We start from the raw sequence: 97,761 nt of genomic DNA, 5'->3' as shown, positions 1-97,761 counted from the left end.
GTTTGGGCAGTTTTTTGTTTGGGGCGAGGAGAATGGCTTAAGAAGGTGTAAAGCGACTCAAGCTGGGCCGGAACCGGCTCAAGCCCGCCCGGAAGTGGCTCGAGCTCCGTGGAACCGGCTCAAGTTTAGAGAAAGTGACACAAGCTAAACAAAAATTGACTCAAGAAGCCAAAAAATCGGCTCAAGTTGGGTGCAAATGGCTCAAGAGGATGAAAACCGGCTCAAGTTGAGAAAAAAGTGACTCTAGTAAGGGCGGTGGTGGCTCAAAAAGGTGTAAAGCGACTCAAGTTGGCGAACTGGCTCAAGCCCGCCCGGAAGTGGCTCGAGCTCCGCGGAACCGGCTCAAGTTTAGAGAAAGTGACACAAGCTAAGCAAAAATTGACTCAAGAAGCCAAGAAACCGGCTCAAGTTGGGTGCAAATGGCTCAAGAGGATGAAAACCGGCTCTAGTTGAGAAAAAAGTGGCTCTAGTAAGGGCGGTGGTGGCTCAAGAAGGTGTAAAGCGACTCAAGCTGGGCCGGAACCGGCTCAAGCCCGCCCGGAAGTGGCTCGAGCTCCGTGGAACCGGCTCAAGTTTAGAGAAAGTGACACAAGCTAAACAAAAATTGACTCAAGAAGCCAAAAAATCGGCTCAAGTTGGGTGCAAATGGCTCAAGAGGATGAAAACCGGCTCAAGTTGAGAAAAAAGTGACTCTAGTAAGGGCGGTGGTGGCTCAAAAAGGTGTAAAGCGACTCAAGTTGGCGAACTGGCTCAAGCCCGCCCGGAAGTGGCTCAAGCTCCGCGGAACCGGCTCACGCCCTCTCGAGAGCGGATCCCCCCTGAAGAATCACAAAAAAAACAGGCTGAACGCTCAGCCTGTATACCGGTTATGAATATTATTTTTCTTCTGAGTAGGGAAGTTAAATTCAGTCACCTCAAGCGAAAGAGCCAGATAGTGATCTTTAAAACAGTCGCTAAAGAACGATTCAGCTACTGCAAATAAGGCTTCACTTGTCTCTTTCAAAATTTCCTCACTGCGACCTGCTCCCACTTTTAATTCAATATGAACGAACGAATCGTCTTCCGTTCCGTCTGCAACTACGTAGTCTGTTAGCTTCACAGCTCGAGAGCGGATCCCCCCTGTTGGAAAGTGGGGAGATTCTACTAATACCAGGTTCAACTGCTTCAATAAGGAAGGGAAGTCAAAATCGACTAAATTATCAGTGTACTCCACAATGATATGAGGCAATGGGTCATTCCTCCTTTACGATATTGGAGCGTGCTGTTCTTGAATAATCATATTCGCTAAACGGCCGATGCCCTCAATTTCTGTAACAACTTCATCACCGACGTTTACTTTTGTTGGGCCTTTTGGAGTTCCGGTTAAGATGATATCGCCTTCGTTAAGTGTCATGAAGCTACTTAAATATTCAATTAGATACGGAACAGAAAAAATCATATCCTTCGTGCTTCCTTCTTGCTCGAGTGTGCCGTTTACATACGTTCGGAGAGCAAGGTTCATGGGATCAGGGACATTATCTTTATCTATAATCCAAGGTCCGATTGGTGTACAGTTGTCCCGGTTTTTTACGCGGAAGTTCGGACGGTAGTAATTTTCTAGATAATCCCGGAAAGCGTAGTCGTTTGCGATCGTGTAGCCGGCTACATAATCATATGCTTCATCTTTTCCGATATTTCTCCCTTGCCTTCCGATGACAACAGCTAGCTCACACTCATAGTGCATATGCGTCACATCAGTAGGGCGAGGCGTTTCTCCGTTATGGCCGATGAGTGTATTTGGTCCTTTTAAAAAGACAAGCGGTTCCTTAGGCGCATTGAAAGCGAGTTCTGATGCATGGTCAGCGAAGTTCAGGCCAAGGGCAAAAATGGTCCCTGCTTCAAGAGGGGGGAGCCAAGTGACTTCTGATTCATGCACGGTTTGACCAGACTCTAACAAAAGTTGATCATCCTCAACAATTGCCCCGTATACGTTCCCTTTATAACTTACACGTGCTCTCTTCATCGGTTCCCCTCCTTCACGAACGAACGTTCTGAAACAAAATGGTTGGTGAGTGCACCGATCTCATCAATTTGGATGCGTACTTCATCACCTGACTGGACACGTGGTGCGCCTGGTGGCAGACCAACAAGCAGTGTATCGCCTTTGTAGAGCGTCATAAATGAGGTCACATCCGCAATGAGTTTTCCAACAGGTCGAACCAATTCTGAAGTGGAGTGTTCCTGACGCAAGGCGCCGTTTATATAAATGCGAATACCTAGATCATCTGGATTCACTACTTCATCTGCGTTTACAATCCAAGGGCCTGCTGCGCAGAAGCCATCTTGAGCTTTTTCCTTAATCGCTGGTCGGTGGATGCTTTCGTGTGGTAGGGATATATCGTTCACAATCGTGTATCCGCTTACATAATCGAGCGCGTTTTTTTCAATCACTTTACTAGCCGTGCGACCAAACACGATCGCAAGCGCGGCGCCGATTTCCACTTCCGTTTCGCCGTCTGGAATCGCAATCGCTGTCTCTGGTCCTGTAAATGTGTTACGAGGTTTCATATATAAAACGGGTGCTTCTGGTGGCTTTTTGTACGGGGCTTCATGCAGGGATAAACCAAATTCATCTAAGTTTCCTTTGTAGTTCATAGCTGTTCCGTAGACGTTGCCGGTTAAAGGGAAGTCTAATCGTAGCGCCCCGGCACCATCAGAGAGTGTACCTTTAGCTGGGTCAATGGCCATTTCTTTTGCTTGTGGAATGCCACTTAACTGAACTTTTGCTTTCTTCATCAGGATTTCCTCCTTAAAGCCGAATTCGAATCACGTCTATCATAAACATAAAGATTCTAAAAATTCAAATCTTTTTCACTGGAGACTTTGGATAGGTTCAAATTGATTCATAAACTTCCTAGCAGCGACAGATAGAAAGCGATCCTTCATCCAGACAATGGCTGGCTCAGCCTGAATGGTCGCATCATGAATCGTTAAGACTCGGAGTCCGGGTTCATGTCTGTCCTTTAATGAGGCTTGAGGGACGATGGTGGCTCCAACTTGAGCTGAGACAAGTGACAAGATCATGGTGACGTCCGGGCATTCACAGATGACTGATGGTTCAAATCCGTGATGGCGGCATTCATCTAAGATGATTTCATATTGGCCAACCCCGCTAAGTCTATGAAGCAATAGAAGGGGAAGTTCTTCTAATTCACGCATCGCAACGCTCGTACGTCCCGCAGCAAGTTCTGACCAGCTTTCAGGCACGACCAGAACGTAAGGTTCGGTTGGTAAATGGAGGATCGAGAAATCTTCGCTATCGACAGGGAGTCGAACAATCGCTAGCTCAATTTCCCGGTTACGTAAACTTTCGGATAGAGAAGAAGTATCGCCTTCCTGGAGTTTATAACGAAGGTGAGGGTGATCATCACGGAAGGATTTTAGTTTGGGTGGGAGATAGGAAAAACAAGATTTCACAGATCCGAGAGAGAGGGTTCCTCTTATGCCTTCACCCGTTTCCTTCACTTCTGTGACGAGGTCGTCCATTTCGTGAAGAATCTTCTCAGCTCTTTGATAGAGAACCTTGCCGGCTTCTGTTAGCTCAAGCGTACGCCCATTTCGTTCAACAAGGCTTACTTCAAGCTCTGCTTCAAGTTGTTTGAGCTGCTGACTAAGAGGGGGCTGTGCGATATGAAGCCGCTTAGCCGCACGGGTGATCTGACGTTCCTGGGCAATCACGTAAAAATAGCGTAGCTGACGAATATCCATCGTTTCAACTCCTATTCTATATATCTTTTAAATATGAAAAGAAGACTTTTTAGATATTTTAAATCTATCGTAGCACATGCTATCGTTAAAATGACAAATATTTCAGAAAAATATAAAATCTTTTCGGGCAAGAGAGGAGTTTTGTAAATGAATATTCAAGAAGCGAAACAAAGACTACGAGGGTCAATCGCACCGATTGTAACCCCTTTTCAAAAAGACCATTCTATTGATTTTGAAGCCTTCAGAAAGCTGATTCATTGGCATATTGCAAGTGGAACACACGCAATCTCAGTTACGGGAACGACGGGGGAGCCTAGTTCTTTAACCGTTGAAGAGCGGGTTGATGTAATGAAAGAGGCTCATAAAGCCATTAACGGTCGGGTTCCTTTTGTGCCAGGGACAGGGTCCACAAATCACCAGGAAACCTTGTACCTAACAAAGAAAGCTCAGGAAATCGGAGCAGATGCGGCGCTCGTTATCGTCCCATACTACAATAAGCCGTCCCAACATGCACTGTATAAACACTTTAAAGCAGTAGCGGACTCTGTAGATCTTCCTATTATAGTTTATAACATTCCTGGGCGTACAGCGACGAACCTTCATGTGAGCACATTAGCAAAGCTTAGTCAGGACTGTAACAACATCATTGGAGTGAAAGAATCGAACAAAGATTTTGAGCACATTAACCGCGTGTTATTAAACTGTGGTCGTGATTTCCTTCTTTATTCAGGTATTGAACTGCTGTGCTACCCGATGCTTGCGATTGGTGGAGCCGGTCACATTAGCGCAACAGCGAACGTTGTGCCTGATAAAGTAGCAGAAATCTACGATGCTTGGGTAGAAGGGGATGTGCAGCGAGCGCAGGATCTACACTATGATCTAATGCCTCTGAATGACGTACTCTTTAAAGATACGAACCCGGCCCCTCTAAAAGCGGCGCTCGGTATGATGGGCAAAATCAATCCGGATCTTCGTCTGCCGATGGATCTGCCAACAGGAACTTTGCAAGACGAAATTCGGTCGGTTCTTGCAAATTATGTAGAAATTGCTGATGGTATTGGATTGAAGTAAATTTTTTTATCACTATAAGAAAGCGTTTACAAAAAGGAGGTCTAAACGTTGAGTAATCAGTTACAGGATAAAACGCAAATGGTGAAAGACATCTTAGAGAGCGTGCGAGATGTGAATTTATATATAAACGGCTCATTTGTGGCTGCATCAAGCGGAAAGAGTTTTGAGAATATCAATCCATTTACAAATGAAACGATCAATCACATCGCAGAAGGAGACAGCGCAGATATCGATGAGGCTGTACTAGCTGCGAAGACCGCGTTTAAAGGGGAATGGGGGCAGATGAAAGTAAAAGACCGCCTCTCCTTTATTTACAAAATTGCGGACTTAATCGATGAGCACATTCATGAAATTGCACCGCTCGAATCATACGATACGGGACTGCCAATTAGCCAGACGAAAAAGATGGTTGCTCGGGCAGCACAGAATTTCCGATTTTACGCAGAGATGGTCTCAAGTAGACTTGTCGGTGATACCTATCCCGTTGATGACGAATTCTTAAACTACACGATTCATAAACCGGTAGGAGTTGCCGGACTCATTACGCCTTGGAACGCGCCATTTATGCTTGAGACGTGGAAGATTGCACCGGCGCTTGCAACAGGAAATACGGTTATTCTAAAACCTGCTGAGTGGTCACCGCTTACGGCGAACCGATTAGCCGAGATCATTGACCAGGCCGGATTGCCAAAGGGCGTATTCAATGTTGTTCACGGCTTCGGAGAGACAGCAGGGGCATCACTCGTTGCTCATCCTGATGTGCAGCTCATCTCTTTCACAGGTGAAACGACAACGGGGTCAGAAATTATGCGAAACGGAGCGGATACGCTGAAGCGCTTCTCGATGGAGCTTGGAGGCAAATCGCCGATTATTGTGTTTGATGACGCCGATTTTGATCGAGCGCTCGATGCGTGTACATGGGGAATTTTCTCCTTTAACGGTGAACGGTGTACAGCGAACTCTCGTCTGTTCATTCACGAGGAGATTTATGACGCATTCGTCGCTGCTCTGAAGGAGCGGGTCGACAATATTATCGTTGGCGATCCACTAGATGAAGGCACGCAAGTTGGACCACTTGCTCACCGTACGCATTATAAAAGAGTGAAGAGTTATCTCGATATTGCAAAAGAAGAAGGTTGTGAAGTTTATAGCGGGAGAGTTCCAGAGAGTTTCAGCACTGGCAATTACGTAGCCCCGACTCTTCTACTCGGAGCTGACAACAAAATGCGCATTGCACAAGAAGAGATTTTCGGTCCTGTGATGACCGTAATTCCGTTTAAAGATGAAGAAGAAGTGATCGAAAAAGCAAATGACATTCGTTACGGCTTAGCTGGTTATGTGTGGACCAAAGATATTCAGCGTGGTCACCGCGTTGCACAGGCAGTAGATGCTGGAATGCTTTGGGTGAACTCGCAAAACGTCCGCGATCTACGTACGCCATTTGGAGGTTCGAAGCATAGCGGCATTGGTCGTGAAGGTGGCTATTATGCGTTTGAATTTTATACAGAACAGCAAGTCATTCACGTGGCACTTGGGGAACACCATATTCCGCAGTTCGGGAAAAAGAAATAAGGGGGAGATACGATGCCAGCTAAAACAGGTGATCAGTATATTGAGAGAATACGGAAGGCGAAGAACAATGTCTACATCGGAGGAGAGCGAGTCGAGGATCCGACTACGCACCCTTCATTTAAAAACGTCGTCAAATCAATGGCGCACTTGTATGATCTTCAGTACGAAAATCCAGATAAAATGCTGTACACCTCTCCAACTTCAGGGGACAAAGTTGGCATGACGTTCATGCGTCCGGAATCGATTGAGGACCTCATCAAGCGCCGCGAAGCCATTACGGAATGGGCGAAAGCAACGGGTGGCATGATGGGGCGCTCACCTGACTATTTGAACGCAGAAGTAATGGCGATGGGAACGGCAACGGATTTATTTGCTGAAGCCGATCCGATGTTTGCGGAGAATGCGCGTAATTACTATGAGTATTGCCGTGAGAATGATATTAGCCTGACCCACACACTTATTCATCCACAGGTGAACCGCGCCAAAGCACAGCACGAACAGAAGGATGCCAATAATGCCCTTCACCTTGTTGAGAAGCGAAAAGACGGGATCATCGTCGATGGCATTCGCCTATTGGCAACGCAGGGCGGCATTACAGATGAGATTCTTGTCTTCCCTTCAACGGTGAAGAAGTCTGGTGAACTAGACGATCCGTATTCGTTAGCTTTTGCTATTCCAAATAACACAGAGGGCTTAAAGTTCATTAGCCGTGAGTCGTTTGATTACGGAAAAAACGAGTGGGATCATCCATTATCCTCTAGATTTGAAGAGGGAGACGCGATCGTTTCTTTTGAGAACGTCTTCGTTCCGTGGGAGCGTGTCTTCGTTTGTGAGAACTCTTCGATCTGTAACCGTACGTTTGGTGAAACAGGTGCTGTTGTGCATATGTCTCACCAGGTCGTTTCGAAGAACGTTGTGAAAACAGAGTTCTTACTTGGCATTATCCTACAGGTAATGGACGCAATCGGCATCGATCAGTTCCAGCACGTAAAAGACAAAGGAACAGAAGTGATGCTGACTCTTGAGACGATGAAGTCGCACCTTTATAAAGCTGAGCACAACGCGAAGCTAGACAAATGGGGAACGATGACACCAGACTTTGAAGCGCTCAATGCCGCTCGTAACTGGTATCCGCGTGTGTATCCTCGAATTACGGAAATTCTTCGTATTCTTGGAGCATCAGGTCTTATGGGGATTCCGACAGAAGCGGACTTCCAGCATGAGGAGATCGGCCCGATCATTAATCGTGCCATGCAAGGGAAGAACCTTGATGGTTTTGAACGTGTCCAGCTGTTCCGTTTAGCCTGGGATGCAACGCTTAGTGCCTTCGGTTCCCGTCAGGCGCACTATGAGTACTACTTCTTTGGGGACCCGATTAAGATGGGCATGACATACTTTGACCAGTATGATAAAGATCCGTACAAAGACTTTGTGCAGGATTTTCTTAATAAAAGCACTTCGAAAAAGCCGAACGTCACAGGCGTTTAAGGAGGATTTCAAATGACATTTGATATTATTCGTTCAGCTCGTGCCGTCTTACATGTGAAAGACTTAGACGCTTCTCGCACGTTTTATGAAGCGCTCGGCTTTGTGGAGACAGAGGCTGATGACACGCATATTTACTACAGAGGTCTAGAAGAACACAATCATCACAGTCTTCTATTAAAAAAAGGAGAAGAAGCCTCTGTTGAAGTCATCAGCTACAAATTGATGGGTGAGGAAGACCTTGATACGCTTGCAAGCCTATTTGACGGCAAAGGCTACAAAGTAAAGTGGATGGAAGCAGGTTCGCAAAAAGCAATCGGACGCTCCTTCCGTGTTCAAGACGTATCTGGAATACCAGTTGAATTCTTTGCCAAAATGGATACGGTAGACCGGATGCTACAGCGCTATGATCAATACCGCGGAGCCCGAGTACAGCGTATTGATCACTTCAACTGCATGGTCTCTGATGTGCAAAAAGCGTATAACTTTTACACAGAAGAACTAGGTTTTCGTTGTTCGGAGTACACATCTTCAGATGACGAAGCGATTTGGGCAGCATGGCTTCACCGTAAACCAAGTGTTCACGACGTTGCCTTTATGAATGGGGACGGACCACGCCTTCACCACATCGGCTTCTGGCTCAGCGACCAGCTCAGCCTGATCCACGCCTGTGACGTACTCGCCTCAATGGGATATGTCGACAGCATCGAACGAGGCCCAGGGCGACATGGTTTGTCCAACGCGTTCTTCCTATACTTGCGAGATCCAGATGGACATCGGATTGAGCTTTATAATGGTGACTATCTAACAAGTGACCCAGACTTCAAACCAATCCGTTGGGATATCAATGACCCCATGCGCCAGACCTTCTGGGGACACGAAGCGCCAGACCGCTGGTTTAACGAGGCCTCCCTGGTGCAGAATGTGCACACAGGCAGAACACTCCCACTCCAAGAGCCAACGCTCAAGAAAAAGAAACCAACCTTTATCATTTAGGCTATGAATCTTAAAACTCAAGTAAGAGGATGTTTCCGTTAACTATTGATGAGCTTAAGGTGGGGCGGGAAACTACTCGCTTTCCGCGGGCGAGCTGTCGAGCCTCCTCGGGCAAAGTTCATGCCCTGCGGGGTCTCGTCGACCTCTTCTTCCCGCAGGAGTCTCGCAGTTTCCCGCCCCACCTTTTCAATATGTGGAGAAACGGAAACATGCTATTTAAGAGAGTGTGCTTTCAATATCTCTTGCGGGGGTCCGTTCATCCATATATCACGGGCTGGCTGGCGGACTGCGAGACTCCCGCGGGGTATGGAGCCTAGGGAAGACCCCGCAGAGAGCGTAGCGATCGAGGAGGCTTCCCAGCTCCCCGCAGGAAAGCGAGTAGTCCGCCAGCCAGCCCAGGCACTTTTTATCGTAACGGACTAATTAGTGATAAACAGAATTCAAGGGGGAATGGTTCGTGGATACATTGAATACGTATGCGAAAAAGCATCTATATATAGGCGGCGAGTGGGTGGAAGGGGAGCGTTATGTTCCCCTTTTTTCTCCTTATAACGGAGAGAAACTAGCCGATATCCCACAAGGAACAATCGAGGACGTGGACCGGGCGATTGAGGCGGCTGAGAAAGCGGCTTATGTAATGCGTGCCCTCTCATCACACGAGAGAGCCGGGATTCTTGATCGACTTGCTAGTCTACTAGAGGAACGACAGGACGAAGCGGCAATGATTATTGCAAATGAAGCTGCGAAGCCGATTAAGGCGGCTCAGGTTGAGGTGAAGCGAACGATTCAGACGTATAAGTTTTCGGCGATGGAAGCGCGTAATCGCTATGGTGAGACGCTTCCGATGGATGCGGCGCCTGGTGGTGAGAATCGTGTTGGTTACACAGTAAGGGAGCCGCTTGGTGTGATTGGGGCGATCACGCCATTTAACTTCCCGATGAATCTTGTGGCTCATAAAGTCGGACCTGCGATTGCATCTGGGAACTCAGTTGTCTTAAAACCGGCATCTGGTACGCCGCTTTCGGCTTTCTTTCTTGCAGAGCTTTTAGAAGAAGCAGGTCTTCCAAAGGGCGCATGTAATGTGGTTACCGGAAGCGGGCGTGTTGTAGGTGATCGACTTGTAAAGGACGAAAGAGTGAAGATGATTACGTTTACGGGGAGTGCGGAAACTGGGATTGGGATCCGAAACCAGGCAGGACTCAAGCGAGTCACCCTTGAACTTGGTTCAAATGCAGCGCTTATTGTTGATGAAGGTGTTGACCTAGCTGACGTGGCGAAGCGGGCGGTTACAGGAGCTTTTGCTTATCAGGGACAGGTGTGTATTTCCTTACAACGCATTTATGTCCATGACACTGTTTACCAGGCGTTCCTCCGTGCTTTTGTCTCAGAAGCAGAGAAGCTGAAAATGGGGGACCCGCTTGATCATAAGACCGATGTATCTTCTCTTATTACAAAAGAAGATACAAAACGCGCGCTTTCCTGGGTCGAAGAAGCAGTTCAGGGTGGAGCCATACTAGAAACAGGTGGTATGATAGAGGAGAATGTCATGCGTCCAACTGTGTTGACGAACGTCGATCGAACGATGAAGGTATCTTGTAAGGAGGTGTTCGCTCCTGTTGTGGTTATCGAGCGAATTCAATCGATTGAAGACGGTATTGAAGCTGTAAATGATTCCCGCTACGGACTGCAGGCAGGGATTTTTACCCCAAACATTCACCACGCCTTCGAAGCAGCGGATCAACTTCAAGTAGGTGGCGTGCTTATTAACGATATCCCGACGTACCGCGTTGATCACATGCCATATGGGGGTGTGAAAGAAAGTGGTACTGGAAGGGAAGGAATTCGTTACTCCGTTGACGAAATGACAGAGATGAAGCTAATTATAGTTAATAAAAATAAATGAGGTGTTGTTGATGGACGATCGTATGTTTAAAACCGCAATGAGTAAATTCGCAACAGGGGTCACTGTTGTCACAACAGAGACGGATGATGAAGTGCGCGGCATGACGGCCAATGCATTTATGTCTGTTTCAATGGATCCGAAACTAATCGCTGTATCTGTGGCGAAGAAAGCTAGAATGCATGAGTACATTAAAGAGTCTGGTCAATTTGTAGTGAATATCCTCTCTAACGAACAAGAAGATATGTCGAACTACTTTGCTGGAATGGTGAAAGAAAAGTGGGAGCTCACCTTTGACCGCTTTGAAGAACAGCCAGCAATCAAAGACTCACTCGTTAATATCGCGTGTAGCCTTTATGATAGCCACGAAGCAGGGGACCACACGATCTATATCGGTGAAGTTAAGAATTTGAGTATTAAAGACGGGGTTCCGCTCGGATATTATCAAGGAAAGTATTGCAAGATTACCGAATAATTATGAACAGACACGTCACTTTGAGTGGCGTGTTTTTTAGTTACATAGGAGGGATTTCGGTGAGGCGGCTGATTTTCGCTATTATATGGGTTGGCTTAGTGGGTGGAACAATCTCTGTCATAACGTCTACAGATGTAGAATGGACTCCTATTATAGTTATGGTAATTGCAGGATTCGTCTTCGTAACTATTTTTGGTATAGTAACCTTAAATAAGAGTACAAGAGTTGCGATTATACCGATATTGCTAGGAGGGTTCTGTTTTAGTGTGTTATGTACATTTCTCGAAGTAAGGGATTGGTTCCTTGTAAGTCTCGTGTATTCTGTCGGGTTAATGATTTACTTCCTTGGTTATGAGGCGTTTCATGGTGAATGAAGGGGAGGGACGAGTACCGGTGTCCAAGGCTCATTGGTTACTCTCCTCGTACTCAATCGTATCCATTATATAGCGAGCATCCCTCTCATCCATTCGGTAAAATGCTACCTCATCCCAACTCTCCCCGCGTCGCTCTCCTACAATCGCCCCATCAGTCGAAAACCAAATCCTGGCATTGATTAAGATAACAGATTGCTTCGGGCTTCCTACACTCATATAAAGGTCAGGCTCTTCTACATTCACATTAGCACTTTCTATCTTTTCCTTATGTAAGTACGTCATCATCAAATTATCCACGATTGTCTGATTCTCCACATCTGTAAACACATGGGGATAATCCACTCGATTCGCTTGCTCGCTGTGTTGGTAGCCAAATCGAATCTCTCTTGAAACCTCATTGTGAGTAATGGTTCCAACTACATAGCCGCTCAGGGATAGAACAATACAAACGGTTATTGCCCCAATTAAAAGAATCGATTTCTTCAAGCTTATCCCCCATTTTCCATTTCATTTAAAACCTAATTTTTAAATAGTAGTTTATGAAAGACGTAGAAAGAAGTGGTTCCATAAATCACATAATCTCCCCTCATTATGAAATAAATCTTACTATTAATCAAAATAATCTTTTCTAAATAAAGGAATTGAAGGTGACTTTAACGTAAATGGTAAAATAGGTATAATCAGAAAGTTCGAACAAATGTCGAAGGAGGAGAAAGCAGGGAAGGAGAGTAGAGTAAACCGTTTACGGACATGTGTTGATGTTGGATCAGTTTCGTGTGAATTTAACATACCTTGAGGAGGAAACGAAATGAATGGATCTGAACTGTTAGCCATGCAAGCGCGTAGAAGCCCCCATCAGGAAGCGATTGTGTCAAATGGAAACCGGGTGACGTATGAGGAATGGAATCACTCTGTCAATCAGCTAGCCAATGGACTTGCCACTTTAGGAGTAGGAAAAGGGGAGAAGGTTGTTCTTCATATGCCCAACACAGAAGAGTTTCTGTATACGTACTTCGCCGTGCAACGACTCGATGCTGTGGTTGTGCCGATTAACGCCAAGCTCGTTTATGATGAAATCCTTTATATTGTCGAGCACAGTGATGCAAAAGCTTTTCTCACACACGATCTACTTTTCCCTCAAGTAGCACCGCTCGCTGATTCCAATCTTATTTGTTTGAAGACAGGTGGCGCAGAAGACGGATGGCGCTCGATTGAAGCTCTCATGAAAGCTTCACCTGATACACCTAGAACCTCAACGACAACAGAAGATGATGAAGTTGCCCTTCTTTATACATCAGGTACTACCGGAAAGCCTAAAGGCGTTTTGTTTACGAACCGAAATATCCAAACCGTTGCCACTATGATGGCGATTGAAATGAAAATGGAGCCCGATAGCCGCGTGCTCCACATGATGCCACTTAGCCACTCTGCCCCTCTCCACTTATTTATGATGTCGACGACCTACGTCGGAGCTACTCACATCTTGGCACCAACCTTCAGCCCGGAATTACTACTTGATCTTGTTTCAAAAGAACACGTCACACACTTCTTCGGCGCTCCAGTTGCTTATCTGTTAACCGCTAAACATCCAAACGTAAAAGATTACGACTTAAGCTCCATGCAATATTGGGTATACGGAGGAGCACCGCTTGGCACGGAGGAAGTGGAGTTTGTGAAAGAACAGTTCCAGACCGATCGCCTCATGTGCGTGTACGGATTAACCGAAGCGGGACCTAATGGCACGCTTTTGTTACCGGAAGAACATAAAGGCAAATCAGGTAGCATTGGAAGAAGACCGGCCTTAAATAGTGAAATCGAACTTGTTGATGAAAACGGAGAGCCAGCTCGACCTGGTGAAGTCGGCGAGATTGTGCTTAAAGGCAAAGGTGTTATGAAAGGATACTATAAAGATCCAGAGAAGACGCACGAAGTTCTCCGTAATGGATGGCTTTACACAGGCGACGTTGGGAAGCGTGATGAAGATGGATTCTTCTGGGTCATCGATCGGAAGAAGGATATTATTATATCCGGTGGTGTGAACATTTTTCCTAAAGAGATTGAAGAAGTACTCCAGGCTCATCCTTCTGTTGCAGAAGTTGCGGTCGTTGGGATTCCACATCCGGACTGGGGTGAAACGGTGAAAGCTTTTGTTGTACCGCAAAATGGTATTGAACCTTCACCACAAGAACTTTCTTCTTTCCTAGAAGGTAAGGTTGCCGGTTATAAAATTCCTCGAGTTTATGAAAATTTGGAAGCGCTACCGCGGAATGCGACAGGCAAGCTGCTGAAGCATCAGTTGCGGCAAGCGGAAGCCGTGAAGGAGGTATAAGATGAACTATTTTCGTGAAGATCCGAATTTATCGTTTATTCTTGATCAGTATTTAGATGATGAGTTTGCTGAGTGGGCGAAGCGGGAGCTTGATGAATACGGCGAGCTTTGTGGAACTGAAATTGATGAGCGCGCAGCTCACACCGACCGGGAAGGGCAACCGAAGTTAATCAAATACGACAAAATGGGGAATGACATTTCTTATGTGTGGGTGAACGACGGATATAAGAAGACCATTCAGCAGACGTATGACCGTGGAATCGTAGGATATGTGCATAAGCCTATCCCCGAGCTAGGACAAAAGGGCAATTACATCTATTCGTATGCGCAAGGGTATCTACTTTCTCAAACAGAGCCTGGATTTTACTGTCCGGTTACGTTAACAATGGCAACCGCCTACTTGATCGATCATTATGCCGGCGATGAATTGAAGAAGAAATACTTGCCTCACGTACTCTCAACAGGGGAGGTGGAGTTGTATGAAGGCGCAACGTTTCTGACGGAGCGGCAAGGAGGTTCAGATGTCGGAGCGAATGAAACAAAAGCGATTAAAGACGGAAAGGTGTACCGGCTTACGGGTGAGAAATATTTTGCCAGTAATGCAGGCATGTGCGGTGTGGCCATGGTGCTCGCGAGAAGAGAGGGAGATGGCGATGGATCTAAGGGACTTAGCTTATTCCTCGTTCCTTGGAAAGACGGCGAGCAAACAGCAGAAGGCATAACCATTCGTCGTTTAAAAGATAAACTAGGCGTCCGCGCCGTGCCATCAGCTGAGGTGGAGTTTAAAGGAGTGAAAGCCTATCTCGTAGGTGAACCGGAGCGTGGTATCTATTACATGATGGAAGCTTTAAATCTGTCACGCGTCTGTAATGCCGTTGCTTCCATCGGGATTATGCAGCGAGCTTATCTTGAGGCGAAACAATACGCCTACGACCGGATTACATTCGGAAGTCCATTGAAAGACTTTCCGATGGTTCGGGATACACTAGTCTCATTAAAAGCTAAGCAAGAAGTCGAAACGAGCAGCGTCTTTAAGCTGATCTCCCTGTTTGACAACATTGCCAACGAGCCTGAGAAAGCTTCCAAGCGAGGCATCGCTTTTGAGCGCCTGCTGATCGCCATCTTGAAAAAAGAAACCGCAGAACAAGCGATTCACTTCTGTCACGAAAGCATCGAAATGCACGGGGGTAATGGTTATATCGAAGACTTCGTCATGCCTCGCCTTCTTAGGGACGCCCAAGTGCTTACCGTTTGGGAAGGAACAGCCAATATTCTCGGGCTTGAGGTGCTAAAGCTAATGAAGAAATTCCAGGTCCATGAGTTATTCATAGAAGAGATGAAGATTTCTTTAGATGCTTTACCAGCCAACCTTCAATCTGAACGAGCACTGGTCTATGAAAAAATAGATGAGCTAGAACAAGAGATTAACCAACTCACTTCATGTAGTGAAGAAGAGAAGACATTTTATGCGAAGCATCTCGCGGAGAAAATGGCTGCGATTTTTGAGAGTGTGGTGGCTCTTGAAGATGCAGTCAAAGGAGGAGCGCGAAAGACAGCCGTTGCTGAAGTGTTCTTGCAGAAGACCTGGAAGAAAGATGAGTTGGACATAGGACGAAAATCTTTGACCTACTTTAATGTGATTGTAGAAGGAAAAGAGTCAGAGGTGGGAGTGAAATAGAAATGGGATGGAGGGACAGGTCCCTTGTCCCGTTTCTTGGAATCTGAACTGAGGCTACACTTATTTTTAACTTAGGTAAGGGATAACAAAGCGGACAAGATGCTTAAGCATTTTGTCCGTTTTTATATATGGTGGGTAAAACGTTTTATTTTGCGACTCGAAGATACGGTGAACTTGTCCCTACGTCTCGGAAATTGAAGAGGAATTTAAAGGTATGCCATTTATAGACTGTTGAAGTATGATATTATTTTATGTAGTGTAATTAAATTGGAGCATGCATATGCGAACCGGCTTACGAATACAGTTAGAGATGGTTAGAATTGAATATGATTGTGAACAAAGAAAAAGTATGTTCATAATATAAACTAGACGAATGAAACAAAAGGATTGAATAGATATGACAAAAATGAAATGGTACGATGATCTTTCAAAGTTAATTAACGTGAACCATGTAAAAAAAGATGAACCGCTAAGAACCTACACATTCACCAATACTGGCGGAGAAGCGGATATTTTGGTTTCTCCTGAGACTAACAATGAGGCAGGAGAAGTATTAGCCTATTGCTACGAAAACGAAGTGCCCGTAACGTTCCTTGGGAATGGCTCGAACATGATTATTAAAGATGGTGGCATTAGAGGTGTCGTTCTTTTCTTAGGGAAGATGAAGGACATCAGTCATAATGGAAACAAAATAACAGCTCAAGCTGGTGCTAAGATTATTGATGTTTCTAGATATGCTCTAGAGAAAAAGCTAACGGGATTGGAATTTGCATGCGGAATCCCTGGCACAACAGGCGGAGCCCTCTATATGAACGCAGGTGCATACGGTGGCGAGGTCTCCGATGTGCTTGAAAGCGCGGTCGTCGTGACGGATAAAGGGGAACTTCTAGCCGTAAGTGCTGAAGATCTTGGGTTAGGATATCGAACTAGTAACATTCCGGATCGGAACTTACTCGTATTAGAAGCTACCTTCGCTTTACAAGAAGGTGAGTATGATGTCATTAAGGAAAAGATGGATGATTTAACATTCAAACGTGAATCGAAGCAGCCTTTAGAATTCCCTTCTTGCGGGAGCGTCTTTAAAAGGCCTCCAGGCTATTTTGCTGGGAAGTTAATTCAAGACAGTGACTTACAGGGCGTTCAAATTGGTGGCGTCATGGTTTCGACGAAGCACGCTGGATTTATGGTGAACGTTGGTGGAGGAACGGCAACGGATTATGTGAATTTAATCAAACACGTTCAGAAAACCGTTAAAGAGAAGTTCGGTGTAGACCTTGAAACAGAAGTTAGAATTATAGGTGAAGATTAAAAGGTAAAGAGCCACGTGCTCTTTACCTTTTTTCTATTACCTTAATCCCTCATTGATCCAGCTTCATGTGAAGTCATGTCTCCGATCCCGGCGTCTAGATCCTTCTGAATGTCTTGTTTAACTTTCTCGGGATCTGTACCAGCGACGCCTTTTTTTATTTGGGATTTTGTATTTCCTTTAGATGATTTGTTTGGTTTCATATAATCTGTCCCTTCTTAAGTTGCTCCCTTTTATTGTTGAACCAAAGTTGACTCCGTATGCATAAAGGGGTTATTTGGTAAATGAAACGATACCTAAAAAACTTAAGGTAAGAAATAATTTCCACTTCCCCAGTTCCATGCCACCACCCTTTATGATAAACTAGTGAAAATTTACCAAAAGGGGGAGGGCCTAATGAAACCACATCTAAAACTAGTAGAACCATCAATCGAATTGCAATCAGCCTATCAATCTTACTACAACGAATGGGTGGAAAGCGGAGAGAACATGATCCCATTCGTTCTTCAAAAGGACCCAACAGACTTTGAAGCGATGCTTCTGTATTTACAAAATAACTCTAAAGGCATTGGGCAGCCTGAGGGATGGCCCCTGACTCCACTTTTTGGCTGACGAGTGAGGACGACCGAATACTAGGGATCGTAAATATTCGTCACGGGTTAACGGAATTTTTAAGGAAGAGTGGAGGCCACATTGGTTACGGCATCCGTCCGTCTGAACGTCGTAAAGGATATGCCACAGCTATCCTTCAACTGGCGCTCGAAAAAGCGAAAGAAATTGGTATACAAGAAGCATTGGTTGTATGCGATGCGGATAATGAAGGATCTATGAAAACGATCTTGAATAACGGAGGCATCCAAGACACGGATCACATCGAGGAGAATGGAAATGTCGTGAAGCGGTTTTGGATTGGGTTATAAAGGATGCCTTGCCATCTAGATCACTAAAGGAGGCATACATATGAATTTTCGTGAATTTGGACTAATCGTTTTTACCGAGAACTACGAAGAATGCATAACCTTTTACAAAGATATCCTTAAGCTGCCTGTAAGAAATGTAAAAAGTACACTTGTTTCTTTTGACCTCCCGCACGGCTATTTAATGGTCGAACAAGGCGGGGTTGGAAGTGATGAGGCAAAGGACAGGCATCAAAACCCAACTGTAATCCGATTTGATGTGCAAGACTTGGACAGGGAAGTACATCAGCTAGAGAGTCGTGGAGCTACTTTTAAAGAGAGAGGGCTTGAGTTTGATTGGGGAACGATTGCTGTTTTATCAGATCCTGATGGGAACCGGATCGAGCTTGGAGAGTTGAATGATTCTAGTGCTTCTGTTCGATCATAGCTTAACAGGGTATAAGAAAAGGGGGAGGGGTTTCCTATTTTCTTTAAAAATCGATTGAAACGATTGGATGTTTATTCCGTAGATACTATAAAGGAGGGTCCGAAGCATGACATTTCTTTGGATAGGTCTCGGTTTACTCGTGCTTCTAATGATCGTTTACTTTTTTCAGGTACGATGGGAAGTAAAAGATGATGTATTAGAAGTGAAGCACCTTTTCTCTCGTGTAACCATTCCTCTAAATGAAATTATTAAGGTAGAAGAATCGGAATACTTTGCGGGTCCAGGGGATGCTACAGTAATTGGTATACCAGGTCGAATCAACGACAGGATCGTGCTCACAACCAAATCTGAGAAGTATCTGCTGGCTCTTAACGGTTATGGGAAATTTGTAAGAGATTTAGAGCGAGCGAATTCTGATATACAATTTAATGTTTAATAAACAAAGGGACATGAGCAAACGAGGCTCATGTCCTTTTATAGTAGAAAATTTCATTATTTTTTGGCTAGATCATTGATTAGCAGTTGTAATAGCAGCAAGCGCCAACAATGATTAACAGGATGAACAACACAACAATTAATACAAACGTGTTGTCGTTACGGCAAGGCATCATTCCGTAAGAAGGTCCCATGTAAGCAGGGGCCACATTCGCAGGAGCATTTACATTTGCAGGTGCGTTAACATTAGCATACATATTCATTCTTCCTTTCAGACTAGTTATTTGTCACTACAGTATACGCACCTATTCAAATTTCGAGCCCGTCAACCTCAAAAATGGGTACATGTCACGGTTTCGATCATGATTTGCGACTTCCTTTAGAGAGATAGTAAATATGTTGAATGAGTGAGATGGATATTTTGTTATGGTGAATGGATAACAATGGGGCAGAAGGCACCAAACTTCTATATGTATTGGAGTAAGGCATGAAGCGGTCAACAAGTAATCGTGTGACAGAGCTTGTTAAATAAGCCGATCGTTGACTCCCTTCATATCTCTTACTATTTAGGAATTCAATCATTCCTTCAGTCGTTACGATGTTAATACCATGCCCAAAAAACTTTCCACCGCCCATCGCGACTGCATTTTCTCCTCTATAATTTGCGTTTTCACGGTCATAGTCCGGGTTATTAAAATAAACAACATCCCCAGGCAAGAAATCATTCGCATAATACGTATATGTCCCAAGGTCAGGATCCGTATTCCAACTGTATAGGTAAAGGTTCTGGAATAGCCGATTAAATGAAGATGCCCCAATACTTTTCATAACAGCATGATAAAATACTATGACGCAAGCAGTCGCGCATTCATAAGCATAAAGAGAGCTATTGTTGTAGATATCTTGAATGGCGTCAGAAGGAAGGACATTGGACTTAATTAAGAATCCTCCGGCCGGAGTCAAATACCAGTAATCAGGGTTACAGGTAGCCGAACGAAACCCTCGAAACGTAGCTTCCCCTTCGCTCATCTCTTCTGCACTTTCTATTGTGTTTTTACGAACTTTTAGATCAAATAGCAATTCATTCATGGAAGAATAGGAGTATAACTCACTAGAATTCTGCATTCCCTTTATAATTTCATCATCCAAAGGACCCGTGTTCACTGGAGGGTTGGATGGATATGGACTTCCTGATACTTGTAGCAAGAAGATTCCCCATTTCGTGCGAGTATTTTTTATTAATTCTATTCGGAAGATGGGGGGAAGATGTTTTTTCTATACATTTCAATAAAGGCAGGAGGGGATCATGTTAGGTCGAGGTTAGCTTTATCTACAAATCGATAAGTTTGTTTTACTTTCTATTTAGATAGGAACTATTTCCATTTGAATTCGTATGTATTGTAAAAGGTATGGAGCGAACTATTTATTGGAGTGTTTTCTACAGTGATGGAAATAGAGGGAAATTTAGACGGGGTGTGATTGGAATCGAATGGGATTTAGATAAAGTTAAGCGAATGAAAAAGAAGCTATTAATTCAGTCAAATCTAGTCATGTTACTTATCTTTCTGATGTTCGTCTTTTTGTTCCTTTATTCGAATCAAGCAGGGTCAGCTTTTGTTCTTTTGCTTGGTTTTTGTCTACTTTCTTGGGGAATAGCGGTTAATTCCCTTTACACCTTTATGACAGGGAGGCCTCTAGGAACAAAAACAGCTCGCTACGTTATAGCTTTTGACAAAGATCGTAAAGGAGAAAGAAAGTGGGTTCGACAAAAGGGTATTGAAGCGATCGTCGCAACGGTTTTGAGTATTGGGGTTACGTTGTGTTTGTCTGTGTTGGAATTGGACTCTGTAACAAACGACTCTTTCATCTCACTTCTTCCTTTTTTGGGGCCTTGGATCGGATTTAATATAGGCGAGCTTCATAGAATCAAGAATTTATAAGGAATGATGAAGCGGGGGAGAAAATGTAGGATTCAGATTGGAATTTATCTTAGGGAGAGGGGAGCGATATGAAGAACCGGGGAGTGCATAAAGTGAAAAAGTGAGAAAATGAAACCGTACAAAACCAAAAGCAGCCTATCTCTAGGCTGCTTCTCTACATATAACCCCTTTACGGTAACTGAGGGTTACTATTTTTGGCTTCTTGTAATTTTGGTTTACGATATCCGCCAGCAATGTCGGCTTTCTTAAATTCTTTAGAATAGATTACTTCTTTTGCTGCTGATGTATCGTTTTCTCCTCCGACAGGCTGGTATTGTGATCTCTTATACATTGATCTCATCCTTTCTGTTGGAATTTGTTGTACAGTTATAGGTTTCCCAGTGTGCATGGGTGTAAAACATAAGATTTTGTTTTTAAGAGAAAAAGTTCCCCGTTTTAGGATTTTGTTTTTACCATGGGAGAAGTAACAACAACACGAGAAATATAATAGGAAATACAACGCTTGAAATGATAAGAGTTTGTTTTGGCTTCTTATAAAGGTTCCGAATGTATAATGGAATGCCAAATGTCAGCACATCGAATACTGCCCAGCCTATGTTCTTTTTATTATTGTGCATACCCATCCATGCTCCTTATAAATTCCATATATTCGCCCACAGCTTAAAGAAATATGTAAGCACTTCTTTTACAATTTTAAAAGGAGTAACCACGATTCCGGTTAAAAAAGGTTTTAAGCGTCCTTCTGGCTTAGGTTCAAGACCTTCTCTCATTTTCCACCCTTTCCTCTGTGTTTGCTTACATTCTAACGTCATAATATCGCTTCACAAGAGGTCGAACCATGATTCTTATAATTAGTAAAGAGAAGAGTAGGGTTTGAGCTACTGTAGATAATTTTAAGTAAACGGATAGGAGGGCGGCGATGACAATAAAGGCATCCATAATTAAATTCACAGCCTCGCCTGACTTTGCATGGATTAGTACATTTCGTTCATCGTTTTTCTCAATCTCACTTCGTTTCTCCCCATTAGCCGTTGTTGTGTCACGTCTATTTCTTATGTACACTTCTATCGAAATTCCTGCTAATGCAAGGCCTAACCCAGCAACTCCAAATGGCAGGTCCTCAACTAGCCCATAAATAAATGTTCCTATACCAGTTGTTGCTAACACAATCATAACGATTACATTTCGTACTCTACTATTCATTGTCATCATCCTCTTCAAAAGTAAATAGATCTTCAATACGCACATTGAATATCTTCGCAATCTTATAAGCTAGAAGAACAGAAGGATTGTATCGCCCCTTTTCTAATGAAATAATTGTTCTTGAAGAAACGGAAACTAAATCTGCTAATTCTTGTTGAGTTATGTTGGCTTCTTTCCTAAGACTTCTAATATGGTTTTTCAAACAGTATCACCCTACACAATATGAAGTATATTTCACGTGAAGTTTGTTTCATGTGAAGTTAACTTCATAATATAGTAGTTGGTATTTTTAGTCAATCTTGCTTTGGAAAAATTTATTAAGTTAATCGAGCGACTGGTTTTGGTCTTCTTTAAAAGAACGGAATTTGGGGAATCTAACCTGTAAAGAAAAAGCGGCGTTGGAGGGATGAATGTGGAAAAACAGTTATATCGCGGACTTATTCGTTTATTTAACAACAAAGTAATTGGAAGATTCCTTCAAAAAGCAAGTCAAACTTCTGTAAGCAAATGGTTTATCCCAATCTATGCAAAATGGTTTAAAATTAATGAAGAAGAAATAGAGAAGCACCGTAAAGAATTTACTTCTTTAGAAGATTTCTTTATTAGGAAATTAAAAGCGGATGCCAGGCTTGTTAATGGGAACGAGAACGAATTTGTTAGTCCAGTAGATGCACGGATAGAGCAATTTGGACAAGTAATGGATTCATGTATTAAAGTGAAAGGCCTTACCTATTCTATAGAAGATTTGCTAAAAGACCACGATATGAGCGCACGATACAAGGATGGGCTATTTGTTGTCTTGTACCTTAGCCCGGCTGATTACCATCGCATTCATGCTCCTGCTGATGCCGTAGTTATAAAGCAATACGATCTTGGTGGGAAGTCGACTCCTGTAAACAAACTTGGACTCACATTAGGGAGATCTCCCCTTTCGACAAACTATAGGATCGTTTCTGAACTAAAACAAGAAGACGGAACTTGGCTTGCGATTGTGAAAGTTGGTGCGATGTGGATCAACACAATTGAACTCACTCATCCTTCTTCTAACGTTAAGAAAGGGGAAGAAGTAGGCTATTTCTCCTTTGGTTCAACGATTGTTTTATTATTTGAAAAGGATAAGGTCGAGCTTCATCCTGCTTTGAAACGATCCTCTTCTATACGAGTGGGAGAACCATTAGCTGTTAAGAAGGACTAGATCGGCTAACAAATTGTTAATGACCGGAAGGCACGCTTCAATACAATGGTTAAATATGTTAATGTAGAAATAATTAAACAAAATAGGTGGGAGTGTTCTCGGATGAATTCATGGCTGATTCTTTTAGTACTGGTCAGCATAGCGTCGGTTTTAATAGTGAGTACCTTTCGCATGTTTCAGCGTTATGAAAAGATGAAGATTGTGGCGGGTATCATCCTTAGTTGCACGTTGCCAGTAGCTTACCTACTATCCATGATTAGTGGTCTGGAATTTGCAAAAATACTTGGAGTTTTAGTCACAGTGGTCATGATTTTAGAAGTAATGGCTTATATGGTAGTGCCAATGATAAAGAATAGGTAAATGCAAAATGCAAAGATACCAGTAGTATCAACTAGGCGGAGCATACTCATAGCTTTATAGAGCTGTGAATACGCTCCTTTATTTTTCTCAAATAATTAGTCCATAAATAGAAAGGGCCCAAACCTTGGAGGGTGTTATATTGGATAAATGGCTGAAGATTATGTTGATCTTTTTCTTGTTCATCGTTCTGCCGACTTTCTTGTTTTATATACCCGGAATTCATTTCCCTCCTTATACGTATACCCTTTCTGAAGGAACGGGGAATTTGACGGTAGAGCATATCTTTAATGAAGAGAAAACGTATGTGTTAAAGGGGGAGGAAAATAGAATTCTTAGTATGAAGGTCATGGTGAATATAAGTGAGAGTCGTAATCTAATTAAGATGCTCTTTTCATTTAGTATTCTCATGTTTAATATTCTATGGATTCTCTATTTATCATTGAGGAATAGTCGCTATTTTAAAATGGCGATGTATCTGTAGGGGGCAGTGGCGTTATTTTTGCTAGGATTTGTGGTCGTTCAGAATGTTGAAGTCTATCAAACTTTTGCGCCTCTACGTGAAGAGATTCGAGCTATCAGTGGTGATCGTTAAACAAAGAGGGGAATATGTATGCGAAGTATAGCAATAGGTAGTGAACTACATTTGTGTGAGATCGCTAACAGCTGCCTAGTACATTTAATGCTTATTTCTAATCATTCGGATTATATCGAAAATTCCTATAGATCCACAAATTAAAATCCCTAACACTAGTATACATGACAGAATCCAGTTATCTCCCCATGTTATAATAGCAGTACATAAGCAACTCAAAGCAATAACTAGCGCTCCATATACCTCTGTTTTCATCTTTATAGATCCATCATGACTCATAAAATCCTCCTTTTGCATACCACCGAATTGTACATTCTTTAAACCTAATTATACCAGAAAGGAAAGATAGATGATGACGAAACATAAAATCTATACAATGAGTTTCGCAAGTGTTTACCCCCACTATGTTAAGAAAGCAGAGAAAAAGGGACGCACGAAATCAGAAGTGGATGAGATCATCCGGTGGCTAACCGGTTATGACCAGGAAGGATTAGAAACTCAACTACAAAAAGAGACAGACTTTGAAACCTTCTTTGAAGAAGCCCCCGGGCTCAATCCTTCCCGCACCATGATTAAAGGTGTAATCTGTGGTGTGCGTGTGGAAGATATTGAAGAACCAACGATGCAGGAAATTCGCTATTTGGATAAGCTGATTGATGAGTTAGCGAAGGGGAAAGCGATGGAGAAGATTTTGCGTAAATGATTCATGTAACAGGGGACAATCAGACTATCTATAACCATATGCCCCTTATTCCTGCTTAGGTGTAGTAAAGGGTTCAATCCGTATTCTTGTGTAATCTTATAACATTTGCGCTAACTGGATATTATTGTTAAAATATTCTGTAATGGATCAAATTTTGGAAGTGAAGGAGGGTCCCCGTATGGTTTGGTTAATCATCATTCTCAGTCTTCTCGGTTTCGGAGCACTGGTTGATTATATTGCCAAGAAGAGAAGCCTGAATGTAGGATCAGATGATGGGATCAAAAACGCCTCGTACTCCGAACAAGTTTATGTAGAAAGTGGATTGCATCAGATGAAGCACGGCAATGATACTGACGGTCCTATTTAGAATGAAAAAATCCATTCACATAGTTGAAGAAAGACCAAACCATAGCGATTTGGTCTTTTTATTATTGTGGAATAAGGTGCCGGGTCTTTTGTCTCAGTTATTCTACATATTTCCTTCATTTATAAGTCGCTTTCATTTATCTTCCAACTAACCCATCCAGGTTGTTCTAATAACTTGAACATTAGCTCATAACTATCCGCTTCCTCTACATCAAAAGCAATCTCACCGTTTAGTGAACCTCCTGGAGGCAATTCGCCTTCAGCCTCTCCATCCGTCTGAGGAGAAACAGTATGTTTTTGTTTATCCCCTTCGTCATTATACATATCGAAATTCATTAACACGGAAACATGTTTTACTTTATCGCCAGTGTTTTCAATGGTTATATCCGCAATAATAAATTTATCGTTTTCAGGCTCCATTGCACCTTTACTAGTTTCTCTGACGCTATGTAATGTGAGTTTTAGATCGCCTTGTTTTATAGTTTCCCCTTTGTAAGTCGTTTCGCTAGTATTCTTACTGCTGTTAGTATCATTTTGTATACTCTTATAAACCTTTTCTTCACTGGAGTTTTTTGCTTCACTCTGAGCACAAGCTCCTATAATAACAACTGTGATCGTTAGAGAAATGATCAGCCAAATCTTCTTTTTCTTCATATTAATCTTCTTCTCTCCCGTCCCTTAGAAAAATATATATGTGTAAACATAGCCGAAAGCAACCAACCCCCCCAAGGTGACAATCATCCAAACCGGTGATAAATACACCAACGTAAAAACAATCGTTATAAACGTTATGAAAGGACCACCTATAAAAAGAATGCTTTTCTTCGAGGATAAATTCAGATCCTTCTCTCTCCATCTATACATCTTGAAATAAGAACTGCTTTGGAAATGCATCCATAAACTCTTCGCAATGCTAACAAAGGCAAACAACGAGAATGCCCAAAGGAATAGACTGAGCCACACACTGTCTACAATCACTAAGAAAACAGTTAGTAAGACGCATAACTGAATCAATGTCAGGACCATGCCTCCGTCTCGGATCACCGTTTTGATAAACGTTTCAGTTAATACATTGTGCGGGGATCGGTTTTTAAACAGAGGCTTTTTGAGCAGCACAACCTTCTTAGTAGGCTTTAAGGTCACAAGTTTTGCCTGGCCGTTTTGCCACAATAGAAGCTTGGTCCATTTGTGATTCACTGCTACATCGTAAGCGACTAAAGAAAAGAATTTACGCCCTCTAAAGATCGCCTGTTTGTAGATAAGAATAAACAGAAGAATGGCTAAAAAGAGTAGTGCTAGAATCATTCCTCTTAAAGATAAGTTTAAATAGACCTTCCATAAAGATAGGTAACCTAGCAATAGTAGACTGTAGGATAGGAGTGTATAAACAAGTGATACCCCATTAATCTTTAGCACTTTTCTAACCATGACAAAGACCATGTTCGAGACTAGTACATATCCTCCTAAACCGATTATTCCCATCGTAGAAAAGCCATGCCCCATTTTAAACACAGGTAGAAAGATCACCATCATAAGACTAGTGAATATCGTTATCATAAACGTCGTGTAGAATAGGCCAAGAATTGACCCTCTTTTTAAAATGGCTTTGTTTTGGACTAAGAACAGTTGATCTCCAGTATGTATAAATGATTTGAGGTCATATAAAAAGGAAGAGAGAAAAATAATCAACAGAACGACTTCAATTGGCAGTTGAGCTAAATATTCAGGCGTATCACTCCATAAAGACCTATAGTAGGCAGTGAAGATCGCAAGGGCTGGTACGAGTATGTACAATACGACTATCCAATCTACGACAGATCTTATCGTCTCCCACAAATTACGGTAGTGTAATCGTAACCTTGATAAAAATAAGCTTCTAGCTTTGATCATGAGAACTCTCCAGTATTTCATAAAAACAATCGAGTAAGGATGTGCCTTCTGGTTTGTTAGCGTACGAATTGATCGTCTTCATATCCCCTTGTGTAATAACTGTCCCTTGAGCCATAAGAATAAATCGATCGCACAGTTTCTCAGCACTGTCTAAAACGTGCGTAGACATAAGAATCGCAGCGCCATCGTTTCTTTCTGAGTTCAGTAGGGAAATCAAATTCTTCGTTGCGATCGGGTCTAATCCAATAAACGGCTCATCGATTATGTAGATATCTGGTTTCACCATGGCTCCTAAAACGATTAACGCTTTTTGCTTCATTCCTTTTGAAAAATGAATAGGGAGCAGGTTTGTAACCATGCTAAGTTGGAACGTTTCTAGCAATCTATAAGCATTCTCTTTCCAGGCGGATTCAGGCATGTGATGAGAAGCTGCGGCAAACTCCAGATGCTCCCATAATGTCAAATTTTCATAAAGGATCGGCTCTTCTGGAATGTAGGAAATTTTACTATCATCAGGAGAGGTGATCTCCCCCTTACATTCATCCATCACACCTAAAATCGTTTTGATTGTCGTACTCTTACCTGCGCCATTAGGGCCCGTTAATCCGACGATTTCTCCTTGGCTTATTTCAAAGTGAACATCTTTTATGTATAGGTTGTTCTTGTTATATCCTGCTCTTTGAATATGGACCGAAAGCAAATCTTCGCACCTCTTTCATCATTGCGTATAGTAAAGTCTACCAAGAGTATAGCAAAGGATAGGGATTTTACATAATGTTACAAAGTATTAGGGGGTGTCTGTTGCAGGGGGCTAATGATTTTGAAATAATTGGCATATGAGGGGCTTTGGATAAATAAACAGCTTGAATCCATAAGGGTGATGAGATAAATTAACGTCTATTAATCATGACTCCACTATTCTGTTTACTTTTGTGCAGGCCAAAGGCGGATCGGCTGAGTCCTTATCCGCCTCAATAAAAGGTAATAAGAGGAAAGTACCATCACTTAATACCTTTGAATGCAGTGGGCGAGGATCTCATATATCTTTAATTTCTACATTTCTATGGAGGGATTGGTTGAGTAAAAATAAAAAACGTATAGTGTATGTTGTGTTTACGAGTCTTATATTAATAGGTCTCGTGTTGGTAGCTAATCGACTTTTTTCATATCATGAATTGTTGCAAAGAAGTTATACGGAGGAAGTTGAGAAAAACTTTGAATCGATTCACCGTTATGAGAAGTTTTTATCTGAAGCTTCGGAAGGGAGGAAAACGGAAGAAGAACTCATTGTAGCGAGTTGGAAATTACAAAGGATTGAAAGTGATCTACTAAATCAATTCGATCATCTTATTGAGTCTGGATTATATGAGGATCAATATAACATGGGGTTGGACAGTGCGTCTGATAAATTAGATGCAATTTCAAAAACTTTACGAGATGCAGCGTCTTATCAAGCCGATTATCTTCCAACTGAAATTAGTGAAGAGTTAAAAAGTGAGAGTACTTATCTATCTGCCATTATGTCAGAGCTTCACTACGATGACCTGAAGATTCATGAAATTAAAGTTCTGTTTCAAGCTTTTGAAAGTGAAATGTTCGAGCCCGCAGATTGGCAATATAACGAAAATCGATAATGCGCGGACAAGGAACTAGTGGACAATACCCTAAATAACGTCACAAGTTGGGTATTAGCGAACTTTTTATCTTAAGGGTGAGGGTATGAAACGAAATCTAGTCACCATCCTCATAGTGGTTCTATTCATATTGGGTGGTTGTAATCAAGAAGATCAAGACTTTACTGGGCCTCCCACTATTGAAGGGCACCTTGTGGAGATAGAAGATACTCAAGTATTAGTGGTGAATGGAATTACAAAGGAACAAGCGATCAGTATGAGTGGGGACGAGCTTTTACAGTCTACTGATGAAAAGTACGAGGCTCACATATTCCAAAGGGACAGTTGGTTTGATGATTTTTCAGAGTATGAGGTTGGACAAGTAGTGAGAGTGTGGGGGAAAGGTGGGGCGAACGAGTCTTATCCACCGCAATCTACTTTGGGGGAGATTGAAGTTGTTGATTAAGGAAGCGGTTTGGTTTGGCGTCCTCATCTCCCTGTCTAAGGAGGAGGAAGGATGTCAGAAGCTACTATATTGGCAATAGTTGTTTTAGTTTTAATAGCAGTAAGTGCGTTCTATAACCGTTTAACAACTCTAAACTTTATTTGGGTCTTGTTGATTTTTATGTTGGAGTTCGCTGCCAATGTGTATATATCTATGAATCTAAGTCTTGTTTTTGGCAGGGATGGTTCTGGATTAGTTCTTTTCCCTGGATATGTTTTAATGGGGTTCATCCTAATTTTAATATTGAATAAAATATTTTTTCCAAACAAAGGTCAAGTGTATGTGCCGAGGAATCTATGTCATGTTATAAAAGGAGCATTCGAATGAATCAAATTGAAAGTATGCTTGATTTGAAAGATCATATTGAGCGGGAAGGAGAGGAAAAGCTACTTCAAGCAGGGGTGCAGCATAAGAAACACGCCCATCCTTAAATTCATTTAAGAGTACGAAGCTTGAACCGTTTAAGAAGTGAAACTGGCATGGCCTTATATAAAAAAGCCGTGCCAGTTTTTTTGATTTTATTTATCAGACTTTCTAGTAAAAAAGAGAACAACGTACCTATCTCTCCGCCCCGCCCGAGGTTGAAACTTTTGAAAAGGTAGACACGACCAATTTAGTAAACATAGGAAGGATCTAAAATGAAAAAGGTACTATTTCTAATGAGTTGTCTGTTGCTAGTTAATCTATTAATAGTAGGTTGTGCTTCTTCTAAGGATCCTGAATCAGCTGATGTAGGTTATGTTATGGATAAGAGGGGCTCAAGAATTCTGGTAGTTGATCCAAATGCAAAGGATGTCAATAATAATGGCAGGGAAGATTATTACGACGCCTTCTGGGGGGAAGGGGAGGTTAAGGGTGTTTCTATCGGTGACCGAGTACAAGTGTGGATAGAAGATGATGTAATGCTATCCTATCCTGCACAGGCTAAAATCAGTGAAATTGAAATCATATCGAGGGAAGAGCCAAAAGGAGCTACTCTTTCGGAGTCAGAGGCATTAAGAAAAGCCTTAAGCAAAACAGAAGATAAAATGAATGTTGTAGACTCCATCACTTATATAAAAGAACAAAACGAGTGGGTCGTAAAGCTACGAAACCTATTGAGGGCAGAGGATTCTGTATTTAAGATAAGCGTGGTAGATAAATAAAATAAAGAGGGGGGTTCAGGAGAAGGGTATAGTCCCCTCTGTCCTTGGAACCGCCCCCGGCGCTTGTCAAAATAAGATATGTAATGGTAACTTAATTAACCTGAGTTCATGCTGTCCCTTACACGTTGAGGAATCATAACCACTTCTGTCTTCAAGTCTTTTGGCTTAAAGGTTTCATCTATACATTCATCCCAAAACTCCAAATGCCTCTGATCTATCCAATGTTCCGACTGGTCAACTTCCTGGCCGTCTTTCCCCTGGACTGAATACCAATATAGGAACTCTTCGCCATTCAGATGCTCTCTAAAAATGGTTTCAACGTACATTTTTTCTCCTTCTAATGTAACGAGCACATCTTTCATGTTGTCATTCAAAAACTTCAACCATTCATCAACTCGCTCTGACTTGCCCTCTTTCACTCTAAATCTCGTTAGTTCAACAGTCATCATATTTTGTCCTCCTTTCTGAGGTTCACTATACCCTTCAAATTTTAACAGAAAATGAAAATAATGAAATATAGGTTGTCTACTTTCCCTCTAGCGCGTAGTTGTAATGGTGTAACTTTTGAAAGAATCTATTCGACGAATGGATTAAACAAAGGAGGTGCAAGAATGAGAAAGGGATTATGCGTAATGGGCTTCTTGTTCCTTATGAATCTATTAATCGCTGGTTGTACTTCCTCTGATGAATCTGTAAACCAAAACATGGGGAAACCGTCTTATACAGGCTATGTAATGGATAAAGACGACTCAAGAATACTAGTAGTTAATCCAGACGCAAAAGACGCCAATAACGATGGGAGTAAAGATTATCACGAAGCACTCTGGGGCTCTGGTGATGTTGAAGGAGTTTCAATCGGCGAACGAGTCAATGTTTGGGTGGAAGGTAGTGTAATGGAATCTTATCCTGGACAGGGTAAGATCGGTAAAGTTGAAATCATTTCTGAGGAGAAACCAGAAGGAGCTACTCTATCGAAATCAGAAGCGTTAATAAAAGCGTTAAGCAAATCGGGAGAAGACGTAAAAGTGGTGGTAGCCATCGAATTTTTAGAGGAAAAAAACATGTGGAGCGTTAAGCTGCAAGATAGAGATGAGGTACTTGAAGTAAGTATTGAAGATCCATAAAGCAAGGTGAGAGAGTCTTTTGGGAAAATGCCACCCTTACTTCAAGTTTCCGCAGTTCCATATTTCTCGACATGAAACCGCTTTTACTGTACCATATTTTGCAAGGTGCGAATGAATAAAAGGGGAGTGGATTTAATAATATCCTTCTCCCTTTGTGCTATTTGGTATGGGCGAAATAAAAACAAAAGGGGACATTCACGTTGATTTTAAATGAACATTATACTCTATCAAATGGAATGGAGATTCCTAAACTAGGTCTTGGGACTTGGAAGATTGATGATAGCGATGTGGCACAGACAGTAAGAGAGGCTATAAAAGTTGGGTATCGTCACATTGATACAGCGCAGGCTTATGAAAATGAGAGAGGAGTCGGGGAAGGAATCCTTACCTCTAGCGTGAAAAGAGATGAACTATTTATCACATCAAAGGTCGCTGCTGAAATAAAGTCATACGATGAGGCTGTTGCATCCATCGATCAGTCATTAGAGAAGCTGGGGCTTGAATTCATTGATCTTATGCTCATTCACTGCCCGCAACCGTGGAATGAGTTCGGTAGTGATAATCGGTACTTTGAAGAAAACCGTGAAGTATGGAGAGCGCTTGAAGAAGCATACGAAGCTGGGAAACTTCGTGCGATTGGCGTATCTAACTTTCAACAAGTCGATCTTGAGAACATTCTAAGTGTGTGCAATGTTAAGCCAATGGCCAATCAAATCCTAGCGAATATCACCCATACTCCATTGGACTTGATTCAATATACGCAAGAGAAAGGCATTCTTGTTGAGGCATATTCCCCTCTTGCCCACGGGGACTTACTACAAAACGAAAAGGTTGCAGAGATCGCAGATAAATACGGTGTTTCCGTAGCTCAATTAAGTGTCCGGTTTGATTTGCAGCTTGGACTTCTTCCACTACCTAAAACCGTCACTCCTAAGCATTTAAGGACGAATACTGAGGTCAATTTCATGATTAGTGAAGAGGATATGAACTACTTGAAGAAAATGTAGCTCCTTAAAATGAAAAGGAGCACAAGCCGACCCGCTGTAATTCCACTTTATTTTTGAGGTCTTCTATATCTAGTAAAAAAGGAATGTCCCTCCCATCATTCTCATAGACTTAGAGAAGAGGAGGGAGGTGGTCTTAATGCTTGGATGGAGTGTATTCATTGCAGCCATTGCGTTTGTTGTTCTCGTCACCTATTTGATATTAACATTACGAAAAGTCATGGCAACACTGGCTGAAACAGAAGAAACGCTGTCTGATGTGCGAAAATCCGTAAACGGCATTACGGAGGAGGCAGAAGAACTGATTCATGAAGCTAACCAAATTTCGGTGGATGTAAAAGGAAAAATGGAAGCCGTCGATCCTCTGATCGAATCCGCTCACGATGTGGGGGATATGATCCATGAGGTAACAAGCTCAATGAAAAGGACTGCTTTGGACAAGAACGAAAGGAAAACGGTTCGGACACAGGAAAGCCAGCCAGTGCAAATTAAATTAAAGTGAGAAGGAAGAGGCTGGGGAACCGGTCTCTTTTTTCGGAGAGCTTCTATGAAGATCTTTTCGGTTGAGTTTAAATATTGGAAACACAAGGGGGAAACAATATAAATGTAACCAAGGGAGGTTTCTCCCGCGCTTTGCCCCTAGTACTTTTTCACCAATATTTAACTGAGAACTATCATATATATGAAATATATTTTAAGGTATAATATAGAAATACGGGTAATTAATACCTAAAATTGCTCAAATGGTTATACCTGAATAATCAACAATATATAAACATATAAACAAAATTCTTATTTTTTAATAGTAGTTACATCAACAGGAGGGTACATATGAGTAATACATCAAGCATTAGTGAAGTGAAAACCCCAAGACAATTAGGGGTTTCTAACAAAGAAATAAATGTAGGTAAAATTAAGGGAATAAATATAAAAAAATTCCGAAATATGAATCAAAAATACCTCGAATTATCAGATAGAATAACAGTAGTATCTGGTCATAACGGGACAATGAAATCGACGTTAATTGGCTTATTTGTTCAACCCTTCAACTCTGATTCCACCGATCTTTATGGCAATCCACTAAAGACAAATTTCAGTAACATTTTTAAGTTATCACCTACATATGACAAGGAAAAGTATGAATATGATATCTTAATAGAGGATGACGAGGGGTTAGATATAAAAATCCCCATTTATACAAAACCGCGAAGCAAAGATAATCCTAAAATCCGAATTGTAACAGGTGGCAACACTAGTAATGATGGAAACCTCTTATATGATACAAACTATCTTAACTTAAATAGGTTATTTTCCATACATACTTCTGATGCAACTCCAACTAGAGTCTATATCAGTGATTGGGAAAAGAAGTTTGTTTCTGACTTTTATAAATCCATATTACTAAAAGGTTCTTACAATAATATGGAAACTGTGTACGATAATAAACAAATTAAGCAAACCTTTGGGCCAACTAAAGGAAACTATGATTATGAAGCAATATCTTCAGGTGAGGATAATTTAGGTAGGATAGCTCATAGCCTGATATCTTTCATGAGATTGAAAGAATTAAATAAAAATCAAAGAAGTTTTAATGGCATAATGTGTATTGATGAAATTGAAGCAAGCTTACACCCGGTAGCACAAATCAATCTCTTTAATTTTCTTTATAAATGGGCTAAAAGATACAAAGTGCAGATATTGGTGAACACTCATTCGCTATCATTAATTAAGCATGCGATCGAAGAACAGGAAAAACAGAAGGAAGTTAATACATATTACCTTTCAACACTTTATTCAGACGAGATAGAAGTAATAGAAAAACCTTTGTATGAGAAAATTTACAAGGAGCTTACTTTTGATTTTAACGTTAATTCAAACATTGCACCTAAAATAGATATACTCTGTGAAGATAAGTTAGCAAAAAAATTTATGAGATTTATGATTTCAAAACAGCACATTATAAAACGTATAAACTTCATAGAACATGATGAAGGAGAAGGGTTGCCTTTTAACTTTTTAGTTAAATTATGCAACAGTGCTAGTTCCTTTCTAACTAACACAATTGTGGTTTTTGATGCTGATGTTTCTGATAAGTCGATAGATAAAATAAAAAATCAAGACCAAGTTATGAGACTGCCTGATGAATCACTTGAGTTACCTATTGAAAAATTATTTATTAAGTTCTTATTTGATAGTAATAAGGATGACAGCATCTTTACGAGTACTTTAAGAAAACCCAAGGATCTATTCATAAAAACACTAATTGATCAAAATATAAAATTAGAAACATCAGATGATTTAAAGAATACAGATTCTAAAAAGGTGAAAAAATGGTTTGAAAATAACCCAGAAATAGTAAATAAACTATTTAATAAATTCTCAAAAAGTGTAAATGGGAGAGAGCGGTTTGTTAATGAATTAATCACTAAGATGAACAAGATAAATGCAATACATGGGTATCCGCCCATTGTTAAATAATTCCATGCGAGCTTTGTTAATTCTAATGTTACTAAATAGACTTGGAGGAACTTTATTATGGACTTTTCAACATGGGAAACCCGTAAACTGCCCTTAGATAAGATTTTCTTGGATCCTGATAATCCCAGAGTTTTTGTTGATAACCCTACTCAAAAAAAATTAAGAAATTATTTAGTCGAATACTTCGATATAATAGATTTAGCACGTTCAATAGACGAAAATAGAGACCTATATCCAACTGAGAAAATAGTGGTGGTAATTGAGGATGGTAAATATATTGTAGTAGAGGGAAATAGGAGAATAGCTGCTTGCCAGGTTCTTAAAAAACCAGAAATTTTAAAAGAGAACCATTCGTATCAGTTGTCTCCTCAAACAACGACTCAAATGAACGTTAGCAATATAGAAGTTGTAATAGCTCCCTCAAGAGATGAAGCAGAGCCCTTTATAACTTCCAAGCACACGGAACGCTCTGTAAAGTCGTGGTCGAGGTTATCACAAGTGCGGAGAGTACTAGTTCGATATAATCGAGGGCAATCAATTTCAAGTATAGCTGCTATACTGAATACTTCTGAATATCAGATTAGTAGATCTTTAAAGTTTCATTCTTTTATGCAGTATGCATGGGACGAAATTGAATGGAATGAAAAGGAAAAAGATATAATAGTGAACCCATTAATTAAGGCTACTAAACTGGATAGATTCTTACCATTCTCTGATAAAGCTAAAGAATTACTAGAGATTAGGTTTGAGAACTATCAATTTAAATATGCCGCACCAAAAGAATTTGTAGATATGATTTTAAAAGATATATTTCGTCAAATATTCGTTTATGAAACTATAAATACTAGAACTCAATTAGACCAAGTATTTACAGACACAATGTTTAAAAAGAAAGAAGAGCATTTAGAAGGGAAAGAAGATAGCATTCCAGTAAATCAAGAAACAACTGTTACGCAATCTAATGCACAAACCAAAAAAAGTGTATCAACAAATAATATTGATGAAATAGAAGACAAAGAACATGATAAATCTCAAACGACTCAAAATAAGAAAGAAAAAGATGTAAAATTTCCTGCTACAAAAAGAAATGAACTAAGAGGTGAAAATAGCAACTCAGTCAAACCACCAAAGCCGGTAGAAAGGAAACACTTATACAAGGGAATTATTTATCAAGGAAGTTCTTCAGGAATATCTAGAGCTTTATATGAATTGGAACAAATTAACTATAAAAAACACACCTTAAGTGCTACATTTTTAGTAAGAACTTTAATAGAATGTTCTTTACAAGTATATTTAAGATCCATCGGTAGGGAAAATGAAGTTATGAATAAAGGGAAAGATCCCAGCTTAACCGGACTTTTAAAATTTTATGATCAGGAAAACATTTTACGTGGGACACACAATAGACTACAAGGAATTATTGAGAATTTCTCTAGTCAAAATTGGGCAGACACTTTAAATTCTATATCTCATGCAAAGTATTCTGAGCCTGATCCTAACTTGCTAAAGTTAATTGAATCTCAAACTTTTAATCTAATAAAGTGGCTATTGGAGCAAAGTGAGGTAAAAAATTAGTTAATGGCCAACTCATTAAAAATATGATAAGCTTTTTAATGAAAAGGGGACATTTAAATGCCTATTACTGATTCACCTCTCAGGTATCCTGGTGGTAAAACTCAAATGAACAAATTTATATTAGATTTGTTTGAATACAATAATATTAATAAAAACACAACTTATGTGGAGCCATTCGCTGGTGGTGCAGGTTTAGCTCTTTATTTACTTTTCAACAACTACGTATCAAAAATTTGCATAAACGATTTTGATGAAAAAATTTACTGTATGTGGTATTCAATACTTTATAAAACAGAAGAATTTGTAGATTTAATAATTAACACACCAATAACTGTTGATAGTTGGCATTATTTTAGAAGTATTTATAACGACCCTAGTAAACATTCAGTTTTAAGGGTAGGTTTTGCTACATTCTATTTAAATAGAACAAATAGATCAGGGATAATAACTGGCGGCCCCATAGGTGGATTTGATCAAAATGCCAAGGATAAAATAAATTGTCGCTTTAATAAAAAAGATTTAATAAGAAAAATCAATAGAATCAGTTATTGGAAAGATTCCATTAATATATTTAATGAAGATGCGGAGGACTTTATATCTAATAATATTCTGAATATGGATCCGCATGATACTTTTATATTCTTCGACCCTCCTTATTATAAACAAGGTAAAAATCTTTATGCTAACTTTTATAATCATAGTGATCATCTATCTTTAAGCGAGAGTATTGCAGGACTTATAAATTATAAATGGATTACTACTTACGATAATCAAAGACACATAATGCAAATGTATAATGGGGTGCCTCTAACAAGATACTTCATTAGATATTCTGCCAATAAAGTAAGAAAAGAAGAGGAACTTCTAATTCATAGCCCAAAAATAAAGCTACCCATCTCAGAAAATATTATTTATTCAGGAGAATATGTAAAATCAGTTTATATAAAGAGATAGTTTGCGTATTTTAGAACTACATGGACTTGGTTATATATGAAATAAAAGATCTGGTCAAACGAATCAAAGAAATCTCAAAGATTATACGATAATCTTACCTAATTTCCTCCTATAGGGAGCCTATCTGAAAGTTCAGATAGGCTCCCTTTTCGGGAAGGGTGATGATGGTTCTTCCTTTTTAGGAAAATAAATAAGTACCAGATTAGGCCTGGCGATTTTTATTTAGTTCACTGCTCGTTTTAAAGTATAAATAATTCTCTGTTGCCATTCCGTTTAACGGTTACTTCAAAGTCAGTGCTCTCTGTAACTTTTCCGTTTGTCGAATTGCTCTTAGTAATGTTTTGATTTTTTTCCTTTTCTAATTAAACTTGCTGGATTCCTTTCAAAGCCTATAAAGAAGGAAGAGGTGCAGCCTTCCCAGGTGAGATAGCGGATAAGCTCGCTGTGATGATAGAAGTTGACGAGCAGCTTTATCGACCAAAGCAGGTTGGTAAGGCAATTGGGGTTCGAAAGAAATAAGATGGAGAGGCAAGTCTTTATGGGCTTGTCTTTTTTTGTGGGAAGGAGGGGTATGTACCTTCCCCCATTATTCTTCCGTATAGTAGGTAGGTATATATTTATTGCTTTTATGAATTAAACAACGAAGCACTGATCAGCTTCCGTATTTCTGGGACAAGGCACCTGTCCTTATTTCCGTGCGGAAAAATTATAGGGATGCTATGCTTCAATTGACCTTGGTAGTGTTCGTACTTGTTTTGTTAACTATTCTTAAAGAACAAAAGAAATGGAAACAGGTTTAAATGGAGAGGCGAGGGCGGTTCTTTTGCTGATTCTGTAAGAGGGAAATACGGAAGCTACATGGCATGATATGGTTATAAATGGTAAACTAATTGTGAAGAAACTCTGGTCTATACTTAGGAGGAAAATATGGTCTGGTTAGTTGGGATCTTAAGCCTTCTCGCCTTTGGAGCGGTTATTGATTTCATAGCTAAAAAGAATAGCATCAATGGTGATGAAGAGGATGGAATTAAAAATGGTAGTTTTTCAGAGGATATTTATGCCCAAAGTGCAATTCATCATATGAACGATGGAAATGACACAAACAGCTAATGTTTCCTTACATAATAAAGTCATTATTTTTCTAATTTATATAAAAGGAACAGAATGGGTTAAATGATGGAGGTGGCAAATGTGTCTAAAGAAGTTACGTTTATGTTAGTCATACTATCTATGGTTATATGGATGACAGTGTCTAAAGAGGCTGCAAAACCTTCAATAGAAATAAAGCGTTGGAAAATGGTAACATTACTCATTGCTGGCTCTTTATCTACATTCGTTATAACATTTACGCTTCTTCAAAGCCTTTCATTCCCATTGCGTTAACGAGTGTGATTGTTGAAAAAGAATAGTCGTTTATTACTTGGCAGAGAGATCTATGTTTTTTTTGAGAGGGGGATTCTATGAAAAGTGAGAAAAAGAGTCTCTATTTCTATATGAGCGTTGGATATTTAGGACTTCTCCTAGTTGGATTAGCAGCTATGAGGTTTATAGCAGTTTTTCACGATTCCACAGGGCAAGCTTATGCATTATTTGGTTTCTTACTAGTGGTGATTTACATAAGGTTTGTAGAGAAAAAGTTAGGCATAAGTAATAAAGAATTCATTCTAGGTAAAGTTATCTTAATCGTTGTTTTTTCTATACTCACATTTTGGTTATATTTTTAAATTGGAAAAGTGACTTTTCGGGCCAAGGTACCTGATCCTATTTCCGAGGTGAAGTAAACTCAATGTTATGGAGGTGATAAAAAGGATGAAAGATAGACCCTTGCTGCTAGTGGTATTATTTTTTGTTTTAGGTTCTGCAATGGTAAGTAGTATGAATTCGCTTAGCTACACGTTTAAGTCGATTTATTATGGTGTCGCTATGACCGTTTTTATTGTTTTAGGGTTAGTTAGTTTGTATAACTATTTCACGAAAACTAAACCCTAATTCCTTACACTTCTGATCGGTGAACGATTGTCCATTAATAATAACCGCTTCTTGTGCGTGCCGATGGAGTAGGGTTTTGCAGAAGTACAACGTGGATAATCATATGTCGAAAATAAAAGTTTCTAACCCAATAATATATGACGAAGAGGTCTGGGGTTTAGATCGATTGGAATTTGAAGTGGAAAAGGGAAATTAGAAAATGGAGCTTATCAGAAAAATATATTGCAACCTTCATCATTTTACTGAGGTGTTTAAATGGAGATTATATTAATAAGACACGGGGAATCTGAAGCTGACTTATTAAACGTTCATGAAGGGCGAGCTGATTTTTCCTTAACAGAACTGGGGCACAAACAAGCTCAAACTATGGCTGAAAGAGTTAGTTTAGATTTTCCTCCTGAAGTAATATGGACAAGCACTCTAAAGAGGGCAAAGGAAACAACATCTTGCCTAATCGATCGTCTTAATAGTGAGATAAACTATGAAGCTGATTTGATGGAACATAATAATGGAGTATTTGCGGGCGTTCCTTTTGAAGAAGCAGCTAAACTTTCTATGCCGAAGGAGCCTCATGATAGGTTCCCAGAAGGAGAATCTTTCATTGAATTTAGAATGAGAATAGAAAGGATATTTTCTAAAATAGTCACTTCCTCAACCCAACACAAACGAATTGCCATAGTGGCTCACGGTGGAGTCATCAACAATATACTTCAGGCTTTTTTGAAGAATCCAGTAAATCAAGACTTTTGGTTTAAAACGGATGACACAGGAATACATTTAGTTGAAATGAAAGAAGATGAGAGAGTGATCCATTTTCTAAATGACACTTCTCACTTAAGTTCAATTAAGAAGTGAGCGATGAGAAGTTGAAATTATTAAAAATACTACTGCCTTTGTTTGCAGTTTTACTTGTGGCTTGTCAGAACGTGGAGTATTATACATTTGATAACAAAGAAGAAGCTGAACAAAAAATTGGTGAATTCAAAACGCCCGTTATGCCTAGGGGATATACTATTAACAAAATAACGTATAAAAATGATGGTTTTACCCACCCCATAACAAAAGTTTTCTATGAAAGGGGGAGTCATAGCATCTCGTTTATGATTGCGTCATCAAGGTTTGATCAGGATCCATCAAAGAAGATTAAAATCGATGGAATGACTGACACGGTGTGGATCACAAAAGATAAAGAATACATATTGAAGTGGAGAAAGACAAACAAACAAAGTTATAAGTACCTATTTACCAAAAATATAGATGATAAGGAATGGTTCGTTTCAGTAGCGAAAAATTTTTAACCGACCAGATTAGGTCTTATAATAGCAGCACCACCTGGGAGGGTTCATAACCTGTACTCTATTGTTTTCACATACAAACAGCCATGAGGTCCATACCTCATAGCCGTCAAATGGACAAGGTACCCGTTCCTTTGCCCCCTTTTTTTCTTATATGTATGTCTTATAATTAAGCGGTCATATTAGACTTCCCGGTCTTCTGGCGATAAACCCCTACGATCATTGTCCAAAGATGATAGACTCCAATTCCTATACCCGCTCCTACCGTATTTAGAATGATGTCATCAATGTCTGTGCTTCTTCCCATTCCTAAAGAAAATACAGTTGAAATCATGTTTTGTAAGAACTGGATTACTTCAATTCCTGCTGAACAAAGAAAAGCATATAGGATCACTCGTTTATAGCTCGCTGTCCACTGAAAATAAAGCATAGAAAAAGCGAGTGGAGCAAGCATGATCAGATTCCCTGAAATTTGAAACGCTGCATTAGGATTATTGCGTAACACCTCAAGAATTCCGTTAAAGGGAAGAAGATTCAAAGAGTTGAAGACATAGTCGAAATTTTCTGGTGTATAATGGATGTTCGAGAAATACCACTCGAACTCAACCGTTTGATGGTACAAAACGCAAAAGTATAAGACGAATGCAATCCCTACGATCCAGTCGAGTACATGATGGAAGCGTGTCTGCTTCAATAGAAGACCCAATAAAATGATGATCATTACGAGATTTACTAGACTTTGCCCAAACAAACTACCATTAGACTGGAAGTAAAATAGAACACCTTGTCCATAAAGAAAGATGGGAACGGCTAACAATAAGTACTTTTTCACAACATCACCCTCTTCATCATAATTCGTTTTTGGTAAGAGTCCTTCTTCATATTCGAACGCTCTTAAAACAATATTTCCATATTAAACCATTAAAAGAAGGTTTTCAATGGCTCTTCGTGTGAAAGAAAGCCGTTTCTTATAGAGTCTCATGACGAACACGTTTAAGTTGAAGGGGCGAATAAGAGTTTGTAAATTAGTTGTGTGGGAAGAAGGATACATAAAGGAGCTAACTATGAAACTAGTATTTGATTTAGACGGCACGATTATATTTAAAGGGGAACCTCTTTCAAAGAAGATTGCATCAGCGATCGCAGAGTTACAACATAAGGGTTTTGACGTGATCTTCGCTTCAGCACGCCCTGTTCGTGATATGCTTCCGGTTCTCGATGAACAATTCCATAACGGCACGTTAATTGGTGGGAATGGATCCATGGTCTATAGGGAAGGGGAGCTCGTTTCTGAAACATCATTTCAGACTGAAAGTATAGATGCGTTACACGAGCTGATCGATACTTATCAAGCTACTTATCTAATCGACAGTGAATGGGATTATGCTTACACCGGCCCTGCTGATCATCCTATTTTAAACAATCTCGATCCCAATCAGTTGGCATCACGTGTGCCTGTTGGCGATTTACCTACTATTGTGAAAGTCCTGATTTTAACGGCTTCTCACATGGATGAGTTAACAGAAAAAGTCGAGAGCCTTGATGTAGTGATCCATCGCCATCATAAGGAAGATCTTATCGATATTAATCCTAAAGGCATTCATAAATGGTCGGCACTGCAGCAGATCGGCGTGAAGGAAGGAGAATATATCGCATTCGGGAATGACGCGAATGATATAACCATGTTTGAACACGCTGCACACGCCATTCAAATTGGGGAACTTGAGTCACTCACTCCTTTTTCGGACGAAACGATCGCTTCAGGGGAAGATCAGGAAGAGGTCATTATAAACAAGCTAAGAAATCTTGAACATATTACTGTCTAACATGATATGCGGCGTATTTTTTGTGGGAAAAGATCTTAAACACTGGGGGCATGAGGTATACATTCTCATGTCTTTTTTGTGTTCACTATTTTCCGGATCGCTGAGGAAAGCAAGTAGTTTCCAGGCCCTCCTTTCACTCAGGCTAAAGCATAGGAAACACGCTTTATAAAAAAGGACATGAAGCATCAGCTGCCTCATGTCCGTTTCGTTTATGGAATTAATGAGCGGTATATCCACCGTCAACCAGAAGGCTTGAACCAACTACAAAGGATGCATCATCACTTGCAAGGAAGGTTACGGCTTTCGCAATCTCAGACGGTTCACCAAGACGGCCGATAGGGTGGCGACTCGTCAGGCGCTCACGAGCTGTTTCATCTGCTTCTTTCATAATGGCCGTATCTACGTATCCAGGGCACACCGAATTGACGCGGATGTTTTTCTGTGCATATGTAATCGCTAGCGTACGCGTCATATTCACGACACCGCCTTTTGCTGCTGGATAAGAAGTCATATTCGGTTGACCCACATGACCAAGAGCAGAAGCGTTGTTAATGATCGAACCACCTGCTTCTTGTGTGAGCATTTGCTCGATTGCGTATTTATTTGAAAGGAAAACTCCGTTTAAATTCACGTCAATGAGCTTTTTCCATGCGTCATAAGTTAATTCGTGAGCAGGTGTGACATCGCCAATTCCTGCGTTCGCAAATAGTACATCAAGAGAACCGTATGTATGTACCGACTGATTGACAACATTCTTAATATCCTCTTCACTCGTAACATCTGTTTTAACAAACAGCGTCTCATATCCTTGATCTCTTAATTCTTGTGCGAATGCTTCCCCGTTTTCATTCACATCAGCAATAACTACTTTAGCACCTTGCTCGCAAAAGTCTCTTACCGTTGCTTCCCCGATTCCTGTTACGCCACCTGTGACAATAGCTACTTTGTTTTCTAGTTTCATAGTTTCTCTCCTCTCTATCTTTCATATTCCATTTTACGCTTCTTTTGTCGAAAAGTCTCATAATTTGTTTAAATTTGTAATAATAATATGATAAAAATGGAATATGTGGGTCATAGGGACAGGTCCATTGTCCCGTTTATTATGGATGGGTAACTAGTTGCGAGGTGAAGAGTGGAGGGAGGCGACGCAGAATTGGTGGGACAGTGTACCTGTCCCCAAGTTCACTAGTGCTTCTTTTACTTAATGACTAAAATCATATTATTTCCTTGATCACAACCCGATAACACGTATTCCGTTCTTTCTTCGCTCTTAGCTACCTTAATTGATTCGCAAGTTGCTTCGTTTACGTTCCCAGGACCATATGAATCTCTTCTAGTGTCTTTTATGGAGTGGATTACTTCCCCGTCATACTTAAGGTCATGAAGCATGGGATCTCCTTCCGTTGTGTATGTTACCACTCTGATTTCATCTTCCTTGCCTTCATTTACACTCTCTAAAAAGGCATAGAACGTATCTACGTTTGTAATGTCTCCATGCATGTTGATGATATCTTCTGGTGATTGAACATATTCAGGAACGTTGGTTTCGTTTGTGTCTTCAGGTCCTTCATAGCCTTGCTGGTTTTCGTTTGATTGACATCCTGAAAGCATCAATAGGAATGTACCAATGAGCACAAATGTCTTCTTGTTCATCCCGATTCCCCCATCAAAAATGTTTAGTAGATTATACCATTTATAACCAATGAAAATGTATCTGTATAGATAGAAAACGAAGGACATGTGTTTTAAATTTTAATAGGATATATAATCTCCTTCTTCTGTGATAAATTGTAAAAAGTTGATTTAATTTCTGAAATATAGTAATCTGACGTAATATTTATCTAGAAAAAGAAGGGGGATGAGTATGCGTCAGGATGTAGCTGTAAAGAAAATCGTGGAGAGTCTTAAGGGAGAAACATGTGTACAAAGTTTATTCTTAAAAGGATCAATGGGAAGAAATGAACATGATGAGCATTCAGATATAGATTTATATTGTCTCGTTGATGAGGAAGAAGAGGCTTCTTTTTTAACGAGAAGAGTCGATCATTTGAAAGCTTATAAAGAACTATTTTTTTATGAAGACATTTTTATTATCGCTCCTCAGGTCCTAGGGGTCTATGAAGATGGTATTCATATTGATTTGTTTACAGTAACCAATAAGACAATACAAGAGAAAGATTATTTTAGAGTTCTTTACGATCGTGATGGGGTGATGGATAATTATGTTTCTACTCAAAACTTAACGTTACCAATAGAAGAAGGAAGAGACAATGCAGATGATGTTGTGTGGTTCTTGTTTCAGTATACGAAGGCGAAAGCACGAGGGAATGACATTTGGGCGACAGAAATGCTAAGACATTGTGTACGTTATTTGGGGAATCTGCTTCTTTATCGATATGCGAAAGACCGTTCCCTGTTAGGAATAAAGGCGGTACAAAGTGATTTACCTCCAGAACAAAAGAACCAACTGCTAGAAATCTATGAGCATATAACTCCATCTTCCCATCAGGAAGCTGTAAAGAACATTATACGATTAATCGATGAAGAATTTGAATGGCACGCATCGCAATTTGAAGTGCCTTCACAAACCAAGAAATTGTTAGAGCTAGTGAAAGATCGGATCTAGAGCGCTCTATGGGGAGGTATAAGATCTTAAGGTTGGGAGGGGTAGAGTGAAGAGAAGCATTAAATATATCCTTAAATTGATCGCACTTTTATCATTTATTCTTACAATAAGTGCTTGTAGCTGGAGTGAAGATAAGGACATTATTTACATCCGACATCATTTAGAAGATTATAATGCTCATACAGAACCTTTTGAAAAAGGGGTATCAGTTACTTTATCAACAAAGGAAATCCTGGAAGGTATTGAAGAACCAAAACTTTTAGAAAATATATATGATACTGTTCTTTATCTTGTGAAAACTGAAAAAAGGGAAGATCATTATATCATTCAATTTGGATTAGATAGTGAATTAAAATCAAAAGGAACTATGCTTAGTCTGTTCCGGTTGAACTATAATCAGTCGTATTCAAGAGAAATAGAATATGAGGCATTCAATGAAAAAGGCGAAACTGCATCGATTGGGCATGGTGGTGGTGACGGTGAAGCACCGTACCTTCAATCTTATCATTTTAATATAAGTGAGGCTCAATTGTTAAGAGGGGAAGAATGGACGTTTAAAATTAGTGGCCTTTACCTTTTAATCTACTCTGTAAAGTAAAAAAACAGAACCTTCACCGCTCTTGGGAAAGATTACATAAGTAAGGTGGGTTTTTATGAATGTTATCTGGTTATTGATAGCAATCCTCGTTTTGTTGGTTTCATTAACTCGGCTTACTCGGACTGAAAATAACAAACCTCATTCAGTCTTCGAAGATATTAAGACAAATGTTCGTTTACTTCTATATGGGATCCCTATACTTGTAATGTTAGCTTATATCCCTTACCAGGTCTGGGTCATAACCGGAAAATCCAATGGTTGGGGTGTAGCTTATGTCATGGGCGGGACGGCTTTTATCACAATCGTAATCAGTTTAGTTTTCTATTATAGAATAAAGTTAAGATTCAACTAACGTCTCATAAGGAAACTCACAACGCTTGGATCTGATCCAGGCGTTTTTCTCTTTCTTTCATCTATAAATGTTATTCTTATCCTCTGTAGCATAAGGAGGAGTCGTCAGAAGTATTTTGTTCTGGGATTCGTTGTTGAATAATCTACCCGCTCATATACAAACTACTAGTCATTACCGCTTTTATAATGAATGGCATTTATGAAGATGGAAAGGGAGTATTCCATGAAAAAAATAGTTCTATTCCTTATTAGTTTGTTTGTATTATTACAGCTGCCGTTATCCCCGGCCCATGCTATGAATAACCCCAGGAACATCTATGAGGTCAAGTCAGGTGATGCGTTGTGGAAAATCGCTGCTACTTATGAAACGACTGTATCCGATTTAAAGCGGATCAATGGGTTACAATCTAATCTGATATTGGTCGGTCAGAAGTTAAGGGTACCGATTGACTATGAGGTGAAGCCTGGCGATACTTTGTGGGTCTTGTCTCAAACGTTTAATTCAACCGTATCGTCTATTAAAGAAGTCAATGGACTCGAGACCAATATGCTCTACGTGGGGCAAACGCTAAAAATCCCTCCAAAGAAGCTCAGAATGGACGGGCAATTCGTTTTGATGACGAGAGAGGAATTCCGGGATTGGGTTCTTAACCATCAATTCAGCCGATACGTAAAAACCGTTCAACAGCACCATACTTATCAGCCTAACTACCAAAGTTTCAATGGCTCAAACCATTTTGCTTTGCTGAAAGGGATGAAGGATTATCACATGAACGGGATGAACTGGAGTGATATTAGTCAGCAGTTAACGACGTTCCCTGATGGTACTGTAGCTGTTGGTCGTTCTTTTAATACTCCTCCTGAAGGTTCGTTTGGTTTGCAAAATGAAGCGGCGATGAAAAGGATCGAACAGAATGCTTTAGCAATCGAGAATGTGGGGAGTTTTGACAAGGGTGATAATGAAATGACTGCGGAACAAAGAGAAACACTTATTACCGTCACAGCCCTACTTATGTTGAAGTACGGCCTAACTCCATCTGTAGACAGTATTACGTATCATCATTGGTGGGATATCAATACAGGCGAACGTGTTCTAGATCACGGGGAAGGCCATGCGGTTAAATCGTGTCCAGGTACGGGATTCTTTGGTGGAAATTCTACATCAGATGCCGAGCGTAACTTTTACCCCCTTGTTGTAGAGAAGATGAAGGAAATCCAAGCGAGTTTCCCGGGATGGAGGGACAGGTACGTCGTCCCAGTTCTAGAAGGTGTATAAAAAATTTCAGGCCGAGGGGGAACTGTCCCCCTTGGCCTGGTTAACGAATAGGCTTACGCCTCATCCACTGCGTAGCAATCCACTTTTCGCCCTTTACAACAGGGTTGCCACTATGAAGCGTCTTGTTGTTTAGCTCTTCATCTTGATAAAAGTATTCAAAATAAACAGCCATCCCTTTTTTAGGCGTGACGGATAAACCGAGCTCTGGAAATAAGGTTTCTCCACCTTCTTCGACATCATTCAAATATAATACAAGCGTTGAAATGCGGTTGTTATCGGATTGTTTGAAGAAATCGTGATGCGCTTTATATTCTTGTCCAGGTTGGTAGTGTAGGATTTGGAGGCCATCTGCGTGTTGGGTAGGGATATTCATTATGGTAGAGAGTCGTGTTTCCATACGTTCTACAAGTGAATTCTCGTTTTCTTCAAAGAACATGCCACTGCTTGTTCTCATATCATTCGTTTCTCGTGATTGTCCAATTTTAGAACGACGTAATCGATCTTGGCTTAACGCCATTAATCCATCACATTCCTCGTCACTAGCGACGTTATCAATAACAACCACAAGCGGTTCATCGTATCTGGAAATGATGGGCATTACACGGTCATTCGCCACAATGCGGTTGCCTGTATGCGGGAAAATCGTTTGTTCTCTTTCTGTACGAATCGTCATGTAGCATTCCCCTTTTATAAAAAAATTCTCTATATATGGACTATATCACACAAAAAGGAAAATAAATCAATTATTTACCACGTTATCTGAAATCGTATACATTTATTTCGAGTTATGCCCTCTTGTTTACAATGAAAAGAATCCCTGCCCTTTGTTAGGGAGGGATTCTTTGAGGTGAAAATGATACTTGCTAAGCCATCTATCATTGAAATACTAAACTATTTCGCTTTAAGAAACGGCCATCAAACGTGATCGGTACCCCGACCCCATCTCGTTCTGCGTGTATGTGCAGGTGAGGTTCTGTTGTGTTTCCGGTATTCCCAACAAGTCCAAGCAGTTCACCTGTTTTTACGGTCTGGCCTTCTGTCACTTGTACCGATCCTGGCTTCATATGAGCTAGGAGTACATCTGCACTCTGACAACGTAGCGTAATGTGGTTTCCTTTTGCTTCTTCAACCTTGTCAGGGCTTTCAAGTGGGGGAATATCTTCGTATTGGTCGACCGCTTGGATGACCTCCCCAGAACATGGGCTGTAAAGGAAGGCATTGTAGATTTCAAACGCTTCCAATTCAGATGGAGTTAGTCCATTCGCTCGCAGCCCCGCACCATTCAATTCGAGAATATCGATCGCATACTGCTGGGGTTTGTGTTCATTATGGTAATTAATGATTGTAGTTGCACCACCTTGCCCCGTTGCATAAACACCGTCTTTGAGCGGGAATGCCAAATCAATAGCCTCGTCATTCGAGGGAGAGTAGCCTATAACTCCGCTCACGGCCATAAAAGTGAAGAAAATCATCACCGCAAAGCTGAGCAAGTTCGAGAACATCCCACTTCGTTCTCCTTTTGGTCGCTTTAAAGGCAATGGCTTCAACCTTTTAATAGCTATAAATAGGACAGGCAGGAACAAAAGCACCCATAAGAACCGGATGTAATGTGAATACACGTGCCAAGGAATGACAACAAAGAGATACGCAAAAAAGCTAAATGTAAGCCCGATTTCAAGCGCTCCAAGTAGACGGCTCTTCAGCTCACCTTTCCATAGCCTGATAAGTAAAGCAATCGGTAGTATGTAATACACTAATGCATATAACCAAATCGACATGTAATCCTCCTCATAATAATTATTCCAAATTACGTATATTTTCCCTTTTGTTCTTTCTACGCATTAGCGAAAAAAACGTTTCATCTTTTCCTTTTTTATTCAGTCTCTTCTAGTTATAAAGCTGAATAATACCGACTCCGATAGAGGAGAATAAGCCTTATCTAATAGCTCTGTTTGTGTTTAGTGTTGTATTGCGCTTCCCTCTCCTCCCCATTCGGTAAAGGGGGGAATGGAAATCGCGAGACTCCTCCAAGAGAGAGCTAGACGAGATCCCACAGAGAGCGGAGCGAACGAGGAAGCTCGACAGCTCGCCTGCGGAAAGCGAGTGATTTCCAGGCCCACCTTAAGTCTTATTATGGCTGACGGAAACGCCTCTCCACTTATTGCAGGGCGCTATTATGGAACAAAATCAACGCTAAACACGAACAAAGCTTATTTAATAAAGGAATTTACTGTGCTTCTGAAAGGAGTCGTTCGCAACATGCTTCAAAAATTAAATCCCGTATTTAAAATATCAGCTGCTGTTATGATCCTTTTATCTCTTGTTGGGATCCTGGTGCCTGACTGGCTGGAAACGGTGACCTCAAATGTGCAATCATTCATTGCCAATCGCTTAGGGTGGTATTATTTAATAGTTGTAACCTTATTCACGATCGTGGCTTTAGTGTTCTTAATTACACCACTTGGGAAAATACGTCTTGGTAAGCAAGATGAAAAACCTGAATTCACAAGGCCAACTTGGGTAGCGATGCTCTTTAGTGCAGGGATGGGAATCGGTCTTGTTTTCTGGGGAACAGCTGAGCCGATCAGTCATTATGCAGTCAATTCACCGACGGGGGAAGTCGGTACAGATCAAGCCATCAAAGATGCGATGCGATTTACTTACTTCCACTGGGGTATTCATGCTTGGGCCATTTATGGCATTGTCGCATTAGTATTAGCTTACTTTAGTTTCAGAAGAGGAACACCTGGCTTAATTAGTGCTACGTTACAACCGATTATTGGCGATAAGGCAAATGGAAATACAGGACGATTGATCGACATCTTTTCTGTGATCGCGACGGTAATTGGGGTAGCTACTACACTTGGGTTCGGAGCTGTACAAATCAATGGAGGGCTGTCTTACCTTTTTGGAATCCCAAGTACCTTCTGGGTGCAATTGATCATTATTGCGATTGTAACCGTTTTGTTTATGATTTCAGCATGGTCAGGGCTGGGGAAAGGGATCAAATATTTAAGTAATGCTAACATGATTTTAGCAGCCATACTATTCCTGATGATGTTTATACTAGGTCCTACGCTTTTCCAATTGAATCTGTTTACGAATTCATTAGGTGCCTACATTCAGAATTTGCCTCAAATGAGCTTCCGTATTGCGCCACTTGATGAAGAGATTAGAGGGTGGATCAATTCGTGGACAATCTTTTACTGGGCGTGGTGGATTGCCTGGTCGCCATTTGTAGGGATTTTCATAGCACGCGTATCGAGAGGGCGAAGTATTCGTGAGTTTGTTTTCTTTGTTCTTTTGCTTCCTTCTCTGATTGGGTTCTTATGGTTTGCCACATTTGGCGGTACAGCGATTTCTCTTGAACATAACGGAGTGGCGGTCATTTCAGAGCTCGCTACAGAGAAGTCATTATTCGGAGTATTTGCGAATTACCCATTAAGTATGGTGGCATCCATTGTAGCCATTCTTTTAATTAGTACATTCTTTATCACATCAGCGGACTCTGGAACTTTTGTTTTAGGACTGATGACAACAGGCGGGAAAGGCGATCCGAGCCAGTTTGTCAAATTAACATGGGGTGTTTTATTATCTGTTACGGCTCTAGCGCTTCTATATACAGGAGGGCTTCAAGCCTTGCAAAACACGATGATTATTGCGGCGTTACCGTTCTCGATCATTATGTTGTTGATGTCGTTTAGTTTTGTGAAGACGGTTTATCTAGAAGGCAAAGAGCTAGGAATTGGGAAGATTGATACTCCTGGAAAAGGGAAGAATCAGAAGCGGGAATAGACTTACGTTTGCTAAAGCTAATACAACCTTCATCTGGTTGTATTAGCTTTTTTACTTTATTTTTTCGTGTAGGTTCTAGGGCAAAAGAGGAAAAAAGACGCTCTTTATTGAAATAGGAATTTAAGGGACCTGGCTACTTAAGCCAGCAAAACCATGAGGAGGATTCCTATGAACATCGATTCTTTTATCTATACTACATATATCTTATCCAATAAGGAAAAAGTGTGGGAAGCGTTAACGAAAGCGGAGCATACAAAGCAATATTTCTTCGGATGCGAAGTACAGTCTGACTGGCAAGAAGGCTCATCCATATCCTACTTCAGAGGGAATGGGGAGCTTGATGTTGAGGGCGAAATTTTAACAGCTGTACCTTATGAGAAGCTTTCTTTTACATGGAAACATGTTGATGATCAAGAAAGAGAGAAGCCCCTCGTTGTAACATTTAAAATGAAGGATTTCGGTGAAGCGGTGAAAATAACGCTTCTTCATGAAAACCTTTTAAACACGGATTTAAGCGATGAGGAAGACACGTTTTATGGGTTGAATAACGGATGGCCTGCGATTTTAAGTAACATGAAGACGTATTTGGAGACGGGGAGAACGTTGTCTCCTATGGATTTATAAAAGCGAGTATGGCACATAAATCCTTAGGATGAGGATTGAAACTTTTTTGGATCTCTCGTTTATTGTAAAGTGTACTGTAATCATCGTTCTGTATGGCGATAGACTAAACTAACGAGTTGGGTGATGACACGATGGCTTTACGAGACCTTGCTTATACACACAACGATTTCCCCTATCTGGTGTTCTATCCAGGTGGAAAGAAGAACAAGGGAGTTCGATCGATTCCAAACAAAGTTCGAAAAGAATCCCTATCCCGTATTCACACGATTGTAGAAAGACTAGTGAGGGGGCGCACTTCTGAAGAGGTCGCTGCTTTGCAACAATTTTTACAATTGGAGGGGCAGAGTTTATTGCCTGTTCTTTTAGATAAAGAAGGGGAGCTCTATCATAGTGGCTTAGTGAAGCCTGAACTGTTTCTGTATAGGGTATTCGATAGTGAGCACGGCATTCCCATTCATAAGGAATACTTATTTGAGACAAAGATATCAATGATGTCGAATGAGCAGTTAGAAAAGCAGCTCCAGTCCTTGATTCAACAATACATGTATTGTGCTTCTATACATCAGACCTCACGTGTTGAGTGGATTCGTGCATTAGAGAAGCGTTTTGAACACCATCCTCTTGTGCAATTTGCCCACACCAAAAGGGAGGAGCTTCAGGCTGTGGAGAGGATGAATCGCTCTAATCTATTATCTCAGCTAAAGTACCCCGAAGATCTTTCTTATTGGCGCCACCGGGTCGAGATTGTGATGAGGCCATTTCGATCGATTCCCACAGATTGGCTTTGGTCAGAAGGAGACGCATGTGAGCACGATAAAGAGATGTATGTGTATTCAGGGCAAGAAGAGCTTGAACTGCACTGTGAGATATGTGATTATAGCGTGTTCTTGAAAGATGATGCTTTACGTCTGGAAGAGGAATTTGACATTGAGAAAGCGAAGAAACGCATTCACACGATTGAACGTCATTTTAACGAAATAACGGAGAAAAACGAAGGCGTCCTGGATAAAATTAAACGCCTTGATGCCATTCAACAAAGGTCCTCTCACTATGAGCAGGAATGGAAAGAGATTCAACATCTGCTTGGCAAGATTCAAGCTTTACCTAAGCATAAAGGGGATCAACCAACAAGTAAGTGGATTGATTTGTTTCAAGCCATAGAGGCAATGCACCTGCCTAAAGTCGAACACCCGTCACCACTTGTTTGGCTTTCCTATGTGGAACTCCCAAATGTCTCAATGCTGAAGCGGGTTGAAGAATGGGAAGGACTACTTAATCAAGACGTTTCAAGTGAGCTCAATCACCTTAAAATGGAGTTAGCATCCTACGTTGAGGGAAATGCGATGACACCAGAAGAAGAATTTACGAAAGTTAACAAACAGCCCTTCTACTGGGGTGAAGTTGAACAAGTGCTTCAATTCGTTCATGATTACAGCGGCGTTTATCCGGCTCATACGATTACCCAGGTTTTAATCGGGAAAGCAACGAATAAAATCCGCACTGAACAGTTGGACAAGGCCATTCAGTTCGGTGCGATGGAAGATTGGCAGGAGAAGGACGCGATGAAGGCACTGAAATCATTAGAAAAACAAGGCTTTCTAAAAAAATTACAAAAAGGATTCGCCCTGACCGACCAAGCCGTTCCTTATATTCAAGAAACCTTATGAATAAAAATATACAACCCTTGAATTCCTCCGCTTTAATGATGTAAAGTATAGACGCGTGCCAGACACCCTTCACTGATCTAAAGCATTGACGCGTGTCTGGCACGCTTTCGTACGGTAAAGTGTAAGAGAGGAAGATAAGAAGTAGTGAAGCGATTGTTTATTGTGGTTATTCTTGTAATGATTGATTTAGTAATCAAGCGGTGGATGGATGCCCGGATGGATCTTGATGAAGTGATTCAGGTGATTCCTGGATGGTTGGAATGGAATCTTCTTTATAACGAAGGGATTACAGGGGGATGGCTCAGTTCGGTTTCATGGGTCATTATTCCGCTCCAAAGCGTTATCTTAAGTTGGATCTTTCTTTGGTGGACTATTCCTGTTGATTCAAAGAGGAACCTCCGAGACCTGGCCTTTATATTGGTTTTAAGTGGAGGCCTTGGGAATTTTATCGACAGACTATTCCTGGGTCACGTTATTGACTTTATTCACATTGAGGGACGTTCAGGGATATTTAATATAGCTGATTTATATATTTTGTTTGGTTTCATTGCTCTTGCGATTTGGACTTATACTGCTAAAGAAGAACCTCAGTATTCTTAAAAGATACATAGGAAAGGGTTCTAAAGCTGAAAAGATCCGCCTCCTGATTTGGAGGCGGATCTTTTTTATGATTTATAATAACAACCTATTATTTTCCACTTAATACATGGTAGTAAACGCCTTTTATACATGAGTGGGCTTAGAAATGTTTACCTAAGATTTTACGAGGGAATGGGAAAGAAGAATCAACACTTTAGCACGATAAAGTAAATAATTGTAAAAGGATGATGACATGAACAGTAATGAATACCTGATGAAGGACCTAGTCAATGGAAGCGTTTGGGGTCCTGAATCCCAGGTCATTTCCTCTGTTACCTATGATTCGCGTGAAATTAGTGAGCACGATGCATTTGTGTGTATTACCGGTGAGCATCACAATGGGCACCTTTATATAGAGCAAGCTATAGAGAACGGAGCCACAACAATTATTGGTACAGAATCTGAATCACTTCGTACATATTCAAAAGAGTTTCCAAGAGTTAGTTTTATCCTTGTTGAAGATAGTCGACTAGCGTTGGCACACGTTTCTTCCGTAGTATTTGGAACGCCATCAGAGTCATTGTATACCATTGGTGTAACAGGAACGAATGGAAAGACCACTGTCTCTACCTTTATTCATTCTCTCCTCAACGATTTATCCTGCCGTACAGGGTGTCTTGGGACAGCTGGAATATGGGATGAGGAACGAAAGACTGACTTTAAACAAACGGTCCCTACGACACCTGAAGCCCCAGATATTCATCGTGTCTTAGATTATTTCAAACAACGTGATTTGAAAGCGGCTGTTATCGAATCGACTTCCATTGCCATAGAGCAGAAACGTTTGGCTGGAATTAATTTTAATGTAGCAGTTCATACGAATTTAACACCTGAACACTTAGAGTTTCACGGCACAATGGAAGCCTACAAAGAAGCTAAGTTGAAGTTGTTTGATCAGGCGAATAGGGCGGTTGTCAATCTGGACGACCCTGTCATGTCACCTGACATTATCAAACGGTTTGACGGTTCTCTAATGACATATGGGGTGCACGAATCAGCCGACTTTCGCGCTTCAAACATCCGAACGACTATAGAAGGAACATCGTTTACCCTTATTTTCGATGATCTTCATTACCGTGTCGATGCACCGATCTTTGGTGAATACAACGTCTCTAACTTGTTGGCGGCAGTTGCGACTTGTTATCAGATGGGATATTCGTTGAATGAAATCCTATCTGTCGTTTGGGGGATTACTTGTCCTGAAGGGCGGTACCAGCTAGTCGATAATGAAGCCCCCTTCCAAATTGTACTCGATTACGCCCATACCCCAGACGCATTGGCAACGGTCTTGAGTACGGTTAAGCAAGTTCCGCATAACAGACTGATTGTCATGATTACAGGAGTTGGACTCAGGGATCCTAAGAAGCGCCCGCAAATGGCTGAAGTAGCTGAAGGAATTGGCGATGAGATCGTGGTGAGCGTGGATCAGCCTGGACATGCCGATCGTCAAGAAGTCGTGAACGATGTGTTAAAAGGATTTAAGCAACCAAATTCTCCTCACATCCATTCCAAGTTACACCGTGAGGATGCGATCCATTACGCTTTTGATATAGCACAGCCAGGTGACCTTGTCCTCCTCACAGGGATCGGATTTGGAGGCTATCAAATTATAGGGGATGAGCGCGTTCCTTATTCTGAAATGGATGTTGTAGATGCATACTTTGACCAAGACTTTCGCTTTCGTAAGACGGTTTGAGAATAAGAGTTTATACGAAGTACTAGAAGGCAGGATATTATAAGAATAAGTCTAAGAGGCACACTCCTCATTATGGGAAATGGTGTCTCTTTTTTGTATTTATAAAGATGTTCTTTTATACAAGTTTTAATTTATATGTATTTACTTCTCTACCTTTTAACCAAAGCCCTGTAAAGTCTGTTACTCTACAACTGCTTCTTCGACGGAAAGGATCTTGTACAAATCATTTAAATGTTCTTCGCTCAACTTGTAAAAAACCGTTCCATGCTTCAAGTACCCTCCATTTTTAGAATGGGAAATGTATATGCCTCTTTGTTTGTTCCTGAATTCAATTTCTAATACAGGTATTCCGGTTTCAATTTCCGAATCCATGTAGCTCTCTTCGGATTTCGCAACTTTTAGCCATTCCCTATATTCATTTTCTGTATTGTCATCGTCTATCACGAAATCACTATTTTCCCCTTCGCCACCATACCGTTTCATTTTCATCACATCCACCACATTTACTTGAATTTCTGAATTGGTTAGATAATCATTAGAACACCCAGATGCAATGAACATAAATAGGAATACCAATGAAAGTAAAGGTATATTTCTCATAAAGCATCTCCTCTGTAACATTTCTCTAAATTTTACCAAAATACTCCCTTGTTCAAAAACACTTTTTCTTTATCACTTAAACCTTTCATTATCTAGCAAAAAAAAACGAAAACCTCTTAATCTGCAGAAGGTTTCGTTCTTTTATAATCTAAATGTCCAGAAAACCAGGTTACGTGCTTTTTGGAAGAAGCAGCTAAGAAGTATTTTTTATGCGCGCGGGTATGCTATTCACGGAACTGTAAGCGATTGCGGTGTAGAAAAAGGGTTTGAAATCTTATTCGGATGGTGGTATTTTGTTTAAATGTGATTTTAATAATAGATTCATAAAAGATCATCAGAAGTAGAGAGAGGGAAGAACATCATGAGCAACATACTTTGGGGATTAGGTGGTATGCTTACCATCTTCTTAATTGCAATTTTATTTTCAACAAACCGAAAGGCGATTAATTGGAGAACCGTAGCTGGCGGGCTAGCGATTCAAATTACATTCGCCTTTCTTGTATTTGTAACAACTTGGGGACAGAATATATTACAGTATATGTCCCAAAGTGTCAATAACTTAATTGGCTATACAACAGAGGGAATTGAATTCTTGTACGGCCCCCTCATTAATCATGAGAATATGGGGATGATGTTTGCGTTTCAAGTACTTCCAACCATCATCTTCTTTAGTTCACTGATTGCCGTCTTATATCATTTAGGCATTATGCAAAAGATCATCATGTTGATTGGTGGTCTGTTATCGAAAGTGTTAGGTACGACAAAAGTCGAAAGTATTAACGCGGCGGGGAATATTTTCGTTGGGCAAACAGAGGCGCCACTTCTCATTCGTCCATTTATCTCCCGTATTACAAAATCTGAGCTTTTCGCTGTCATGACAGGTGGTTTCACCTCTATTGCCGGTTCAACACTAGTTGGGTATACGCTTTTAGGTATTGAAGTAGAGTATCTTCTAGCTGCATCCTTCATGGCTGCTCCAGCAGCGCTAGTGCTCGCGAAGCTATTTGTGCCAGAGGTAGAGCCTCATCATGAAGTGATTGAAGATGTCGCTCCTGAAGAAAGTGACACGACGAATGTCTTTGACGCGATTGCGGGTGGTGCTGTTACAGGGCTTAAATTAGCTGTGAATATTGGTGCGATCTTGCTATCATTTATTGCTTTATTAGCTCTACTAAATGGCATCATTGGCTGGGTTGGAAACTTATTTGATGTAGCGATTACACTAGAGAAGCTACTCGGCTACTTGCTTGCGCCACTCGCGTTTGTCATCGGTGTCCCATGGGACGAAGCCGTTCGTTCTGCTAGTTTCATTGGCCAAAAGATCGTAACAAACGAATTTGTTGCCTTCTCAAGCCTCGGAGAAGTCAAAGGGGAGCTAAGTGAAAAAGCTGAGATTGTCACAACCTTCGCGCTTACAGGATTCGGTAGTCTGTCCGGTATCGGAGTGCAGATTGGTGCCTTAGGCGGCATGGCCCCTGATCGTCGTAAAGACGTAGCGAACTTAGGCTTACGTGCGGTAATTGCTGCAACGCTTGCAAACTTGCTATCTGCTAGTATTGCTGGGATGTTTTTATTTTAATAATAGATGTATTAGGTGCCACTCGTATAAGCGAGTGGCACTTTTTTTTATTAATATGGAACGTTTTACCTTTTGCTCTCGTATGAATGACTACAAGATTGGAAAAGTTACGGAAACTATAACAAGCTAAAAACGAGACCAGGTTTAATAGAGGAGGACTAGCTTTTGAAAATATTGAAGAAAGTAAATATCATTTTAGCGATTATATCTCTTAGTCTTGTTATCTATCATTTTTTTATTGAAAAAATCCATGCACCTGACTATGCTTTATTCTTCTATTTATCGGTAGTCTTTTTACTAAATGGAATTGAATTAACAAAAGAAGGTAATAAAGGTTGGGCGGGATATGTACAGTTTGTAGCGGCGTTGGTTTGTTCTGTTGCGGCTATATCAGATTTGCTTTAAATATCTACTCGAGATGATATTGAATTAGAGGAGCAATTTAAAGGGAGGAAGTAAGTATGAATCAGTTATCAAAAAGGTTCGAAGATTTCGCAGAACAAGAATGTGACGGATCTAGTCCGCTTTATGCACATCTATCACGCCAGGTCTCACAAGATGAGAGGGTATTAGAGCTCGCCTCACATGCCAGCGAAGGCCAACCGGTACCAAACCTATTATTCGGTGCGGTTCATTATTTGTTGTTTAAAGGAAAGGAACACGAGTTGAAACACTTTTACCCTAGCATCGTTGAGAACCCGAATCCCGTAGAGAATGTGTATCCGTTGTTTCACCAGTTTTGTTCTGAGAATCATCAAGCGATCATTGAAATCCTAAAAGGGAGACGGGTTCAAACAAATGAAGTAAGACGGTGTGCTTATTTGTATCCGGTATTTTGTGAGATTTACAAGCGTGCGGCTACTCCTTTATCCATTATTGAAATTGGTACGAGTGCTGGTCTTCAATTGCTCTTTGATGAGTATGCCTACTCTTATGGGGATGGAGAATGGGTGGGGAGTGAGGATGCAAAAGTTCATCTTACTGCAGAAGTGCGAGACGGTAGTAAGCCTTTTGTTTTCAAAACAAGCCCTCCTGTCGTTTCAAAAGTAGGCATTGATGTGAACCTTAGTGATATAACAAAAGAAGATGAGCGCTTATGGCTGAAAGCCCTTATATGGCCAGAACACGAGGAACGCAGAAGACTGTTTGAAGGAGCTGCGCAGCAACTGAACGAAAATCCGCCACCTATGATAGAAGGAGACGGGATTACTTTGATTACAGAAAAAGCTCGTATGGCTCCTTTGAACAGTGCGCTTTGTATCTACCATACGCACGTAGCCAATCAGCTTCCTGAGACTAAAAAGGCTGAATTACTTAAACGAATTCGAGAGATCGGAGCTGACCGTGATGTCTTCCATATTTACAATAATATGAACGATCGAAGACTTCATTTAGATTCGATTCGAAGCGGTGTGGAAACACATGAAGTGATTGGGGAGACGGATGGTCATGGCAGGTGGTTTGACTGGAGGATAGGGTGAGTAGTGGCGTCCGGACGAACGCCCGAAGCGACAGGATAAGCGGCAAAAGTGTCAGGAAGCCCGCGCCTGGTGTCCGGACGAGCGCCCGAAGCGTCCAGACAAGGGCCAAAAGTGTCAGGAAGCCCGCGCCTGGCGTCTGGACGAGCGCCCGAAGCGACGGGATAAGCGGCAAAAGTGACGAGACGCTCCAGCCAAGCGTCCGGACGAGCGCCCGAAGCGACAGGATAAGCGGCAAAAGTGACGGGACGCCCGCGCCTGGTGTCCGGACGAGCGCCCGAAGCGTCCAGACAAGCGGCAAAAGTGACGAGACGCCCGCGCCTGGCGTCCGGACGAACGCCCGAAGCGTCCAGACAAGCGGCAAAAGTGTCAGGACGCCCTGGCCAAGCGTCTGGACGGGCGGGCGAAGCGACAGGACAAGGGCCGAAAGTGTCGGGACGCCCCGACCAAGCGTCTGGACGAACGCCCGAAGTGTCCAGACAAGGGCCGAAAGTGTCAGGACGCCCTGCCCAGCGTCTAGACGAACGCCTAAGCGTCCAGACAAGCGCCAAAAGTGTCGAGACGCCCTGGCCAAGCGTCCAGACGAACACCCGAAGTGTCCAGACAAGGGCCGAAAGTGTCAGGACGCCCTGCCCAGCGTCTAGACGAGCGCCCGAAGCGTCTAGAAAAGCGCCAAAAGTGACGAGACACCCCGGCCAAGAGTCCAGACGAACGCCCGAAGCGTCCAGACAAGCGGCAAAAGTGACGGGACGCCCGCGCCAGGCGCCCAGACGAGCGCCCGAAGCGTCCAGACAAGCGGCAAAAGTGTCGAGACGCTCCAGCCAAGCGTCCAGACGCACCCCCAAAAGCATCAGAACACCCCAAAAACAAAAAAAGCGCAAACTGCCTCCAATAAAGACAATTCACGCTTTCCCACATAATCCTTATGAAGTTGCTAATGCATTCGGTCGCTTAATAAAGAACGACAACACCAATCCAACAATAGCGGAAATACCAGCAACAATGAAGGAGACGTTTACCCCATGAACGAGACCCTCAACCCCATTACCTGGTCGGGCTGCTGTACTCATTACAGTTACAAGGAGAGCCGTACCAACAGCACCAGAGACTTGGCGCATTGTGTTATTCATGGCCGTTCCGTGCGAGATAAGGTGTTCAGGTAGTTGGTTAATTCCAGCTGTTGTCACCGGCATCATGACCATCGCTACACTAAGCATGCGGAACGCATTCACAATCGTCAGATACAAGAACGAAGTCTGCGCGGTCAAGTTTGTGAACATAAACGTTGTCACAACGAGAATGATTAAGCCAATAATCGCAAGCCACTTCGCACCGAATTTATCGAACAAGCGACCTGTAATCGGGTTACTAAAGCCCATAATAAGAGCGCCTGGTAACAACATTAAGCCAGACTCAAATGCGGTAAAGCCAAGCATGTTTTGCATATATAAAGGCAGAACGGTGGATGCGCCAATCATGGCGATAAACACAACCATGCCTAAGACGGTTGTTAACGTAAAGGTTTTGTAGCTAAAGACTTTAAATTCTAAAATGGGCTCGCGCAAACGTCCTTGACGAAGGATGAACCACGTTAGGGATAAGGCGCCCACTATAATAGAAAGATAGACTTGATCACTACTCCATCCTTCAGAGCCAGCTACACTAAAGCCGTAAAGAATGCCTCCGAATCCGATCGTGGACAGGATAATGGATAAGATATCGAGTTTCGGGAATGTTTGTTTTGTTACATTTTTAAGAATAAAGTACGCAATAATAAAGTCCAAAATGACAATCGGTAAGATGACATAGAATAAGCTTCTCCATGGGAATTGATCGACTAGGTAACCGGATAGTGTCGGGCCAATCGCTGGAGCGAATGAAATGACGAGACCGAACATTCCCATTGCGGCACCGCGTTTTTCAATGGGGAAGATCATAAACAAAATCGTCTGCATAAGCGGCATAATGATACCGGCACCAGATGCCTGTAGTATGCGCCCCACCATTAAGAGTGGGAAATTAGGGGCAATGGCGCAAACGAGGGTTCCAAGTGCGAAGAGCCCCATAGCTGTTAAAAACAATCCCCTGGTTGTGAAGCGCCCAATTAAAAAGGCGGTGATCGGTATCATTACGCCGTTTACGAGCATAAAGATCGTCGTTAGCCACTGAGCGGTGCTGGCTTCTAGATTCAGATCTGCCATGATATTTGGCAGGGCGGTTGCGAGTAGAGTTTGGTTTAGGATCGCCGCAAATGCGCCTGATAAAAGTACAATAATAAGGGGGACTTTATTAATCGGTTCTTCTTTTTGTGTTGTGTCTTGTGTGTTAACCACAATGTTCCCTTCTTTCTTTTTCTTAGTGTTTCGGTGAAGTCTTCTAATGAAGTCCTGTTTGAATGATGTTCATTTCTTTCTTGTACTTCGACATCGCCTCGTCAATCGTGTAGTCATTTGAGAGGCACTGCACCAGGTTATGGAACGTAATCGCAATAACAATTTCGAAGACGTGGTAGAGCTGTTCTGTGTTCTTAATGTTCAGGCCTTCCATGTCTACGAGTTCGCTCACTTGTGTGAATCTAGAATCATCTGATCCCTTTCGAATGTACCTGGTCACTTCTTTTTCGATCTTATAGTTTTTATTCAACAGAACGTTTCGAAGATAGTTGTTCTGGCCTTCTTCTTGAGAATGTTTTAACGCTGAGTGGAATAGGTCGGCCATGGCTTTAAATATGTTGCCTTCGTGATCCTTCAAGCGTTGCAAAAAGTTCTCGTGTTGGTCTTTCGCGTGTTCATTCAATAAGTAAAAGAACGCATCTTCTTTATCGTCAAAATACTGATAGAAGCTCCCTCTAGGGATGCATGCTTTCTTAAGAATATTGGATATCGATGCTTCATATAGAGAAACGCGGGAGAATTCTTCTTTAGCCGCTTCAATGAGCTTTTCTCTTTTCTCTTCCTTCAGGTTATAGAACGTTGCTTTGGGCATTCTTTTCCTCCTTGTACTCACATATGACACTGTGTCATATGACGACCTGATCTACTATATATGACAGGGTGTCATACGTCAACAAAAATGCAAATGAAAACACGAGGCACATGGCCTCGTGTTTTTTAGCTGTTTTGTAGCTTTTTCTTTTTGCGTGCTTTTTCTTTCTCAATTTGCTTACTGCGAAGTTGACCACAAGCTGCGTCAATGTCTGTTCCGTGTTCTGTACGGACACCACATTTAATGCCGCGATCCATAAGGGTTTGATAGAACGTAAGAATGGCTTCTTTCTCACTTCGATCATATGGGTGGTCGGCAACTGGGTTATAAGGAATTAAGTTCACGTAAGATAAGTGACGTTTATCCTTTAATAAGTTAGCCAGTTGTTCTGCTTCTTCTTTATGGTCATTGACGTCTTTCAGTAAGATATACTCGAACGTAATACGTCGGTTCGTTTTCTCTAGATAGTAGTCAATGGCTGGCATAAGTTTCTCTAGTGGGTACGCTTTGTTGATCTTCATAATCTTAGAGCGAAGATCGTTGTTCGGTGCGTGAATGGATAACGCCAGATTCACTTGAATGCCTTCGTCTGCGAAGTCGTACATCTTCGGTGCAATTCCGCTTGTGGAGACGGTAATGTGACGAGCTCCGATGGAAAGACCTTTTTGATCGTTTACAACTCTTAAGAAGTCCATTAAGTTATCGTAGTTATCAAATGGTTCACCAATACCCATAACGACAATGTGGCTCACGCGCTCATCTTTACCCTGAGTGTCCAAGTGGTGTTGAACCTGCATGATCTGTTCCACAATCTCACCGCTTGTAAGGTCGCGGCTCTTGCTTAAAATTCCGCTTGCGCAGAACGAGCAGCCAATATTACAACCAACCTGCGTCGTAACACAAACAGATAGGCCGTAGTTAAAGCGCATAAGAACCGTTTCAATTACGTTACCGTCAGCTAGTTTAAATAGAAACTTAATGGTGCCGTCTTGTGATTCTTGTTTGATCTCTTCTGTTAACGTTCCGAGTGTGAAGTGAGATTCTAACAAATCAATCAAAGACTGGTTGACGTTTTTCATTTGAGAAAAGTCCGTTACACGTTTCTGATATAGCCAGTCCCATACTTGTTTCGCACGGAACTTCTTCTCACCATGTTCCAGAATCCAATCCGTCAGTTGGTCAAACGTTAATCCGTAAATGGATTGCTTCATATATAGTTAACTCCTTTTAAAAAAATCGCTATTCCTATAGTAGTCCATTTGAGGGTAGTAAACAACCAGCAAGCGAACTATCATAATTTTGAGTCAATTGTGTTCTTATTTTTATTTTACCAAATGTCTTAGGTTTCAAAACTCTATTATCTCACAGAATTTGAGAAACAGAAACATTATACATGTAGATAGGGAATTTGTCTAACGAGTGCAGGTCTATGTTTCACGCACTTATTATTGAGGTACCTTACCACTAGGATTGAAAATCATACAACAATCACACTAATCTACTTGATCGTAAAAAGGGTGAAGACAATGTATAAACGAATATTACTAGCAACAGATGGATCTGAACATTCTGTGCGCTCCACAAAGCATGCGGCAGCCTTAGCCAAACAGTTTGGTGGAACAGTTGAGATCGTCTATGTGGTGGACGGAAACAAATCAAAAGAAGACGTTCTTCATAATATGAGCGAATATGAAATTGAACTAAAGCGTAAAGAAAAGACAAGGTCGGTTCAAGAGGTTTTAGAACAAGAAGGCATTTCCTTTAAAACTCACATCCTACACGGTGAACCAGGCCCAACCATTGTAGAGCACGCAAACGAGAACGACTACGATTGCGTCGTGATCGGCAGCCGAGGTCACAATGCCCTGCAAGAAATGATTCTTGGCAGCGTCAGCCACAAAGTGGTGAAGCGAGTGGATGCGCCTGTAATGGTGATTAAATAAGAACGTAACGTAAAGAAGTCATCCCATATGAAGGATGACTTTTTTACGTGTGAACTCATAAGAAAAATAAGTGAGTATCCTCCGAGGTCAACCGGGGGAATTTTATTCATGTAGTTCTGTAATTTCTCCACCAATGGCTTCTCCGTAAGACACATCATTTAAGGTGTACACAGTGAACCGCCATTTGTAGCCTACGTAAGCAGCAGGTTGTGTCGTAATTCTGACCACTTCTTCATCTGAGTATCGATGATCAAGAGTTTGTTGCAGCTGTTGCTTCGAGTAGGCTTTCCACCCGAGTAAAAGGCAAAGAATCATCAGACCGCTTACGACCCATTTCCACCCGTAAAGCTTTTGCGAGAGAGAGAAGAGGGTGAGCAATACTAAGCCTCCGAGAAGCCAAAGGTCTCTTTTAATAAGAGGGTACTCTAAATTATGTTCGTTTATAGGATAGAAAAGATGAGCCCCGTTTCCCAAATAATCAATCCCGATCCCTGCAATAAGTAATAGTAGCGCGATGCCAATCCATCTTCTGAAAAAAGTAAAAGGCAAGAGCTTGTATGTTAAGAGTGCTAAAGCAAGACTTGTGAATGGAAGTAAAAGTAGAGAGTGAGTAGACACATTGCCTATTAACTTCGGCACATCTATAATCATCACGAGTCCGCCACCAAGGAAAATGGTTCCGATTCTTCTAGCGTACGACATGGTGTGTCGGTAAAAGAATAAATGAGTCAGGATCATAGCTGTTAAGATATGTAGCAATGAAGAAGGAATATGGTTCAATAAGATCTCGGTCATAGTGTCACTCGCGTTCTTTTTGGTATAGTGTATCTTTAGGACTTTACCTTTTTTTTAGCAAATTAAACCATAAAGGTGTGACTTGACCAAATAATTAGAGCGATATACAATTTAACTACCGAACGTTAGGTAGTATTGGAGGTTTGAAAGTGAGTAAAGATAAAATTCTATCAGAAGCGTTAACCTTATTTGCTTCTAGAGGTTATGAAGGAACAGCACTCTCAGAGTTAGCGGAGCGAGTAGGGATGAAAAAGGCATCAATCTATTCCCATTTCAAAAATAAGGAAGAGATTTTCTGGGCTGTCATTGATCGCGCTTACCAAGATGAAATTGATAAGTTTTCAAAAGGAATGAAAGAGGTTCAACAACTCAGTTTCCGTGAGCGGCTTCATTTTATGATAGATCAGCACGTGCATTTTTATAAAGAAAATGATGTAAATGCTACGTTGTGGAGAAGGATGACCTTGTTTCCACCCGAAGCGTTTCGAGAAGGGTTAAAAGCGAAATTACTAGAGTATGAGCAACAATTTAACGCATTATTAGAAACAGAACTGCAAGTAGCCATTGAGGAGAAGGAAATCAGTGACATTGATCTTGATACCGGACTTGCGATGATCTTATGCATCGTGGATGGATTGTTTGTAGAGTACAGTTATTATGATGAGAACGAATTTAACGAACGGGTCGAAGCAGTCAAAAAAATGACGTGGCGTTCGTTCGCTCCTAAAGTAGAGGAGGGGTAAGTATGGCTTGGACGTATATACTTATAGCCGGAGTAATAGAAGTTGTATGGGTCTTTACGATGAAACTTTCAGAAGGGTTTACTCAAATGGTTCCGAGCCTGATTACAATTGTATTAATTGTGGTCAGCTTCTTTTTGATATCTAAAGCTATGCGATTCATATCAGTCGGGACAGCATATGCCGTGTTTACAGGGATCGGGACTGTTGGGGCGGTACTAATTGAGTTTATTACAGAGCCTCAGTTGATTAGTGTTTTAAAAGTCTTTTTTATTCTGTTTCTTATAACAGGAATTATAGGACTTAAAGTGACCGAAAAAGAGGATCCAGAAGCAAGTGAGGTGAACCACTAATGGCATGGATTCAATTAATTTTTGCAGGTATAGCAGAAGTGTCCGGGGTTACTTTCTTGAAGCTTGCGGACGGATTTAAGAATAAAGGCTATGTGTTCCTGATGTTAGTTGCTGGCATCATTAACTTTTATTTATTATCAAAAGCGATCGAGACGCTACCGATCGGAACAGCATATGCAATTTGGACAGGAATCGGGTCTGTTGGAACGGTACTAATTGGCATGATTTTCTTTCGTGAATCGAGAGAGTGGATAAGACTTCTATTTATCACGATGATTGTCGTTGGAATTGTTGGTTTGAAGGTGACAACGTCATAATCATGTAAAGTTCTCACAAATATGAATGCGTGAGGGAACACAAAACGTAAAAGATGTATTACAATAGTCACTTGGAATACACAGATAAAAGGAGACGACATCATGGACGAAACAAAACAAAACGAGCGCTATGAGTTTCTGGCCAATGATCCGAACTTTAAAGTTATGCCCGTGATGGTTACGCTAATCATCGGGGCGTTTTTTGCGATATTAAATGAAACGTTACTGAACATTGCCCTGACAACGCTCATGGACCGTTTTTCCGTAAATGAACCGACCGTTCAATGGATGGCGACAGGATTCATGCTTGTAATGGGAATTATGACGCCCATTTCGGCACTATTAATTCAATCTTTCACAACAAGAAAAATGTTTATAGGGACCATGACGATCTTCACGATTGGTACTGCCATTTGCGCAATAGCTCCAACATTTCCCATCCTACTTGGAGGGCGCATATTACAAGCAGTCGGCACAGGTGTGCTAATTCCGATTATCTTTAACACATTCCTATTAATCTTCCCCCCGGAACGACGCGGTGCGGTGATGGGAACAGTCGGCCTTGTCATTATGTTCGCACCAGCGATTGGCCCGACACTATCAGGGATCATCGTTGAACACTTAGGATGGAGATATTTATTCATATCTGTCATCCCGTTCTCGTTGTTCTCAATCGCGTTTGCTCTTAAATTCTTGCGAAACGTAGGAGAAGTGACGAAACCAAAACTTGATATCCTATCCATTGTCTTTTCGACAATAGGTTTCGGCGGTATCGTGTTAGGCTTTAGTCTAGCAGGCGAAGGAGATGCAGGCTTCCTTGCTCCGAAGGTTTATCTTTCTATTATTGTTGGCGTTATTTCTCTGATCGTGTTCACATTCCGTCAGCTGAAGTTAGAGGAACCAATCTTAGACGTGCGCGTATTCCGTTATCCGATGTTCACTCTCGGACTAACAATGTTTGTCATCATTATGGTGTCTATGTTTTCATCAGAAATTATCCTGCCTATGTATATGCAAGGAGCACTTGGACTACAGGCAGCTACCGCTGGACTTATTTTGCTCCCAGGTGCCTTGCTGAACGGCTTAATGTCACCGATTATGGGGAAGCTGTTTGATAAATATGGCCCGCGAAAACTGATGATCCCAGCGACAGTTGTATTAAGTGGAACGATGTTTGCTTACAGCCGCATCGGTCTTGATACACCCATTCCTTACATTGTCGTGTGTTATTTATTATTGATGTTATCCGTATCGGCTATTATGATGCCAGCCCAAACTAATGGACTAAACCAGTTACCAAAGCACCTATATCCACATGGAACAGCCATTATGAACACACTTCAACCCGTATCAGGCGCAATTGGAATCTCGGTCTTTATCGGAATCATGACATCCCGTAAAAATGCATATCTAGAAAATGCCGCGAACCCGACTAACGCAAGTACCCAAGCAGAAGCACTCGTATCAGGTGTTGAGTTGGTGTACTGGGTTGTCTTCTTCTTTGCTATTGCAGCATTTATCGTTACGTTATTTGTAAAACGCGCTACTCCTGAGCAAGAAGTTGCAACTGATGTGCAGGCAGAAGCGAAATAATTGAATAGATGTTGAAGCAGTTCCGTTTAGGGTGTGTATGCTCTAAGGGGAACTGCTTTTTTTTGTGGAACGGGAGATTAGTGAATCATGGTGGACGGCTCGAGTGGGTGGGGGAGGAATGGCTCAGACTGGGGCGCAGTGGCTCAAGTTGGGGCGCGGCGGCTCAAGTGAGGGAAGAACGGCTCAAGTAACTCCGCTGATGGCTCAAGTAGGAGGTGAACCGGCTCAAGTAAAGAAAAATTCGGCTCAAGAAGCGAAAAAAACAGCTCAAGTAAGGGCTTAACGGCTCAAGTAAAGCCAAAACGGCCCAAGTCTCGCCGCCGACGGCTCAAGTTGGGCGGACACCGGCTCAAGCTCCACACTCCTGCCCAGCCGCTGAACAGTCCCCGCCACCACTACCCGCCACTCACCACCCAACGCTGGCCTCAAATCAGATCGGACCTCCAACCTGATCCTATAAAGTAAGACATACACGTACCATTCAAAAACAGCTTCACATCATCTATAAGTCTAAACTCCCACGATCAACAAAAAAGTCTAAATCGTGACAAATAGAAAAAAGCCCAAAAAATTTTCAGAAAATGGGTTGCTTTTAGAAGAGGACGATGGTTATAATACAAGTAACGAAAGCGCTTTCGAAAGTAAGAGGTGGACCTTATGGTTACAATCTATGATATTGCAAAGAAGACAGGTTTTTCAGTAACAACTGTCTCAAAAGTATTAAACAATTATTCAGATGTAAGTGAAAAGACGAAGAAAGCGATTAAAGCTGCAGTGGAGGAAATGGATTATTTACCAAATTCTCATGCGAGAACGTTAACGACTAAAAAATCTTGGACGATTGGTGTAGTGTTCATCGAATCGTTAGGGATCGGAGTAAAACATCCGTTCTTTAATGCAGTAATTGAAAGTTTCAGGCAAGAGGTAGAAATAGAAGGTTACGATCTTCTGTTTGTATCAAGAAACATTAGTAATCAGAAGAAAAGTTACTTAGATCATTTTAGGTATCGAGGTGTCGATGGTGTTGTCATTGTTTGTTCCACATATGATGACGAACAGGTGAAGGAATTGATTGAAGATCCGATTCCGACGGTTGTCATTGATATGAGTAGTGACCAGTCGAGTGTCGTTTATTCTGATAACTATGAAGGTAGTCGACTTGCGGTTGACCATTTGCAGTCGCTAGGGCATACTCGAATCGCTCATATAGCTGGCCATGAATCAACTTTTGCAGGGGAGCAACGTAAGAAAGGGTTCTATCAAGCTATGAAAGCATTAAATCTTGAAGTACCTGATGAGTACGTTGTGAATGGGGATTACTTTTCAATAGAAGGCGGCGCTAGAGCTATGAAGTCGTTGCTTGAATTGGAAAAGCGACCAACTGCTGTATATGCAGCAGGAGACAGCTTGGCCATGGGCGCCATAAATGCCATTAACGAGCAAGGGTTGCGGGTTCCGGAGGATCTATCAGTAGTTGGTTATGATGATATCGAACTTGCTCAGTATATCCATCCAGCCTTAACTACTATTCGTCAACAAACCGATCTAATAGGTCAAGAATCTGCCAAACTATTATTAAAGCAAATTGATTGCAAAGAGAGTTACGTAGCATGTACCCAGGTTCCGGTAGAATTAATCATTCGTAAGAGTACGGGTCCTGTTGCATAAGCAAGGGAGGCTTTTAATGAAATCATTAAAGGCTCTTCTAAAAAGAAACGAAAGCGGTTTCGTGTAGAAATGATCTTATATTTTTTTAGCCTTTTCGAAAGCGGTTTCGCGAGCAAGTGGTATTATATTTTTTTAGTCATCCCGAAACCGGTTTCGCGCACTTGTTAGGAGAAGGTCATTGTACCTTTTTAATAAAATCTTTATAGGGGGTAGTAAGATGAAAAAGAGGTTGAGTTGGTCTTTATTGTTGACGTTAATATTGGGAGTTGGCCTACTTGCTGGGTGTTCTGATTCTGGTTCTGCATCAGGTGATGGAGATGAAGCAGATGACGATGTGCTGAAAGTATGGTCGTTCACAGATGAATTGAAAGAGCCGATCAAGACGTTTGAAGAAAAGAATGGCGTAAAAGTTGAATTAACGATTGTTCCGATTGCGGACTATCCTACAAAGCTTAAGCCAGTTTTAGAAAGCGGAGTTGGAGCACCGGATGTTTTCACAGGTGAGGTTGCATTCTTGAAGCAGTGGACAGATCGCGATTACTGGGAAAACTTATCTCAAGAGCCTTACAATGCGGATGAGTTGGAAGGTGACTACATTGACTATGTATACGATTTAGGGAAAGATTCTGAAGGTAATGTGAAAGCGTTATCTTGGCAAACAACACCAGGTGGTATTTTCTACAAACGTAGCATCGCAAAAGAAGTGCTAGGTACAGATGATCCAGATCAGTTAGGTGAAATGATGTCTTCATGGGATGGACTTTTTGAAGTTGGCGAGCAGTTAAAAGCTGAAGGTTACCGCTTGTTCCCTGATGAAGGTGCGATTCGTTGGTTTGCAAAAGGTGAAGATCCACAGCCTTGGGTAAATGAAGATGATGAATTGATTATGACAGACGCGAAACTGAACTACTTTGATCACGCGAAGAAATTAAGAGAGAAAGACTATACAGCATTTGCACCAGAATGGTCTCCTTCTTGGAATGCTTCTATGAGTGGTCCGATTGCTTATAACGGCGGCTGGGAAGAAGTAGATGAAGATGCAGCAGCAAGCGACAAGACAGAGGTATTCTCTTACGCACTACCAACTTGGGGTCTTCACAGTGTGTTGAAGCCTAATGCTGAAGACACTTCAGGTGACTGGGGCGTAACAACTGGTCCAGTACCTTATTTCTGGGGTGGAACTTGGATTGGTATCTATAGCGGATCTGAAAAGAAAGATCTAGCTTGGGACTTCGTACAAATGATGACGCATGATGAAGAATTCTTAACTGATTGGGCGAAAGAAACAGGTGACGTTCTATCTTACAAACCTGTTAACGAGAAAATCAAAGACGAATTCAGCGAGCCTTTCCTAAATGGACAAAACAACTACACGTTCTTCCTAGATCAAGCGAAAAAGATCGAGCCAGGCATCGTAACGAAGTATGATCAGCAAATTGATACACTTCTTGGAGCTCAGGTACTTGAGTATGTTGATGGTAAGAAGACGAAAGAAGAAGCGATTGAAGAATTCTACAAGCAAGTGAAAAATGCTTATCCGGAAATTAAGACACCATAAAGAGCAATGATAGAAGAGGTAGTCCGGTCTCCCGAGTGGACTGCGACTACCTCTATTCTATTTAAGGCACTTATGTAGATAGTCTGATAGAGAGAGGGATACCAATGAAGAAGTTAAACCACAAAGGGTATTATTTTATCGCACCATTTTTCGCGATCTTTCTCGTTTTTAATATCTATCCTGTTTTGCTGACCTTTTATTACACATTTACGAGGTATGAAGGGTATGGAAAGCCGGAGTTCATTGGACTCGAGAACTATACAAGAATCTTAACTGATGGCTACTTTTTAGAAGCCTTTATCAATACTTGGAAAATCTGGGGATTAAACTTTGCGTTGCAACTTGGAATCGCGTTGTTCCTTGCAGCCCTGTTCTCTGATTTACGCTATCGCATTAAAGGGATCGGATTTTTCCGAGCCGTATTTTACTTACCTAACTTGATTACGATCAGTTCAGTAGCGATTCTATTTAACATAATGCTTGATTGGCAGCATGGTTCGATCAATATGTTCTTAATGAAAATTGGTCTTATCTCTGATCCTATTAATTGGTTGAACGAACCGGCAACAGCTCAAATTTCTGTAGCGCTGATCTTAACGTGGATGTGGTTTGGTTACACCTTTATCGTTCTTATGGCCGGAGTATCAGGGATTCCTGGTGAACTCTATGAAGCGGCTTTAATTGACGGAGCGAACAGGTGGCAGACTTTTGTACACATTACATTGCCTTTACTTAAACCGATTATGCTTTATGTCATGATTACATCACTTATCGGTGGTTTACAGTTGTTTGATCTGCCGATGTTAATAACAGATGGTCTCGGGGCACCTGAAGGGTCCTTGAACACAATGGTTCTTTATCTATATAACCAAGCATTCCGCTATAACAACTACGGATATGCAGCAACCATTGCATATGCATTGTTCCTGATCACTGTAATATTCTCTGTAGTTACATTCCGATCCATGTATCGAACTAACGCGAAGAAAGAGGGGTAACGAGATGAAAACTGAGAAAAAGTCATTAAACGTGCCCGTTAACAAACAAGGGTTGAAGAAGAAAAGAAGTTTCTCCAGAAAGGCGATTTACACACTGTTGATCTTACTAACGATCATCAGCATCGTTCCTTTCTATATGATGATCATCAACGCAACACGTGAAAACCAAGCCATTCTGGGTGGATTCTCATTCCTTCCTGGAAGTGCTCTTATTGAGAACTACCGCACCATGATGGATTATGTGAACATTTGGAACGGATTTAAGAACAGCTTAATTGTTTCAGTGTCCGTTACGGTTCTAAGTGGTTATTTCTCAGCTTTAACGGCATTTGGATTTGCAGTCTATGAATTTAAAGGAAAGAATCTACTATTTATCTTCATGCTTCTTATGATGATGGTACCTGGACAGCTAGGGTTAATCGGTTTCTATGAGTTAAACAATGCGATTGGAACACTTGATACGTACATCCCGCTAATTGTACCAGCTATTGCAAGTCCATTTGTGGTGTTCTTCCTTCGTCAGTATTTATCTACGACGCTTCACCCTTCTTTACTTGAAGCAGCTCGTATGGACGGAGCAGGGGAATTAAAAATCTTCCACACTGTGGCGTTACCAATTATGATGCCAGCGGTTGCGACGATGTCGATCTTTACATTTATCGGTTCTTGGAACAACTACATCGTTCCATTGGTTGTCTTATTCTCACCAGAGAAGTATACGCTTCCGGTTTTAATGGGGTTCTTAAAAGGATCACAAGTAGCTACAAACTTAGGTTCTATGTATTTAGGGATTGCGATTTCTGTTGTACCAATCATGATCGCGTTTCTATTCTTCTCTAAATATATCATTAGTAGTATTTCAGCAGGATCAATTAAAGGATAAAGAAGAGGGGTTACAATATGCAGCGATTTAAAGAAGATTTCATTTTCGGAACAGCGACATCTTCCTACCAAATTGAAGGAGCCGCATCAGTTGGGGGTCGTACTCCTTCGATTTGGGATACATTCTCCATGACACCAGGTAAGGTTCACAACGGAGATACAGGAGAAGTTGCATGTGATCACTATCACCGTTTTGAAGAAGATATTGAAATTATAAAAAGTCTTGGCGTAGATTCGTATCGGTTTTCAATTGCGTGGCCACGAATTTTTCCTCATGAAGGTCAATATAATCCTGAGGGAATGGCGTTTTACAAACGTTTGGCTACTCGATTAAAAGAAGAAGGCATTCGCCCTTTCGTTACGCTTTACCACTGGGACCTCCCTCAATGGGCGTATGAAAAAGGCGGCTTCACTAATCGTGAAAGTATTAATTGGTTCTTAGAATATGCTGAGAAATGTTTTGAAGAATTAGACGATGTAGTCGATATGTGGATTACTCATAATGAGCCGTGGTGTGTAGCGATGCTAGGTTACTATGAAGGCGTTCATGCACCAGGTCATCAGAACTTACAAGAGTCCTTACAAGTTGCGCATCACCTTCTACTGTCTCACGGAAAAGCGGTTGAGCTGTATAAAGAGACGTTGCAAATGCAGAAACCGATTGGTATTACACTAAATATGTCACCGGTTTACCCGGCTAGCGTGGAAACTCAAGATTACACAGCAGCTCAAGCCTATGATGGTTATTTGAATCGCTGGTTTATAGATCCTGTTTTCAAAGGAAGCTATCCGGAAGACATGAAGACGTTATATGGCAACAACGGCTGTGAGTTTGAATTCATTAAAGAAGGCGATTTGAAATCGATTTCAATACCATGTGATTTCTTTGGCATCAACTTCTACAATCGTGCTCTGATCGAAGCGTCTAGTGAAAATCCTTTAACATTCCAGCCGGCTCCATCTGATTATGAAAAAACAGGAATGGGTTGGGACATTTCGCCAAATGAATTTAAAGAACTGATTTACCGGGTTCGTGAAGAATACACAACATTGCCGATTTTCATCACAGAAAATGGAGCTGCATTCGATGATGTGCTAGAGCCAGATGGATCTGTTCACGACGAGGGACGTAAAGGATACGTCGAACAACACCTGACAGCCGTTGCAGACCTGAATGAAGAAGGCATGAATATTAAAGGATACTACTTATGGTCACTTCTTGATAATTTCGAGTGGGCATTCGGATACGATAAGCGATTTGGCATCACATATGTCGATTTTGAAACACAAAACCGTTACGTCAAAGATAGCGCCAAACGCTACACGGATATTGTGAGATCAAGAACCATATAAGGAGGAGAAACATGTCAAAGGTTCGAGCTATTTTAACATCTAAAGATACTGAAGATAGATTAACTGAAATAGAATCTCTCCCTCTCGTTGATTTCAACGAGAAGGGGGATCTTACTGTTCAAACGGATGAAAAGTATCAAAAGATTCTCGGTTTCGGGGGAGCCTTCACAGAAGCAGCAGCCTACACATTAAGTCAAATCTCTCCAGAAAAACGGGATGAAGTCATCAAAAACTACTTCCACCCAGAAGAAGGGCTAGGGTATACGATTGGAAGAGTGGCGATCCATAGCTGTGATTTCGCTCTTGGGAACTATACGTATGTGGAAGAGGGAGACGAAGAACTTACTACATTTTCAATCGAACGAGAGCACAAATGGGTCCTTCCTCTTGTTAAGGATGCAATGAAGGAAAAGGGTGGAGAAATCAGCCTGCTCGCTTCTCCTTGGAGTCCTCCGGCATGGATGAAGAGTAACGGAGAGATGAATAACGGCGGAAAGCTTTTGCCACAGTACAGAGATGCGTGGGCGAAGTATTACGCGAAGTTTGTTCATGCATTCCGCGAAGCTGGAGTTGATATTTGGGGATTATCCGTTCAAAACGAACCAGCAGCAGTCCAGGTATGGGACTCTTGTATTTATTCAGCCGAAGAAGAACGTGATTTCATTAAAAATCACCTCGGACCAACCCTTGTAAGTGTAGGATTAGAAGATTTGAAACTTGTTATTTGGGATCATAATCGCGATATTATGGTCGAGAGAGCTTCCACGATATTAGAAGACCCTGAAGCTGCTAAGTATGTATGGGGCACTGGATTCCATTGGTACGTAAGTGAAGCGTTTGAAAATGTTGGGGAAGTGCACAACCGATTCCCAGATAAGCATTTATTGTTTACAGAAGGATGCCAGGAAGGTGGCGTGAAGCTTGGAGAATGGTTTACAGGTGAACGCTATGGCCGCAATATGATTGGTGATCTTAACAATTGGACAGAAGGATATATCGATTGGAATATGGTCTTAAATGAAGAAGGAGGACCAAACCATGTAGGGAATCTGTGTGATGCTCCGATTATCGCTGATACGAAAACAGGTGAGGTTCATTATAACAGTTCCTTCTATTATATTGGTCACTTTAGTAAGTACATACGTCCTGGAGCTATAAGGGTGGGGCTTGAAATGAGCCATGAATCACTACAGTCTACAGCTTTCTTAAATGAGGATGGTTCGCTCGTAATGGTTGTGATGAATGAATCCGATAAGGGTGAGGAATTTACGGTCAATCGGGGACATGAAGGCTTCCATGGGGAACTTCCGCCTCATGCCATCGCGACGTACGTTTGGGAACAAGATGCACAGTAAAGGAGAGGTTTTCATGGAGAGTATGATGGAAGGGGTAACATATGGCTTTGATGAGTTGAATCGATTCGAAGTCGCTCAATATGATAAAGCAAAGCCTTTTTCAAGCTTTTTACCTGGCATAGCAGGTTTGGACGGAATCCCGATGTGGGCTTTTTATGTGAACAGGGGACAGGGGATCTGTAGCTTTGGTATACAGGATAAGGATACCCCAATTATGGAGTTCTCACCAGCCTCCATTGCTTACAAAAATGTTACAAATACAGGGTTTCGTACGTTTATCAAGTGTGATGGCGAGGTTTATGAACCGTTCTCCCCGAGAGCAGGGGTGGACACTGTCGAGCGCAAAATGACTGTCGAAGCGAATGAGCTTCAGATCCAGGAAATTCATAACGGGCATGGGATTCAAGTGAATGTTGTTTACTTTACAATGCCTGGCGAGGATTTTGCCGCTCTAGTACGACGTGTAGAGATTGTGAATTTGCGAACTGAGAAGCGAGACATTGAGGTCATTGATGGCTTGCCTGAAATTCTTCCATACGGGGTTACGAACGCTGCTTATAAAGAAGTAGGAAATCTGACGCGCAGTTGGATGGAAGTCTTTAACCTGGAGAGTCGAATCCCTTATTATAAAGTTCGGGCGAGTATGGAAGACGTTGCAGAAGTACGTGAGGTAGAGGGAGGGCACTTTTATCTATCATTCTCGGATGATGAGGTCGTGTTGCCTCCTATTATAGATGCGAATGTAATCTTTGGAAGCGAGCAGTCCTTGCAATTCCCGGAACGATTCCTGACGCATAATATTGATGAACTTCTAGGTACCGTACAGCGTGCGACCAATAAAGTTCCATGTGGTTTCTCAGCTGTGAAGAAAACGCTAGATCAGGGGGGGACATTACCTCTTAACACCTTAATTGGACACGTATCAGATTCTCAGAAGATTCATAGAAAACGAGATACGCTTACACAAACACAATTTATCAATCAGAAACAACAAGAAGCCAGACAACTTGCGGAAGATTTAACAAGTACGATTCAAACGAAGACGTCGTCTCCGATATTCGACCAGTACTGCCGCCAAAGTTACCTTGATAATGTCCTTCGGGGCGGCTTACCTCTAGTTTTAGATAATGGAGGAGAGGGCTTCATTTATCATGTATATTCAAGAAAGCATGGAGATCTGGAAAGGGATTATAACTTCTTCAAGCTAGCTCCTGAGTACTACTCTCAAGGTAATGGAAACTTTAGGGATATGAATCAGAATCGCCGTAACGACCTCTACTTCAACCCGAAAGTCGGTTCGTTTAATGTTCGGATGTTTATGAACTTTATCCAAGCAGATGGGTATAACCCTTTGTTAGTAGAAGGATGCCAATTTGAGGTGGGTAGTGAAGATAAAGCTGAAATCATCAAAGCAACAGGTGTAAATAAGCAAAAAGAGTTGGATGGATTGTTAGATCAACCTTTCACTCCTGGGAAGTTAATGACATTCTTAAAAGACGAGGCGGTTACGCTGAAGCAAGATGCGGAAGACGCGTTTGCTTTAGTTCTCGGTCATGCTGAACAAAGAATGGAAGCAAGTTTCGGTGAAGGATACTGGGTAGACCACTGGACGTATAACATGGATCTGATTGATAATTATTTATCGATTTATCCAGATCAAGTAAACACCCTGCTGTTTGACGAAGAGCGTTATCGATTCTTCGATAGTCCAGTTCGTATTTCCCCTAGAAAAGAGAAGTATGTGTTAACGCCAAAGGGTGTACGACAATACGGGGCTGTTCATGAGGATGAGGAGAAGGAAACGCGATTAGGCATTAATCGAAATGACACCAACTGGTTAAGAACGAATCATGGCTCAGGCGATATTTATGAAACAACGTTAATCGTTAAGCTCGCATCATTAGCCCTTAATAAATTCTCTCTATTAGATGCTGAGGGGATGGGCGTTGAGATGGAGGCGAATAAACCAGGATGGAATGATGCATTAAACGGATTACCTGGTCTGGTAGGTTCCGGTATGAGTGAAACATTTGAACTGAAAAGACTCCTTACTTTCCTCGTTTCTTCATTGAAACGTGTTGAAGAAGGAATACGCATTCCTGTAGAGATGCATTCACTTCTGCATGGAGTGTACGAAAATGTGCGCCTGTGGGAGGATAAAGAGATAACGGACATCCAATATTGGGACCGGGTTGCTTCTCTGCGTGAGGAATACCGAGAGTCTGTCCATTTCGGAATTGATGGTCAGGAAGAAACTGTAGACCATCAGCATCTCCTTACAGCTTTTACCCATTTCTTAAATAAAGTTGAAAGAGGGATTGAAAAGGCTAAGAGCTTCGGTGAAGGTCTTTATCCAACTTACTTCTATTATGAAGCTGCTGATTATGAGGTGATTGACGGAAGTAAGGGGCAAGATGGTTATGATCGTGTAGATGTGAAGCGGTGGGAAACACACGTATTGCCTGCATTTCTTGAAGGGCCTGCACGTGCCATGAAAGTGATGAACGATGCAGAAGACCTCCACAGTCTCGTTCGTCAGAGTGATCTCTATGATCAAGACATTCATATGTTTAAAACCTCAGTGAGTTTAGAAGGGCAATCGAATGAAATTGGCCGAATCAAAGCTTTCACTCCAGGGTGGCTAGAACGCGAATCTGTTTTCCTTCATATGTCGTATAAATATTTGCTATCTTTACTGAAAGCAGGTCTGTACGATAAATTTTATGAAGAAATGCATGATAGCTTAGTGCCTTTCTTAGATCCTGCCATTTATGGAAGAAGCACACTCGAGAATTCTTCTTTCATTGCAAGTTCCGTCAATCCTGATCCTACCTTGCATGGTCAAGGATTTGTAGCCAGGTTAAGCGGATCAACGGCTGAATTCTTAAGTATGTGGAAATACATGATGATGGGGAAAGGTCCTTTCATTATGAAAGAAGGCGAATTATGTTTAGCGCTCTCTCCAATACTTCAGGGTGAGTTGTTTACAGAAGATGGTGAAGTATCGTTTACGTTCTTAGGTCATACGAAAGTGACCTATATCAATCCTGAGCGAAAAGATACATTTGGGGATGACAGAGTAACCATCAAGCAAAGTGTCATTAGTTATCAGGATGGTGAACGTGTAACCCTTCAAGGACCAGATATTGAGGGATCGCATGCTAAAGCGATAAGAGAAGGGAAAGCCACTTCGATTACGGTCTACCTTGCATAACGTTAAGTAAAGAAAGAGCTCTTTATGAGCTCTTTTTTTTGATTTATCTGAAACTTATTGGTGCTAACGTCGTATATATAGATGAAGATAAAAATAAAGATGTTTTTAGTGTAAATTTGCAATTATAATGGAAAAACAACACTTCATTTACATAAAATATGATAAAATGGTATCAGTTTTGTTATATGGAACATTGAGGAAATGTATGGTTCATTATATCTAAAACATTTGAACTAGTGTACAAAGAGGTTAGAAAGGGTTAGATTATGACAGAACATCAAATTCGAACAGTTGTACAACAGCTACTATACGATATGCAAGGGTTGAAAACAAAAGTTAGAGAACTAGAAGACGAAGTGGAAAGTCTTAAACATAATCAATCAAGTGATCCAGGGTCTAAAGAGGAACTAGAAGGTGTTCCGGTAAGTGGGCTTATCATTCATTATTTGCAACGGATCGGAGTCCCTTCTCACATAAAGGGATACAAGTATATTCAAAAGGCTGCCACACTTGTCTTTGAAGACCCCATGTATTTACAGAAGATGACAAAGGCTCTTTATCCGGAGATCGCCAACGCTTATGGAACAACTTCGAGCCGAGTTGAACGCGCTATTCGTCATGCAATCGAACAAGCATGGAAGCGAGGCAGCGAAAAGTTGTTTTCTCAATGGCTTGAATGCCCTGAACACGTATTCGAACAAAAACCTTCTAACCGATTACTCATTACACTACTGGTGGACAAGATTCATAAAGATCGTACAGGTGAACGTGTCCTTTATCAGGAAGTGAATATGTAGTTTGTGAAAAGACCGCTCCCGGAGCGGTCTTTTTATATTTCCTTTAGGGATTAAGTGGAATTCCCTGGTGAAACCATATTCTATGCCTGAAGTGAATGTAATTGAACTGTCTCGCAAAAGATAAAGGAACTATACCTGGAAAGGCGAGATGGTTATGAGAATGATTGTATGTGCTTTAGTGTTGTTAATCGGATGGGGGAGTGCGACAACTACGTGGGCAGTGGAGCCTAAGAAAGAGCTTGCCATTGTGATCGATGATTTCGGAAATGATATGGGAGGAACTGACGCAATGTTAGAACTCCCTGTGCCATTGACTGTTGCTGTTATGCCATTTATGCCGACGACTGCTGAAGATGCGGAGCGTGCCTATTACTTGGGACATGAAGTCATCGTTCATATGCCGATGGAGCCTATGAAAGGGAAGCGAAGTTGGCTGGGCCCTGGGGCGATTACGACAGACCTTTCAGATGAAGAGATTAGAAAACGCGTTCACGATGCAATTCATGCTGTTCCACATGCAGTGGGGATGAACCATCACATGGGGTCTAAAGCAACGGCAAGTGAACGGGTAATGCGGATTGTCCTTGAAGAGTGTAAGAATCATGGCCTTTACTATTTGGACAGTAAAACTACTGGAAGTAGTGTAATCCCGGAGTTGGCAACTGAATTAGGTGTGCCTTATTTAGAGAATGAAATCTTTTTAGATCACGTGTATTCGATTGAGCATATGAAGAAGCAGGCAAAGAGAGTGGAGAAGGAGTTAGTGGAGGAAGAGGATCTTATTGCTATTGGGCATGTGGGAATTGCGGGTGAGAAGATGGTATCTGTTCTGAGCGAATTTATTCCGATATTTAAAAGTAAGGCAGATATTGTTCCCTTGTCTGATCTTTTGCCGTGATAAGAGGAATGGTTTCCGTTAACTTTGGTTTAGAGTAAGGTGGTCCGGAAAACTACTCGCTTTCCTGTGGGGAGAGCTGGTGAGCCTCCTCAACCGGTAAGCAGGTTTCCAGGCCCGCCTTTTCCATATTTGCAGTAACGAAAACATACGAAATATCTGCATAGTTCCTAACAAACTTAAGGAGCGGTGTTAAACTTGCCATAAAAAAGGTGCCAAATCCCTTATTTCAATTGGGATTCTGACACCTTTTTTCTCTACTCTAGCTCATTCTAGTCTATGCTTTGCTAATGGGGTGCGCTTGTTTAGATTAACTTGCGTGACGGTTTACGTCTACGACAGGTTTGTGCATTTTTTGTTTCAAGATCTGGATCACGAACCACGCTGCTACGGCTAGCCAGAAGAGGGAGCCGATGATCATGGACGCGGTGTAAGATAGTCCGAAACCTTCAGGCGCGTAGAAGATGTAGGTACTTACTACTGCTGTCATGAACAAGGCTGGTAGGGAGCAGATCCAGTGGAACTTTTGATTTTGTAGTAAATACATGGCCGCGGTCCATAGCATGACGGTTGCAACAACCTGGTTAGACCAGCCTACATAACGCCAAAGGAAACTGTAATCAATTTGTGTTAAGAAGAATGTAGGAAGAGCAACAGGGATGATTAAGAACAGTGTGCTTAGTTTACCACCTGCTAGCTCCTTCTTGCGAATCCTTCCAATTAAATCTGCAAGCATCATACGGGAAGAGCGAAGTGCTGTGTCTCCTGTTGTAACAGGAAGGATGATGACACCAATTACGGCAAGTACGCCGCCAAATGCTCCTAAGGTGGAAGTACTGATTTCGTTTACAACACCTGCTGGGCCACCGGCGTCAAGAGCGGCTTGTAGCGAGCCTGTACTACCGAAGAATGTCATACCCGCAGCTGCCCATATTAGAGCGATTACCCCTTCTGCAATCATTGCGCCAAAAAATACCTTACGACCTTCGCTTTCTTTTTTCAGTGTACGGGCTAGGATCGGGCTTTGTGTACTATGGAACCCTGAGATTGCACCGCAAGAAACAGTAACCATAAGTAGTGGCCACATCGGCAGTTCGTCTGGATGTAAGTTTTGTACGGTTAGGTTTGGAATTGGATTATCAAAGAAAAATAGTCCGATTCCGATTGATACGGCCATGAAGATTAAGATGGCACCGAATAAAGGATAGACTTTTCCGATGATTTTGTTTACTGGTAAAACGGCTGCTAGTAAGAAATAAGCAAAGATCACAAGTAGTGATGCCATAAATCCAAGTGGTGTCACCTCAGCCATAAGTTGGGCTGGTCCTGCTGTGAAAGCCGCAGCCACTAAAATCATAAGTCCGATTGATAGGATGTTGATGATGGAACTAGCGTATTCTCCTAAGTACTTTCTTACAATCGTAGGATACTGAGCTCCGTTATGTCGTATGGATAACATACCTGAGAAATAGTCGTGAACCGCTCCTCCAAAAATGGATCCCACTACGATCCAGATAAAAGCAACTGGTCCGTATAGAGCTCCCATTATTGCGCCGAAGATCGGTCCAAGGCCGGCGATGTTTAAGAGTTGAATTAAACTCGCTTTCCACCAGCTCATGGGCATATAGTCAAGGCCATCGTTGTTTGTGTAAGCGGGGGTTTGGGATTCATCGTTAATCCCAAAAATTCGTTCCACCACCTTTGCATAAACGAAATAACCTAATAGTAGTAACATGATGGATGCAAAAAATGTAACCATCGCCTAGCCTCCTCTCGAAAATTGAATGTAAGACGTATTCTATACGGATTGTTATACATACACAACCCTTTTTCTGAAAATTTCATTTTTTATCTTATTTTTCTTAGGGAAAAGGGAGGAGCCTTGATGAATGTAAGTGCTTTCAATGATAAAAATCTATATTTCCTTTAAAAAGTAGATTCTTGTTGCTCTATCTTATGGTATAATTCCTCGATATAAGTGAATTTTTATACGAAGTTGCCGTCCTTCTTTAACGGGGATGGGCTTTTTTGTGGAGGAGGATCAAAATGGGGCAAGCAAGATTACCCTCATTTCTTGAGGTTATTAGTGTTTTAGCTATCTTTTTAGCGATTGTATTTTCATTTACAATCTATGAATTGCCGATTCAGTTGGCATTATTTATTTCATTATTTGTTGTCATTGGACTAGGGTTGCTAGTTGGATATACGTATGATGATTTACAAGCCGCTATGATTAAAGGAATTTCAAATGGACTTGAAGCGGTTCTGATTCTTTTAGCAGTTGGGGCGTTAGTTGGGACGTGGATTGCTGGTGGTGTTGTTCCGACACTCATCTATTATGGTTTAGAGTTTATAAATCCTTCCATCTTCTTACTAGCAACGCTCGTGATCTGTTCTGTTACGGCCCTTGCAACAGGAACTTCTTGGGGCACAGTAGGTACAGCCGGAATTGCAATGATGGGGATCGGGGAAGGTCTTGGAATGCCTTTACCGATGGTCGCTGGTGCTATTCTTTCTGGTGCTTACTTTGGAGATAAACTGTCTCCTTTATCGGACAGTACAGTTTTAGCAGCTTCAATGTCGAAAGTAAACGTGATTCAGCACGTGAAGTCGATGCTTTATTTAGACGTTCCGGCCTTTATCATTACAGGTATCTTGTTTACGATCGCAGGGTTTATGTATGGAGGCGGCGAAGCTGATCTTGATAAAGTAAACTCCATTATGGCTTCGTTAACAGATGTATTTAACATTAACGGCTTTATGTTATTGCCGGCGGTTATTGTTATTAGTTTACTAGTTATGAAGAAGCCTTCTATTCCTACCATTTCGTTTGGTGCATTGCTTGGTATTATTTGGGCAATTGGTTTTCAGGGTATGGGGCTTGCTGATGCGATTAGCACAGCGTACAGCGGCTTCAATATTACGTCAGATATTGATTTCATCAATGAGCTACTAGCTGGCGGCGGAATTAGCGGTATGCTTGGTTCAATCGTTGTGATTATCTTTGGTTTAGGATTTGGCGGTTTGCTTGAGAAGATTGGAGTACTTCAGGTCATAATGGACGCTTTCATTAATAAGATTCAATCTGCTGGTAGCCTTACTTCTTCAACACTACTTGTCGGATTCTTCTCGAACGTATTTGGCTGTGCCATGTATGTATCGCTGATTTTAACGCCTAAGATTATGGAAAGAAGTTATGATAAATTAGGATACCGACGCGACACATTGAGTCGTAACACAGAAGTGGGAGGAACAATGACTTCAAGTATGGTGCCGTGGTCAGATAATGGAATTTTTATGGCCGCAACACTTGGTATATCAACGTTCTCTTATCTACCGTTTATGTGGATGAGCTTTGTTTCTATCATTATTGCGCTTATTTACGGCTATACTGGCAAGTTTATGTGGAAGAACCAAGATTCAAACGAAGCAACACAATCCGCATAATAAACATCAACCTAAAAAGCCTGTCCCTATTGGGACAGGCTTTTTTCATATACAACTTTAAAGGAAAGAAGGGTGTCAGACACCGTTTAGTGCTTTAGCGTGAAGAAGGGTGTCTGGCACGCTTCTTTCCTTTAATGTGAAGAAGTGATTTGGTGTTCTATTAAATAAAAAAGGCAAACCAGGGGAGAGGTTTGCCAGTTCCGTATATTAAAGAAAGGAGAAATATGGGTATTCAATTAGTTATCCGAAGATAGTGAACCCATCATAGAAGGGTCAGATTTTAATTGTTGAACCAACTCAGCACCAGCGTCCATGTCTGCTTCGCTTGCATTTAATGCAGCTACAGGATGGAAGCAAGTGATGCCTGTGAAATTACTTAAGTCGACTTCTACACAGATGCCTGTACGGAAGAAGTTACTATATTTGAACAAAGAACCGCTGCATTTTTCAGGGTAAAGAAGTTCTAAAATCGCACAACAACGCTTGCCTTCAACAAATCGCTTCACACGGAAGAATGGAGAAGGATAAAGGCCAGAACAGCCATTAAACTTCTTAACTCCCCACGCGAAGTAAGGTAACAAGCCAGCAAATGTGTTTTCACATCCGCATAGAAGGACGAACGGAATCGTGTCTCTTCCATCGCCGCCGGTAGGGGAAACAAGGTCCTCTATAGCACGGTGGCATGAACCACTTTCGCAGCAGTCACGATCTACAGCGTCTTGTACTCTTGCGATTTCTCTTACTTTATCACATACACAACGGTTAGTACCCGATTTACCACAACAACTCATACACTCAACTCCTTTTTATTTATTACCCGAAGGTACTAATAGAGTATGTTTTTCACTATATTTGGTATAGGGGTTTGTCTCTAGTACTACTAAAATGTACGGTTGTACCCTATTAAAACGTCTAGTTGTTGAATGCATTTTGTATTTAATGTAAATTCAGGTATAATAGGCAAAAGGAACTAAAATGATAGGGGATGGAACAAGGTGAACATAAATGCGATGAATAGGGGAAGTAAACTTATTTTACTAGCATTGGCTATGGCCGTTCTATCGTTTTTCTTTACATGGGTAGATGTAGGGATCTTATCAGAGAATGGTTTTCAGCAGCAGGGATATATGTTTTTAGTTTTTTTCGTGTATCCTGTCTTTCAAGTGATAAGAAGGAGATCGATTCGCTTATTAACGGGGTATGGGAGTGCGATCGGAGGTTCTATATCCATCATAGCCTATATGCTAAGTAAGTCGGGCATCATTTTAGGGGAGCGAGTTAACCTCGCCTCAACGGGGATGTACATCTTTCTCATCGCTACATTCTTATTAATCGCAGGCATTTATTTAAGTAGGAAAGAAGACGCTACGTCTTCTGTCACGGATGCTTCACCTTTATCTAAGTAGAAAGAGCGCTGTCCCTTGTGGGGTCAGCGCTCTTTTTTGGGTGAAAATTATTTGCTGTTTTGAGAGGAGTAGACTCCATCGCTTGAGGAAGAGGATCCCCATTGTTCCTTAAGATCTTTACCTTTTTGTTTTAAAGAATGAGTAGAAGATGTGGACTTCATATACTTCTCATTCCAACTTCTGAGGCTGAATAACATGCAAACTACCGTTAGCCCCGCAAGAGCTGCTGTAGCTGGCCAGAAGTAAGAGGATACAATACCTTCTGTATAAGCCACCCCGATAGGAGAGAATACGATATATGTTTGACCGACACAGGCGAACAAGAAGATCGAAGTAGGCATGGCATATTTCCATGGTGTCATCTCTACGCTAGGATTGTGTGGCATTTGATACGCTGTTTCTCTTGGTTTGACGAATCCAATAATAAGCATGATCGCTAGTTCAGTAGCAAATAGAATGCCGTAGATGTGGATAAAGTGAATGGATACGGTTAGTCCGAATAACTGTTCGAATCCCCATACCATTAAGTAATATGCAAACACGTGGAAGATGACCACAGATTTAGCAGCAATGGCTGGAATCTTTTTCGTTAAAACACCCATTAACACAATGGTTATAATAGGGATGTTAAAGAACCCCGTAAATTTACGAATGAGATCCCATAACCCATTTGGTGCATTTAAAAGCATTGGTGAAATAAAGAATGTTGCTAACGCGATAAGGGTTCCTACCCATTTACTAATTCGGATCATCTGCTGATCTGTAGCGTTTCTATTAATACTTGTTTTATAGATGTCAAATGCAAACATCGTGGAGGCACTGTTTAGCAATGAGTTAAATGAACTTAGGACCGCTCCTAGTAAAACAGCTAAGAAAAAGCCATTTAAGTAAGAAGGGAGTACGTTTGCTACAAGTGTCGGATAAGCTAAGTCCACCGATTGTAATTCCCCTCCGTATTGGTGGAAAGCAATAACACCTGGAATCATCATAAAGAAAGGAACAAGCAGTTTAAAGAAACCGGAGAAGATAACCCCTTTTTGCCCTTCTTTTAAGCTTCCGGCACCTAGTGTGCGCTGGATGACATATTGATTCGTTGCCCAGTAGAACATGTTTGCAAATAGTAGGCCTGAGAAGATGGTGCCAAATGGTACAGAATCATCCGGGCCACCGATTGCGTTTAATTTCTCGGGATTTTCAGTGGTTAACGTTTTTACCCCGTTTAAAAGTTCACCGTCTCCAAGTGATATTAGTCCTAATATTGGCACAATTGCGCCTACAATTAAGAGACCGATTCCATTAATCGTATCTGAAACGGCAACAGCTTTTAGTCCGCCGAAAATAGCGTAAATGGCACCTATTATTCCAATGACCCAAATGATGAGCCATACCGATTGTGTATAAGACAAGTTTAGTAATGAAGGAATGTCAAAGAGCTTCAATACTGCCAGGGCACCAGAGTAAAGCATGGAAGGAATTGTGACAAATACATACCCTAACATAAAGAGTATAACGGTGTAGCGGCGAACCCCTTCATCGAAACGTTTACTTAAGAACTCAGGTAGAGTTGTAATATTCGCGTTCATATATTTAGGTAAGAGATAGAGAGCGAGAAGTACAATGGCAAAAGCAGCTGTAACTTCCCATGCCATGTTCGTTAAGTTTGTACGAAAGGCTTGTCCATTGAGACCAACGAGCTGTTCTGCAGAAAGGTTTGTTAATAGGAGAGAACCTGCTATAACTGTTCCGGTTAAGCCGCGGCCTGCTAAGAAATAACCAGCAGAATCTGAAGTGCTCCCTTTTGTCTTCTTGTAAGATATGTAAGCGACAAGAGCCATAAATAAGATACAAGAAACGATTGTGAGCCAAAGTCCTGATTGTTGCATAACGCATCCATCCTTTTTTGAAATAATAACTTAATCCTCTCATTTCCTTAAAAGGTATATTAGAAACATATAGATGCGAGTTATTGTATAAAATGGGTCTTTTTTACTACTTGAAATGTTTTTAAATTTATGTTTAACCTCTGGGGGTTATTACGATTTTTACATGTGAACATACAGTGAAAAAAGATGAAAAGAATATGGTCTGGAGTGTGTTTGTGCTCTAGTATGCATGGAATCAGCTGGATATACGTGTCGTATGCGTAGTGGCAGGGTTTGGAGGTTTTTCTAAAGAGAAAGGAATACGAAACGCTTATTACGTATTGAAGCAGATAAAAAAAGCCAACATCCCTCCGATCAGGGGTGCTGCTCTATCTTTTTATCAGGGGATGAGCCTGAGTATTATGAAGGGATCTATGGAAGAATTGTCTAGAGGAATTAATAACAATTGTTTGCGTTTTTATCCTTCTTCTTTTAGAAAGTGTTAAGCGAATCGTAACCGTTAAAGAGTCTTCCTACCTGACAACCTGAGGAAGTGTTGCAGATTTTCGGAATCAATCTCAAGTTTAATAACTATTGCGAAATATTACTAGACATCGATTACCCTCCGTTTATAACAGATATAGCCACCACCATGAGCGGCAAAATCTAACCACTCTATGAAGCTTTGGCGCATTACATCAATAAAGGGTGTCTGACACCCTTTACTGCTTTAAAGACACATAAGGTGCCAGGCACGCGTTATTCCTTTAAAGGGATACCGCGTGCCTGGCACTTTTGGTTGGTTAGGTTGTTGTGCTTAGGCTTTGGTTTGCTTTTTCAAGAGCGTGTTCGAAGTCGGCTGTTAGGTCTTCGATTGCTTCGATGCCTACGGAAAGGCGGAGGAGTCGGTTGCAGACGCCGTAACTTGAACGAACTTCTTCTGGGATGTCCGCATGTGTTTGTGTAGCTGGATAGGTAATGAAGGTTTCAACGCCCCCGAGACTTTCAGCAAATGTTACAAGCTCAAAATATTCTAATAATTTAGGAGCTAATGCTTCTTCAGTAACGCGGAAGGAAATCATACCACCTCGCCCTGGGTAAAGCACATCTTGAATAAGCGGATGGTCCGATAGAAATGAGGTAAGCTCTTTCGCATTTTGTTCATGCTGCTTCATACGAAGGGGGAGTGTTTTCAACCCTCGCATAAGAAGCCAGCTATCAAACGGTGATAATACAGCTCCGGAACCATTTTGTTCAAGACGAAGAGAGGCGCAAATGTCTTCATCTTGAGCGACTACTAGCCCCGCCAAAACATCATTATGACCACCAATGTATTTGGTCGCGCTGTGAATGACAAGATCGGCACCTAGTTCAATTGGTCGCTGGATATATGGTGTATAGAATGTGTTATCTACTATAAGGTGAAGCCCATGTTTCTTAGCAACCTCAGATATTTCTTCTAGATCTACTTGATGCATAAGTGGGTTCGTCGGCGTCTCAATAAAGAAGCCTTTCGTATTAGAGTTGATACAGGCTTCAAATTCCTCTTTACTGCTACCGCTCACATAAGAGAAAGAAAGTCCGAACTTTTTAAAATGTGTTTCAAATAAACGATAAGAACCACCGTACACATCCTGAGTTACGATGAAATGATCACCTGGTTCATAGGTTGAAAAGACAGCTTGGATTGCAGCCATCCCTGAGCTGAAAGCAAATCCTTCACGCCCGCTTTCAAGCTGAGCGATTTTATCCTCTAATAGATTACGAGTCGGGTTTCCTGTACGAACATAATCATATCCAGTTGATTGACCAACACCGGCATGACGATAAGCCGTTGACAAATATAATGGAGGGTTAACCGTTCCTGTTGTACTCTCACTGCGGTTACCCGTCTGTGCAAATTCTGTTTCTACCTGATAGCGTCTCATAAGTATCCTTCAACTCCTTTAGTATAGTAAAGCGTGTCAGACACCCATCAATGCTTTAGTGGGTGAAAGGGTGCCAGACACGTTTCAGTGCTTTAGTGCATGAACGCATTCTGTGCATTAGAAAAAGGCTCTTCAGAAGAAGAGCCTTTTATGGGTAAGGTGCACTTCTTCTTATCTTTCAAGTGATTCATCACTTGCTGGAAGGAGCACCACATCATTCAAGATAGGTTGCTGAAGCGTCAACGGACCAGATCCCTCGGCTTCTCTGAATAAGAAATAAGAAAGTGTTTAAATATAATTTTCTCTATACTATACATAATAATTGTTCATCTTGCAATAAGGTATCAGAATTTTTTAACTTGAATGACTTCGTGGACAAAGCGATTGAATAGCTGTTGCATTCGCTCATGTTTTGCAGTCATCATTTCCGCATGCCATTGAACGCCAATCACAAACCCTTCCTCATCCTCTTTCTCAATCGCTTCAATGACGCCGTCGGCTGCGAATGCCGTAGCGCGAAATCCTGGAGCGACTTCTTTAATCGACTGGTGATGGAAGGAGTTTGTAATGGTTTTCTCTCCGAATTGTTCCCGCATTACGCTGTTTGGTTCTGTTGTGATTGAATGTGACTCTTGCCAAGGTTTGTTGTACTGATCATGCTTTAAAGGTTCCTCTTCCATGTACGATACGTCTTGATACAGCGAACCTCCGTGAGCGACATTCAAGAGTTGAACCCCTCTGCAAATAGCAAAGACAGGCTTTCCTTGACGGATCATTTCTTTTGCTAGTATGGCTTCAGAGTGATCTCGTTCTGGGAAAGGTGAGCCCTGCTTCGGTAGAGGCTCTTCATTGTAGAGCAGCGGGTTTACATCTTGTCCTCCCGAAAGAACTAGTCCGTCCATCGCTAAAGCTTGCGCTTGAACCGTTTCGTCGTCTTCAAGAACAGGGAGAATAAACGGAACTCCACCTGCGCGTAATACAGACTGTACATAGTCATTATTCACATAAGCACGGTCGTATCCAGGGAAGCGACCGCCCTGATCAATTATAATACTTCCTGATATACCAATAAGTGGTTTCATACGGAGTGAACTCCTTTTGTTAATTTTTTTTAATTTTTTTCTTTTGACATTCAGATGCTTCTATTATAAAATCCAAGTAATTTGATATGAATTACATGCTATTATAGTATAGCTAGTGTAGTTGTATATAATCAATAAAAAAATAAACAAAAAGGGGCGTTATCTTTGAAGTTATCACGGTTACTTACAGTCTTATCTCTTACTCTAGTACTTGTCGTTGCAGGTTGCAGCAACGGAGGAGATACAGAGGAAGACACATCATCAAAAAATAATGACAAAACTACACCTCCTTCAAGTGAAGAAGGATTAACAATTGCGGTGGAGAGTAATTTTACTAGTTTAGACCCGCATGACACGAACGATAACCAATCATACTCTGCACAGTCTGCTATTTACGAAGGCTTGCTTGGTTTTGATGAAGATTTAAACATAGTGCCTGTATTAGCAAAAGATTTCAGTGTGAATGAAGATTCAACAGAATTTACATTCACACTAAAAGAAGGCATTACGTTCCATGACGGGGCACCGTTCAACGCGGAAGCTGTAAAAGCAAACTTAGATCGTTTATCAGATCCAGAGAGCCAGCTTCGCCGTGCGTCATTATTTGAGCTCGTTGAAAAAACAGAAGTTCTTAGTGAATATGAAGTGAAAGTCACGTTGAAAGAGCCATTTGGCGCAATGCCGAACAACTTTGCACACCCAGCAGCTGGAATGATCAGCCCGAAAGCTTTAGAACAAAGCAATCAAGATATTGCTCGTAACCCGGCCGGTACGGGACCATTCAAATTCGTAGAATGGAAAAGTGGCGACCATCTAACGGTTGAGAAGAACGAAGAGTACCGCGAGGAAGGACTTCCGAAAGTAGATAAAATCGAGTTCAAACCAGTACCAGAAAGTGGTTCTCGCGTTGCGATGCTACAAACAGGAGAAGCAGATTTCGCTTTCCCTGTAGCACCAAACCAAGTTGAAACTCTTAAAGAAGAAGAGGGCGTTTCCATCGAAACGAAACCATCTCTTGTTGTGAAGTACTTCTCTATGAACACAATGAAAGAACCATTTACAGACCCGAAAGTTCGTAAGGCAATGAATTATGCAATCGATAAAGAAGCATACATTAAAGTGGTTTACGATGGCTATGCAACTCAGACGAAATCCGTCATCGCACCGAATACTCAACACTATGAAGAACAAGAGGTTTACGAATATGACCCAGAAAAAGCTAAAGAACTACTAGCTGAAGCGGGTTATCCAGATGGTTTTGAAACAACCATTTGGGGCGGTACAAGCTCATTGAAACAAAAAATGATGTCATTCTATAAACAGCAGCTTAGTCAAGTTGGCGTAACATTAAATGTTGTACCAATGGAAGGCGGAACCTTAGGTGATAAAATTTGGGGAGTGGACAACCCTGAAGATGCTGAACTAGAACTTTATAACGGTGGTTGGTCTCCATCTACAGCGGATGCAGACTGGGGTATGCGCCCGCTGTTTAGCAGCAACTCCTTCCCACCTGACGCCTACAACACAGCTTACTATAAGAATGAAAAAGTGGATGAACTGCTTCAAAAAGGATTATCCACTGCTGATGACAAAGAGCGCGGTGAATACTACGCTGAGGCGCAAAAGATCATTTGGGATGAATCCCCTTGGGTACCTCTTGCCGTACCAGATATTCTTTACGGAAAGCAGGATTACGTTCAAGGCTTAACGATGCTTTCTTCAGGCGTTATGGATCTTAAACAAGCAGAAATCGTATCAGAATAACCAAGGAGAGGTTGAGCGATTAGCTCAGCCTCTTTCATTGCTTATATACGTAAAAAAGGAGGGAGCTCATGCTGAAGTATAGTGTGAAGCGGATATTGGGTATGATTCCGCTATTGTTTGTTATATCTCTAATAGCCTTTATGTTCGTTCACTTGATACCCGGTGACCCCGCGAGGTTAATCGCCGGTACGGACGCGACGATTGAAGAAATTGAGAATATCCGTGAAAAGTACGGATTAGATCAGCCGTTGTACAAGCAGTATATGGACTATATGGGGAATCTATTTCAAGGCGATCTAGGACAGTCGATTGTAACAGGGCGCCCTGTTCTAGACATGTTAGTCGAGCGCTTTGGTCCGACCCTTAGACTGACACTAGCCAGTATGGCCTGGGCGCTCCTGTTTGGTCTCTTAATTGGCGTTATTTCAGCTGTTAAACGAAATAAATGGCCAGATCACTTGTCCATGTTTTTCGCGGTATCTGGTGTATCGATCCCGTCCTTTTGGCTTGGACTTATGATGATTCAACTATTCTCCGTTCAGTTGGGCTGGTTCCCGACAGGAGGAATTGGGGGAATTGAAACGTATATCCTTCCATCCTTTACACTCGGAGCAGGTGTAGCGGCTATTATTGCCCGTTTCACGAGATCGTCATTAATGGATGTGTTAAAAGAAGATTACATTCGCACAGGGCGATCAAAAGGGTTGACCGAATTTAAGGTTATTAATCGACATGCCGTCAGAAATGCACTCATTCCGGTCGTCACGATGTCTGGACTGCAGTTTGGATTCTTGTTAAGTGGCTCCATTATTACAGAAACGATCTTTAGTTGGCCGGGCCTCGGGAGATTGTTAATTAATTCCATAACAGCTCGAGATTATCCCGTAATCCAGTCAGAGATTCTATTATTCTCGCTCGAGTTCTTACTTATTAATCTTTTAGTTGACCTACTATACGGATTCTTAAATCCAAAAATTCGCTATGAGGAGGGGTCATAATGGCGGAAGCAGCGACTAGAAAAGAAGAGGAGCAGGAGAAGAAAGTAACCCCTTTCCAACAGTTTTGGAAATCTTTCAAGAAACAAAAAGTCTCCTTCGCAGCAGGGGTCTTTTTACTTCTATTATTTATTGTTGCCGCTATAGGTCCGTTCATCGCTCCTTATGGCCCCCAAGAATACGATTATGACAATCTTTTATCAGGACCTTCTTGGCAACACTTAGCTGGTACTGATGATTTCGGTAGGGACATCTTTAGCCGTATCCTTCACGGAGCTTGGATTTCTCTATCAGTCGGATTATCGTCTGTCTTTATAGGCGCTTTATTAGGAACGATTCTTGGCATTATAAGTGGTTATTTTGGCAAGTGGGTGGATAGTGCGATTATGCGTGTAATGGACGTCTTGCTTGCGTTTCCTGGCATGCTTCTTGCGATTGGGATCATTGCGATTTTAGGGCCTGGCCTTTTTAATGTCGTTATGGCTGTGGCGATTTTTAGTGTGCCTGTCTTTGCACGCATTATCAGAAGTAGCACGCTAGCCATTAAATCAACGCTTTATGTGGAAGCGACTCAATCCATCGGTTCTTCTCACTTTCGAGTAATTATGAAGCACATTTTTCCAGGCACGGTCTCGACGCTAATTGTGTACTTCACGATGCGTATTGGCTCAGCGATTTTAATTGCAGCTGGACTTAGTTTCTTAGGACTTGGCGCTGATCCATCTACACCAGAATGGGGAGCCATGCTTAGTAATGGTCGCGATTATTTAAACAATGCGCCACACGTAACGTTTTTCCCGGGGCTTGCGATTTTCCTTACCGTGCTTGCCTTTAATTTATTAGGGGATGGACTGCGTGATGCGCTCGATCCGAAAATACGAGATTAGGCCGTAGCGAAGGGAGAGAAGGAAGATGTCAGAACCAATCTTATCAATAAATCAACTGTATACAAGCTTCCGCGTTGACGGTGAAACGATTCCGGCTGTGGAGGGGATTGACCTATCCCTTTATCCTGGTGAAATCGTTGGTCTCGTTGGGGAGTCCGGAAGTGGTAAAAGTGTAACCTCCTTATCTGTAATGCAGCTTCTGGATGAAACTCCAGGGGAAGTGACAGGAGGAGAAGTGCTATTCCAAGGGCAAGATCTATTAAAATTCACAGATCGACAAAAGCGAAAGGTACGAGGAAATGATATCTCCATGATTTTCCAAGAACCGATGACTTCGTTGAACCCTGTTTTGAAAATTGGAAAGCAGCTTGTAGAAGCGATTCGAGAGCATCAGCGAATAAGTCAGACGGATGCGAGGAAGCATGCGATTCACATGCTGAATCAGGTAGGCATTCCTCGTTCAGAAGCGATTATGAACGAATATCCTCACCAGCTTTCAGGAGGGATGCGTCAGCGTGTGATGATTGCGATGGCAATGTCGTGTGATCCGAAAGTGTTAATTGCTGATGAACCGACAACAGCTCTGGATGTAACGATACAGGCCCAGATCTTAGATGTCATGCGCAACATGCGTGATCAGCACAACACGTCGATTCTGTTTATCACGCATGACTTAGGTGTTATTGCTGAGATGTGTGACCGGGTGGCTGTGATGTATTCAGGTCGCATCGTTGAGCAGGGAAGCGTGTATGAGATCTTTGAGAATCCGAAGCATCCTTATACAAAGGGACTTCTTGGTTCCATTCCGAAACTCGGAGCGAAAGAAGATCGTTTAGATTCCATTCAAGGTCAAGTGCCTACAGTAGAAGACCGTCCAAAAGGGTGTAAGTTCGCAAACCGGTGTCCATTTGTTATGGACCATTGCTGGGAAGAAGAACCGCCTTTATTTGATGGTAAGAACAGGTGCTGGCTGCACGAGCGAGAGGAGGCTACAGAATGAAAGAACCGCTATTACAGGTCGATGGTTTGAAGAAGCATTTCGTAAGTCAAAAAGGTTTCCGTAAAAGTTCCAAACAGGTGGTCAAAGCCGTGGATGGTGTATCGTTTGATATTAATCCAGGTGAAACATTTGGGCTCGTTGGAGAATCAGGTTGCGGAAAATCGACAACCGGCCGAATGATAATGCAAATGCTTGAGGCGACAGAAGGGACAATCACCTTTGATGGTGAGCGTTTGGACCAATTGTCAGGCAAGGCCTTGAAGAAAGCTAGGAAAGATTTTCAAATGATTTTCCAGGATCCTTATGCTTCCTTGAATCCTCGCATGACGGTTAGAGATATTATTGCTGAGCCGTTAATCGTTCATGAAATGGAAACCTCTAATGGAATTGATAGAAGAGTATACGAACTACTAGATACAGTTGGGTTGCCTCGCAAGGTTGCAGAACGCTATCCGCATGAATTCAGCGGTGGACAACGACAGCGTATTGGGATAGCTCGAGCTCTGGCTGTTAAGCCGAAGCTGATCATTGCCGATGAGCCTGTTTCTGCATTAGATGTGTCGATTCAATCTCAAGTATTGAACTTGTTGAAAGACCTCCAAGATGAATTCGACTTAACGTATTTATTCATTGCGCATGACTTAAGTGTTGTTGATTTCATTTCAGATCGTATTGGTGTTATGTACTTAGGGAAGCTCGTGGAAATTGGAGATCGTGACTCTATCATACAGAATCCACAGCACCCATATACCAAAGCGCTACTATCAGCTGTACCAGTTCCGGATCCAAGAGCGAAGAGGGAGCGGATTGTCCTAGAAGGTGACCTACCAAGCCCCTCAAATCCACCATCAGGCTGCCCCTTCCACACTCGTTGCCCGTTCGCCTGGGACCGCTGTGTGAACGAAACACCAGAGCTCCAAACAGCCGAAACAACAGGCCACACCGCCGCCTGCCACCTCCTTGACGAGCTTTAGTGAAGTAAAGCGTGCCAGACACGCGTCAGTGCAGTAGAGAAGTGAAGGGTGCCAGGCACGCGTTAGTACGGTAGTGAACGAAAGGGTGTCTGCTGCTGTACTCTAGCTTTGTTAGCAGAATTGGCCTAAAAAACGGTTTTAATCGTGTATAAGACTCTCATATATATGAAAAAAGAAGCCTTTCCCGCTAACCGGGAGGGCTTCTTTACGTTAAGGTCTTAAAATGTGCGTTCCACTGCTTCGCTTTTTCTAGTGCAAGAAGATCTGATTTAATTTCCCCTGGCTTTACAGCGTTTGCTATCACATAGTCCGTATAAGTCATACCAACAAAATCAAAGATATGCCCGAATTGCTGAATAAGAGGGAGGGCTGTGATATGGGGGTTACTTCCACCAGCAGTCACCACATAAGCCTGCTTTTCCCTCAAGGAATCTTTCATGTTAAAGCGCTCATCTCTTAAATACTGACTCCAGCGATCAAAGAAAATCTTCATTTGCGCAGACATTCCGAACCAATAGACAGGCGTTGCGAATATGATGATATCATGAGCTAGCAGTTGTTCTAGAACCCATTCATAATCATCTGCAGAAGGAGAAAATCCTTTCTCGCTATGGCGCTCATCAATAATCGGATCGAGTTTATAATCGCCTAAAAAAAGTTCCGTATGCTGAACCCCGTCCATGATCTGATGAACCAGATATTCCGTATTCCCCTCACGCCTTGAACTGCCTAGAAGCGTTAAAATTTTCATCGTATCACTCCTTCTTAGTGTTTTCCATATAAAGGGGCTTTTAGGGAGGATCATAAACCCCAATAGGATTATTGCCTTTTTAAATTGTACCATTGTATGCACCATCAACGTTATCTATAATAGATGATACTAATCATTCAAAATATTGATGGGAGACAGGTATGGATTTAAAGTTATTTGAAACCTTCCACGAGGTAGTCAAGTCAGGAAGTTATACAAAGACCGGCGAAGCTTTGGGGTACGCTCAATCAAGCGTAACGACACAAATTAAAAAGATAGAAGATTATTATGGAATAAAGTTATTTGAGCGAGTAGGGCAAAGGATGCGTCTTACATCTTCAGGTGAAGAACTACTCTACTACACAAAACAAGTGGAGAATCTATTAGATGAAGCGAAAATTCGGTTATCAGAAGGGAGCTCTGTAAGAGGTACAATTCGAATTGGGACGGTCGAATCTTTGGCTGCCTATTTTATCACGCCTTATATTAAATCATTAAAAACACGTCATCCCGACCTTGTTATTCAACTTGAGGCAGGGCTTTGTCCGAATTTAAAGCAAGGAACGGTCGAGGCCAATTTTGATGTAGCTATCCTTTTAGATCGGTATGTGAATCATCCAAGCTTAACCACGATTCCAATTCGAGAAGAGGAACTCGTACTCATTGCCCCACCTAATCATCCGTTATCAAAAGAGTCTCATCTGGATCTAAAAGCTTTGGCAGCGGAAACACTTATTTTGACAGAACAGGGCTGTTCATACCGCACTTTGTTTGAGGACTTGCTTCGAGAAGAAGGGGTAGACATTCAATCTGTCATATCT

The 97,761-nt window shown here is 41.5% G+C and carries 101 protein-coding genes, 1 pseudogene and 1 riboswitch (1 of these 103 cut by a window edge); of the genes and pseudogenes, 70 read left to right on the top strand and 32 right to left on the bottom strand.

From position 1 onward, the window contains the following. Positions 1–850: 850 nt before the first annotated feature. The 4 genes from N780_RS06660 to N780_RS06645 all read right to left on the bottom strand — a co-directional run bounded on the left by N780_RS06660 (position 851) and on the right by N780_RS06645 (position 3,747). Positions 851–1,228 carry a 5-carboxymethyl-2-hydroxymuconate Delta-isomerase gene (locus tag N780_RS06660; protein ID WP_036781617.1) on the bottom strand — a complete coding sequence of 126 codons (378 nt, stop codon included), beginning with the start codon at positions 1,226–1,228 and terminating at the stop codon, positions 851–853. A gap of 15 nt (positions 1,229–1,243) precedes the next feature. Then, positions 1,244–2,002: a fumarylacetoacetate hydrolase family protein gene (locus N780_RS06655; protein WP_036781614.1), complete on the bottom strand. Its 759-nt coding sequence runs from the start codon at positions 2,000–2,002 to the stop codon at positions 1,244–1,246. Beyond that, on the bottom strand, positions 1,999–2,775 hold the full coding sequence (locus tag N780_RS06650) for a fumarylacetoacetate hydrolase family protein (RefSeq protein ID WP_036781611.1): 777 nt from the start codon (positions 2,773–2,775) through the stop codon (positions 1,999–2,001). The genes N780_RS06655 and N780_RS06650 overlap by 4 nt, the downstream gene beginning before the upstream one ends. 75 nt (positions 2,776–2,850) lie before the next feature. After that, positions 2,851–3,747 (bottom strand): LysR family transcriptional regulator, encoded by an 897-nt coding sequence (locus tag N780_RS06645; protein WP_036781609.1) that lies wholly within the window; start codon positions 3,745–3,747, stop codon positions 2,851–2,853. Positions 3,748–3,894: 147 nt separating this feature from the next. Between N780_RS06645 and hpaI the strand changes: the two genes are divergently transcribed. The 7 genes from hpaI to N780_RS06610 all read left to right on the top strand — a co-directional run bounded on the left by hpaI (position 3,895) and on the right by N780_RS06610 (position 11,620). After that, the gene (gene hpaI / locus N780_RS06640) at positions 3,895–4,818 is read left to right on the top strand and encodes a 2,4-dihydroxyhept-2-ene-1,7-dioic acid aldolase (RefSeq protein ID WP_036781606.1); all 924 of its coding nucleotides are present in this window, start codon (positions 3,895–3,897) and stop codon (positions 4,816–4,818) included. Between the two features lie 78 nt (positions 4,819–4,896). Then, complete coding sequence (gene hpaE, locus N780_RS06635) at positions 4,897–6,390, top strand: 5-carboxymethyl-2-hydroxymuconate semialdehyde dehydrogenase (protein WP_036781708.1); 1,494 nt, start codon at positions 4,897–4,899, stop codon at positions 6,388–6,390. Between the two features lie 12 nt (positions 6,391–6,402). Next, positions 6,403–7,878, top strand: coding sequence for a 4-hydroxyphenylacetate 3-monooxygenase, oxygenase component (hpaB, locus tag N780_RS06630; protein WP_036781604.1), 1,476 nt, complete (start codon positions 6,403–6,405; stop codon positions 7,876–7,878). A gap of 12 nt (positions 7,879–7,890) precedes the next feature. Continuing rightward, a complete protein-coding gene (gene hpaD, locus N780_RS06625; RefSeq protein ID WP_036781602.1) occupies positions 7,891–8,871 on the top strand; it encodes a 3,4-dihydroxyphenylacetate 2,3-dioxygenase in 981 nt (326 codons plus the stop codon). Between the two features lie 466 nt (positions 8,872–9,337). Next, positions 9,338–10,774 carry an aldehyde dehydrogenase family protein gene (locus tag N780_RS06620; RefSeq protein ID WP_036781707.1) on the top strand — a complete coding sequence of 479 codons (1,437 nt, stop codon included), beginning with the start codon at positions 9,338–9,340 and terminating at the stop codon, positions 10,772–10,774. 10 nt (positions 10,775–10,784) lie between these two features. Continuing rightward, complete coding sequence (locus N780_RS06615) at positions 10,785–11,246, top strand: flavin reductase family protein (protein ID WP_036781599.1); 462 nt, start codon at positions 10,785–10,787, stop codon at positions 11,244–11,246. Between the two features lie 59 nt (positions 11,247–11,305). After that, on the top strand, positions 11,306–11,620 hold the full coding sequence (locus tag N780_RS06610) for a hypothetical protein (protein WP_036781597.1): 315 nt from the start codon (positions 11,306–11,308) through the stop codon (positions 11,618–11,620). 30 nt (positions 11,621–11,650) lie between these two features. On the opposite strand, the gene N780_RS06605 is transcribed toward N780_RS06610, so the two are convergent. After that, positions 11,651–12,106 (bottom strand): hypothetical protein, encoded by a 456-nt coding sequence (locus N780_RS06605; protein ID WP_036781594.1) that lies wholly within the window; start codon positions 12,104–12,106, stop codon positions 11,651–11,653. Between the two features lie 322 nt (positions 12,107–12,428). Between N780_RS06605 and N780_RS06600 the strand changes: the two genes are divergently transcribed. The 3 genes from N780_RS06600 (at position 12,429) to murB (ending at position 16,936) form a co-directional block, all read left to right on the top strand. Then, positions 12,429–13,949, top strand: a complete 1,521-nt coding sequence (locus tag N780_RS06600; RefSeq protein ID WP_036781592.1) for a class I adenylate-forming enzyme family protein — start codon at positions 12,429–12,431, stop codon at positions 13,947–13,949. 1 nt (position 13,950) lies between these two features. Continuing rightward, positions 13,951–15,627, top strand: a complete 1,677-nt coding sequence (locus N780_RS06595; protein WP_036781591.1) for an acyl-CoA dehydrogenase family protein — start codon at positions 13,951–13,953, stop codon at positions 15,625–15,627. 397 nt (positions 15,628–16,024) lie between these two features. After that, a complete protein-coding gene (gene murB / locus N780_RS06590) occupies positions 16,025–16,936 on the top strand; it encodes a UDP-N-acetylmuramate dehydrogenase (protein WP_084599399.1) in 912 nt (303 codons plus the stop codon). A gap of 41 nt (positions 16,937–16,977) precedes the next feature. On the opposite strand, the gene N780_RS20035 is transcribed toward murB, so the two are convergent. After that, positions 16,978–17,136, bottom strand: a complete 159-nt coding sequence (locus tag N780_RS20035) for a hypothetical protein (RefSeq protein ID WP_198135835.1) — start codon at positions 17,134–17,136, stop codon at positions 16,978–16,980. A gap of 193 nt (positions 17,137–17,329) precedes the next feature. Between N780_RS20035 and N780_RS06585 the strand changes: the two are divergent. The 3 genes and pseudogenes from N780_RS06585 (at position 17,330) to N780_RS06575 (ending at position 18,713) form a co-directional block, all read left to right on the top strand. Beyond that, positions 17,330–17,853: pseudogene (locus N780_RS06585) on the top strand (GNAT family N-acetyltransferase). Between the two features lie 40 nt (positions 17,854–17,893). Then, a complete protein-coding gene (locus N780_RS06580; RefSeq protein ID WP_036781588.1) occupies positions 17,894–18,277 on the top strand; it encodes a VOC family protein in 384 nt (127 codons plus the stop codon). Positions 18,278–18,383: 106 nt separating this feature from the next. Continuing rightward, positions 18,384–18,713 (top strand): SunI/YnzG family protein, encoded by a 330-nt coding sequence (locus N780_RS06575; protein ID WP_036781587.1) that lies wholly within the window; start codon positions 18,384–18,386, stop codon positions 18,711–18,713. 79 nt (positions 18,714–18,792) lie between these two features. Here the strand turns inward: N780_RS06575 and N780_RS20240 are convergent, their stop codons facing one another. Further along, a complete protein-coding gene (locus N780_RS20240) occupies positions 18,793–18,969 on the bottom strand; it encodes a YjcZ family sporulation protein (RefSeq protein ID WP_156969096.1) in 177 nt (58 codons plus the stop codon). Positions 18,970–19,072: 103 nt separating this feature from the next. Beyond that, on the bottom strand, positions 19,073–19,918 hold the full coding sequence (locus N780_RS06570; protein ID WP_036781586.1) for a protein-glutamine gamma-glutamyltransferase: 846 nt from the start codon (positions 19,916–19,918) through the stop codon (positions 19,073–19,075). A gap of 269 nt (positions 19,919–20,187) precedes the next feature. Between N780_RS06570 and N780_RS06565 the strand changes: the two genes are divergently transcribed. Next, positions 20,188–20,652, top strand: coding sequence for a hypothetical protein (locus tag N780_RS06565; protein ID WP_232299500.1), 465 nt, complete (start codon positions 20,188–20,190; stop codon positions 20,650–20,652). Positions 20,653–20,821: 169 nt separating this feature from the next. Here the strand turns inward: N780_RS06565 and N780_RS19450 are convergent, their stop codons facing one another. The 4 genes from N780_RS19450 to N780_RS06555 all read right to left on the bottom strand — a co-directional run bounded on the left by N780_RS19450 (position 20,822) and on the right by N780_RS06555 (position 22,057). Then, the gene (locus N780_RS19450) at positions 20,822–21,151 is read right to left on the bottom strand and encodes a YfhE family protein (protein WP_232299505.1); all 330 of its coding nucleotides are present in this window, start codon (positions 21,149–21,151) and stop codon (positions 20,822–20,824) included. Further along, on the bottom strand, positions 21,102–21,269 hold the full coding sequence (locus N780_RS20140; protein ID WP_232299506.1) for a hypothetical protein: 168 nt from the start codon (positions 21,267–21,269) through the stop codon (positions 21,102–21,104). Before N780_RS20140 ends, N780_RS19450 begins: the two co-directional genes overlap by 50 nt. 178 nt (positions 21,270–21,447) lie before the next feature. Next, positions 21,448–21,855 carry a hypothetical protein gene (locus tag N780_RS06560; protein ID WP_036781584.1) on the bottom strand — a complete coding sequence of 136 codons (408 nt, stop codon included), beginning with the start codon at positions 21,853–21,855 and terminating at the stop codon, positions 21,448–21,450. Further along, positions 21,848–22,057, bottom strand: coding sequence for a helix-turn-helix transcriptional regulator (locus tag N780_RS06555; protein WP_036781582.1), 210 nt, complete (start codon positions 22,055–22,057; stop codon positions 21,848–21,850). The genes N780_RS06560 and N780_RS06555 overlap by 8 nt, the downstream gene beginning before the upstream one ends. 210 nt (positions 22,058–22,267) lie before the next feature. Here N780_RS06555 and N780_RS06550 point away from each other — a divergent pair, with 210 nt between their 5' ends. From N780_RS06550 to N780_RS06525, 5 genes are all read left to right on the top strand, one after another. Beyond that, entirely contained in the window at positions 22,268–23,050 is a 783-nt protein-coding gene (locus N780_RS06550; protein WP_036781580.1) for a phosphatidylserine decarboxylase, read from the top strand. Positions 23,051–23,221: 171 nt separating this feature from the next. Then, entirely contained in the window at positions 23,222–23,410 is a 189-nt protein-coding gene (locus N780_RS06545; RefSeq protein ID WP_156969095.1) for a hypothetical protein, read from the top strand. Positions 23,411–23,549: 139 nt separating this feature from the next. Beyond that, a complete protein-coding gene (locus N780_RS06540; protein ID WP_036781576.1) occupies positions 23,550–23,891 on the top strand; it encodes a hypothetical protein in 342 nt (113 codons plus the stop codon). Positions 23,892–24,354: 463 nt separating this feature from the next. Next, positions 24,355–24,705, top strand: coding sequence for a DUF2200 domain-containing protein (locus tag N780_RS06530; protein WP_036781571.1), 351 nt, complete (start codon positions 24,355–24,357; stop codon positions 24,703–24,705). A 178-nt stretch (positions 24,706–24,883) separates the two neighbouring features. Next, positions 24,884–25,072 (top strand): hypothetical protein, encoded by a 189-nt coding sequence (locus N780_RS06525; RefSeq protein ID WP_036781568.1) that lies wholly within the window; start codon positions 24,884–24,886, stop codon positions 25,070–25,072. 119 nt (positions 25,073–25,191) lie between these two features. On the opposite strand, the gene N780_RS06520 is transcribed toward N780_RS06525, so the two are convergent. From N780_RS06520 to N780_RS06510, 3 genes are read right to left on the bottom strand one after another with little or no spacing between them, the layout of a single operon-like run. Continuing rightward, positions 25,192–25,725, bottom strand: coding sequence for a DUF4352 domain-containing protein (locus tag N780_RS06520; RefSeq protein WP_036781566.1), 534 nt, complete (start codon positions 25,723–25,725; stop codon positions 25,192–25,194). 24 nt (positions 25,726–25,749) lie between these two features. After that, positions 25,750–26,961 (bottom strand): ABC transporter permease, encoded by a 1,212-nt coding sequence (locus N780_RS06515; protein WP_036781563.1) that lies wholly within the window; start codon positions 26,959–26,961, stop codon positions 25,750–25,752. After that, complete coding sequence (locus N780_RS06510) at positions 26,948–27,661, bottom strand: ABC transporter ATP-binding protein (protein WP_036781561.1); 714 nt, start codon at positions 27,659–27,661, stop codon at positions 26,948–26,950. Before N780_RS06510 ends, N780_RS06515 begins: the two co-directional genes overlap by 14 nt. A gap of 376 nt (positions 27,662–28,037) precedes the next feature. Between N780_RS06510 and N780_RS06505 the strand changes: the two genes are divergently transcribed. The 4 genes from N780_RS06505 to N780_RS06490 all read left to right on the top strand — a co-directional run bounded on the left by N780_RS06505 (position 28,038) and on the right by N780_RS06490 (position 30,224). Further along, the gene (locus N780_RS06505) at positions 28,038–28,595 is read left to right on the top strand and encodes a hypothetical protein (protein WP_036781559.1); all 558 of its coding nucleotides are present in this window, start codon (positions 28,038–28,040) and stop codon (positions 28,593–28,595) included. Positions 28,596–28,680: 85 nt separating this feature from the next. Further along, positions 28,681–29,040 (top strand): YobA family protein, encoded by a 360-nt coding sequence (locus N780_RS06500; protein ID WP_036781557.1) that lies wholly within the window; start codon positions 28,681–28,683, stop codon positions 29,038–29,040. Positions 29,041–29,091: 51 nt separating this feature from the next. Further along, positions 29,092–29,406, top strand: coding sequence for a hypothetical protein (locus N780_RS06495; protein ID WP_036781554.1), 315 nt, complete (start codon positions 29,092–29,094; stop codon positions 29,404–29,406). A 311-nt stretch (positions 29,407–29,717) separates the two neighbouring features. Further along, positions 29,718–30,224 carry a YobA family protein gene (locus N780_RS06490; RefSeq protein WP_036781551.1) on the top strand — a complete coding sequence of 169 codons (507 nt, stop codon included), beginning with the start codon at positions 29,718–29,720 and terminating at the stop codon, positions 30,222–30,224. 95 nt (positions 30,225–30,319) lie between these two features. Here N780_RS06490 and N780_RS06485 read toward each other — a convergent pair whose 3' ends face one another. Further along, positions 30,320–30,670 (bottom strand): DUF6176 family protein, encoded by a 351-nt coding sequence (locus tag N780_RS06485; RefSeq protein ID WP_036781701.1) that lies wholly within the window; start codon positions 30,668–30,670, stop codon positions 30,320–30,322. A gap of 165 nt (positions 30,671–30,835) precedes the next feature. Between N780_RS06485 and N780_RS06480 the strand changes: the two genes are divergently transcribed. From N780_RS06480 to N780_RS06430, 11 genes are all read left to right on the top strand, one after another. Further along, entirely contained in the window at positions 30,836–31,348 is a 513-nt protein-coding gene (locus tag N780_RS06480) for a YobA family protein (protein ID WP_036781550.1), read from the top strand. Between the two features lie 200 nt (positions 31,349–31,548). After that, the gene (locus N780_RS06475) at positions 31,549–32,355 is read left to right on the top strand and encodes an aldo/keto reductase (protein ID WP_052114919.1); all 807 of its coding nucleotides are present in this window, start codon (positions 31,549–31,551) and stop codon (positions 32,353–32,355) included. Between the two features lie 136 nt (positions 32,356–32,491). Beyond that, positions 32,492–32,854: a DUF948 domain-containing protein gene (locus N780_RS06470; RefSeq protein ID WP_052114918.1), complete on the top strand. Its 363-nt coding sequence runs from the start codon at positions 32,492–32,494 to the stop codon at positions 32,852–32,854. 329 nt (positions 32,855–33,183) lie between these two features. Continuing rightward, positions 33,184–34,830 (top strand): AAA family ATPase, encoded by a 1,647-nt coding sequence (locus tag N780_RS06465; RefSeq protein WP_036781547.1) that lies wholly within the window; start codon positions 33,184–33,186, stop codon positions 34,828–34,830. Positions 34,831–34,887: 57 nt separating this feature from the next. Further along, positions 34,888–36,405 carry a ParB N-terminal domain-containing protein gene (locus N780_RS06460; RefSeq protein ID WP_036781546.1) on the top strand — a complete coding sequence of 506 codons (1,518 nt, stop codon included), beginning with the start codon at positions 34,888–34,890 and terminating at the stop codon, positions 36,403–36,405. A gap of 57 nt (positions 36,406–36,462) precedes the next feature. Then, positions 36,463–37,359 carry a DNA adenine methylase gene (locus N780_RS06455; protein ID WP_036781544.1) on the top strand — a complete coding sequence of 299 codons (897 nt, stop codon included), beginning with the start codon at positions 36,463–36,465 and terminating at the stop codon, positions 37,357–37,359. A 927-nt stretch (positions 37,360–38,286) separates the two neighbouring features. After that, positions 38,287–38,469: a hypothetical protein gene (locus N780_RS06450; RefSeq protein ID WP_036781542.1), complete on the top strand. Its 183-nt coding sequence runs from the start codon at positions 38,287–38,289 to the stop codon at positions 38,467–38,469. Between the two features lie 81 nt (positions 38,470–38,550). Beyond that, on the top strand, positions 38,551–38,742 hold the full coding sequence (locus N780_RS06445; protein ID WP_036781540.1) for a hypothetical protein: 192 nt from the start codon (positions 38,551–38,553) through the stop codon (positions 38,740–38,742). A gap of 77 nt (positions 38,743–38,819) precedes the next feature. Further along, complete coding sequence (locus tag N780_RS06440) at positions 38,820–39,083, top strand: hypothetical protein (RefSeq protein WP_036781537.1); 264 nt, start codon at positions 38,820–38,822, stop codon at positions 39,081–39,083. A 520-nt stretch (positions 39,084–39,603) separates the two neighbouring features. Continuing rightward, complete coding sequence (locus N780_RS06435; RefSeq protein WP_036781536.1) at positions 39,604–40,203, top strand: histidine phosphatase family protein; 600 nt, start codon at positions 39,604–39,606, stop codon at positions 40,201–40,203. A gap of 11 nt (positions 40,204–40,214) precedes the next feature. Then, entirely contained in the window at positions 40,215–40,646 is a 432-nt protein-coding gene (locus tag N780_RS06430) for a hypothetical protein (protein WP_036781534.1), read from the top strand. Between the two features lie 166 nt (positions 40,647–40,812). Here N780_RS06430 and N780_RS19170 read toward each other — a convergent pair whose 3' ends face one another. After that, positions 40,813–41,475: a VanZ family protein gene (locus N780_RS19170; RefSeq protein ID WP_052114916.1), complete on the bottom strand. Its 663-nt coding sequence runs from the start codon at positions 41,473–41,475 to the stop codon at positions 40,813–40,815. Positions 41,476–41,707: 232 nt separating this feature from the next. Here N780_RS19170 and N780_RS06420 point away from each other — a divergent pair, with 232 nt between their 5' ends. Next, a complete protein-coding gene (locus tag N780_RS06420) occupies positions 41,708–42,469 on the top strand; it encodes an HAD-IIB family hydrolase (RefSeq protein WP_036781531.1) in 762 nt (253 codons plus the stop codon). Between the two features lie 217 nt (positions 42,470–42,686). Here N780_RS06420 and N780_RS06415 read toward each other — a convergent pair whose 3' ends face one another. Continuing rightward, positions 42,687–43,430, bottom strand: coding sequence for an SDR family NAD(P)-dependent oxidoreductase (locus N780_RS06415; protein ID WP_036781529.1), 744 nt, complete (start codon positions 43,428–43,430; stop codon positions 42,687–42,689). A gap of 236 nt (positions 43,431–43,666) precedes the next feature. Further along, positions 43,667–44,122 (bottom strand): DUF4362 domain-containing protein, encoded by a 456-nt coding sequence (locus N780_RS06410; protein ID WP_052114915.1) that lies wholly within the window; start codon positions 44,120–44,122, stop codon positions 43,667–43,669. 211 nt (positions 44,123–44,333) lie between these two features. Between N780_RS06410 and N780_RS06405 the strand changes: the two genes are divergently transcribed. From N780_RS06405 to N780_RS06390, 4 genes are all read left to right on the top strand, one after another. Further along, positions 44,334–45,095 (top strand): nucleotidyltransferase domain-containing protein, encoded by a 762-nt coding sequence (locus N780_RS06405; protein ID WP_036781527.1) that lies wholly within the window; start codon positions 44,334–44,336, stop codon positions 45,093–45,095. Between the two features lie 46 nt (positions 45,096–45,141). Then, positions 45,142–45,693, top strand: a complete 552-nt coding sequence (locus N780_RS06400; protein WP_036781524.1) for a hypothetical protein — start codon at positions 45,142–45,144, stop codon at positions 45,691–45,693. Positions 45,694–45,748: 55 nt separating this feature from the next. Then, complete coding sequence (locus N780_RS06395; protein ID WP_036781522.1) at positions 45,749–46,045, top strand: hypothetical protein; 297 nt, start codon at positions 45,749–45,751, stop codon at positions 46,043–46,045. A gap of 222 nt (positions 46,046–46,267) precedes the next feature. Further along, positions 46,268–47,320 (top strand): peptidoglycan recognition protein family protein, encoded by a 1,053-nt coding sequence (locus N780_RS06390; protein WP_084599383.1) that lies wholly within the window; start codon positions 46,268–46,270, stop codon positions 47,318–47,320. Between the two features lie 40 nt (positions 47,321–47,360). Here N780_RS06390 and N780_RS06385 read toward each other — a convergent pair whose 3' ends face one another. Together N780_RS06385 and N780_RS06380 are read right to left on the bottom strand one after the other, a co-directional pair. Then, positions 47,361–47,993: a 2OG-Fe(II) oxygenase gene (locus N780_RS06385; protein ID WP_036781519.1), complete on the bottom strand. Its 633-nt coding sequence runs from the start codon at positions 47,991–47,993 to the stop codon at positions 47,361–47,363. A 202-nt stretch (positions 47,994–48,195) separates the two neighbouring features. Next, positions 48,196–49,098 (bottom strand): M23 family metallopeptidase, encoded by a 903-nt coding sequence (locus N780_RS06380; RefSeq protein ID WP_036781517.1) that lies wholly within the window; start codon positions 49,096–49,098, stop codon positions 48,196–48,198. Positions 49,099–49,579: 481 nt separating this feature from the next. Between N780_RS06380 and N780_RS06375 the strand changes: the two genes are divergently transcribed. The 5 genes from N780_RS06375 (at position 49,580) to N780_RS06355 (ending at position 55,741) form a co-directional block, all read left to right on the top strand. Then, a complete protein-coding gene (locus tag N780_RS06375; RefSeq protein ID WP_036781688.1) occupies positions 49,580–51,115 on the top strand; it encodes a glycine betaine uptake BCCT transporter in 1,536 nt (511 codons plus the stop codon). A 168-nt stretch (positions 51,116–51,283) separates the two neighbouring features. Next, a complete protein-coding gene (locus tag N780_RS06370) occupies positions 51,284–51,739 on the top strand; it encodes an SRPBCC family protein (RefSeq protein WP_036781514.1) in 456 nt (151 codons plus the stop codon). A gap of 131 nt (positions 51,740–51,870) precedes the next feature. Continuing rightward, a complete protein-coding gene (locus N780_RS06365) occupies positions 51,871–53,406 on the top strand; it encodes an RQC-minor-2 family DNA-binding protein (RefSeq protein WP_036781513.1) in 1,536 nt (511 codons plus the stop codon). A 144-nt stretch (positions 53,407–53,550) separates the two neighbouring features. Further along, on the top strand, positions 53,551–54,006 hold the full coding sequence (gene lspA, locus N780_RS06360) for a signal peptidase II (RefSeq protein WP_036781512.1): 456 nt from the start codon (positions 53,551–53,553) through the stop codon (positions 54,004–54,006). Between the two features lie 232 nt (positions 54,007–54,238). Next, positions 54,239–55,741 (top strand): UDP-N-acetylmuramoyl-L-alanyl-D-glutamate--2,6-diaminopimelate ligase, encoded by a 1,503-nt coding sequence (locus N780_RS06355; RefSeq protein ID WP_036781511.1) that lies wholly within the window; start codon positions 54,239–54,241, stop codon positions 55,739–55,741. Between the two features lie 180 nt (positions 55,742–55,921). Here the strand turns inward: N780_RS06355 and N780_RS06350 are convergent, their stop codons facing one another. Beyond that, entirely contained in the window at positions 55,922–56,341 is a 420-nt protein-coding gene (locus N780_RS06350) for a hypothetical protein (protein ID WP_036781510.1), read from the bottom strand. 361 nt (positions 56,342–56,702) lie between these two features. Here N780_RS06350 and N780_RS06345 point away from each other — a divergent pair, with 361 nt between their 5' ends. The 3 genes from N780_RS06345 (at position 56,703) to N780_RS06335 (ending at position 59,401) form a co-directional block, all read left to right on the top strand. Further along, complete coding sequence (locus N780_RS06345) at positions 56,703–57,920, top strand: NupC/NupG family nucleoside CNT transporter (protein ID WP_036781508.1); 1,218 nt, start codon at positions 56,703–56,705, stop codon at positions 57,918–57,920. 165 nt (positions 57,921–58,085) lie between these two features. Continuing rightward, complete coding sequence (locus N780_RS06340; protein ID WP_036781506.1) at positions 58,086–58,325, top strand: hypothetical protein; 240 nt, start codon at positions 58,086–58,088, stop codon at positions 58,323–58,325. 56 nt (positions 58,326–58,381) lie between these two features. Beyond that, positions 58,382–59,401, top strand: coding sequence for a DUF2332 domain-containing protein (locus N780_RS06335; RefSeq protein WP_036781503.1), 1,020 nt, complete (start codon positions 58,382–58,384; stop codon positions 59,399–59,401). Positions 59,402–60,321: 920 nt separating this feature from the next. Here the strand turns inward: N780_RS06335 and N780_RS06325 are convergent. The 3 genes from N780_RS06325 to rlmN all read right to left on the bottom strand — a co-directional run bounded on the left by N780_RS06325 (position 60,322) and on the right by rlmN (position 63,594). Beyond that, a complete protein-coding gene (locus tag N780_RS06325) occupies positions 60,322–61,731 on the bottom strand; it encodes an MDR family MFS transporter (protein WP_036781499.1) in 1,410 nt (469 codons plus the stop codon). A 43-nt stretch (positions 61,732–61,774) separates the two neighbouring features. Beyond that, entirely contained in the window at positions 61,775–62,383 is a 609-nt protein-coding gene (locus N780_RS06320) for a TetR/AcrR family transcriptional regulator (protein ID WP_036781496.1), read from the bottom strand. Positions 62,384–62,508: 125 nt separating this feature from the next. Further along, on the bottom strand, positions 62,509–63,594 hold the full coding sequence (rlmN, locus tag N780_RS06315) for a dual-specificity RNA methyltransferase RlmN (protein ID WP_036781494.1): 1,086 nt from the start codon (positions 63,592–63,594) through the stop codon (positions 62,509–62,511). A 315-nt stretch (positions 63,595–63,909) separates the two neighbouring features. Between rlmN and N780_RS06310 the strand changes: the two genes are divergently transcribed. Continuing rightward, positions 63,910–64,326: a universal stress protein gene (locus N780_RS06310; protein WP_036781491.1), complete on the top strand. Its 417-nt coding sequence runs from the start codon at positions 63,910–63,912 to the stop codon at positions 64,324–64,326. 102 nt (positions 64,327–64,428) lie between these two features. On the opposite strand, the gene N780_RS06305 is transcribed toward N780_RS06310, so the two are convergent. Further along, the gene (locus tag N780_RS06305) at positions 64,429–65,121 is read right to left on the bottom strand and encodes a hypothetical protein (protein ID WP_156969093.1); all 693 of its coding nucleotides are present in this window, start codon (positions 65,119–65,121) and stop codon (positions 64,429–64,431) included. A 149-nt stretch (positions 65,122–65,270) separates the two neighbouring features. On the opposite strand from N780_RS06305, the gene N780_RS06300 reads away from it, so the two are divergent. The 14 genes from N780_RS06300 (at position 65,271) to N780_RS06235 (ending at position 80,847) form a co-directional block, all read left to right on the top strand. After that, positions 65,271–65,864 (top strand): TetR/AcrR family transcriptional regulator, encoded by a 594-nt coding sequence (locus N780_RS06300; protein ID WP_036781487.1) that lies wholly within the window; start codon positions 65,271–65,273, stop codon positions 65,862–65,864. Positions 65,865–65,866: 2 nt separating this feature from the next. Beyond that, a complete protein-coding gene (locus tag N780_RS06295) occupies positions 65,867–66,214 on the top strand; it encodes a DMT family transporter (RefSeq protein WP_036781484.1) in 348 nt (115 codons plus the stop codon). Then, on the top strand, positions 66,214–66,531 hold the full coding sequence (locus N780_RS06290) for a DMT family transporter (RefSeq protein ID WP_036781482.1): 318 nt from the start codon (positions 66,214–66,216) through the stop codon (positions 66,529–66,531). The genes N780_RS06295 and N780_RS06290 overlap by 1 nt, the downstream gene beginning before the upstream one ends. Positions 66,532–66,633: 102 nt before the next feature. Then, positions 66,634–68,124, top strand: a complete 1,491-nt coding sequence (locus N780_RS06285; protein ID WP_052114914.1) for an MDR family MFS transporter — start codon at positions 66,634–66,636, stop codon at positions 68,122–68,124. A gap of 118 nt (positions 68,125–68,242) precedes the next feature. Next, positions 68,243–68,407, top strand: coding sequence for a hypothetical protein (locus N780_RS06280; protein ID WP_198135834.1), 165 nt, complete (start codon positions 68,243–68,245; stop codon positions 68,405–68,407). Positions 68,408–68,781: 374 nt separating this feature from the next. Continuing rightward, a complete protein-coding gene (locus tag N780_RS06275; protein ID WP_036781477.1) occupies positions 68,782–69,792 on the top strand; it encodes a LacI family DNA-binding transcriptional regulator in 1,011 nt (336 codons plus the stop codon). 217 nt (positions 69,793–70,009) lie between these two features. Then, on the top strand, positions 70,010–71,350 hold the full coding sequence (locus tag N780_RS06270; RefSeq protein ID WP_036781475.1) for an ABC transporter substrate-binding protein: 1,341 nt from the start codon (positions 70,010–70,012) through the stop codon (positions 71,348–71,350). 104 nt (positions 71,351–71,454) lie between these two features. Further along, positions 71,455–72,348, top strand: coding sequence for a carbohydrate ABC transporter permease (locus N780_RS06265; RefSeq protein WP_036781472.1), 894 nt, complete (start codon positions 71,455–71,457; stop codon positions 72,346–72,348). Positions 72,349–72,352: 4 nt separating this feature from the next. Next, positions 72,353–73,231 carry a carbohydrate ABC transporter permease gene (locus tag N780_RS06260; protein WP_084599379.1) on the top strand — a complete coding sequence of 293 codons (879 nt, stop codon included), beginning with the start codon at positions 72,353–72,355 and terminating at the stop codon, positions 73,229–73,231. A gap of 17 nt (positions 73,232–73,248) precedes the next feature. Next, positions 73,249–74,583, top strand: a complete 1,335-nt coding sequence (locus tag N780_RS06255) for a GH1 family beta-glucosidase (RefSeq protein ID WP_036781471.1) — start codon at positions 73,249–73,251, stop codon at positions 74,581–74,583. 11 nt (positions 74,584–74,594) lie between these two features. Beyond that, the gene (locus N780_RS06250) at positions 74,595–75,938 is read left to right on the top strand and encodes a glycoside hydrolase family 30 protein (protein WP_036781469.1); all 1,344 of its coding nucleotides are present in this window, start codon (positions 74,595–74,597) and stop codon (positions 75,936–75,938) included. Between the two features lie 13 nt (positions 75,939–75,951). After that, the gene (locus N780_RS06245; protein WP_332307806.1) at positions 75,952–79,152 is read left to right on the top strand and encodes a cellobiose phosphorylase; all 3,201 of its coding nucleotides are present in this window, start codon (positions 75,952–75,954) and stop codon (positions 79,150–79,152) included. Between the two features lie 266 nt (positions 79,153–79,418). Beyond that, positions 79,419–79,949, top strand: coding sequence for a sporulation initiation factor Spo0A C-terminal domain-containing protein (locus N780_RS19165; protein ID WP_052114913.1), 531 nt, complete (start codon positions 79,419–79,421; stop codon positions 79,947–79,949). 154 nt (positions 79,950–80,103) lie between these two features. After that, positions 80,104–80,847 carry a divergent polysaccharide deacetylase family protein gene (locus N780_RS06235; protein ID WP_036781466.1) on the top strand — a complete coding sequence of 248 codons (744 nt, stop codon included), beginning with the start codon at positions 80,104–80,106 and terminating at the stop codon, positions 80,845–80,847. A 307-nt stretch (positions 80,848–81,154) separates the two neighbouring features. Here N780_RS06235 and N780_RS06230 read toward each other — a convergent pair whose 3' ends face one another. Next, positions 81,155–82,603: a carbon starvation CstA family protein gene (locus N780_RS06230; protein ID WP_036781464.1), complete on the bottom strand. Its 1,449-nt coding sequence runs from the start codon at positions 82,601–82,603 to the stop codon at positions 81,155–81,157. 287 nt (positions 82,604–82,890) lie between these two features. Here N780_RS06230 and nhaC point away from each other — a divergent pair, with 287 nt between their 5' ends. Beyond that, entirely contained in the window at positions 82,891–84,291 is a 1,401-nt protein-coding gene (nhaC, locus tag N780_RS06225) for a Na+/H+ antiporter NhaC (RefSeq protein WP_036781460.1), read from the top strand. A gap of 236 nt (positions 84,292–84,527) precedes the next feature. Here nhaC and N780_RS06220 read toward each other — a convergent pair whose 3' ends face one another. Continuing rightward, entirely contained in the window at positions 84,528–85,082 is a 555-nt protein-coding gene (locus N780_RS06220; RefSeq protein WP_036781458.1) for a CotY/CotZ family spore coat protein, read from the bottom strand. A gap of 204 nt (positions 85,083–85,286) precedes the next feature. Between N780_RS06220 and N780_RS06215 the strand changes: the two genes are divergently transcribed. Continuing rightward, positions 85,287–85,697: a hypothetical protein gene (locus tag N780_RS06215; protein WP_052114912.1), complete on the top strand. Its 411-nt coding sequence runs from the start codon at positions 85,287–85,289 to the stop codon at positions 85,695–85,697. 47 nt (positions 85,698–85,744) lie between these two features. On the opposite strand, the gene N780_RS06210 is transcribed toward N780_RS06215, so the two are convergent. The 3 genes from N780_RS06210 to N780_RS06200 form a co-directional block, all read right to left on the bottom strand. After that, positions 85,745–87,580 (bottom strand): solute:sodium symporter family transporter, encoded by a 1,836-nt coding sequence (locus N780_RS06210; RefSeq protein WP_052114911.1) that lies wholly within the window; start codon positions 87,578–87,580, stop codon positions 85,745–85,747. Positions 87,581–88,362: 782 nt separating this feature from the next. Then, entirely contained in the window at positions 88,363–89,487 is a 1,125-nt protein-coding gene (locus N780_RS06205) for a methionine biosynthesis PLP-dependent protein (RefSeq protein WP_036781456.1), read from the bottom strand. A gap of 168 nt (positions 89,488–89,655) precedes the next feature. Then, a riboswitch (SAM riboswitch) is annotated at positions 89,656–89,763 on the bottom strand. Positions 89,764–89,831: 68 nt separating this feature from the next. Then, positions 89,832–90,569, bottom strand: a complete 738-nt coding sequence (locus tag N780_RS06200) for a gamma-glutamyl-gamma-aminobutyrate hydrolase family protein (protein ID WP_036781454.1) — start codon at positions 90,567–90,569, stop codon at positions 89,832–89,834. A 165-nt stretch (positions 90,570–90,734) separates the two neighbouring features. On the opposite strand from N780_RS06200, the gene N780_RS06195 reads away from it, so the two are divergent. From N780_RS06195 to N780_RS06175, 5 genes are all read left to right on the top strand, one after another. Continuing rightward, on the top strand, positions 90,735–92,333 hold the full coding sequence (locus N780_RS06195; protein ID WP_036781452.1) for a glutathione ABC transporter substrate-binding protein: 1,599 nt from the start codon (positions 90,735–90,737) through the stop codon (positions 92,331–92,333). Between the two features lie 68 nt (positions 92,334–92,401). Next, the gene (gene nikB / locus N780_RS06190; protein WP_036781451.1) at positions 92,402–93,331 is read left to right on the top strand and encodes a nickel ABC transporter permease; all 930 of its coding nucleotides are present in this window, start codon (positions 92,402–92,404) and stop codon (positions 93,329–93,331) included. Next, complete coding sequence (locus N780_RS06185) at positions 93,331–94,215, top strand: ABC transporter permease subunit (protein WP_036781449.1); 885 nt, start codon at positions 93,331–93,333, stop codon at positions 94,213–94,215. Before nikB ends, N780_RS06185 begins: the two co-directional genes overlap by 1 nt. Before the next feature lie 25 nt (positions 94,216–94,240). Continuing rightward, the gene (locus tag N780_RS06180) at positions 94,241–95,215 is read left to right on the top strand and encodes an ABC transporter ATP-binding protein (RefSeq protein WP_036781448.1); all 975 of its coding nucleotides are present in this window, start codon (positions 94,241–94,243) and stop codon (positions 95,213–95,215) included. Then, entirely contained in the window at positions 95,212–96,189 is a 978-nt protein-coding gene (locus N780_RS06175; RefSeq protein WP_036781445.1) for an ABC transporter ATP-binding protein, read from the top strand. The genes N780_RS06180 and N780_RS06175 overlap by 4 nt, the downstream gene beginning before the upstream one ends. 205 nt (positions 96,190–96,394) lie before the next feature. On the opposite strand, the gene N780_RS06170 is transcribed toward N780_RS06175, so the two are convergent. Then, positions 96,395–96,940 (bottom strand): flavodoxin family protein, encoded by a 546-nt coding sequence (locus N780_RS06170; RefSeq protein ID WP_036781443.1) that lies wholly within the window; start codon positions 96,938–96,940, stop codon positions 96,395–96,397. 161 nt (positions 96,941–97,101) lie between these two features. On the opposite strand from N780_RS06170, the gene N780_RS06165 reads away from it, so the two are divergent. Then, a protein-coding gene (locus tag N780_RS06165) for a LysR family transcriptional regulator (RefSeq protein WP_036781441.1) crosses the window boundary here: on the top strand, positions 97,102–97,761 show its 5' portion. Its footprint extends 225 nt past the window's final position; the window shows 660 of its 885 coding nt (coding positions 1–660); the start codon lies at positions 97,102–97,104; the stop codon falls past the right edge of the window.

The sequence above is a fragment of the Pontibacillus chungwhensis BH030062 genome, assembly GCF_000770675.1.
GTDB classification, from domain to species: domain Bacteria; phylum Bacillota; class Bacilli; order Bacillales; family BH030062; genus Pontibacillus; species Pontibacillus chungwhensis.
The sequence above is the reverse complement of the archived record's forward strand: the minus strand, read 5'-3'. Positions and strand labels throughout refer to the sequence as shown.

Excerpts from the sequence above, each read along its gene's own strand:
- hpaD (WP_036781602.1), top strand. The coding sequence starts at position 7,891 with ATGACATTTGATATTATTCGTTCAGCTCGTGCCGTCTTACATGTGAAA.
- N780_RS06235 (WP_036781466.1), top strand. The coding sequence starts at position 80,104 with ATGAGAATGATTGTATGTGCTTTAGTGTTGTTAATCGGATGGGGGAGT.
- N780_RS06470 (WP_052114918.1), top strand. The coding sequence starts at position 32,492 with ATGCTTGGATGGAGTGTATTCATTGCAGCCATTGCGTTTGTTGTTCTC.
- N780_RS06385 (WP_036781519.1), bottom strand. The coding sequence starts at position 47,993 with ATGACGATTCGTACAGAAAGAGAACAAACGATTTTCCCGCATACAGGC.
- N780_RS06440 (WP_036781537.1), top strand. The coding sequence starts at position 38,820 with ATGAAAAGTGAGAAAAAGAGTCTCTATTTCTATATGAGCGTTGGATAT.
- N780_RS06580 (WP_036781588.1), top strand. The coding sequence starts at position 17,894 with ATGAATTTTCGTGAATTTGGACTAATCGTTTTTACCGAGAACTACGAA.
- N780_RS06245 (WP_332307806.1), top strand. The coding sequence starts at position 75,952 with ATGGAGAGTATGATGGAAGGGGTAACATATGGCTTTGATGAGTTGAAT.
- N780_RS06305 (WP_156969093.1), bottom strand. The coding sequence starts at position 65,121 with ATGACCGAGATCTTATTGAACCATATTCCTTCTTCATTGCTACATATC.
- N780_RS06420 (WP_036781531.1), top strand. The coding sequence starts at position 41,708 with ATGAAACTAGTATTTGATTTAGACGGCACGATTATATTTAAAGGGGAA.
- N780_RS06415 (WP_036781529.1), bottom strand. The coding sequence starts at position 43,430 with ATGAAACTAGAAAACAAAGTAGCTATTGTCACAGGTGGCGTAACAGGA.
- N780_RS06525 (WP_036781568.1), top strand. The coding sequence starts at position 24,884 with ATGGTTTGGTTAATCATCATTCTCAGTCTTCTCGGTTTCGGAGCACTG.
- N780_RS20140 (WP_232299506.1), bottom strand. The coding sequence starts at position 21,269 with ATGCACAATAATAAAAAGAACATAGGCTGGGCAGTATTCGATGTGCTG.
- N780_RS06205 (WP_036781456.1), bottom strand. The coding sequence starts at position 89,487 with ATGAGACGCTATCAGGTAGAAACAGAATTTGCACAGACGGGTAACCGC.
- N780_RS06545 (WP_156969095.1), top strand. The coding sequence starts at position 23,222 with ATGTTTCAGCGTTATGAAAAGATGAAGATTGTGGCGGGTATCATCCTT.
- N780_RS06455 (WP_036781544.1), top strand. The coding sequence starts at position 36,463 with ATGCCTATTACTGATTCACCTCTCAGGTATCCTGGTGGTAAAACTCAA.
- N780_RS06515 (WP_036781563.1), bottom strand. The coding sequence starts at position 26,961 with ATGATCAAAGCTAGAAGCTTATTTTTATCAAGGTTACGATTACACTAC.
- N780_RS06370 (WP_036781514.1), top strand. The coding sequence starts at position 51,284 with ATGAACATCGATTCTTTTATCTATACTACATATATCTTATCCAATAAG.
- N780_RS06275 (WP_036781477.1), top strand. The coding sequence starts at position 68,782 with ATGGTTACAATCTATGATATTGCAAAGAAGACAGGTTTTTCAGTAACA.
- nhaC (WP_036781460.1), top strand. The coding sequence starts at position 82,891 with ATGGGGCAAGCAAGATTACCCTCATTTCTTGAGGTTATTAGTGTTTTA.
- N780_RS06405 (WP_036781527.1), top strand. The coding sequence starts at position 44,334 with ATGCGTCAGGATGTAGCTGTAAAGAAAATCGTGGAGAGTCTTAAGGGA.
- N780_RS06185 (WP_036781449.1), top strand. The coding sequence starts at position 93,331 with ATGGCGGAAGCAGCGACTAGAAAAGAAGAGGAGCAGGAGAAGAAAGTA.
- N780_RS06435 (WP_036781536.1), top strand. The coding sequence starts at position 39,604 with ATGGAGATTATATTAATAAGACACGGGGAATCTGAAGCTGACTTATTA.
- nikB (WP_036781451.1), top strand. The coding sequence starts at position 92,402 with ATGCTGAAGTATAGTGTGAAGCGGATATTGGGTATGATTCCGCTATTG.
- murB (WP_084599399.1), top strand. The coding sequence starts at position 16,025 with ATGACAAAAATGAAATGGTACGATGATCTTTCAAAGTTAATTAACGTG.
- N780_RS06390 (WP_084599383.1), top strand. The coding sequence starts at position 46,268 with ATGAAAAAAATAGTTCTATTCCTTATTAGTTTGTTTGTATTATTACAG.
- N780_RS06460 (WP_036781546.1), top strand. The coding sequence starts at position 34,888 with ATGGACTTTTCAACATGGGAAACCCGTAAACTGCCCTTAGATAAGATT.
- N780_RS06490 (WP_036781551.1), top strand. The coding sequence starts at position 29,718 with ATGAAAAAGGTACTATTTCTAATGAGTTGTCTGTTGCTAGTTAATCTA.
- N780_RS06655 (WP_036781614.1), bottom strand. The coding sequence starts at position 2,002 with ATGAAGAGAGCACGTGTAAGTTATAAAGGGAACGTATACGGGGCAATT.
- N780_RS06520 (WP_036781566.1), bottom strand. The coding sequence starts at position 25,725 with ATGAAGAAAAAGAAGATTTGGCTGATCATTTCTCTAACGATCACAGTT.
- N780_RS06180 (WP_036781448.1), top strand. The coding sequence starts at position 94,241 with ATGTCAGAACCAATCTTATCAATAAATCAACTGTATACAAGCTTCCGC.
- N780_RS06485 (WP_036781701.1), bottom strand. The coding sequence starts at position 30,670 with ATGACTGTTGAACTAACGAGATTTAGAGTGAAAGAGGGCAAGTCAGAG.
- N780_RS06265 (WP_036781472.1), top strand. The coding sequence starts at position 71,455 with ATGAAGAAGTTAAACCACAAAGGGTATTATTTTATCGCACCATTTTTC.
- N780_RS06450 (WP_036781542.1), top strand. The coding sequence starts at position 38,287 with ATGGTCTGGTTAGTTGGGATCTTAAGCCTTCTCGCCTTTGGAGCGGTT.
- N780_RS06310 (WP_036781491.1), top strand. The coding sequence starts at position 63,910 with ATGTATAAACGAATATTACTAGCAACAGATGGATCTGAACATTCTGTG.
- N780_RS06320 (WP_036781496.1), bottom strand. The coding sequence starts at position 62,383 with ATGCCCAAAGCAACGTTCTATAACCTGAAGGAAGAGAAAAGAGAAAAG.
- N780_RS06365 (WP_036781513.1), top strand. The coding sequence starts at position 51,871 with ATGGCTTTACGAGACCTTGCTTATACACACAACGATTTCCCCTATCTG.
- hpaB (WP_036781604.1), top strand. The coding sequence starts at position 6,403 with ATGCCAGCTAAAACAGGTGATCAGTATATTGAGAGAATACGGAAGGCG.
- N780_RS06380 (WP_036781517.1), bottom strand. The coding sequence starts at position 49,098 with ATGTCGATTTGGTTATATGCATTAGTGTATTACATACTACCGATTGCT.
- N780_RS06250 (WP_036781469.1), top strand. The coding sequence starts at position 74,595 with ATGTCAAAGGTTCGAGCTATTTTAACATCTAAAGATACTGAAGATAGA.
- N780_RS06480 (WP_036781550.1), top strand. The coding sequence starts at position 30,836 with ATGAGAAAGGGATTATGCGTAATGGGCTTCTTGTTCCTTATGAATCTA.
- N780_RS06500 (WP_036781557.1), top strand. The coding sequence starts at position 28,681 with ATGAAACGAAATCTAGTCACCATCCTCATAGTGGTTCTATTCATATTG.
- N780_RS06175 (WP_036781445.1), top strand. The coding sequence starts at position 95,212 with ATGAAAGAACCGCTATTACAGGTCGATGGTTTGAAGAAGCATTTCGTA.
- rlmN (WP_036781494.1), bottom strand. The coding sequence starts at position 63,594 with ATGAAGCAATCCATTTACGGATTAACGTTTGACCAACTGACGGATTGG.
- N780_RS06170 (WP_036781443.1), bottom strand. The coding sequence starts at position 96,940 with ATGAAAATTTTAACGCTTCTAGGCAGTTCAAGGCGTGAGGGGAATACG.
- N780_RS20035 (WP_198135835.1), bottom strand. The coding sequence starts at position 17,136 with ATGAAACCAAACAAATCATCTAAAGGAAATACAAAATCCCAAATAAAA.
- N780_RS06645 (WP_036781609.1), bottom strand. The coding sequence starts at position 3,747 with ATGGATATTCGTCAGCTACGCTATTTTTACGTGATTGCCCAGGAACGT.
- N780_RS06530 (WP_036781571.1), top strand. The coding sequence starts at position 24,355 with ATGACGAAACATAAAATCTATACAATGAGTTTCGCAAGTGTTTACCCC.
- N780_RS06260 (WP_084599379.1), top strand. The coding sequence starts at position 72,353 with ATGAAAACTGAGAAAAAGTCATTAAACGTGCCCGTTAACAAACAAGGG.
- N780_RS06595 (WP_036781591.1), top strand. The coding sequence starts at position 13,951 with ATGAACTATTTTCGTGAAGATCCGAATTTATCGTTTATTCTTGATCAG.
- N780_RS19165 (WP_052114913.1), top strand. The coding sequence starts at position 79,419 with ATGACAGAACATCAAATTCGAACAGTTGTACAACAGCTACTATACGAT.
- N780_RS06255 (WP_036781471.1), top strand. The coding sequence starts at position 73,249 with ATGCAGCGATTTAAAGAAGATTTCATTTTCGGAACAGCGACATCTTCC.
- N780_RS06465 (WP_036781547.1), top strand. The coding sequence starts at position 33,184 with ATGAGTAATACATCAAGCATTAGTGAAGTGAAAACCCCAAGACAATTA.
- N780_RS06230 (WP_036781464.1), bottom strand. The coding sequence starts at position 82,603 with ATGGTTACATTTTTTGCATCCATCATGTTACTACTATTAGGTTATTTC.
- N780_RS06295 (WP_036781484.1), top strand. The coding sequence starts at position 65,867 with ATGGCTTGGACGTATATACTTATAGCCGGAGTAATAGAAGTTGTATGG.
- hpaE (WP_036781708.1), top strand. The coding sequence starts at position 4,897 with ATGGTGAAAGACATCTTAGAGAGCGTGCGAGATGTGAATTTATATATA.
- N780_RS06375 (WP_036781688.1), top strand. The coding sequence starts at position 49,580 with ATGCTTCAAAAATTAAATCCCGTATTTAAAATATCAGCTGCTGTTATG.
- N780_RS06350 (WP_036781510.1), bottom strand. The coding sequence starts at position 56,341 with ATGAGAAATATACCTTTACTTTCATTGGTATTCCTATTTATGTTCATT.
- N780_RS20240 (WP_156969096.1), bottom strand. The coding sequence starts at position 18,969 with ATGTATGCTAATGTTAACGCACCTGCAAATGTAAATGCTCCTGCGAAT.
- N780_RS06290 (WP_036781482.1), top strand. The coding sequence starts at position 66,214 with ATGGCATGGATTCAATTAATTTTTGCAGGTATAGCAGAAGTGTCCGGG.
- N780_RS06220 (WP_036781458.1), bottom strand. The coding sequence starts at position 85,082 with ATGAGTTGTTGTGGTAAATCGGGTACTAACCGTTGTGTATGTGATAAA.
- N780_RS06285 (WP_052114914.1), top strand. The coding sequence starts at position 66,634 with ATGGACGAAACAAAACAAAACGAGCGCTATGAGTTTCTGGCCAATGAT.
- N780_RS06600 (WP_036781592.1), top strand. The coding sequence starts at position 12,429 with ATGAATGGATCTGAACTGTTAGCCATGCAAGCGCGTAGAAGCCCCCAT.
- N780_RS06615 (WP_036781599.1), top strand. The coding sequence starts at position 10,785 with ATGGACGATCGTATGTTTAAAACCGCAATGAGTAAATTCGCAACAGGG.
- N780_RS06210 (WP_052114911.1), bottom strand. The coding sequence starts at position 87,580 with ATGCAACAATCAGGACTTTGGCTCACAATCGTTTCTTGTATCTTATTT.
- N780_RS06270 (WP_036781475.1), top strand. The coding sequence starts at position 70,010 with ATGAAAAAGAGGTTGAGTTGGTCTTTATTGTTGACGTTAATATTGGGA.
- N780_RS06575 (WP_036781587.1), top strand. The coding sequence starts at position 18,384 with ATGACATTTCTTTGGATAGGTCTCGGTTTACTCGTGCTTCTAATGATC.
- N780_RS06410 (WP_052114915.1), bottom strand. The coding sequence starts at position 44,122 with ATGAACAAGAAGACATTTGTGCTCATTGGTACATTCCTATTGATGCTT.
- N780_RS06335 (WP_036781503.1), top strand. The coding sequence starts at position 58,382 with ATGAATCAGTTATCAAAAAGGTTCGAAGATTTCGCAGAACAAGAATGT.
- N780_RS06495 (WP_036781554.1), top strand. The coding sequence starts at position 29,092 with ATGTCAGAAGCTACTATATTGGCAATAGTTGTTTTAGTTTTAATAGCA.
- N780_RS06355 (WP_036781511.1), top strand. The coding sequence starts at position 54,239 with ATGAACAGTAATGAATACCTGATGAAGGACCTAGTCAATGGAAGCGTT.
- N780_RS06395 (WP_036781522.1), top strand. The coding sequence starts at position 45,749 with ATGAATGTTATCTGGTTATTGATAGCAATCCTCGTTTTGTTGGTTTCA.
- N780_RS06345 (WP_036781508.1), top strand. The coding sequence starts at position 56,703 with ATGAGCAACATACTTTGGGGATTAGGTGGTATGCTTACCATCTTCTTA.
- N780_RS06560 (WP_036781584.1), bottom strand. The coding sequence starts at position 21,855 with ATGAATAGTAGAGTACGAAATGTAATCGTTATGATTGTGTTAGCAACA.
- N780_RS06650 (WP_036781611.1), bottom strand. The coding sequence starts at position 2,775 with ATGAAGAAAGCAAAAGTTCAGTTAAGTGGCATTCCACAAGCAAAAGAA.
- N780_RS06200 (WP_036781454.1), bottom strand. The coding sequence starts at position 90,569 with ATGAAACCACTTATTGGTATATCAGGAAGTATTATAATTGATCAGGGC.
- hpaI (WP_036781606.1), top strand. The coding sequence starts at position 3,895 with ATGAATATTCAAGAAGCGAAACAAAGACTACGAGGGTCAATCGCACCG.
- N780_RS06280 (WP_198135834.1), top strand. The coding sequence starts at position 68,243 with ATGGCTCAGACTGGGGCGCAGTGGCTCAAGTTGGGGCGCGGCGGCTCA.